This window comes from Mesorhizobium sp. WSM3862, from assembly GCF_002294985.1.
Lineage (GTDB): Bacteria > Pseudomonadota > Alphaproteobacteria > Rhizobiales > Rhizobiaceae > Mesorhizobium.
In genome coordinates this window covers 1-112,445 of sequence record NZ_NSGE01000009.1, presented here as the reverse complement: position 1 = coordinate 112,445, position 112,445 = coordinate 1, and the positions used below count along the sequence as shown (strand labels likewise).

General features: G+C 62.9%; 106 protein-coding genes and 7 pseudogenes (1 of these 113 running past the window's edge). 43 read left to right on the top strand and 70 right to left on the bottom strand.

The features are described 5' to 3' along the window. Window positions 1-312 carry the 3' end of a YafY family protein gene (locus CK224_RS24535; protein ID WP_095783530.1) on the top strand. It extends 399 nt beyond the left edge of the window, so only the last 312 of its 711 coding nucleotides appear in the window; its start codon lies off the left edge, out of view; the stop codon is at window positions 310-312. A 69-nt stretch (window positions 313-381) separates the two neighbouring features. Then, window positions 382-762 carry a VOC family protein gene (locus CK224_RS24530; RefSeq protein ID WP_095783529.1) on the top strand — a complete coding sequence of 127 codons (381 nt, stop codon included), beginning with the start codon at window positions 382-384 and terminating at the stop codon, window positions 760-762. A gap of 42 nt (window positions 763-804) precedes the next feature. Here the strand turns inward: CK224_RS24530 and CK224_RS24525 are convergent, their stop codons facing one another. The 4 genes from CK224_RS24525 to sppA all read right to left on the bottom strand — a co-directional run bounded on the left by CK224_RS24525 (window position 805) and on the right by sppA (window position 3,506). Beyond that, the gene (locus CK224_RS24525) at window positions 805-1,776 is read right to left on the bottom strand and encodes an ornithine cyclodeaminase family protein (RefSeq protein ID WP_095783528.1); all 972 of its coding nucleotides are present in this window, start codon (window positions 1,774-1,776) and stop codon (window positions 805-807) included. Window positions 1,777-1,798: 22 nt separating this feature from the next. Next, entirely contained in the window at window positions 1,799-2,131 is a 333-nt protein-coding gene (locus CK224_RS24520) for a DUF1049 domain-containing protein (protein WP_095783527.1), read from the bottom strand. A 61-nt stretch (window positions 2,132-2,192) separates the two neighbouring features. After that, on the bottom strand, window positions 2,193-2,477 hold the full coding sequence (locus CK224_RS24515; protein WP_027165368.1) for an integration host factor subunit beta: 285 nt from the start codon (window positions 2,475-2,477) through the stop codon (window positions 2,193-2,195). 75 nt (window positions 2,478-2,552) lie between these two features. Next, the gene (gene sppA / locus CK224_RS24510; protein ID WP_067318883.1) at window positions 2,553-3,506 is read right to left on the bottom strand and encodes a signal peptide peptidase SppA; all 954 of its coding nucleotides are present in this window, start codon (window positions 3,504-3,506) and stop codon (window positions 2,553-2,555) included. A 305-nt stretch (window positions 3,507-3,811) separates the two neighbouring features. Here sppA and lptC point away from each other — a divergent pair, with 305 nt between their 5' ends. From lptC to ptsN, 6 genes are all read left to right on the top strand, one after another. Beyond that, complete coding sequence (gene lptC / locus CK224_RS24505; RefSeq protein ID WP_067004053.1) at window positions 3,812-4,525, top strand: LPS export ABC transporter periplasmic protein LptC; 714 nt, start codon at window positions 3,812-3,814, stop codon at window positions 4,523-4,525. After that, window positions 4,512-5,129: an LptA/OstA family protein gene (locus tag CK224_RS24500; protein ID WP_067004051.1), complete on the top strand. Its 618-nt coding sequence runs from the start codon at window positions 4,512-4,514 to the stop codon at window positions 5,127-5,129. Before lptC ends, CK224_RS24500 begins: the two co-directional genes overlap by 14 nt. Then, on the top strand, window positions 5,129-5,947 hold the full coding sequence (gene lptB / locus CK224_RS24495; protein ID WP_095783526.1) for an LPS export ABC transporter ATP-binding protein: 819 nt from the start codon (window positions 5,129-5,131) through the stop codon (window positions 5,945-5,947). Before CK224_RS24500 ends, lptB begins: the two co-directional genes overlap by 1 nt. Before the next feature lie 189 nt (window positions 5,948-6,136). Beyond that, window positions 6,137-7,666 (top strand): RNA polymerase factor sigma-54, encoded by a 1,530-nt coding sequence (gene rpoN, locus CK224_RS24490; protein WP_095778734.1) that lies wholly within the window; start codon window positions 6,137-6,139, stop codon window positions 7,664-7,666. A 313-nt stretch (window positions 7,667-7,979) separates the two neighbouring features. Next, window positions 7,980-8,564: a ribosome-associated translation inhibitor RaiA gene (gene raiA / locus CK224_RS24485; protein ID WP_067004045.1), complete on the top strand. Its 585-nt coding sequence runs from the start codon at window positions 7,980-7,982 to the stop codon at window positions 8,562-8,564. Between the two features lie 60 nt (window positions 8,565-8,624). Beyond that, window positions 8,625-9,089 carry a PTS IIA-like nitrogen regulatory protein PtsN gene (gene ptsN, locus CK224_RS24480; protein WP_067004043.1) on the top strand — a complete coding sequence of 155 codons (465 nt, stop codon included), beginning with the start codon at window positions 8,625-8,627 and terminating at the stop codon, window positions 9,087-9,089. 117 nt (window positions 9,090-9,206) lie between these two features. On the opposite strand, the gene CK224_RS24475 is transcribed toward ptsN, so the two are convergent. Then, window positions 9,207-9,464 carry a DUF1150 family protein gene (locus CK224_RS24475; protein ID WP_067318876.1) on the bottom strand — a complete coding sequence of 86 codons (258 nt, stop codon included), beginning with the start codon at window positions 9,462-9,464 and terminating at the stop codon, window positions 9,207-9,209. 64 nt (window positions 9,465-9,528) lie between these two features. Further along, window positions 9,529-9,954, bottom strand: coding sequence for an Hsp20 family protein (locus CK224_RS24470; RefSeq protein ID WP_067004038.1), 426 nt, complete (start codon window positions 9,952-9,954; stop codon window positions 9,529-9,531). A 140-nt stretch (window positions 9,955-10,094) separates the two neighbouring features. Between CK224_RS24470 and CK224_RS24465 the strand changes: the two genes are divergently transcribed. Next, a complete protein-coding gene (locus tag CK224_RS24465; protein ID WP_095783603.1) occupies window positions 10,095-11,039 on the top strand; it encodes a nucleoside hydrolase in 945 nt (314 codons plus the stop codon). A 30-nt stretch (window positions 11,040-11,069) separates the two neighbouring features. Here the strand turns inward: CK224_RS24465 and CK224_RS24460 are convergent, their stop codons facing one another. The 10 genes from CK224_RS24460 to CK224_RS24415 all read right to left on the bottom strand — a co-directional run bounded on the left by CK224_RS24460 (window position 11,070) and on the right by CK224_RS24415 (window position 18,430). After that, window positions 11,070-11,471 (bottom strand): hypothetical protein, encoded by a 402-nt coding sequence (locus CK224_RS24460; RefSeq protein ID WP_170950266.1) that lies wholly within the window; start codon window positions 11,469-11,471, stop codon window positions 11,070-11,072. Between the two features lie 51 nt (window positions 11,472-11,522). Then, window positions 11,523-12,137, bottom strand: a complete 615-nt coding sequence (locus CK224_RS24455) for a LysE family translocator (protein ID WP_095778737.1) — start codon at window positions 12,135-12,137, stop codon at window positions 11,523-11,525. 93 nt (window positions 12,138-12,230) lie between these two features. Continuing rightward, window positions 12,231-13,682, bottom strand: coding sequence for an amidase (locus tag CK224_RS24450; protein ID WP_095783602.1), 1,452 nt, complete (start codon window positions 13,680-13,682; stop codon window positions 12,231-12,233). Window positions 13,683-13,687: 5 nt separating this feature from the next. Next, window positions 13,688-14,590, bottom strand: a complete 903-nt coding sequence (locus tag CK224_RS24445) for a ribokinase (protein ID WP_067004028.1) — start codon at window positions 14,588-14,590, stop codon at window positions 13,688-13,690. Between the two features lie 149 nt (window positions 14,591-14,739). Beyond that, the gene (locus CK224_RS24440) at window positions 14,740-15,225 is read right to left on the bottom strand and encodes a hypothetical protein (RefSeq protein WP_095783524.1); all 486 of its coding nucleotides are present in this window, start codon (window positions 15,223-15,225) and stop codon (window positions 14,740-14,742) included. Continuing rightward, window positions 15,206-15,730 carry a hypothetical protein gene (locus tag CK224_RS24435; protein ID WP_095783523.1) on the bottom strand — a complete coding sequence of 175 codons (525 nt, stop codon included), beginning with the start codon at window positions 15,728-15,730 and terminating at the stop codon, window positions 15,206-15,208. Before CK224_RS24435 ends, CK224_RS24440 begins: the two co-directional genes overlap by 20 nt. Next, window positions 15,697-16,074 (bottom strand): hypothetical protein, encoded by a 378-nt coding sequence (locus CK224_RS24430; protein ID WP_095783522.1) that lies wholly within the window; start codon window positions 16,072-16,074, stop codon window positions 15,697-15,699. The genes CK224_RS24435 and CK224_RS24430 overlap by 34 nt, the downstream gene beginning before the upstream one ends. Window positions 16,075-16,112: 38 nt before the next feature. Beyond that, window positions 16,113-16,583, bottom strand: a complete 471-nt coding sequence (locus CK224_RS24425) for a hypothetical protein (protein ID WP_095783521.1) — start codon at window positions 16,581-16,583, stop codon at window positions 16,113-16,115. A 233-nt stretch (window positions 16,584-16,816) separates the two neighbouring features. Continuing rightward, window positions 16,817-17,722: a methylated-DNA--[protein]-cysteine S-methyltransferase gene (locus CK224_RS24420; protein WP_164746661.1), complete on the bottom strand. Its 906-nt coding sequence runs from the start codon at window positions 17,720-17,722 to the stop codon at window positions 16,817-16,819. A gap of 213 nt (window positions 17,723-17,935) precedes the next feature. Then, window positions 17,936-18,430, bottom strand: a complete 495-nt coding sequence (locus tag CK224_RS24415; RefSeq protein WP_095783520.1) for a DUF2244 domain-containing protein — start codon at window positions 18,428-18,430, stop codon at window positions 17,936-17,938. Between the two features lie 22 nt (window positions 18,431-18,452). Between CK224_RS24415 and nth the strand changes: the two genes are divergently transcribed. Continuing rightward, window positions 18,453-19,268, top strand: a complete 816-nt coding sequence (gene nth / locus CK224_RS24410) for an endonuclease III (RefSeq protein WP_067004014.1) — start codon at window positions 18,453-18,455, stop codon at window positions 19,266-19,268. 71 nt (window positions 19,269-19,339) lie between these two features. Here the strand turns inward: nth and CK224_RS24405 are convergent, their stop codons facing one another. The 4 genes from CK224_RS24405 to CK224_RS24390 form a co-directional block, all read right to left on the bottom strand. Further along, window positions 19,340-20,848 (bottom strand): tripartite tricarboxylate transporter permease, encoded by a 1,509-nt coding sequence (locus tag CK224_RS24405; protein ID WP_095783519.1) that lies wholly within the window; start codon window positions 20,846-20,848, stop codon window positions 19,340-19,342. A 10-nt stretch (window positions 20,849-20,858) separates the two neighbouring features. After that, entirely contained in the window at window positions 20,859-21,320 is a 462-nt protein-coding gene (locus CK224_RS24400; protein ID WP_067004012.1) for a tripartite tricarboxylate transporter TctB family protein, read from the bottom strand. A 93-nt stretch (window positions 21,321-21,413) separates the two neighbouring features. Next, window positions 21,414-22,391 (bottom strand): tripartite tricarboxylate transporter substrate-binding protein, encoded by a 978-nt coding sequence (locus CK224_RS24395; protein WP_095783518.1) that lies wholly within the window; start codon window positions 22,389-22,391, stop codon window positions 21,414-21,416. Window positions 22,392-22,651: 260 nt separating this feature from the next. After that, window positions 22,652-23,107, bottom strand: a complete 456-nt coding sequence (locus CK224_RS24390; protein ID WP_095778745.1) for a DUF2214 family protein — start codon at window positions 23,105-23,107, stop codon at window positions 22,652-22,654. 212 nt (window positions 23,108-23,319) lie between these two features. On the opposite strand from CK224_RS24390, the gene CK224_RS24385 reads away from it, so the two are divergent. Further along, entirely contained in the window at window positions 23,320-23,874 is a 555-nt protein-coding gene (locus CK224_RS24385) for a GNAT family N-acetyltransferase (protein ID WP_095783517.1), read from the top strand. Between the two features lie 38 nt (window positions 23,875-23,912). Here CK224_RS24385 and CK224_RS24380 read toward each other — a convergent pair whose 3' ends face one another. The 7 genes from CK224_RS24380 to CK224_RS24350 form a co-directional block, all read right to left on the bottom strand. Next, window positions 23,913-24,311 (bottom strand): DUF1801 domain-containing protein, encoded by a 399-nt coding sequence (locus tag CK224_RS24380; RefSeq protein WP_095783516.1) that lies wholly within the window; start codon window positions 24,309-24,311, stop codon window positions 23,913-23,915. Window positions 24,312-24,389: 78 nt separating this feature from the next. Then, window positions 24,390-24,833, bottom strand: a complete 444-nt coding sequence (locus CK224_RS24375) for a DUF1801 domain-containing protein (protein ID WP_095783515.1) — start codon at window positions 24,831-24,833, stop codon at window positions 24,390-24,392. Next, the gene (locus tag CK224_RS24370; protein WP_095783514.1) at window positions 24,833-25,066 is read right to left on the bottom strand and encodes a hypothetical protein; all 234 of its coding nucleotides are present in this window, start codon (window positions 25,064-25,066) and stop codon (window positions 24,833-24,835) included. Before CK224_RS24370 ends, CK224_RS24375 begins: the two co-directional genes overlap by 1 nt. 79 nt (window positions 25,067-25,145) lie before the next feature. Next, on the bottom strand, window positions 25,146-25,556 hold the full coding sequence (locus CK224_RS24365; protein ID WP_095783513.1) for an SRPBCC domain-containing protein: 411 nt from the start codon (window positions 25,554-25,556) through the stop codon (window positions 25,146-25,148). Beyond that, window positions 25,553-25,876 carry a metalloregulator ArsR/SmtB family transcription factor gene (locus CK224_RS24360; protein ID WP_095778750.1) on the bottom strand — a complete coding sequence of 108 codons (324 nt, stop codon included), beginning with the start codon at window positions 25,874-25,876 and terminating at the stop codon, window positions 25,553-25,555. Before CK224_RS24360 ends, CK224_RS24365 begins: the two co-directional genes overlap by 4 nt. A 140-nt stretch (window positions 25,877-26,016) precedes the next feature. After that, a complete protein-coding gene (locus tag CK224_RS24355) occupies window positions 26,017-26,487 on the bottom strand; it encodes a nucleoside deaminase (RefSeq protein ID WP_095783512.1) in 471 nt (156 codons plus the stop codon). 84 nt (window positions 26,488-26,571) lie between these two features. Continuing rightward, window positions 26,572-27,423, bottom strand: a complete 852-nt coding sequence (locus CK224_RS24350; RefSeq protein WP_095783600.1) for an IclR family transcriptional regulator — start codon at window positions 27,421-27,423, stop codon at window positions 26,572-26,574. A 202-nt stretch (window positions 27,424-27,625) separates the two neighbouring features. Between CK224_RS24350 and CK224_RS24345 the strand changes: the two genes are divergently transcribed. The 5 genes from CK224_RS24345 to CK224_RS24325 all read left to right on the top strand — a co-directional run bounded on the left by CK224_RS24345 (window position 27,626) and on the right by CK224_RS24325 (window position 32,813). Further along, window positions 27,626-28,591 carry a tripartite tricarboxylate transporter substrate-binding protein gene (locus tag CK224_RS24345; protein WP_067318842.1) on the top strand — a complete coding sequence of 322 codons (966 nt, stop codon included), beginning with the start codon at window positions 27,626-27,628 and terminating at the stop codon, window positions 28,589-28,591. A gap of 120 nt (window positions 28,592-28,711) precedes the next feature. After that, complete coding sequence (locus CK224_RS24340) at window positions 28,712-29,248, top strand: tripartite tricarboxylate transporter TctB family protein (RefSeq protein WP_067003994.1); 537 nt, start codon at window positions 28,712-28,714, stop codon at window positions 29,246-29,248. A 5-nt stretch (window positions 29,249-29,253) separates the two neighbouring features. Then, on the top strand, window positions 29,254-30,777 hold the full coding sequence (locus CK224_RS24335; protein WP_095778753.1) for a tripartite tricarboxylate transporter permease: 1,524 nt from the start codon (window positions 29,254-29,256) through the stop codon (window positions 30,775-30,777). A gap of 15 nt (window positions 30,778-30,792) precedes the next feature. Next, the gene (locus tag CK224_RS24330) at window positions 30,793-31,977 is read left to right on the top strand and encodes a CoA transferase (RefSeq protein ID WP_095783511.1); all 1,185 of its coding nucleotides are present in this window, start codon (window positions 30,793-30,795) and stop codon (window positions 31,975-31,977) included. Continuing rightward, entirely contained in the window at window positions 31,974-32,813 is an 840-nt protein-coding gene (locus CK224_RS24325; RefSeq protein WP_095783510.1) for a citryl-CoA lyase, read from the top strand. Before CK224_RS24330 ends, CK224_RS24325 begins: the two co-directional genes overlap by 4 nt. A 109-nt stretch (window positions 32,814-32,922) precedes the next feature. On the opposite strand, the gene CK224_RS24320 is transcribed toward CK224_RS24325, so the two are convergent. Further along, window positions 32,923-33,390: an NUDIX hydrolase gene (locus CK224_RS24320; RefSeq protein WP_095778756.1), complete on the bottom strand. Its 468-nt coding sequence runs from the start codon at window positions 33,388-33,390 to the stop codon at window positions 32,923-32,925. On the opposite strand from CK224_RS24320, the gene CK224_RS31510 reads away from it, so the two are divergent. After that, window positions 33,320-33,574 carry a hypothetical protein gene (locus CK224_RS31510; RefSeq protein ID WP_176478006.1) on the top strand — a complete coding sequence of 85 codons (255 nt, stop codon included), beginning with the start codon at window positions 33,320-33,322 and terminating at the stop codon, window positions 33,572-33,574. The genes CK224_RS24320 and CK224_RS31510 overlap by 71 nt on opposite strands. Here the strand turns inward: CK224_RS31510 and CK224_RS24315 are convergent. From CK224_RS24315 to CK224_RS24260, 12 genes are all read right to left on the bottom strand, one after another. Further along, window positions 33,535-33,798, bottom strand: a complete 264-nt coding sequence (locus tag CK224_RS24315; RefSeq protein ID WP_245299831.1) for a hypothetical protein — start codon at window positions 33,796-33,798, stop codon at window positions 33,535-33,537. The two genes, CK224_RS31510 and CK224_RS24315, sit on opposite strands and share 40 nt — an antisense overlap. A gap of 169 nt (window positions 33,799-33,967) precedes the next feature. After that, complete coding sequence (locus CK224_RS24310) at window positions 33,968-34,660, bottom strand: response regulator transcription factor (protein ID WP_095783509.1); 693 nt, start codon at window positions 34,658-34,660, stop codon at window positions 33,968-33,970. Then, window positions 34,657-37,380, bottom strand: a complete 2,724-nt coding sequence (locus tag CK224_RS24305) for a sensor histidine kinase KdpD (protein ID WP_095783508.1) — start codon at window positions 37,378-37,380, stop codon at window positions 34,657-34,659. The genes CK224_RS24310 and CK224_RS24305 overlap by 4 nt, the downstream gene beginning before the upstream one ends. A gap of 56 nt (window positions 37,381-37,436) precedes the next feature. Continuing rightward, a complete protein-coding gene (kdpC, locus tag CK224_RS24300) occupies window positions 37,437-38,000 on the bottom strand; it encodes a potassium-transporting ATPase subunit KdpC (RefSeq protein ID WP_095783507.1) in 564 nt (187 codons plus the stop codon). Window positions 38,001-38,012: 12 nt separating this feature from the next. After that, window positions 38,013-40,109: a potassium-transporting ATPase subunit KdpB gene (kdpB, locus tag CK224_RS24295; RefSeq protein ID WP_067003973.1), complete on the bottom strand. Its 2,097-nt coding sequence runs from the start codon at window positions 40,107-40,109 to the stop codon at window positions 38,013-38,015. Then, entirely contained in the window at window positions 40,106-40,336 is a 231-nt protein-coding gene (locus tag CK224_RS24290) for a hypothetical protein (protein ID WP_095783599.1), read from the bottom strand. Before CK224_RS24290 ends, kdpB begins: the two co-directional genes overlap by 4 nt. A 7-nt stretch (window positions 40,337-40,343) precedes the next feature. Continuing rightward, window positions 40,344-42,047 carry a potassium-transporting ATPase subunit KdpA gene (gene kdpA / locus CK224_RS24285; RefSeq protein WP_067004200.1) on the bottom strand — a complete coding sequence of 568 codons (1,704 nt, stop codon included), beginning with the start codon at window positions 42,045-42,047 and terminating at the stop codon, window positions 40,344-40,346. A gap of 22 nt (window positions 42,048-42,069) precedes the next feature. Next, a complete protein-coding gene (locus CK224_RS24280; RefSeq protein ID WP_067003971.1) occupies window positions 42,070-42,159 on the bottom strand; it encodes a K(+)-transporting ATPase subunit F in 90 nt (29 codons plus the stop codon). Window positions 42,160-42,652: 493 nt separating this feature from the next. Next, window positions 42,653-43,744 (bottom strand): Gfo/Idh/MocA family oxidoreductase, encoded by a 1,092-nt coding sequence (locus tag CK224_RS24275; RefSeq protein WP_067003969.1) that lies wholly within the window; start codon window positions 43,742-43,744, stop codon window positions 42,653-42,655. A 74-nt stretch (window positions 43,745-43,818) separates the two neighbouring features. Next, entirely contained in the window at window positions 43,819-44,991 is a 1,173-nt protein-coding gene (locus CK224_RS24270; protein ID WP_067003968.1) for an ABC transporter substrate-binding protein, read from the bottom strand. Window positions 44,992-45,075: 84 nt separating this feature from the next. After that, complete coding sequence (locus CK224_RS24265; RefSeq protein WP_067318822.1) at window positions 45,076-45,924, bottom strand: ABC transporter permease; 849 nt, start codon at window positions 45,922-45,924, stop codon at window positions 45,076-45,078. Continuing rightward, window positions 45,921-46,754 (bottom strand): ABC transporter ATP-binding protein, encoded by an 834-nt coding sequence (locus CK224_RS24260; RefSeq protein ID WP_095783506.1) that lies wholly within the window; start codon window positions 46,752-46,754, stop codon window positions 45,921-45,923. Before CK224_RS24260 ends, CK224_RS24265 begins: the two co-directional genes overlap by 4 nt. A 270-nt stretch (window positions 46,755-47,024) precedes the next feature. On the opposite strand from CK224_RS24260, the gene CK224_RS24255 reads away from it, so the two are divergent. After that, window positions 47,025-47,972 (top strand): MurR/RpiR family transcriptional regulator, encoded by a 948-nt coding sequence (locus CK224_RS24255; RefSeq protein WP_095783505.1) that lies wholly within the window; start codon window positions 47,025-47,027, stop codon window positions 47,970-47,972. Between the two features lie 218 nt (window positions 47,973-48,190). Next, the gene (locus tag CK224_RS24250; protein WP_095783504.1) at window positions 48,191-49,981 is read left to right on the top strand and encodes an NAD(P)/FAD-dependent oxidoreductase; all 1,791 of its coding nucleotides are present in this window, start codon (window positions 48,191-48,193) and stop codon (window positions 49,979-49,981) included. Between the two features lie 5 nt (window positions 49,982-49,986). Here CK224_RS24250 and CK224_RS24245 read toward each other — a convergent pair whose 3' ends face one another. Both CK224_RS24245 and CK224_RS24240 read right to left on the bottom strand, forming a co-directional pair. Then, window positions 49,987-51,210, bottom strand: coding sequence for an amidohydrolase/deacetylase family metallohydrolase (locus CK224_RS24245; protein WP_095778767.1), 1,224 nt, complete (start codon window positions 51,208-51,210; stop codon window positions 49,987-49,989). Between the two features lie 30 nt (window positions 51,211-51,240). Continuing rightward, complete coding sequence (locus tag CK224_RS24240; RefSeq protein WP_095778768.1) at window positions 51,241-51,606, bottom strand: RidA family protein; 366 nt, start codon at window positions 51,604-51,606, stop codon at window positions 51,241-51,243. 198 nt (window positions 51,607-51,804) lie between these two features. Here CK224_RS24240 and CK224_RS24235 point away from each other — a divergent pair, with 198 nt between their 5' ends. Then, window positions 51,805-52,290, top strand: coding sequence for a hypothetical protein (locus CK224_RS24235; RefSeq protein ID WP_095783503.1), 486 nt, complete (start codon window positions 51,805-51,807; stop codon window positions 52,288-52,290). A gap of 96 nt (window positions 52,291-52,386) precedes the next feature. Here CK224_RS24235 and CK224_RS24230 read toward each other — a convergent pair whose 3' ends face one another. Beyond that, window positions 52,387-52,641, bottom strand: coding sequence for a hypothetical protein (locus tag CK224_RS24230; RefSeq protein WP_095783502.1), 255 nt, complete (start codon window positions 52,639-52,641; stop codon window positions 52,387-52,389). Window positions 52,642-52,848: 207 nt separating this feature from the next. On the opposite strand from CK224_RS24230, the gene CK224_RS24225 reads away from it, so the two are divergent. From CK224_RS24225 to CK224_RS24215, 3 genes are all read left to right on the top strand, one after another. Further along, the gene (locus CK224_RS24225; protein ID WP_067003950.1) at window positions 52,849-54,348 is read left to right on the top strand and encodes an ATP-binding protein; all 1,500 of its coding nucleotides are present in this window, start codon (window positions 52,849-52,851) and stop codon (window positions 54,346-54,348) included. A gap of 140 nt (window positions 54,349-54,488) precedes the next feature. Next, window positions 54,489-60,212 carry a HAMP domain-containing protein gene (locus CK224_RS24220; RefSeq protein WP_245426179.1) on the top strand — a complete coding sequence of 1,908 codons (5,724 nt, stop codon included), beginning with the start codon at window positions 54,489-54,491 and terminating at the stop codon, window positions 60,210-60,212. Between the two features lie 23 nt (window positions 60,213-60,235). Then, window positions 60,236-62,305: a response regulator gene (locus tag CK224_RS24215; protein WP_095783500.1), complete on the top strand. Its 2,070-nt coding sequence runs from the start codon at window positions 60,236-60,238 to the stop codon at window positions 62,303-62,305. A gap of 9 nt (window positions 62,306-62,314) precedes the next feature. On the opposite strand, the gene CK224_RS24210 is transcribed toward CK224_RS24215, so the two are convergent. The 8 genes from CK224_RS24210 to CK224_RS24175 all read right to left on the bottom strand — a co-directional run bounded on the left by CK224_RS24210 (window position 62,315) and on the right by CK224_RS24175 (window position 71,292). Further along, on the bottom strand, window positions 62,315-63,301 hold the full coding sequence (locus CK224_RS24210; protein WP_067003946.1) for an ABC transporter permease: 987 nt from the start codon (window positions 63,299-63,301) through the stop codon (window positions 62,315-62,317). Next, entirely contained in the window at window positions 63,298-64,284 is a 987-nt protein-coding gene (locus tag CK224_RS24205) for an ABC transporter permease (protein WP_067003944.1), read from the bottom strand. The genes CK224_RS24210 and CK224_RS24205 overlap by 4 nt, the downstream gene beginning before the upstream one ends. Further along, window positions 64,281-65,828, bottom strand: coding sequence for a sugar ABC transporter ATP-binding protein (locus CK224_RS24200; protein WP_095783598.1), 1,548 nt, complete (start codon window positions 65,826-65,828; stop codon window positions 64,281-64,283). Before CK224_RS24200 ends, CK224_RS24205 begins: the two co-directional genes overlap by 4 nt. A 153-nt stretch (window positions 65,829-65,981) precedes the next feature. Then, window positions 65,982-67,016, bottom strand: a complete 1,035-nt coding sequence (locus CK224_RS24195) for an ABC transporter substrate-binding protein (protein ID WP_095783499.1) — start codon at window positions 67,014-67,016, stop codon at window positions 65,982-65,984. Window positions 67,017-67,085: 69 nt separating this feature from the next. Continuing rightward, window positions 67,086-68,000, bottom strand: coding sequence for a sugar phosphate isomerase/epimerase (locus tag CK224_RS24190; RefSeq protein ID WP_095783498.1), 915 nt, complete (start codon window positions 67,998-68,000; stop codon window positions 67,086-67,088). A gap of 18 nt (window positions 68,001-68,018) precedes the next feature. Then, window positions 68,019-69,554 carry a mannitol dehydrogenase family protein gene (locus tag CK224_RS24185; RefSeq protein ID WP_245426176.1) on the bottom strand — a complete coding sequence of 512 codons (1,536 nt, stop codon included), beginning with the start codon at window positions 69,552-69,554 and terminating at the stop codon, window positions 68,019-68,021. After that, entirely contained in the window at window positions 69,551-70,333 is a 783-nt protein-coding gene (locus CK224_RS24180) for an SDR family oxidoreductase (RefSeq protein ID WP_095783496.1), read from the bottom strand. Before CK224_RS24180 ends, CK224_RS24185 begins: the two co-directional genes overlap by 4 nt. A 71-nt stretch (window positions 70,334-70,404) precedes the next feature. Then, the gene (locus tag CK224_RS24175; RefSeq protein WP_095783495.1) at window positions 70,405-71,292 is read right to left on the bottom strand and encodes a MurR/RpiR family transcriptional regulator; all 888 of its coding nucleotides are present in this window, start codon (window positions 71,290-71,292) and stop codon (window positions 70,405-70,407) included. Between the two features lie 305 nt (window positions 71,293-71,597). On the opposite strand from CK224_RS24175, the pseudogene CK224_RS24170 reads away from it, so the two are divergent. After that, window positions 71,598-72,781 (top strand): annotated as a pseudogene (locus tag CK224_RS24170) (Gfo/Idh/MocA family oxidoreductase). Between the two features lie 627 nt (window positions 72,782-73,408). Next, window positions 73,409-73,843: a hypothetical protein gene (locus tag CK224_RS24160; protein ID WP_067003930.1), complete on the top strand. Its 435-nt coding sequence runs from the start codon at window positions 73,409-73,411 to the stop codon at window positions 73,841-73,843. Between the two features lie 231 nt (window positions 73,844-74,074). Here CK224_RS24160 and CK224_RS24155 read toward each other — a convergent pair. The 7 genes and pseudogenes from CK224_RS24155 to CK224_RS24125 all read right to left on the bottom strand — a co-directional run bounded on the left by CK224_RS24155 (window position 74,075) and on the right by CK224_RS24125 (window position 82,378). Then, window positions 74,075-75,264: pseudogene (locus CK224_RS24155) on the bottom strand (NADH-quinone oxidoreductase subunit D). A gap of 70 nt (window positions 75,265-75,334) precedes the next feature. After that, complete coding sequence (locus CK224_RS24150) at window positions 75,335-75,715, bottom strand: hypothetical protein (RefSeq protein WP_245426190.1); 381 nt, start codon at window positions 75,713-75,715, stop codon at window positions 75,335-75,337. A gap of 126 nt (window positions 75,716-75,841) precedes the next feature. Further along, window positions 75,842-77,449 carry an FGGY-family carbohydrate kinase gene (locus CK224_RS24145; RefSeq protein ID WP_095783494.1) on the bottom strand — a complete coding sequence of 536 codons (1,608 nt, stop codon included), beginning with the start codon at window positions 77,447-77,449 and terminating at the stop codon, window positions 75,842-75,844. A 197-nt stretch (window positions 77,450-77,646) separates the two neighbouring features. Beyond that, window positions 77,647-78,531 carry an AraC family transcriptional regulator gene (locus tag CK224_RS24140; protein WP_067003926.1) on the bottom strand — a complete coding sequence of 295 codons (885 nt, stop codon included), beginning with the start codon at window positions 78,529-78,531 and terminating at the stop codon, window positions 77,647-77,649. 171 nt (window positions 78,532-78,702) lie between these two features. Then, a complete protein-coding gene (locus CK224_RS24135) occupies window positions 78,703-79,653 on the bottom strand; it encodes an ABC transporter permease (protein WP_164746842.1) in 951 nt (316 codons plus the stop codon). A gap of 17 nt (window positions 79,654-79,670) precedes the next feature. After that, window positions 79,671-81,191, bottom strand: a complete 1,521-nt coding sequence (locus CK224_RS24130) for a sugar ABC transporter ATP-binding protein (protein ID WP_095783493.1) — start codon at window positions 81,189-81,191, stop codon at window positions 79,671-79,673. 74 nt (window positions 81,192-81,265) lie between these two features. Further along, window positions 81,266-82,378: a sugar ABC transporter substrate-binding protein gene (locus CK224_RS24125; protein WP_095783492.1), complete on the bottom strand. Its 1,113-nt coding sequence runs from the start codon at window positions 82,376-82,378 to the stop codon at window positions 81,266-81,268. Window positions 82,379-82,735: 357 nt separating this feature from the next. Here CK224_RS24125 and CK224_RS24120 point away from each other — a divergent pair, with 357 nt between their 5' ends. The 4 genes from CK224_RS24120 to CK224_RS24105 all read left to right on the top strand — a co-directional run bounded on the left by CK224_RS24120 (window position 82,736) and on the right by CK224_RS24105 (window position 86,785). Beyond that, complete coding sequence (locus tag CK224_RS24120) at window positions 82,736-83,917, top strand: SGNH/GDSL hydrolase family protein (RefSeq protein ID WP_176478010.1); 1,182 nt, start codon at window positions 82,736-82,738, stop codon at window positions 83,915-83,917. Between the two features lie 549 nt (window positions 83,918-84,466). Beyond that, window positions 84,467-84,943: a hypothetical protein gene (locus tag CK224_RS24115; protein ID WP_067318776.1), complete on the top strand. Its 477-nt coding sequence runs from the start codon at window positions 84,467-84,469 to the stop codon at window positions 84,941-84,943. Window positions 84,944-85,016: 73 nt separating this feature from the next. Continuing rightward, window positions 85,017-86,300, top strand: coding sequence for an SDR family oxidoreductase (locus CK224_RS24110; protein WP_095783490.1), 1,284 nt, complete (start codon window positions 85,017-85,019; stop codon window positions 86,298-86,300). Beyond that, window positions 86,300-86,785, top strand: coding sequence for a DUF2269 family protein (locus CK224_RS24105; RefSeq protein ID WP_095783489.1), 486 nt, complete (start codon window positions 86,300-86,302; stop codon window positions 86,783-86,785). Before CK224_RS24110 ends, CK224_RS24105 begins: the two co-directional genes overlap by 1 nt. Window positions 86,786-86,868: 83 nt before the next feature. Here CK224_RS24105 and CK224_RS24100 read toward each other — a convergent pair whose 3' ends face one another. The 4 genes from CK224_RS24100 to CK224_RS24085 all read right to left on the bottom strand — a co-directional run bounded on the left by CK224_RS24100 (window position 86,869) and on the right by CK224_RS24085 (window position 89,784). Beyond that, a complete protein-coding gene (locus CK224_RS24100) occupies window positions 86,869-87,174 on the bottom strand; it encodes a hypothetical protein (protein WP_095783488.1) in 306 nt (101 codons plus the stop codon). 19 nt (window positions 87,175-87,193) lie between these two features. Beyond that, on the bottom strand, window positions 87,194-88,117 hold the full coding sequence (locus CK224_RS24095; RefSeq protein WP_245426173.1) for an NAD(P)/FAD-dependent oxidoreductase: 924 nt from the start codon (window positions 88,115-88,117) through the stop codon (window positions 87,194-87,196). A 640-nt stretch (window positions 88,118-88,757) separates the two neighbouring features. Then, the gene (locus tag CK224_RS30915; RefSeq protein ID WP_141245867.1) at window positions 88,758-89,114 is read right to left on the bottom strand and encodes a hypothetical protein; all 357 of its coding nucleotides are present in this window, start codon (window positions 89,112-89,114) and stop codon (window positions 88,758-88,760) included. Between the two features lie 97 nt (window positions 89,115-89,211). Then, entirely contained in the window at window positions 89,212-89,784 is a 573-nt protein-coding gene (locus CK224_RS24085; protein ID WP_348628409.1) for an MgtC/SapB family protein, read from the bottom strand. Window positions 89,785-89,834: 50 nt separating this feature from the next. On the opposite strand from CK224_RS24085, the gene CK224_RS31505 reads away from it, so the two are divergent. Continuing rightward, window positions 89,835-90,002 (top strand): hypothetical protein, encoded by a 168-nt coding sequence (locus CK224_RS31505; protein ID WP_164746634.1) that lies wholly within the window; start codon window positions 89,835-89,837, stop codon window positions 90,000-90,002. Window positions 90,003-90,374: 372 nt separating this feature from the next. Here the strand turns inward: CK224_RS31505 and CK224_RS24080 are convergent, their stop codons facing one another. Beyond that, window positions 90,375-95,216, bottom strand: a complete 4,842-nt coding sequence (locus CK224_RS24080; RefSeq protein ID WP_141245866.1) for a winged helix-turn-helix domain-containing protein — start codon at window positions 95,214-95,216, stop codon at window positions 90,375-90,377. Window positions 95,217-95,356: 140 nt separating this feature from the next. On the opposite strand from CK224_RS24080, the gene CK224_RS24075 reads away from it, so the two are divergent. The 3 genes from CK224_RS24075 to CK224_RS24065 all read left to right on the top strand — a co-directional run bounded on the left by CK224_RS24075 (window position 95,357) and on the right by CK224_RS24065 (window position 97,994). Then, on the top strand, window positions 95,357-96,217 hold the full coding sequence (locus tag CK224_RS24075) for a DUF1194 domain-containing protein (RefSeq protein WP_176478009.1): 861 nt from the start codon (window positions 95,357-95,359) through the stop codon (window positions 96,215-96,217). 305 nt (window positions 96,218-96,522) lie between these two features. Continuing rightward, window positions 96,523-97,815 carry a tyrosine-type recombinase/integrase gene (locus CK224_RS24070; RefSeq protein ID WP_095783485.1) on the top strand — a complete coding sequence of 431 codons (1,293 nt, stop codon included), beginning with the start codon at window positions 96,523-96,525 and terminating at the stop codon, window positions 97,813-97,815. Continuing rightward, a complete protein-coding gene (locus CK224_RS24065; protein WP_095783484.1) occupies window positions 97,812-97,994 on the top strand; it encodes a hypothetical protein in 183 nt (60 codons plus the stop codon). Before CK224_RS24070 ends, CK224_RS24065 begins: the two co-directional genes overlap by 4 nt. A 154-nt stretch (window positions 97,995-98,148) precedes the next feature. Here CK224_RS24065 and CK224_RS24060 read toward each other — a convergent pair whose 3' ends face one another. The 3 genes and pseudogenes from CK224_RS24060 to CK224_RS32035 form a co-directional block, all read right to left on the bottom strand. Next, on the bottom strand, window positions 98,149-98,361 hold the full coding sequence (locus CK224_RS24060; RefSeq protein WP_082953618.1) for an AlpA family transcriptional regulator: 213 nt from the start codon (window positions 98,359-98,361) through the stop codon (window positions 98,149-98,151). 129 nt (window positions 98,362-98,490) lie between these two features. After that, a pseudogene (locus CK224_RS24055) lies at window positions 98,491-99,755 on the bottom strand (Ti-type conjugative transfer relaxase TraA); the annotation flags it as partial. Between the two features lie 59 nt (window positions 99,756-99,814). Next, complete coding sequence (locus CK224_RS32035) at window positions 99,815-100,063, bottom strand: DUF6074 family protein (protein WP_067003870.1); 249 nt, start codon at window positions 100,061-100,063, stop codon at window positions 99,815-99,817. Window positions 100,064-100,186: 123 nt separating this feature from the next. Here CK224_RS32035 and CK224_RS32030 point away from each other — a divergent pair. Further along, window positions 100,187-100,525 (top strand): annotated as a pseudogene (locus CK224_RS32030) (winged helix-turn-helix domain-containing protein); the annotation flags it as partial. 44 nt (window positions 100,526-100,569) lie between these two features. On the opposite strand, the gene CK224_RS31495 reads toward CK224_RS32030, so the two are convergent. Next, the gene (locus tag CK224_RS31495) at window positions 100,570-100,776 is read right to left on the bottom strand and encodes a hypothetical protein (protein WP_176478008.1); all 207 of its coding nucleotides are present in this window, start codon (window positions 100,774-100,776) and stop codon (window positions 100,570-100,572) included. A 51-nt stretch (window positions 100,777-100,827) separates the two neighbouring features. Here CK224_RS31495 and CK224_RS24040 point away from each other — a divergent pair, with 51 nt between their 5' ends. From CK224_RS24040 to CK224_RS24020, 5 genes and pseudogenes are all read left to right on the top strand, one after another. After that, window positions 100,828-101,502 carry a transposase gene (locus CK224_RS24040; protein ID WP_245330157.1) on the top strand — a complete coding sequence of 225 codons (675 nt, stop codon included), beginning with the start codon at window positions 100,828-100,830 and terminating at the stop codon, window positions 101,500-101,502. A 749-nt stretch (window positions 101,503-102,251) separates the two neighbouring features. After that, a complete protein-coding gene (locus tag CK224_RS24035) occupies window positions 102,252-102,464 on the top strand; it encodes a cold-shock protein (protein ID WP_067318763.1) in 213 nt (70 codons plus the stop codon). A 247-nt stretch (window positions 102,465-102,711) separates the two neighbouring features. After that, window positions 102,712-103,545, top strand: coding sequence for a prephenate dehydratase domain-containing protein (locus tag CK224_RS24030; RefSeq protein ID WP_141245864.1), 834 nt, complete (start codon window positions 102,712-102,714; stop codon window positions 103,543-103,545). 85 nt (window positions 103,546-103,630) lie between these two features. Further along, a pseudogene (locus CK224_RS24025) lies at window positions 103,631-103,769 on the top strand (IS256 family transposase); the annotation flags it as partial. Window positions 103,770-103,982: 213 nt separating this feature from the next. Next, on the top strand, window positions 103,983-105,035 hold the full coding sequence (locus CK224_RS24020; protein ID WP_095783593.1) for a cytochrome-c peroxidase: 1,053 nt from the start codon (window positions 103,983-103,985) through the stop codon (window positions 105,033-105,035). A 33-nt stretch (window positions 105,036-105,068) separates the two neighbouring features. On the opposite strand, the gene CK224_RS30910 is transcribed toward CK224_RS24020, so the two are convergent. Together CK224_RS30910 and CK224_RS32020 are read right to left on the bottom strand one after the other, a co-directional pair. After that, the gene (locus CK224_RS30910) at window positions 105,069-105,227 is read right to left on the bottom strand and encodes a hypothetical protein (protein ID WP_141245863.1); all 159 of its coding nucleotides are present in this window, start codon (window positions 105,225-105,227) and stop codon (window positions 105,069-105,071) included. 921 nt (window positions 105,228-106,148) lie between these two features. After that, window positions 106,149-106,463: pseudogene (locus tag CK224_RS32020) on the bottom strand (IS21 family transposase); the annotation flags it as partial. Between CK224_RS32020 and CK224_RS24010 the strand changes: the two are divergent. Further along, window positions 106,457-106,879 (top strand): annotated as a pseudogene (locus tag CK224_RS24010) (IS21 family transposase); the annotation flags it as partial. The pseudogenes CK224_RS32020 and CK224_RS24010 overlap by 7 nt on opposite strands. Before the next feature lie 320 nt (window positions 106,880-107,199). Here CK224_RS24010 and CK224_RS31490 read toward each other — a convergent pair. After that, window positions 107,200-108,201, bottom strand: coding sequence for a type III secretion protein (locus tag CK224_RS31490; protein ID WP_176478007.1), 1,002 nt, complete (start codon window positions 108,199-108,201; stop codon window positions 107,200-107,202). Between the two features lie 1,334 nt (window positions 108,202-109,535). On the opposite strand from CK224_RS31490, the gene CK224_RS23995 reads away from it, so the two are divergent. The 3 genes from CK224_RS23995 to CK224_RS31680 all read left to right on the top strand — a co-directional run. After that, complete coding sequence (locus CK224_RS23995; RefSeq protein WP_245426171.1) at window positions 109,536-110,225, top strand: hypothetical protein; 690 nt, start codon at window positions 109,536-109,538, stop codon at window positions 110,223-110,225. Between the two features lie 229 nt (window positions 110,226-110,454). Then, window positions 110,455-112,200, top strand: a complete 1,746-nt coding sequence (gene virD4 / locus CK224_RS23990) for a type IV secretion system ATPase VirD4 (protein WP_095783480.1) — start codon at window positions 110,455-110,457, stop codon at window positions 112,198-112,200. 12 nt (window positions 112,201-112,212) lie between these two features. Beyond that, window positions 112,213-112,445 (top strand): hypothetical protein (locus CK224_RS31680; RefSeq protein ID WP_141245861.1); only part of this gene is annotated, 233 nt, incomplete at its 3' end.

Here is a 112,445-nt window from a genome sequence, read left to right as displayed (position 1 = left end):
ACGATCGATCTAGGCATCGTCAGGCAGGCGATCCGCAGCGAGCGCAAGCTCGGCTTCCTTTACCGCGACGCCGGTGGCGCGACCTCTGAGCGCATGGTCTGGCCGTTCGCGCTCGGCTTCTTCGACAAGGTGCGGGTGGTGGTTGCGTGGTGCGAGATGCGCCAGGATTTCCGGCATTTCCGCGCCGGCCGCATGGCCAATCTCGCAGCCACCGAGATCCGCTATCCGCGCCGCCGCCAGGCGATGCTCAAGGAATGGCGAGCGACGCACGATGAATCGGCCCGGAAAACGGCGCAGGAGCCTGCTGGCTGATCGCTGCTGCCAGAATCTGACAGTGGGATGATCTAGCTTGGCCAAGGTTCAAACACCTTGGAGACCGACATGACCACGCCCAATTTCGTCATCCTCTATGTCGACAGCCCCGAGAAGAGCGGGGCGTTCTACGCCTCGCTGCTCGGGCGCCAGCCAGTAGAGGCCTCGCCCACCTTCGCCATGTTCGTCCTCGACAACGGCTTCAAGCTCGGCTTGTGGTCGCGCCACACGGTTGAACCGGCGGCCGCCGCCGCGGGCGGGGGCGGCGAGTTCGTGCTTGCGATGGAGAATGCGGCCGCGGTCGACGCCACGCACGCGGACTGGGCGGGACGCGGGTTGAAAATGCTGCAGGCTCCGGTCGATCTCGACTTCGGCCGCACCTTCGTCGCGCTCGATCCCGACGGTCATCGGCTGCGGGTTTATTGGCCGAACGAGGCAGCAGGGCAGTAGGCGTAAGGTGTGAGCTTCGTTATTGCCTTACTGCCCTATTCCCTACTGCCTTGTGCTGAGCGCCTTGTAGACGGCGATGCCGGCGGCGAGATCTTCAAGCGCTGCGCCGACCGACTTGAACAGCGTGATCTCGCTATCGCTTTGCCGGCCCTGTTTCTCGCCACGCGCCAGTTCGTGCAGGTCGGCGATGATCGCTGCAGGCTTCAGGACGCCGGAAGCCAATGGCTGCACGATGTCGCCGGCCTCTTTGGTGGCGCCGGCGCGGGTATCGACATAGACGCGGGCGCGGGAAATGGCATCGTCGTCGCTCTCGCGCATCTGCGGCGTGAAGCCGCCGACCAGATCGACATGGGCGCCCGGCTTCAACAGCGCGCCCTTGATCAGCGGCGCGGTCGTGATCGTCGCCGACGAGATGATGTCGGCCTCGCCAAGCTCGGTTTCGAGGTCGCCTGCCACGCTTGCTGGAAAACCTTCGGCGCGCAGTGCTGCCGCGACCTTTTCGGCATTGGCCGGCGTGCGGTTCCAGATGCGGATGGAGGTGATCGGCCGAACCGCCGAATGCGCCTTGGCAAGGAAAGGCGACAGCGCGCCGGCGCCGATCACCAAGAGCCGCGAGGCGTCCGCGCGGGCGAGATAGGATGCGGCGAGCGCCGAGGCACAGGCGGTCCGCCATTGCGTCAGCCGCTGGCCGTCGATCAGGGCCTGGGGTTCGCCGGTCACGCCGTCGAGCAGCAGATAGAGGCCCATCACCGCCGGCTTGCCGATGGCGTTGTTGTCCGGCGAGACGGTGACGATCTTGACGCCGATATGGCCGCCGGCCGAGGTGCCGGCGGCGTCGAAGTCGGTCCAGGCCGGCATCAACAAAAGCGTCGAGGCGGCGCCGTCCGGCCGCTCGACCGCGTGATGGTGGCGCACCGGCTGCACGGCGCCTTCGCGGAAGGCGGTGCGCAGTGTCTCGACCAGACCTGAAAAGGTCAGCGCGCGGTCGACCTCGGCGGCCGAAATAGTCAGCATGGAAAGCTCCCTAAGGCGCTGTTTAGTTCGTCGGCTTGGGCAGCGCCGGTCCTTTCGGCGCAGCGGGTGCGCGGCTCACTGCCTGGCGCAGGTTCTCGGCCTCCAGCCCGCGCTGGCGGGCGAGCTTGCGGTAGCGGCCCTGCTTCACCCAGGTAGCCATGCTGCCGACGATCATGCCGAAGGCCAAAGCCAGGAACAGGAAGATGAAGAGCGGCAAATTCAGCGTCAGCGCCGGATTGCCAGGATGGAACGGGTCGAGCGTGAAGGCGACGAGGCCGCGATTGGCGACGGCAAGCGCGATCAGGATGACGGCCAGCGGCACGAAGACCACGACGAGCATGACGCGATTGAACATCAAATCTCCTGGAGGTGGCTTAAGCGCCGAAACGTCGTTTCCCGACCTGCCGGCGCAGCGCCTATTTGCCGCCGTTCAACCTTTCGCGCAACTCCTTGCCGGTCTTGAAGAACGGCACCCACTTCTCCTCGACCTCGACGGATTCGCCGGTGCGGGGGTTGCGGCCGGTGCGGGCAGGACGGTTTTTCACCGAAAAGGCACCGAAACCGCGCAACTCGACCCTGTTGCCTTCGGCGAGCGCGTCGGTGATCTCGTCAAAGATCGCGCCGACGATGTTTTCAACGTCGCGGAGGAAAAGATGGGGGTTGCGCGCGGCAATGATCTGCACAAGCTCGGACTTGATCATGAACGTTCCCCGTAAACCACTGCGGTCAAATATCAGGATGATTTTATTGCTTTATTTGGCTCGTCCCAATGGTTGTCAAGGGTGCCAGACCGAAACGAGACCGTCAAGGAACAAGCGGTCGGCGCCAAGCTCGTGAATGATGTCGCCGCCGGCGTCCGGCAGGCCGAGCGCATTGGCGACGGCTTTGGTCATGCTTCTCGAAAACAGGAGGCCGTGCCCCTCCGTATCCTTCCATTCGACGACCTTGAGCTTGCTGTCGACCCCTTTGGTCGCCAGCCAGTTGATCGCTTCGGGTTCGCCGCCAACGGCATCAACCAAGTGATTGGCGAGCGCCTGGCGGCCGGTGAAGATCGAACCGTCGGCCAGCGCCTGCGCCTGCTCGCGGGTCATCTTGCGCCGTTCGGCGACAATGCCGACGAACCAGTCATAGCTGTCGAGGATGAGCTTGCGCACCATGGCGCGCTCGTCGTCATTGGTCGGCTTGAACGGCGAGGGCGCAGCCTTGAGCGGCGAGGACTTCACTTCCTCGAGCTTGATGCCGAGCTTGTCCATCAGGCCGCTCACGTCGGGATACTGGATCAGCACGCCGATCGATCCGACGATCGAGGTCTTGCGGGCGACGATGTGGTCGGCCGCGCTTGCGATCATATAGCCGGCGGACGCGGCCAGCGTGCCGACCTCGGCCACCACCGGCTTGTCGGCGGCGAGCTTGCGCACTTCCTCATAGATCGACTCGCCGCCAACCGTGGTGCCTCCGGGCGAATCGATCGACAGGATGACGCCCTTCACCGTTGCGGATTTGCGGATCGTCTCCAGTCTTTTGATCAGCTCCTCGTCCTCGGTGATGGTGCCTTCAATCTTGACCTTCGCGATGTGGTCGATCGCCTGACCGGTGAAATCGTCACCATAGATCCATGCCGAAAACGCGATCAGAGCTGCCGCCACAATCACAAACGCGGTCACGCGCCAGAACGTCAGCTTGCGGCGCAAGCGGCGGCGGTCGATCAGGTCGTCGGCTCTCATTGCCATGGTCAGCCTCACATTCGGTGGGAAAGGACGCTTTTAAAGCAACCATCCGCGCGGGGCTACCGTTTCCTGATGCCCTGGCCCTGACAGGTCTTGGCGCAACGCGGCGGTCACGACGACCTCACGAAAAATTAACGCAGCCCGTTCCTATCTGCTATGAAGAGCTGGCAGTGCAGCCGGATTCGTCCTAGTCGTACGGTAGTAGCCGTCACATTTTTGCAGTTTTCCTCCGCTTGTGCTTGCTTGCGGGGACCGGCATACCACCTATAGGCGGTGTTTGGCGGGGCAGGGCTCATTAGAAAATAGTCATGTTGGCGCGATCTGACGAAACGAGCGATGCCGAAACGGTATCGGCTGCCGCTGGCGAAAGCGGCACGCGCGGCGATGCGTTCGATCGTGCGCAGCGGCATTCGCGCCGCGTGCGCGTGTTGAAATTCGCCGTGCCGCTGCTGGCGGCGGCAATTGCGATCGCCTTTCCGGTCTATTCTTATCTCGCCGCGCCGGTGTCGATCTCGGTACAGGCCGACGGCACGGCGTTTTCGGACGGCAAGCTGGTGATGGCCAACCCCAAGCTCAACGGCTTCACCAAGCAGAAACTGCCTTATTCGCTGACGGCGACCAGGGCGACCCAGGATGTCGGCAAGCAGGGTATCATCGACCTCGAAGGCATCAACGCCAAGCTGCCCGTCGCCAGCGACAATGTGGTGGCGGTCAACGCCGCGCATGGCATCTACGACCGCGACGCCAACACGATGGACCTCACAAGCGATGTCCTGGTGACGACGAGCGACGGCATGGAAGCCAAGTTCAAATCGGTCTTCCTAGACATGGGCAAAGGCTCTATGAAGACCGACAATCCGGTCGATGTCAGCCGGGGCGGATCGCGCATCACCGCCGACTCGATGTCGGTGGAAGAAAACGGCAAGGTCGTGGTCTTCGAGAACCGGGTGCGCGTCAACATTGACGCGGCAAGTCTGAAGGCGGCAGAGGCAAAGGGCGGAGAGCAGAATGCGTCGCAGTAGTTCGGCAAGGCTTGCAGCGGCGGCCTCTCTCTTCATGTTGCTCGGGGCGGCGCCGGCGCTTGCCCAATCCGGCGGCACCAGCCAGATGTCCGGCCTGAAATTGTCAGGCGACCAGCCGATCCAGATCGAAAGCGACAAGCTCGAGGTCCGTCAAGCCGACAGCGCGGCGATCTTCAGCGGCAACGTCACCGTCAATCAGGGGCCGACGCTGCTCAAGGCCGGCAAGATGACGGTCTATTACGTCAAGGACCCAAACGCTCCCAAGGGCGCGGCGGCGGGCGCATCGGCGATGACCGGGGCAGCCAACATCGACCACCTCGTGGTTGAGAACAAAGTCTATATCAAATCGAACGACCAGATCGCCACCGGCGACAAGGGCACGTTCGACATGAAGACCCAGGTGCTCGTTCTTTCCGGCAGCGAAGTCGTGCTCTCGCAGGGCGACAACGTGCTCAAGGGTTGCAAGCTCACCGTTCAGATGAAAAGCGGCCTTGCCAATGTCGACGGTTGCGGCACCGGCGGTCGGGTCATCATGTCGATTACGCCGCAGAAGCAGGGCGCGCCCCAAAAGGGCACGGCCCAGCAGGGAGCGTCGAGCAACTAATGGCCGGCGTATCGTCGCTGCTGGCCCGCCTCCCGGGGCGGACAGCCGCAAAAACGTCTGCGCCGGCAACGATCGGCGCCGACAAGGCGAAGTTCAAGGGCACCCTGATCGCCAAGGGCCTGACCAAGAGCTATAAGGGCCGCAAGGTGGTGAGCGGCGTGACGCTCGGCGTGCGGGCCGGCGAGGCCGTCGGACTGCTTGGTCCCAATGGCGCCGGCAAGACCACCTGTTTCTACATGGTCACCGGTCTCGTGCCGGTGGACGAAGGCACGATCGAGATCGACGGCTTCGACGTCACCTCGATGCCGATGTACCGGCGCGCCCGCCTCGGCATCGGCTATCTGCCGCAGGAAGCGTCGATCTTCCGGGGCCTCAACGTCGAGCAGAACATTCGCGCCGTTCTGGAAGTGGTGGAAAAGAGCCGCAAGGAACGTGAGCGCACGCTCGACGAACTGCTCGAGGAATTCCACATCAGCCATCTGCGCAAGGCGCCGTCGATGTCGCTGTCCGGCGGCGAAAGACGCCGCCTCGAGATCGCGCGGGCGCTGGCCACACGGCCGGCCTATATGCTGCTCGACGAGCCCTTCGCCGGTATCGATCCGATCGCGGTCGCCGACATCCAGCAGCTCGTCCGCCATCTGACCGCGCGCGGCATCGGCGTGCTGATCACCGACCACAATGTGCGCGAGACGCTCGGCCTGATCGACCGCGCCTATATCATCCATGCCGGCCAGGTGCTGACGCATGGCCGCGCCGACGAGATCGTCGCCAACGCCGATGTGCGGCGGCTCTATCTCGGCGAGGGTTTTACGCTCTAAACGCGAAAATTCGGGTTGCGCGGCAATTTCTCGCTGAATTTTTCGGCTTTATGCCTGCTCTGCCCGCGAATAAAGGCTCCGGTAAGCCGTCTCTGCTAGCGTTTGCCTTGACAAGCAAAAGCCGGGCCAGTTTCTATGCCCGACCGAAAACGGCAGCTCGATGCGTAGACGAGGCGTTTGAATCCAACCATGGCGCTGGCGGCCAAACTGCAGCTCAGACAGTCCCAGTCGCTGGTGATGACGCCCCAGCTGATGCAGTCGATCCGGCTGCTGCAGCTCACCCATGTCGAGCTCGACCGCTTCATCGACGAGGAAATCGAGCGCAATCCGCTCTTGGAGCGAGCCGAGCCGCAGGACGATGCGGGCGGCGACCAGCCGCAGAAGAGCGAGACCGCCCCGGAACCCGCCGCCGGGGACGACTGGTTCGAAAGCGAGACGGAATGGAGCGCCGAGGCGATCTCGGAAAAGCTCGACTCTTCGCTGGAGAACCTGTTTCCCGACGATCCCGGCACCAGCGAAAAGCTCGGACCGGATCTCACCGCGCAGTGGAAGTCGGCATCCGCGGGCAGCGCCGGCAGCGCTTCGTCGGAAGGCTTCGACGTCGGCGAGATGGCCGCGACCATCGTGACGCTGCGCGAGCATGTCGGCGAACAGATCGCGCTTGCCTTCGCCAAACCCGCCGAGCGCCTGATTGCCGGCGAGCTTGCCGACAGCCTCGACGAAGCGGGCTATCTGCGCGCCGATCTGGAAGAGATTGCCGCGCGGCTGGGGGCGGACATGGGAGCGGTGGCGCGAGCGCTCGCGGTCTGCCAGACCTTCGAGCCGGCCGGCCTATTTGCCCGCGACCTCGCCGAATGCCTGTCGCTGCAGCTTGCCGCACGCGACCGGCTCGATCCGGCGATGAAGGCCCTGGTGGCTAATCTCGAACTCCTGGCGCGGCGGGATTTCCAGACGCTGAAACGCATCTGCGGCGTCGACGAGGAAGACCTTCTCGACATGCTGGCCGAGATCCGGGCGCTCGATCCGCGTCCCGGCACCGCGTTTTCGGGCGGCGCGAGCGACGCCATCGTTGCCGACGTCGAGGTGCGGGCCGCTGCCGACGGCAGCTGGGCGGTGGAGCTCAACGCCGACACGCTGCCGCGCGTTTTGGTCGATCATGTCTATTTCGCCCGGGTTTCCGGCCATGCCAAGGACCAGGCGGAAAAGGAGTTTCTGGCCGAATGCCTGCAGAACGCCAACTGGCTGACGCGCAGCCTCGACCAGCGGGCGAAGACGATCCTGAAAGTGGCCTCGGAAATCGTGCGCCAGCAGGACGCGTTCCTCGTCCATGGCGTGCGGCATCTCAAGCCGCTCAACCTGCGCACGGTGGCCGACGCGATCGGCATGCATGAATCGACGGTGAGCCGCGTCACTGCCAACAAATACATGCTGACGCCTCGCGGCGTGTTCGAGCTGCGCTATTTCTTCACCGCTTCGATCGCCTCGGCGGAAGGCGGCGAAGCGCATTCGTCGGAAGCCGTGCGTGACCGCATCAAGCAACTGATCGACGAGGAAAAGCCCGCCGACGTGCTTTCCGACGACGCTATCGTCGACATGCTGCGGGAAAGCGGCGTCGACATCGCCCGCCGCACGGTCGCCAAATACCGGGAGGGCATGAACATTCCTTCATCGGTGCAGCGGCGCCGGGAGAAGCGGGCGCTGGCCAACGCCGGGCGATAGGGCAGTTGATATTCATCGGGCCTGACCTAGTTTGGTCCGAGCTGAGGAATGGCGATTTTTCACAGTTTTCGTGTTTCATTGACAAGCTGCAATGAAGTGTCTAGAAGCCCGCCCGCATGAGCCGGGCCGTGATGCCCGCCTCGCGAATGGCTCCGTCAAAGCGAAGGCCTCGGACGGCCAGAAGGCGACTTGTGATCAACCGGAAAGTTCGGGTCTAAAATCGGCGCGCGTGCCGCCGCAAAGCTTGTGCGCGCGCACCACGGGTATAAACTTGGGACAGTTTGAAGCCTGAGCAGGGAAGGTCAGTTTTCAGATGAATCTGCGCATTTCGGGAAAACACATGGACATCGGCGATGCGTTCCGTACGCGCATCAATGATCGTGTCAACGAAGCGATTGAAAAATATTTCGATCGGGGTTTTTCAGGACATGTAACGGTCATCAAAGCGGGATCGCGCTTCTCGGCCGATTGCATGATCCGTCTCGATTCGGGCGCCTCGCTGCAGGCGACCGGGGACGCCCAGGATCCCACGCTTGCCTTCGAGGCGGCCGCCGATCGCCTCGAAACGCGGCTCAGGCGCTACAAGCGCCGGCTGAAGTCGCACAATTCCAGCAACGGCAACGGCGAATCCACCGACATCGCCTACGCCGTGATGGAGCCGCTCGCCGACGACGAAGAGGAAATCCCGGAGAACTTCGCTCCGGCCATCGTCGCCGAATCGACCGTGACGCTTCGCACCATGTCGGTGGCGTCTGCCGTCATCGAACTCGATACCAAGGACAGCCCGGTTTTCGTCTTCCGCAACGCCGGAAACGACCACGTCAATATCGTCTACCGCCGGCCGGATGGAAACATCGGCTGGATCGATCCGTCGACCACCAAAGTCGCGCAGGGATAAGAAAGCCGGCCGCGCGAGGGGGACGACCGGCGCGGTAGGCGAGCAAGGGATTTTTCAGGCATGGATCTCAGCGATCTCATCAGCGTCCCGGCTATCATGCCGGCGTTGAAGGCGAATTCCAAAAAACAGCTTCTGCAATTGCTGTCGGAGAGGGCGGCGGCGATTTCAGGCATTCCGGAGCGGGAAGTGTTCGACACTATCCTGCAGCGTGAGCGGCTGGGCTCCACCGGCGTCGGCAACGGCATCGCCATTCCGCATGGCAAGCTCGCAGGGGTCAAGCGGATCGCCGGCGTGTTTGCCCGGCTGGAGGCGCCGGTCGATTTCGAGGCGCTCGACGACCAGCCGGTCGACTTGGTGTTTCTGCTGCTTGCGCCCGAAGGCGCCGGCGCCGACCATCTTAAGGCGCTGTCGCGTATCGCGCGCGTGCTGCGCGATGGCGATACGGTGGCCAAGATCAGGGGGACGCGCGACGCAGTGGCGATCCACGCTCTGCTGTCGGATACCCAGGCCTCGCACGCGGCCTGAGGTTGGGTGAAGCTGGCCTTTGGATAAACCCGGTTTTTGGGATATAACCTTGAGGGGCCGCCGGGAGCGGCCCTTTCCAATTCAGGCAACGACCTCAAATTCAAATAGTGGTTGGGGTCAGTGGATGGCGACGGTGGTCAGATCATTCTCCAGCGCACCCGCCAGGGCCCGGTCACGGGCATCGGAAAGCAGGATCGGCTGACCGTTGGCGGCAAACAGCGCCCACAGTTCCAGCCCGGGCGCGATTTCGCCGAGGCCGGGGAAGCGGCCGCGCAAATCGTCGCTCGATATTTTCCTCAGATATGCGACCGAACCTTCGCCGAGATGGGCGAATTCGCCGCTGGTCATGGTCAGGGTTTCGTCAATTCTGGTCATTACAAGCCTCCTTGGCGCAAGGACGCCACTTCCGGCCGTCCCGCATTAGAGCCATCGGCAAAGATCAGTCTTTCACCGATATGTTTATTTTCCGTACCAGCCGCTCGGCCTCCGGACGGTCGAGATCGATCGACAAAAGGCCGTTCTTCAATTCCGCGCCGACCACCCGCATGCCGTCGGCCAGCACGAAGCAGCGCTGGAACTGGCGAGCGGCGATGCCGCGGTGGAGGAACTCACGCTCGGTGTCGTCGGTCTGACGGCCGCGCACGATCAACTGGTTTTCCTCGGTGGTGACATCGAGGTCGTTCTCTGCGAAACCCGCCACGGCAAGTGTGATGCGCAGCCTTTCGGCCTTGCCGTCCGAGGCGCCCAGACGCTCGATGTTATACGGAGGGTAGCTGTCGCCCGACTTCGCCAGACGTTCGAGCGTCTTTTCCATAGCGTCGAAGCCCAGAAGAAGCGGGCTGGAGAAGGGCGTCATTCGACTCATTGTTACACTGTCCTCTTAAGAGCGACACAAACCGGAAAAACCCGGATGGCATTTTTCCCGATGGTCTTGATATGGTCCGCCGCGCGATCAAGTTCAAGCCGTCAAAACCCCGCCCAAAAAGACTCCCCAAAGGAATTGAAATGCCCCAGTCACGAAAGATCATCATCGACACGGATCCCGGCCAGGACGATGCCGTCGCCATATTGCTGGCGCTCGGCAGCGCCGAGCTGGAGGTCGTCGGCATCACCGCCGTTGCCGGCAACGTGCCGCTGAAGCTCACCGAGAAGAATGCGCGCAAGATCTGCGAGCTCGGCGGCCGACCCGACGTCAAGGTCTATGCCGGCGCCATCCGCCCGCTGGCGCGCGAGCTCGTCACGGCGGAGGACGTGCATGGCAAGACCGGCCTCAATGGACCCCAGCTGCCCGAACCGACGATGCCGCTGCAGGAGCAATACGCGGTCGATTTCATGGTCGAGACGCTGATGCGTGAGGAAGCGGGCACGATCACGTTGTGCCCACTCGGGCCGCTCACCAATGTCGCGCTGGCGCTGATCCGCGAGCCGCGGATCGCGCCGCGTATCAAGGAGATCGTGCTGATGGGCGGCGGCTTTTTCGAGGGCGGCAACGTCACGCCTGCCGCCGAATTCAACATCTACGTCGACCCGCAGGCGGCGGATTTGGTGTTCAAGTCGGGCGTTCCGATCGTGATGATGCCGCTCGACGTCACCCACAAGGCACTGACCTCGGCCAAGCGCATCCAGGCCTTCCGCCAGCTCGGCACCAAGGTCGGCACCGCAACCGCCGAGATGCTGGAGTTCTTCGAGCGCTTCGACGAGGAGAAATACGGCACCGACGGCGGGCCGCTGCACGATCCGTGCGTGATCGCCTATCTCATCAAGCCGGAGCTGTTCAAGGGTCGCCGCTGCAATGTCAGCGTGGAGACCAGCTCCGAGCTGACCATGGGCATGACGGTCATCGACTGGTGGGGCGTCACCAAGCGCGAGAAGAACGCCATGGTGATGCGCGACATCGACCACGATACGTTCTTCGCGCTGCTGGTGGAGCGGCTGGGGCGGCTCAACTGACCGTCAAAGCGGCCAACCGAGCACACGTCGTCATCCGTTGAGCAACCGATAGGTGTCGGCGCCGTGCTTGTGGTGCTGTCGCTCGATGGGAAGGACGGAGCCGACAAGATGGGGTCGCCTCACATCGTCGTCGACAGATATCCGTGTGTTGTCGTCATCAAGGCGCAGATCGTAGGTGTAGTATAGATTGTGGCCGATCGTGCCGTACGGATTGATGGGCTTCACCCTGACGTATTCGACCACGCCCATCACGCGTTGAGTGGCGATGACCGGATTGGCCTGAAGCTCAACGATGGCGATGGATTTCATAGCCGCAAATGCGCCGAACAAAGCGACGCCGATCACGGCGTCGCTGTACTCATATTGCCAAATAAGCAAGCGATTCCGGAAGGAAACGTTTGACTTGTTCATCCTGAAGAAGTGTGCTGCCAAGCACAGTTATTCAATAGGCGTCAAAAATAATTGCGACCAGAGTATTCGCTCTCATTTCGCCTTGGAGAACGCCAGCCAGAGCCCGCCGCCGACCAGGAAGCTGCCGCTGATCCGCGACATCAGCTTAACGCGGCTGGCCGAGAGCATGCGCCCGGCGCGGCCGGCGGCAAGCGCGTAGGTCGAATCCGACATGGCGGCGAAGACCATCGCGGTCAGGCCCATGACCACGATCTGCAGCGTGTAATTGCCCTGTGGCGCGATGAACTGCGGGAAGAAGGCGCCGAAGAAGACAAGCGTCTTCGGATTGGAAATCGCCACCAGGAAACCTTGCAGGAAGAAGCCGCCGCGCGGTTTCTTGGCCGATCCATCGGGGTTCAGGGCTCCCTTGGCGCGGAGCATCTGCACGCCCATCCAGATGAGGTAAGCCGCACCGATCAGCCGCACCCATTCGAACCAGTGACCCATGCCGGCGATCAGCGTGTTGAGGCCGATGCCGACGATGGCGATCATGATGGCGAGCCCGGCCTGGGTGCCCGCGACATTGGCCAGCCCGGCGCGCGAGCCATGGCGGATACTGTTGGCGATGATCAGCGTGACCGTCGGCCCGGGTACCAGGACGATGACGATGCAGGCGACGACATAGGCGGCGTAGAGTTCCAGCGACATGTTTTCCCTCGAACAGGATCGCGCCGACACGCGCGGAGCGCGATCAATGCACGGAGTTGACGCCGGCGCAAGCGCGCCAGCCGGTTGAGCCCGTCAGGCAGCCCCCGCCGGCCAGGGCAGCGTCGCCTCATAGGCGGCGCCGGCCTGCAGGACCGCCAGGTCGCCGCGCGGCTGGCCGATCAGCTGCATACCCATCGGCCGGCCCTTGCCGTCGAAGCCGACCGGCACATTGAGCGCCGGACAACCGCCGAGCGTGGCAAAGGCGGAGACCTGCATCCAGCGGTGATAGCTGTCCATCGGCCGCCCGGCGATCTCGCGCGGCCAATGCGTCGAGACCTCGAAGGGGAAGACCTGGGCGGTCGGCAGCACGATAAGGTCGAAGCGCTCGAACAGCGACAGCAGCGTGCGGTGCCATGAGGTGCGCCGGACCGAGGCGGCATGGATCTGGGGCGCGGTAAGGCGCATCGCCTGCTCAACTTCCCAAACGGCCTCCGGCTTCAGCAGCCTGCGCTTTTCAGGAGCGTCATAATGCGCCTTCAGTCCGCAGCCGCTGCTCGCCTGGCGCAAGGTGACAAAAGCCTGCCACAGCGCCTCGAAATCGACATCCGGCGCCAGCGTTTCGCTGTGGAACGCGGCATCCGCGAAGCGGGCAAGGGCGGCCTCGCACAGGTCGAGCACGCCTGGCTCCATCGGCAGATGGCCGCCGAGATCGCCGAGCCAGGCGATGCGGCCGCCGGTGGCTTTCTCCCGCAGGCCTTCGAGAAACGAGCCCTGCTTGTCATGCGACAATGGCGCCCGCGGATGATAGCCGGCCTGCTCATCGAGCAGCAGCGCGATGTCGCGCACATTCCGGCCCATCGGCCCTTCGACGCCCATCTGGGCGTGGAAGACATCGATGTCGGGGCCGGCCGGCACCAGCCCTTGCGAGGGGCGGAAGCCATAGACGTTGTTGTAGGCCGCCGGATTGCGCAGCGAGCCGCCGAAATCGCTGCCGTCGGCGACCGGCACCATGTCGAGCGCCAGCGCCACCGCCGCGCCGCCGCTCGAGCCGCCGGCGGTGAGCGTCGGATCGAAGGCATTGAGCGTCGGACCGAAGACCGGATTGTAGGTGTTGGAGCCCAGCCCGAATTCCGGAACATTGGTCTTGCCGATGATGATGGCGCCGGCCTTGCGCAGGCGCTCGACGAAGAAATCGTCCTCTTGCGGGACGAAATCGGCGAAGATCGGCGAGCCGAAGGTTGTTCTTGAGCCCTTGGTCAGGGCGAGGTCCTTGATGGCGATCGGCAGGCCGAACAGCGATCCGGCCGCGCCGCCCCGTTCCAAATGGGCGTCCGCCCTGTCGGCTTCCGCCAGGATATCGGCGCGCTCGCGCAGCGACACGATGGCGTTGACCAGCGGGTTCACAGCATCGATGCGGTCGAGAAAGGCGCTGACGACCTCGCGCGCCGACAGACGGCGCTGCCTGATCGCGTCGGTAAGCTCTACGGCGGACAAGCGACAGATGTCGCTGGCCGGCGGCACGGCGTGTTTCGTCGACGGGCGCATCGCCGTCACCGCGCGGCCAAGGCCGCGTCGACATCCTTCGGCAGCGGAATCGCCGGCTGCGCACCCGGCTTCAAGCAAGCGAGCGAGCCTGCCGCCGCGGCGCGCGTGAGCGCCTGTTCGAGCGAAAGGGCGGACGACAGGCCGGCGCCGAAATAGCCGCAAAAGGTGTCGCCGGCGCCGACCGTGTCGACCGGAGTTATCTTCAGTGCCGGGACGGTGAGGAAATGGTCGGGAGTGGCGGCCAGCACGCCGTCGCCGCCGAGTGTCACGACGATGGCGCGGCCTGTCTTTTGAGCATAGTCGCGCATCCGCGCCTCCCGGTCGTGGCCGGTGAGCGCCAGCGCCTCGCCATAGAGGTCGAACTCGGTCTCGTTGGCGACGGCGTAGTCGGCCTTGCCGAGAAAGCCCGCCGCCTCGGGGCGGAAAGGCGCGGTGTTGAGCACGCTGACGGCACCCGCCGCGCGGGTTGCATCGAGCGCCGCTTCGACCGTGGGCAGCGGGATCTCGTGCTGCAAAAGCACGACATCGCCCTTCTTCAGATACGCCTTCGCGATGTCGCCGGGCAGTACAGAATCGTTAGCGCCCGGCACGACGGCGATCACATTCTCGCCGTCGGCACCGACCAGGATGAGCGCTGTGCCGGTGGAGGCGAAGCTCTCGCCGACGCCGGAAAGATCGACACCGCCGGCCTTCAGCAGCGCCAGCGCTTCGGCGGCAAAGCTGTCCTTGCCGACGGCGCCGACCATGCGCACCTCAGCGCCCGCGCGGGCCGCGGCCAGCGCCTGGTTGGCGCCTTTGCCGCCGGGAGCGGTGGCAAAGCCGGAGCCGCGGACCGTCTCGCCGGGTTCAGGCAAACGGTCGACATTGGCGATCAGGTCGAGGTTGATCGAGCCGACGATGATGATCAAGAAAGGCCTCCTGCACGAGCGGGCGAGCCTTCGATCGAAGGCCGATGCCGCAAGTCCTTGCATTTACGCAGTTGCTTGCGCGGGAGGCTAGCCGCAAAGACCGTATATTGCCAGATCAAGCCGGTTGTGCGCCGCACCGGCCCACAGCATCATTCGCAGCGCACCGTCACCGTGCCCTGGTAGTTGCCGGCCGGGAAGATGCCCGGCGATTTCGTGGCCGTGAGATCGACCTGGATGGTGTGAGTGCCGTTGGTCACCCGCTGCGGCGAACTGCCCGGGATGTCCGCGCCTGAGCCATCGAGGCGGAAGACGGTGGCGAAGGTGACGTCGGTGTCGCCGCCGCTCGGCGCGGACGTGAAGACAATCGGCGCCGGTGCCGAGACGGAATAGCAGTCGAGCAGGTTGAGGATCGTGCATAGCGTCGCATTCGCGGTGATGGTGGCGCCGGCGCTCGACCCGCCCGCCTGCCTGGAGCCGAAGATATTGATGGCGGGGTTCGATTTCATCGTTCCCGAGGCGCCGATCATGATGGTGCAAGTGCCGATGATCGCCGCCGAAGCCGGGAGCGAGAAGCTTGCAAGCGCAGCCACCGCGGCGATCAGCGCGCGGCTATTTCTATTTCTTTTTCTTGTCATTGCCGGTTGTGCCTCTGATGCTCCAGCCCTCGTTAGCCCATCCAGTCGATGCGGCAGCGGAGGCGGTCGCGGGATTGGGAGCAGCCACGCTTCCCGTCTGGCCGTCGGCGCCGAGACCCATCTTGAGCAGCTTCAATTCGAGCTGCAGGCGCTCGACCTCGAGTTCGTAGAGGCGGCTGCAATCCACGCGCTTCGGCGTCCGCCCGATCGGGACCACCACGCGGCCGTAAGTGGCGAGGTCGCTGTTCGACTGGCTGTTGCTGTTGCCGCGGATGACGCCGACGTCCAGATAGGCGCCGCTGCCGGAAACGGCCGAGCGGCAGGTCGTGCCGTCGGAAGCATGAACCTCGTCCTGGCCCTGGGGCAGGGTGACGCCGGGCAAGGTGAAGCCAGTCTGGTTCTGGTTCAGGTTCAGTATATCCTCAGCATACCCCTGACTTGCGACCGCCAAGGCGGGCAGCAGGGCAAGCGTCAGAACCTGCGATGCCCGAAGAACTTTCCGCATATCTGAGCCCTTATCTGCGTCTGCTCGCTTGGAAAGGGGATACTCTCGGTACAGATACGCACTTTACGCTCGTTCGCGCCGTCGAACGGGACGACCACCAGAACCGGGCGCGACGCCTGGCCGGCCAGAACGAAGGCCTTCGGCGTGATCCTGGCGTCGATCGGCCGAAAGTCCTGGTCATAGACATGAATCTCGACGCGTATGCGCTGGTCGTAGGGGTTGCCGGGGAAAACCCGGACCGCGAAAGCATCGGTGAAGGACCTGACCTCGCCCCGCATCGGCGTCATCGACTGGCCCTCCGCGGCAATGGGAGACAGCACGGCGATCAACCCCGCCGCCAGCATTCCGATCGTTCTCAAGGACCGCTCCTTTCGCGTGAGGGCTATTCGCAGCGCAGCGTCACGGTTGCCTGGTAGTTGCCGGCGGAGAAGCGGTCCGTGCCGCTCTTGGTGCCGGCAAGATTGACCGCGACCGTCGATGTGCCCGGTACGGTGAGCGCCGTCGCTGTGCCGGTTTCGGCAATGGTCTGCGCGCCGGAGGTGGCAAAGGTCGGGGTCCATGTCGTGGCCGTGGTGTCCGAGGCCGGGACGGTGGTGATGGTGACCGGATCGACGCTGAGCGTGACGCCGCCGGTGGTATCGACCTGGGCGCTGCCGGCCGAACCGCCGGCATTGTGGGAGCTCAGCGACTGAAGATTGCTGCTGACGGTCATCGTGCCGTTGGAGTTGATCGTGACCGTGCAGGTAGCGGTGATAGTGCCGTTGAAGAGGACGTTTCCGGTGGCTGCCGATGCAGTCTGGCCGGTGCAGACGGCCAGCAGGCTCGCGGCCATTGCGACGCGAAAGAACTTCATCGGACCCCTCTTTCGAGCCGGCAAATGCGGCTCAATACAGAGGTATCATCCGTTTATCGTGGTTAATTTAGCGTTAAACAAGATAACGACTGCAAACAACTCAAAATACAACTGCAGAAACCTGAGGTTGTTTCGGGTTGCATTTCCCGATATTTCGGATGTATTGTTTCGATTATACTTACCTATATTCAGATCCACGGTTTTTCGCAATGGCGCGCGGAAAAAACGAGGTTTCAGGACGCCATTTGTCCCGCCTCCCAGCCGAGGATGGCGCGCTTGCGTGTCAGGCCCCAGTGATAGCCGGTGAGCGCGCCGGACTTGCCGAGCGCACGATGGCAGGGCACCACGAAGGACATCGGGTTGGCGCCCACCGCGGCACCCACGGCCCGGCTGGCGCTCGGCGCGCCGATGCTTGCCGCGATCGAGGAATAGGTGCAGGCCCTGCCCATCGGAATGCGCAGCAGCGCCTCCCAGACGCGCAGCTGGAAATCGGTACCGATCATCACCACGCGCAGCGGCTGGTCCGCACGCCATTTGGTCGGATCGAAGACGCGCGCGGCATAGGGCTGGGTGGCCGACATGTCCTCGACGTAAGCTGCGTTCGGCCAGCGGCCGGACATGTCTGCGAAGGCGGCCCGCTCGCCGCCGGCGTCGCAGAAGGCCAGGCCGGCCAGCCCGCGATCGGTGACCATGATCAACGCGATGCCGAAGGGCGAGATATGATAGCCGTAGCGGATGGTCAGGCCGGCGCCGCGGGTCTTGTAGTCGCCGGGCGACATCGCTTCGTGCGTGACGAAGAGGTCGTGCAGCCGGCCAGGGCCCGACATGCCGAGCTCGAACGAGGTTTCGAGCAGCGGCATGCCGGAATCAAGCAGCCTGCGCGCATGGTCGAGCGTCACCGCCTGCAGAAAGGCCTTGGGCGACAGGCCGGCCCAGCGCGTGAACAGTTTCTGCAGGCCCGTCGGCGTCTCGCCGACCGCCTCGGCCAGGACCTCCAGCGAGGGCTGGTCGCGATAGTCGAGGCTGATCTTCTCGATGGCGCGGCGCACGATTTCGTAGTCGCTGCCCACGGGCGTGATGTCGTTCTGCAGGATCGCTGACGGTTCCATCCGGGTATTCATGGTCATCTGGGCGTTCATGGCAATATCTCCCATGGCTATCTGCTCGGCCGCGAATATCGGTCTTCCCGCGCATTGCCACCACCCGAAACTTGCCTTCCTCCGGCCCCTACCCAGATCGAGCAGGCTTCGAGCCGAAGGGCGATGACGGCCGGCGAAAAGATAGATTTTACCGGGGTAAGGCAGACCTTGCTGATGACGCTCTACGGCAAGGGCGCCGAGCGCCGTGCTAGTTCAACGCGCCCTGGCGGTCGCCAGTGCGCGCGAAAAGGCAGCAGCAAAGCTTTCGCGGGAATCGGGATCCAGGAAAGACCCGATCGAAACGCTTTCGCCTTGCGCCTCGACGGCCATTTTGGTGATGCCGATCTCGGCATGGCGGGCGATCGAAAAGCGGGTCCAGAACGGGTTGAAGCGATGATCCTCGAAGCGGCCCGACGGCGCCGTTTTGCGGATGTCAAGCCTGGTGCGCGAGACCGATATTTCCTCACGGGCGCGGGCCGCCCGGTAGTTGGCGCGAAAGGCGATGTAGACGGCGACCACGTCCAGCCCCAAGAAGCCGAAGACCGGCCATGCGCCATGAGCCAGGAAGATCGCGCCGGTGACCGCCCAGCCGAACACCAGGGCGCCCATCAATATCAGAAAGCCGGTCCGACCGAGGGAGCGATGCGGCGTCAGCAGGGCTTGGAAGAATGGCTTGTCGGCTTCGAACGAGGCGTTTGTGTCGCTCATACGGAAACATTATAGGAAGGGAATGGCGCCGCCCAAGTCCAAAAAATCCTTCCCCGTCAAAAAGCCGTCGGCCTCAGCCTCAGGCGGCAGTGCAAAAGCAAAGACGCCCTCCCGGAAGGGCGGGCTGCGCTCGCTTTACACGCCCGCCGAGGTGCATGAGATTTTTCGGCGTTTTTCCGTGCAGCGGCCCGAGCCGAAGGGTGAGCTCGACTATGTCAATCCCTTCACTCTTCTGATCGCGGTGGTGTTGTCGGCGCAGGCGACCGATGCCGGGGTAAACAAGGCAACGAAGCCGCTGTTTTCGGTCGCCGATACACCGCACAAGATGCTGGCGCTCGGTGAGGCCAAGGTCGGCGACTACATCCGCACCATAGGCCTGTGGCGCAACAAGGCCAAGAACGTGGTCGCGCTCTCGAAGGCACTGATCGACGACTATGCCGGCAAGGTGCCCGAAGATCGGGACGAGCTGGTCAAGCTGCCGGGCGTGGGACGCAAGACCGCCAATGTCGTGCTCAACGTCGCCTTCGGCCAGCACACGATGGCGGTCGACACGCATATCTTTCGCATCGGCAATCGTATTGGATTGGCGCCCGGCAAAACGCCGGAACAGGTTGAGCAGGGGCTGATAAAAGTCATCCCCGCCGAATACATGCGGCACGCCCATCACTGGCTGATCCTGCATGGCCGCTATGTCTGCAAGGCGCGCAAGCCCGACTGCCCGGTCTGTGTCATCGCCGATATCTGCAAGTCCAAGGAAAAGACCACCGACCTGCCGGCGCCGCTGATCGAGCTCGCGCCGCTCGACGAAACTGAGGACCGAGCGATTGGTGTCAGCTAGCCGGATAGTGCCAGCCGACGGCGCCTGCGGCCAAAACGCCGAATTGAAAAATCGCAACGGGCTTCAACGACTTAATTTTCCTCCACAAACACCTCTTCGCGCTTCTTCTTGACCGCGGGCAGGAAGACGATGACGAGCACGGCGAGCGCGATGAAGAGCAAGCTGGCGCTGATCGGTCTCGTCACGAAGGTGCTCGGGTCGCCGCGCGACAGAATCATGGCGCGACGCAAGTTTTCCTCAAGCAACGGGCCGAGCACGAAGCCGAGCAGCAGTGGCGCGGGTTCGCAGCGCAGCTTGGTCAGGAGGTAGCCGAGCAAGCCAAAGAAGGCGACGGCGTAGAGGTCGTAAACATTGGTGTTGACGCTGTAGACGCCGATCGAGCAGAACGCCATGATGATCGGAAACAGCACGTAATATGGGATCGTAAGGAGCTTCACCCAAAGCCCTATCAGCGGCAGGTTGAGGACGATCAGCATCAGGTTGCCGATCCACATTGAGGCGATGATGCCCCAAAACAGCTCCGGCTGTTCGGTCGCGACATTAGGGCCGGGCACGATGCCCTGGATGATCATCGCGCCGATCATCAGCGCCATTACCGGATTGGCCGGAATGCCAAGCGTCAGCATGGGGATGAAGGAGGTCTGCGCGCCGGCATTGTTGGCCGATTCCGGCCCGGCGACCCCTTCGATGGCGCCCTTGCCGAACTCCCCCGGGTTTTTCGATACGCGCTTTTCGACCGTGTAGGAGGCAAAGGCTGCAAGGATCGCGCCGCCTCCCGGCAGGATGCCGAGCGCCGAACCAATGATCGTTCCGCGCATGATGGGCGGGGCCATGCGCCGAAAATCCTCGCGGGTCGGCATGAGGCCGGAGACTCTTCGGATCAGCACGGAGCGCTCATGCTCGTTCTCGAGGTTGCGCAGGATCTCGGCGACGCCGAAGACGCCGACCGCTACCGCGACGAAATTCAGCCCGTCGGCATATTGGGTGATGCCGAGCGTGAAGCGCGGCGTGCCGGTATAGATGTCGGTTCCGACAATGCCGAGCAGCAGGCCGAGCACAACCATGGCCAGCGCCTTGACTATCGAGCCGTGGGCGAGCGCGACGGACGAGACGAGGCCGACGACCATCAGCGAAAAGTATTCGGCCGCGCCGAATTCCAGCGCCATCGCCGTCAGCGGCGGAGCAAAGATGGCGACCAGGAAGGTCGACACCGTGCCGGCAAAGAACGAGCCTATCGCCGCGATCGCGAGTGCCGCCCCGGCGCGGCCGTTCTTGGCCATCTGGTAGCCGTCGATTGCGGTGACGGCTGACGAGGATTCGCCGGGCATATTGATGAGAATGGCGGTGGTGGAGCCGCCATATTGCGCGCCGTAATAGATGCCGGCGAGCATGATGAGAGAGGAAACTGGGTCGCCTATCTGGAACGTAATCGGCAAGAGCATGGCGATGGTTGCGGTGGCGCCGATGCCGGGCAGGACGCCGATCAGCGTGCCGAGAAGGACGCCGATCAGACAGAAACCGAGATTTGTCAGCGATGTCGCCGTCGAAAAGCCGAGCACCAAGTTGGCGAGGAGCTCCATGGTCATCTCCTCACAATGGCAGCCACGGGCCAAAGCGTCGGAACGGCAGGCCGAGTGCGTAGCTGAAGACGAGCGACGCAAACAGCGTCAGGCCGGCCGACAACACGAGCGCGGTCAGCGGTTTCATGCGGGCGCTGGCAAAGGATGCGATCAGCGCCGTCAGGAAGATCGATGGGATGAAGCCGAGGCCGCGCACCGTCAGGCCGAAGAAGATCGGAGCGGGGAGGATGAGCAGCATGCCGCGCCACGCAATGTGGCCGATCGCCTCGCTCTCGAAGCGCACAGCCTGGACGAGGATGATAACGCCGAGCAGGAGCAGCACGATCGCCAGGACCAGCGGGAAATAGCCCGGTCCCATGCGGAAGGCGGTGCCGATTTCGAGGCCGAGCGACTGCAGCGCGAAAAATGCGCCGAAGGCGATGAACAGCGCGGCGCATATGCCGTTGGTCGTGTCGATTGCGAAAGGCTTCATCACGTTCCTCTCAGGTGCGCATCGGGCGCGCCGTTGCAACGCAAAACGGGGCCGAAGCAAAAACGGGGCGCCGATCGCGCCCCGTCCAAAACCTCAGTCGGCGTACTGGCCGGCGGCTTCGATGATCGGCTTCCAGCGCCCGATCTCGCTTTCAAGCTTGGCCTTCAGTGCCGCCGGTGTCGCGTCGGCTTCGGGCGACGGCTTGGTGCCGAGTTCGGCGAAGCGGGCGGCGACGTTCTGATCCTTCAGCGCGACCTGCAGCGATTTCGACAGGCGTCCGGTGATCTCGGCCGGCGTACCCTTTGGTGCGTAGAGGCCGTGCCAGATGCTGACCTGCACCTCGGGAAGGCCGCCTTCCGTCGTCGTCGGGACGTCCGGCAGCACATCGAGGCGTTCCGGCGAGGTGACGGCATAGGCCTTGATCGTGCCGCCCTGGATCTGCTTGGTGGTGTTGGTCGTCTGGTCGCACATCATGTCGACCTGGCCGCCCAGAAGATCGGTCATGGCCGGGCCGGTGCCCTTGTAGGGCACGGTGACCAGCGGCGTACCGATGGCGCTCATGAACAGCATGCCGCACAAATGCGAGGCCGCACCGATCCCGGCATTGGCGACGGTGACAGTGTCTTTGTTGGCCTTGGCGTACTCGACCAGTCCCTTCAGATCGGTCGGCTCAAGGTCCTTGCGGCCGACGACGGTCATTGGCACCTCGGTGACGAGGCCGACATATTCGAAGGCGTTGAGCGTGTCGTATGCGAGCTTTCGGTACAGCGTCGCGCTGGTCGCCATGCCGATATGGTGGAGGAGCAGCGTATAACCGTCCGGGTCAGCCTTCGCGACGCGGCCCGCGCCCAGCGTGCCGCCGGCACCGCCGACATTCTCGACGATGACCTGCTGGCCGAGATCCTTCGACATGGCTTCGGCGATGAGGCGTGTGACCGTGTCGGTCGGGCCGCCGGCCGCAAACGGCACCACAACGGTGATGGTGCGTTCCGGATAGGACTGCGCGCCCGCGGCGAACGGATAAAGCGTGACGGCCGCTGCGGCAGCCAGAGCGGCAACAAATTTTCTCATTGTGACTTCCTCCCAGAGTATGAATCTCCAGCCACCGCACGAAATTCCTCTCGGCGACGGCTGTGATGTAATAGCAACTAGTGCAGACTGGCAGATTGCAATCGGACTCAAACGGCCAAACTGCGATTATCTACAAACCATCCACAAGATGGATGGAAAAGATCTGGGTCGGATGATGGATCGCGGGATGTCGTCATCTGACGACGGTACGTTGGCGCATGCCGGTTGCTGCCCGATCCCTGCTCTTCCTCGGTTCTATTCTAATAACCGTAGCCGCGCGCCATCGCCGCCGCAAAGATCGGGATGAGCAGGAAGATGAAGCCCTCGGCGCGGACATAGTTCTTCACCGAGGCGAGCTCCGCCGCCGGGACCGAGAATGATGGATTGCCGCTTGCCTTCCTGCTCCAGGAGATGAAGCGCACGGTCGGGATGATCGACAGCAGGCCGACGATGATGAAGGCCATCATCTTTGCCCAGAACACCCAGTTGAAGACGTAGAACTCCCAACCCTTCAGGCCGAAGAACACCCGGCAGATGCCGACGATGACGATCAGCGCGGCGATGATGCCGTAGTGGCGGTCGATGCCGACAAGGCGCTTGAGCGTCGTCGCCCCCAACTCGCCGCGCACCAGCACGAACTCGGCGCCAATGATGCCGGCCAGCGAGAACACAAGAAGATGATGGACGATCGCCAGCAGAAGGTCGGTGGTGTCCATTATCTTTCCTCGTATTCAGACGGCGCCGCGATATCGCTGAATCAGCTTCGTCCGAAGACTAACATCGCCTGTCGAGAATCCCACACGCCGAAATGTCAGCCGGTCATGACTGCGCTCATCTACTTGCGTCGCTGGAGGATGCCCCGGGCGATCCTGGCCCTTGTTCGAACGTGCAGGTTTGCTAAGCGCTGCCGCTCAAAGGAGAGGACGCGATGAGCATTGCAAGGAAAGCCGGGGTGCCGATCCTCGAGACCGCGCGGACGGTCCTGCGGCCGCATCGGCTCGACGATTTCGAGACCTATGTCGCGATGTGGGCGGACCCGGGGGTCACCCGCTTCATCGGCGGCAAGCCGCGCACCCGCGAGGAAAGCTGGATGCGCTTCCTGCGCCATGCCGGGCTGTGGTCGCTGCTTGGCTATGGGTTCTGGGCGATCGAGGACAAGGCGACTGGCCGCTTCCTCGGCGAGGCCGGGTTCCATGATCTGAAGCGCGAGATCGAGCCCTCGATCGAAGGCGTGCCGGAAGCCGGCTGGGCTTTAGCTTCGGGTGCGCATGGCCAGGGGCTTGCAAGCGAAGTCGTCGGGCGCATCGTTGCCTGGGGTGACGAGGCGTTCGGGCGAGCCAGGACCGTCTGCATCATCGATCCCGAAAATGGCGCCTCGCTCAAGGTCGCAGATAAGAACGGCTATCGCGAAATCCTGCGGACCACCTATCACGACAAGCCGACGATCCTGCTGGAGCGGTGGGCCGGAGGGGCAGCAGCCTAGAGGGCAATGCCGGGTTCGGTGCTGAAGCGCTTCTGGGATCAGCGTTTGGCCTTGGACCTGTTCAGGGCCACCGCTGCTCGCACGAGAGTCTTGAACGCTTCCTGGTCGATCTCCTCGCCTTCGCGAAAATCGATGGCGCGCCTTGTGTTGCCGTCGAGGCTGGAGTTGAAGAGGCGTAAGGGATCCGGCAGCGCCGCGCCCTTGGCGAAGGTCAGCTTGACGACGGCCTTGTAGGTCTCGCCGGTGCAGATCATTCCGGCGTCCTCCCAGACCGGCACGCCGCGCCACTTCCATTCCTCGGTGACGTCCGGATCGGCATCCTTAATCAGGGCGCGCAGCCGGCCGAGCGTCTCGCCCCGCCAATCGCCCAAGTCCGCGATACGGCCATCGATCAGCTCGGAAGGAGACTTGCTTTCCTGCACGCCGACTTTCTCCATATGTGTCCTCCTTCAACACCCGCTAGACGGACCGCCATGATGCCTCGTCGGGCGGACCGTGACTGACCGATAATGCGCTTACATTCGTTCGCCAGGCAATTGACTCGCCTGTTTCACCCAGGAGACGAATTGCGCTTCGTCGAGCTGGTCGTCCTCATGGATGTGAAAATAGCGCGTGTCCTTGCTCTTGGATTCGCCGGGCGGCACCGGCTTCAGCGACATGCCGCGAAAGAAGGCCACTTTGACGTATCTGGTGAAACAATGAATGCCGAGAAACCAGCCTTCGCCGTCCATGCCGTAAAACGGCGAGTTCCATTTGACGGCCTTCTGCACGTCGGGGACGGCCTGCATGATGAGTTGGTCGAGCCGGCGGCCTAGCTCGCTCTTCCAACCCGGCATCGCCGCGATATAGGCCTGCACGGGAGCGTCACCATACCCCTTGGCGATCTGCGGGTTGCCGCCCGAAAGCAGGACGGGTTTTTCCTCCGACGGCCTGGCTGCAACCTTTGCCGATTTCGCCATCAGGCCGGTCCGGCGCGCTCGCGCGCCGGCTCACCGCGCCACCTTGCGGCATGGGGCAGCACGAACATGTAGAGGCCGCTGAACAACAGCAGGAAAAGCGGCAGGAGCGGCGAATAGACCACCCAGGTGGGCGGCTCGCCCAATGCCATGGCGATGAAGTTGGCGATGACGGTCACGGTAAAGATGATCGACAGCCAGCGATGCAACTGCCTGATCCACTTGCTCCAGTCCAATGCTTCCTCCTCTGAAAGAACCAATGAACGCTGGGCTTACCAGCGCGCCAGCTGCGTCATCTGGATGAGATTGCCGCCCTCACTCGATCCGCGAAAGCACCTGCTCCAGGGCCGCAAAGAACCTCGGCCAGCCAACGGTGGCGCCCCGGAAATACGGCTCCTGGTCAGTTCGGAAGCCCGTCTGCTCCATGCGCAGGCGAGTGCCGGCGCTGGTCGGGGTGAGCGTCCATGTGACGACGCTCTCTAGATCCTTGGTGTCCCAGGTGTAGGAAAGCGTTTTGTTTGGCTCGACTGTCTGGACCTGGCACTCGACACCGCCCCAGTCCGCGCTCAGTTCGAAACGGTGGTCTACGACCGGCTTGAAGTTGTTCTTCATCAGCCACTCCTCGATGAGATGCGGTTGGGTCAGTGCCCGCCAGATCTTTTCCGGCGGATGGGGAATCTCGCGCTCGACGACAACGGAGCGCGTTCCGGCCGGCATATCGTTCATTGATCCATCCTCTGCAGCAGATCCTCGAGATCGTCGAACCGGCTCTCCCAGAACCCGGCCATATAGCGAGTCCAATCCATTAGCGGCGCCAGCGCGCCAAGCTGTGCGCTGTAATGGGTCTGGCGACCCTCGTGGCGGTCGCGCACCAGTCCGGCTTGCTTGAGCAGGCCGAGATGTTTCGACACCGCCGGCTGCGAGACACCCGCCTCAGCCGTCAGTGCGCCGACCGTCTGCTCGCCTTGCCGGCACAGACGCTCGAAGATGGCGCGCCTTGTCGGATCGGCAAGCGTCCGGAAGAGCATATCGTGTGCGTTCGTCATCGGGATCGATAACTCAATGGCTATTGATTGACGTATAACCAGTGAGATATGTGTGAGTCAAGCAGAGCCTAGAGGGCGGAAGCCTAGGGCGGAGTCGGTCACGATATCTTGCGGGCCCGTCCCCGACATCCGCTTCCACGTCAGCGCTTCCAGAAATCGCGGTGTGGTGCGAGCAGCTCGTCCGCGACTTCGGGGAAGGGGCCAAACACCTCGATCTTTTTCTGGCCGGAATCGAGCACGGCGCGCGAAGAAAGGCTCATCGTCGGATTCGCCGCGTGATCGCCGGTGAGCGCCAGAAGCTTGGTCTCCTCGAAGCCGTAAACCAGCCGGCCGATATTGGCCCAGTAGAGCGTTCCGGTGCACATCGCGCAGGGCTCGCCGGTTGAGACGAGCGTGCAGGTCCAGAGAAACTCCGGCGAATAGGCATCCGCCGCGCGTCGCGCAAGTTCGGTTTCGGCGTGATGGACGGTGTCGATATTGCCTTGGCGCATGAGGATCGCGTCATCGGGGCCGACCAGCACCGCACCGAATGGATGATGACCGTGCGCCGCCGCCTCGCGCGCCGCGGCGTCGGCGGATCGGAGGTGGGCGAGCATCTGATCGCGAGTCATGGCTAAAACCCTATCGCGCCGCCATCCACCCGATGGGCGGCCCTTCGAGCCGAGATTGGTGCCAAGGGACGCGATTGGCAAGAGCTAACCGTCGCTTGAGCGTCCACCTGCCCGAAGCTCGGCGATATTGGCCTGCTGCGTGCCGGAAACCCCAATTTGATGCTCGCCAAAACCCGGATCCGTTGTGGGCTCCGGCGGCGCGTCGAGGCTTGCCGCATCCAGCATGGATGCATCTTCGCCAAAAGCGCGGGTGGCGCGGGCGGCAGCTTCGAGCAGCGGCCGCTTCATGCGGGTAAGGAAGGCCGCGTCGACCCGCGTGTTCGGACCGGCGAGCGTGAGCACGCCGAGCAGTGTCCGTCCCGGCCCGAAGACAGGGGCGGAGATGCCGGCAGTCTGCGGATCGCGGTCACCGATTGAAATGTAACTATAGGTTTTCCGGATCGTCTCGTAAGGCTCGCCCTGCTCTCCCGAGAAAGCGGCCAGCACCCGGCCGCCGGAACCAACCAGCAAGGGCAGCACGTCACCTTCCCGTATCGTGTAGCGGATCGGGTGCTTGGACTCGACTCGGTAGAGACAGGTGCGGACGTCGCCCGAGCGGACATAGAAGGCGACGCTTTCCCAACTCCGCTCCGAGAGATCGCGCATGATCGGCAACAGGATATCCATCGCCACGAGCGAGCGCTGGTAAAGCGCGCCAAGTCTGAAGGTCGCCGGTCCGATGCGATAGCGTCCGTCCTCCAGGCGCTCCAGCAATTGCCCGCGCATCAGCGAGTTGGCCAATCTGAGGATCGTGCTCTTGTAGAGACCGGTTCGGGCCGCGATTTCGGCGAGGCCGAGCGACCGGTCGGCAATGGTGAACGCGTCGAGGATGGCGATTGCCCGGTCGAGCGCGGCAACGCCGTCGGCCGGAGCCTGGCTTGGAGGGAGGTCTGTCATTGCGGTGACGATTTCATCGTGGTCGCCCATCCGGGAATGACCCTGGACATGCGGATTTAGTCCGATCCTATGCGTTCTGTCCAGCAGAATGGCATTCCCGTTGACAGAACGCGGTAACAAATGCTTGAACTCGAATGCGGGTCTTAATTCAGGCCACGTCTTGGCAGGCACCGGAGGAGGTGTCGTGATTTGGAGGAATTCCATGCTGAACAGACGCAGATTCTTGTCGACCACCGCCGCCGGCTTCGCGGCTTTGCATTTCGGACCCGCCTTTGCGCAGGACGCCCCGCAAATCCAAATTTTCGTGCCGGCGGCCCCCGGCGGCGGCTGGGACCAGACCGCGCGCACGATCGATCAGGTGCTGCGCTCCGAAAAGCTGATCTCCGGCTCGCAGATCACCAATGTCGGCGGCGCCGGCGGCACGGTCGGCCTGCCGCAATTCGTCAACCAGTGGAAGGGCAAAGGCAATGCGCTGATGGTTGCCGGCATGGTCATGGTTGGCGCCATCATCGCCAACAAGGCCGCCAACAATCTCACCGAAGTGACGCCGATCGCGCGCCTCACCGGCGAGTTCGAGGCGCTGGTGGTGCCGGCAGCCTCGCCGTTCAAGACGGCTAATGATTTCGTCGCGGCGCTGAAGGCGGATCCGACGAAGGTTCCGGTGGCCGGCGGTTCGGCCGGCGGTTCCGACCACATCCTTTTCGGCCTGATCGCCAAGACGGCCGGCGTGCCTGCCGCCAACCTGTCCTATGTGCCGTTCGCCGGCGGCGGCGAGGCGCTGTCGGCGCTGCTCGGCAACCAGGTCGCGGCCGGCATTTCCGGCTATGGCGAATTCTCCGAGCAGGTCAAGGCGGGCGCGCTCCGGCTGCTGGCGATCTCGTCGGACAAGCGCCAGGAAGGCATCGACGCGCCGACATTGAAAGAGGCCGGCATCGACGTCGAATTGTTCAACTGGCGCGGCGTCTTTGCACCCCCCGGCGTTTCCGACGAAGACAAGGCGGCGATGATCAAGATGGTCGAGACCATGGCGAAGAGCGAGGCCTGGGCGACCGAGTGCAAGAACCGCAACTGGACGCCGATTCTGCTGACCGGCGACGATTATGCCAAGTTCGTCGCCGAGGACACGACACGCATCGGCGCGATCCTCAAGGATCTCGGCCTCGCCTGATCGCCTCCTGCCTGATCTCGAAGGAGGCTGCATCGCCTCCTTCGAGACAGCGGATATGCGACGGTTCAATGAAACTGCGGCGAAGCCGGCAGTGGAAGACCGGCTTCCGGGGAGGAGATCATGAGCACCAGCGACCAGCAGGCGTCACCGCCGCGCCTTGCCATACCCGAATTGCTGATCGGCGTCGGGCTTCTTGCCTGCGCCGGGGCCGTTGCCTGGCAGACCCTGGCGATCCCGGTTTCGCCGCTCTATTCCAAGGTCGGCCCGAAGGTCTTCCCCTACATGACCATGGCCGGCATGGTGATCCTGTCGCTGCTGCTCATCGTTGCCGCCCTGCGTGGCGGCTGGCAGCCGGACGAGGAAAAGGAGACGCCGACCGATTGGAAGGCGATGGGTTTCGTGGTCGCGGGGCTCGTTGCCAATCTCGTGCTGATCCAGCCGCTCGGCTTCACAGCCGCCTCGGTGATCATGTTCGTGCTGGTCTGCTTCGGCTTCGGCAGCCGGCATCCGCTGCGCGATGCGCTGCTCGGCCTGATCTTGGCGCTGGCGGCCTATTTCGGATTCGCCAGAGCGCTCGGCGTCAACATCGGGGCCGGCCTGATCGAGAACCAGCTCAACGCGTTGATCAGCGCCCTCGTCGGCATCGGAAGGGGCTGAGGACGATGGACACCCTCGGTTATCTCGCGCACGGATTTGCGGTCGCCTTCACGCCGACCAATCTCTTGTGGTGCCTGCTCGGCACGACGCTCGGAACCGCGATCGGCGTGCTGCCCGGCCTCGGGCCGGCGCTGACCATCGCGCTGCTTTTGCCGATCACCTACCAGGTGGCGCCGGAAGCTTCCTTCATCCTGTTTGCCGGCATCTATTACGGCGCCATGTATGGCGGCTCGACGACGTCGATCCTGCTCAATACACCGGGCGAAAGCGCCACCATCGTCACCGCGCTCGAGGGCAACCGGATGGCGCGTTCGGGCCGCGGCGGCGCGGCGCTTGCGACTTCCGCGATCGGCTCGTTCGTCGCCGGGACCATCGGCACGCTGGGCGTCGCCTTCCTGGCGCCGATCGTGGTCAAGCTGGCGCTGGCTTTCGGGCCGGCGGAATATTTCTCGCTGATGGTGCTCGCCTTCATCACCGTTTCGGCGGTGCTCGGCTCGTCCTCTGTGCGTGGGCTTACCAGCCTGTTCGTCGGCTTCGTCATCGGCATGATCGGCGTCGACCTGCAGACCGGGCAGCCGCGCTTCACCTTCGGCATGGGCGAGTTGCTCGACGGCGTCGACGTCATCATCGTCGCGGTCGGCCTCTTTGCGGTCGGCGAGACTCTCTACGTGGCCTCGCGCCGCTATGCCGGGAAGGACGAGATCGTGCCGCTGAGGGGCTCGCTCTACATGACTGCTTCCGAATGGGCGCGCTCGTGGAAGCCGTGGCTCAGGGGCGCGGCAATCGGCTTCCCGATCGGCGCCCTGCCCGCCGGCGGGGCCGAGATCCCGACCTTTCTGTCCTATGCCATCGAAAAGAAGCTTTCCAAGCACAAGGAGGAGTTCGGCACGGTCGGCGCCATCGAAGGCGTCGCCGGGCCGGAGGCTGCCAACAACGCGTCGGCTGCCGGCGTGCTGGTGCCGATGCTGACGCTTGGCCTGCCGACCTCGGCAACGGCGGCGATCATGCTGTCGGCCTTCCAGAGCTACGGCATCAATCCCGGACCGCTGCTGTTGACGACGCAGGCCAATCTCGTCTGGGGCCTCATCGCCAGTCTGTTCATCGCCAACGTCATCCTCGTCATCCTTAACCTGCCGCTGATCGGCCTATGGGTACGATTGCTCAAGATCCCGGCGCCGCAGCTCTATGCCGGGATTCTGGTGTTCGCCACCGTCGGCACCTACGGCATCTCGCAGTCGCCGATCGATCTCATCATCCTCTATCTGCTGGGCGCGGCGGGTTTCTTGATGCGCCGCTTCGATTTTCCGACGGCGCCGGTCATCATCGGCATGATCCTCGGGCCGCTCGCCGAGACGCAGTTCCGCCGGGCGATGACGATCGCCAATGGCGACTGGACGGTGTTCTACCGGCACCCGCTCTCGCTGACGCTTTTAACGCTCGCCTTCATCGGTCTGGTCGGCCCGCATATCTGGGCCTGGATCGAACGCCGGCGCACGCGCGGACCAGAGCATGTGCCGGGCGATGCCTGACCGATCTGGAGCATCATGACAGACCTGCTTTCCGGCATCCGCGTCCTCGACCTCACCAATGTGCTGGCAGGTCCTTACTGCGCCTACCAGCTGGCGCTGCTCGGCGCCGACGTCATCAAGGTCGAGGCGCCGCCGGGCGGCGATCTCGCGCGCCAGCTTGGCGCCTCGCCGGAGCTCAACAAAGCCGGCATGGGTGCATCCTTCCTGGCGCAGAACGCCGGCAAACGATCGGTGGTGCTCGACCTGAAGCAGGAGGCCGACCGCGAGCGCTTCCTCAACCTGGTCGCCACGGCGGACGCACTGGTCGAGAATTTCCGGCCCGGCGTGATGGATCGGCTCGGCCTCGGCCATGAGAAGCTGAAGAAGGTGCGGCCAAGCCTCGTCTATTGCGCGATATCGGGTTTCGGCCAGACCGGCCCGATGCGCGGCAACCCGGCCTATGATCAGATCATCCAGGGGCTGTCCGGGATCATGAGCATCACCGGCACGCCGGAAACGGCGCCCCTGCGCGTCGGCTATCCGGTCGCCGACACGCTGGGCGGGCTGGTGGGGGCCTTCGCCATCGCTGCGGCGCTGGTGCGGCAGAAGACCAGCGGCGAAGGCGCCTTCCTCGACGTGTCGATGCTCGAATGCACGCTGTCGGCGCTAGGATGGCCGGTGTCGAACTATCTGACGGCGGGCGTCCAGCCTCAAGCCATGGGCAACGAGAACATGACGGCCGCGCCCTCCGGCGCGTTCCGCACCGGCGAGGGCCTGCTCAACATCGCCGCCAACAAGCAGGAGCAGTTCGTCATCCTTTGCGGCTTGATCGGCCGCCCAGAGTTGGCTTCGGATCCGCGCTTCGCCGAGCGCGAGACGCGCAAAGAGAACCGGGCAGCGCTGAAGCCGCTCATCGAAGACGCGCTTGCCGGCGCTCCTGCGGCGGTCTGGGAAGAAAAGCTCAACCGCGCCGGCGTGCCGGCCGGGCGGGTGCTGACGATCCCGCAAGTGCTGCAGGAACGCCAGGTCACCGAGCGCCGCATGACGACGCGCTTCCAGGAGATACCCGGAATGGACAAGCCGCTCACGGTGGTGCGTGGCGGCTTTATGGTCGACGGTGCGGCTCCCGTGCCAGCCGGCCCCCCGCCACGTCTTGGCGCGCATATGGACGACGTGTTCGCCAGCTTGCCGGCGCGCGGCAAAGGGAGGGCGCGGGCATGAGCGCGGACAAAAGGACCGGCCGCGACCGCGGCGAGGAGTGGTGGCGGACCGGCATCATCGAGATGCAGCCCGGCGTGATCCGGCTGCACGGCTACCAGATCCAGGATCTGATCGGCCGGGTCAGCTTTCCGGCGATGATCTGGCTGATGCTGCGCGGCGAATTGCCGGGCGACGATCAGGCGGCGCTGCTCGGCATCGCGCTCGGGGCCGCCGTCGACCACGGCCCGCAGGCGCCGTCGATCGCGATCGCGCGCATGGCGGCGACCTGCGGCGTCGGCATCAACAACGCCATGGCCTCCGCCATCAATGTGCTGGGGGACGTGCATGGCGGGGCCGGCGAGCAGGCGCTTTCCTTCTATGGCAACATCGCCGCCGCAATGGATGGTGGCGCGAGCCTCGCCGAAGCGGTGAGTGCGCGGCTCGACCGGTTCTTCGCCGAGGAAAAGGGCTACGTGCCCGGCCTCGGGCATCGCTTCCACCCGATCGATCCGCGGGCGCCGCGCCTCATCGAACTGACGCGCGACTTCGCCGGTCGCGGCGTCGTCAGCGGGCGCTTTGCCGACATTGCCGAGGCGATCGAGGCGGAGGTGGCGACACGCAAGGGCAAGACGATCCCGCTCAACATCGATGGCGCCACGGCCGTCATCTATGGCGAGCTAGGCTTCCCGCCGCCACTGACGCGCGGCCTCTTCGTGCTGTCGCGCTCGGTAGGCATACTGGCGCATGCCTGGGAGCAATCACAGGAGAGCGACCGCAACAAGGGACCTCTGCCCAAAGAATGGCTGTGGGCTTATAGCGGCACCCCGGCACGGCCGTTTCCTGGCGACTCCGATTAGAGCGTTTCACCGTTCCACGGAAACGGCGAACCAATCTATCTCTTTGTTTTGACGGAATTCCTGACGGATGCCGTGTCACACTTTCGTGGAATTGCGCCAGGCCATCGTCTTACGCCGGATCGGTCGCCAAGGCCGTCAAATCCCTCAGCAGCGTGGAAAGCTCGGGCTCGTCGATCAGCAGGGCCGCATCGGCCGCCGGCAGCCAAGCCCGCTGACGGTTCACGGCCTCCCGCCAGTTGGCCATCTCCTCGCTGACTTCGAGCAGGTAGACGACCACGTCGACACGGACGAAACGGCTGGCCATGCGCTTCCAATAGGAGTAGCCGCCGGCAGGCTGCTTCAGCGCCTTGCCCAGCACGCCCGCCTCTTCCTGGGCCTCGATCGCGGCCGCCTTGCGCCCGCTCTTGCCCTTCATCGGCCAGCCCTTGGGCACAATGAAACGTTTGGTCGTGCGCGAGGTGACCAGCAAGACTTCAAGCTGGCCGTCGCCGCGTAGGCGAAAGGGGATGGCCGCCACCTGGCGGATCCGCTCTCCCTTCTTTGCCCTGCGTACTGCTTTCTTCTTGGCTGCTGCCATCCCAAAATCCGATCAAAGCGGCATTCCTGCCGTACGCTATCCGCACGGCAAAACCTCGCTCCTGCAAATCCCAAAACCGCCGCCCATGCAAGCCGGCGCGCTGCCGACAGTAAGTCGGCTAAGTAAACCCAAAAAAGAAAAATGTCAGCGGCAGACGCGCGAAATCGTGGTGCCGATCACCTGAGACTGGCAATTCTGCTTGACGATCGGCACTTCAGGGCGAGCCTTCGGAACGATCTGCCGGTCCTGCTCGCGGTAAAGCTGCTGCTGTTGCTGGAATTGTCGTCGCTGCAGCTGGTTCCGGAGCGCCTGCAGCTCGTTATGTTGGATCAGGGCGTTGCGGTCTGTGGGAATGACGACCTGCGCGGAGGCATATGAAGCCGCGCCCAAAAGGGCGGCAGTCGACAAAGCCGCGGCAATCAAAGCCGCCGATAGCCGAGGATGCGACATCGCTTCCTTCCCGCACGAAAAACAGAAACCTTGCCGTAATATAGGGTGTTTGTGCGGATCTACCATGGTTCAAGCGACCGATCTCGCGGCACAGCCTCGATCGGTTGGATGATGCCCGCCGGTTCCTTCAATCGACCTCGCGCAAACGGTAGCCGACGCCGGTCTCGGTGATGATGTAGCGCGGCTGGTCCGGTGTCTTCTCGATCTTCTGCCTCAATTGGCGGACATAGACCCTGAGATATTGCACGTCCGTCGACTCGTTCCAGATCTGCTTCAGCAGGAACCGATGGGTCAGAACCTTGCCGGCATACTGCACGAGCATGCGCAGGATATCGTATTCCTTCGGCGACAGTTTTACTTCCTTACCCTCTACCTTGACGATGCGCTTCACCAGGTCGACCGAAAGGTCGCCGGCCTGGAACACCGGCTTCTCGCCCTGCTGCTGGAACTTGTGGCGCAGCGCCACGCGGATGCGGGCGACGAGCTCGTTCATGCCGAAGGGTTTCGTCACATAGTCGTCCGCGCCGATCTCGAGCGCCTGGACGATGCCGGCCTCGTCGGTGCGGCTCGACAGGATGACGACCGGAATGTCGAGGCCGTCGTCACGCCATTTGCCGAGCAGTTCGAGGCCCGTCATCCCCGGGAGGCCGAGATCGAGCAGGATCAGGTCGGGCCGCTGCGCCTGCATGAGCTCGATCGCTGCCTTGGCGTTCGGTGCCTCCGATACGGCATAGCCCTGGCTGCCGAGGCCGACCCGAAGCAGCCTGCGGATCGGCGGTTCGTCGTCGACGACCAGGATGCTGACGTTCTGACCGGTCATGCGGCGTCATCCGTTTTGGCGACGGCCAGGTCTGGAATTTCCTGCGGCACCGGCATGCGGATGGTGAAGATCGCGCCGGGCCGGTCGGTGCGGTTCGTCGCCGAGATCCCGCCGCCCATGGCCTCGACGAAACCGCGACTGATCGACAGGCCGAGACCCGTGCCGGCGCGGACCTGGTCGCGCTTGCGCACCCGATAGAAGGTGTCGAAGATCCGTTCGAGGTCGTTCGGCGGGATGCCTGGTCCCTCGTCCATGACCTGCAGGATGACGGAGCCGTTGTCCACCCAGCCTTGCAGGCGGATGGTCGAGCCGGGCGCGGAATATTTGGCGGCATTGTCGAGGAGGTTGAACAGCGCCTGCTCGAACAGCACCGGGTCGAGGCGCAGCATCGGCAAGTCCGGCGGAATGTCGGTGTCGATGCGGTGCTCGCCGGTGATCTTGCGAGCGCGATCGAGCGCCGAGCCGACGATATCGCCGACATAATGGAGAGCGTAGTTCGGCTCCATGGCGCCGGACTCGATCTTGGTCATGTCGAGCAGATTGGCGATGAAGCGGTTGAGCCGCTCCGATTCGTCGACCACCGTCGACAGGAGTTCCGCGCGGTCCTCTTCGGGAAGGGCGGCCGCGTATTCCCGCAGCGTGCCGGCGGCACCCATGATGGCGGCCAGCGGCGTCTTCAGGTCATGCGAGATCGAGGTAAGCAGCGCCGTGCGCAGCCGGTCCGCTTCCGCCGCCAGCCTGGCGCGGTCGACATCGGCGACAAGCTGGATGCGTTCGATGGCGACCGCCGCCTGATCGGCAAGCGCGTCGAGAAGGCGCTGCTGCTCGGGGGTCAGCAAAGGGCCCTGCTTGTCGTTGTCGAGGCCGACGACGCCGACCGCTGTCCGGCCTGTTCGCAAGGGCAGATAGAGGCGCTTCGCGCCGGGCAGCGTATCGGCGCCGCGGCCGGCGGGGCGGTCATGTTCCCAGGCCCAGCGGGCCGCCGCGATGTCGGCCTCGGCGAGCGTATCGTCCGGCGGATAGCCGGCCTTGACGGTGATCGTTCCATTCTCGGGCAGAAGCAGCACCACGCGCACTTTCAGCATCGAGGCGATCTGGAAGGCGGTGGCCCACAGCACGTCGTCAAGCGTGCCGGCGCCGGCGAGCTTCTTGGAGAACGAGTAGATGTCCTGCGTGGCTCGCGCGCGTGAGCGGGCGGCGACCGCCTGGCGCTGGACGCGCGCCGTCAGATTGCTGGCGATGACAGCGACAACGAGAAAGACCGCGAAGGCAACGATGCTCTCCGGATCCCTGATCGTGAACGTATAGCGCGGCTCGAGGAAGAAATAGTTGAAGGCAAGCGCGCTCAGGAAACAAGCGTAGAGCGCCGGCCAGAGTCCGAACGTCACCGCCGAAGTCAGCACCGCCAGCAGCAGGACGCTGGCCAGATTGCGGACATCGAGGAACTGATCGAGAATCGAGCTGACGGCCACCGCGCCGGCGACATAGGCCGTCGAGAACAGATAGGGCCAGATCTGGAAGGGCTTCTGCTCGGACGCGGCCTTCACCCGGGCCGACGGAATGTCGGCATCGCGCTCCTTGCCCGAAATGACATGGACGCTGATGTCGCCGGCATTGCGGATCAGGTCATAGGTGAGCGAGCCCTCGATCAGTTCCCGCCAGCGCGAGCGGGTCGGCCTGCCGATGACGATATGGGTGAAGTTGTTCGCCGTCGCATGGCGCACGATGTCCTGGGCGACGTTCTGGCCCGGGATGGTCGCCACCTCGGCGCCGAGCTGTTCGGCAAGGCGCAGGTTTGTCGCCAGCCGGTCCTTGTCCTCTTCGGACATGCCGGCCAGGCGAGGCGTGTCGACATGCAGTGCCGTCCATGGCGCCCGCAGGCGATCGGCGAGCCGGCGCGCGTAGCGGATACGAGCGCCCCCGTCCGGACGCGAGTCGACGCAGACAAGGACCCGCTCGCCGGCCGCCCACGGTCCCGGAATGGCGTGGGACTGCATATGGCTGAGGAGCTGTTCATCGACGCGCTGCGCGGTGCGTCGCAGCGCCAACTCGCGAAGCGCCGTCAGATTGCCAGGCGAAAAATAGTTCTCGATCGCGCGCTGAGCGGTTTGCGGGAAATAGACCTTGCCTTCATGCAGCCGCTTGATCAGGTCGTCCGGGGTGAGGTCGATGACCTCGATGTCGTCGGCCTCGTCGATGATGGAATCCGGAACGGTTTCGCGCACCCTGACGCGGGTGATCTGCGCCACGACGTCATTCAGGCTTTCGACATGCTGGATGTTGAGCGTGGTGTAGACGTCGATGCCCTGCGACAGGATTTCCTGAACATCGAGATAGCGCTTGGGATGACGGCTGCCGGGCGCGTTGGTGTGCGCGAGTTCGTCGATCAGAACCAGCTCCGGCCGCCGTTTCAGGATGGCGTCGATGTCCATCTCGTCGAGGACGAGGCCCCTGTATTCGACCTCGCGGCGCGGGATCACCTCATAGCCTTCGACCAGCGCCTGGGTTTCCTTGCGGCCATGCGTTTCAACGACGCCGATCGCGACGTCGATGCCGTCGGCGCGCCGGGCGCGGCCTGCCAACAGCATCTCGTAGGTCTTGCCGACGCCGGGCGCCGCGCCAAGGAAGATGCGCAGACGGCCGCGGCCCTCCCGCTCCGCGTGCTCGAGCAGCGCGTCGGGAGAAGGTCTGTTCTCGAAGTTGGTCCTGTCGTCCGGCATCAAGTCCAATCATGGATTGCACCGGGGATCGTGTCGATCCCCGCTGCGGGTGCTGATTATTTGAGATCGTCGAGCCCCATGTTGAGGGCCAGCACATTGACCACCGGCTCACCCATGAAGCCCAGCTCGCGATCCTCGACATGGCCGTCGACAAGCGATTTCACCTTGGCTTCATCGATGCCCCTGGCCTTGGCAATCCGCGGCACCTGGAAATAGGCCGCCTCCGGGCTGATCTCGGGATCGAGGCCGCTGCCAGACGTGGTGACGAGATCCATCGGAACCGGTGCGTTCGGGTTCTCGGCCTTCAGCCTGTCGGCGTCGGCCTTGATGCGTTCGATCAGCTTCGCATTGGTCGGCCCGAGATTCGAGCCGCCGGAGGAGGCGGCGTTGTAGCCGTCGCCGGCTGCCGAGGGCCGCCCGTGGAAATAGCGGTCGCTGGCGAAGGCCTGGCCGATCAGTTCGGAGCCGATAACCTTGCCATCCTTTTCGATCAGGCTGCCATTGGCCTGGCTGGGAAACAGCGCTTGCGCGATGCCGGTCATGCCGATCGGATAGATGAGGCCGGTCAGCACCGTGAAGAACACGATCATGACGATCGCGGGTCTGAGTTGCTTGAACATCGGAATGGGTCCCTATGCCAGGCCAAGAGCCGTGACGATCAGGTCGATCGCCTTGATGCCGGCGAACGGCACGATGATGCCGCCAAGGCCGTAGACGAGAAGATTGCGGGTGAGCAGCGCGCCGGCGCCGATGGCGCGGTATTTCACCCCCTTCAGCGACAGCGGGATCAGCGCGACGATGATCAGCGCGTTGAAGATGATCGCCGACAGAATGGCGCTCTGCGGCGTCGCCAGATGCATAATGTTGAGCGCCTGCAGCGGGCCCGCCGACTGGCCGGGCGCGACGTAGAACACGGCGAACATGGCCGGGATGATGGCGAAATACTTGGCGACGTCGTTGGCGATCGAGAAGGTGGTCAGCGAACCGCGCGTCATCAGCAGCGCCTTGCCGATCTCGACGATCTCGATCAGCTTGGTCGGATCGCTGTCGAGGTCGACCATGTTGCCGGCCTCGCGCGCGGCGACCGTGCCGGTGTTCATGGCGACGCCGACATCGGCCTGGGCGAGCGCCGGCGCATCGTTGGTGCCGTCGCCGCACATCGCGACAAGCTTGCCCTTGGCCTGTTCCTCGCGGATCAGCGACAGCTTGTTTTCAGGCGTCGCCTGGGCGAGGAAGTCGTCGACGCCGGCTTCGGCCGCGATGGCCGCTGCGGTCAGCGGATTGTCGCCGGTGATCATCACCGTGCGGATGCCCATCTTGCGAAGCTCGGCGAAACGCTCGCGAATGCCGCCCTTGACGATGTCCTTGAGGTGGACGACGCCGAGCAGGCGCCCGTCGCGCTCGACCGCCAGCGGCGTGCCGCCGGCCTTGGCGATCTCGTCGGCCCTGGCCTGCAGGTCGCGCATGGTGTCGCTTGTCGGACGCGTGCCATGGCTTGCGACCGTTGCTTGATTGACATGGGCTAGCACGGCATCGACCGCGCCTTTGCGCACCGACGAGCCGTCGATGTCGACGCCGCTCATACGGGTCTGCGCGGTGAAGGGCACGAAAGTGGCATGCAAGGTCGCCATATCGCGGGCGCGGATGCCGTATTTTTCCTTCGCCAGCACCACGATCGAGCGGCCTTCCGGCGTCTCGTCAGCCAGCGAGGCCAATTGAGCAGCATCGGCAAGCTCCTGTTCGGACACACCCTTCACCGGATGGAACTCGGTCGCCTGGCGATTGCCGAGGGTAATGGTGCCGGTCTTGTCCAGGAGCAAGGTGTCCACGTCGCCGGCAGCCTCGACGGCGCGGCCGGACATGGCAAGCACGTTGAAACGCACCAGGCGATCCATGCCGGCAATGCCGATGGCCGAAAGCAGCGCGCCGATCGTGGTCGGGATCAGCGTCACGAACAAAGCGACGAGGATCGTCACCGGGATATAGCCGCCGGAGTAAGAGGCGAAGCTCGGGATGGTCGCGGTGGCCAGGACGAAGATCAGCGTCATGCCTACAAGCAAGATGTTGAGCGCGATCTCGTTCGGCGTCTTCTGGCGCTCCGCACCTTCGACCAGCGAGATCATGCGGTCGAGGAAGGTCTGGCCGGAGGCGGCGGAAATGCGCACACGAATCCAATCGGACAGCACCTGCGTGCCGCCGGTGACGGCTGAGCGGTCGCCGCCGGATTCGCGGATGACAGGCGCGGATTCGCCGGTGATTGCTGCCTCGTTGACGGAAGCCACCCCTTCGATCACCTCGCCGTCGGAAGGGATGATGTCGCCGGCTTCGACCAGCACGATGTCGCCGACCTTCAGGCTGGTGCCAGGCACCAACTTGAACTTGCCGCGATCCTCGCCGTTGACGAGCAGCTTGGCCTGGGTCTCGGTGCGTGCCTTGCGCAGCGAGTCGGCCTGCGCCTTGCCGCGCCCCTCGGCCACCGCCTCGGCAAAGTTGGCGAACAGCACGGTGAACCACAGCCAGATGATGATCTGCAAGGTGAAGCCGAGATCGCCGCCGCCGGTGATGACATCCTTGACGAACAGGACGGTGGTGAGTGCTGAGACGATGGCGACGACGAACATCACCGGGTTCTTGATCAGCGTGCGCGGATCGAGCTTGCGGAAAGCGCCGCCAATGGCGGGCATCAGGATGCTGGCATCCAGAATGCTCGCGGATTTGGACTGGCTCATTTCAGGACTCCGGTATCGGTGATGTTGGATGGCGCCGGGTGTTCGGTCTTCGGCAACAGATGCGGAAGGCCGGAGGCCAGCAGCCACAGCACGAACAGCACGGCCGCCATGCCGAGGAAGGTGGAGAGCGTCGGGAAAGGACGAGGCTTCTCGTCCCCTCCGTCATCGGGCGTTCCGTCACCGGATTGGTGACGATCGTGCCGACGTATGTTGTTGAACCAGGGCATGGTCATCTCAGAAAGTCTGTCCGCGGATCATCGCCAGATGCTCGACGATCGGACCGACGGCGAGCGACGGGAAGAAGGTGAGGCCGCCGACGATGACGATCACGCCGACCAGGAGGCCGACGAACAGCATGCCGTCGGTCGGGAAGGTGCCGGCGGAAGCAGGCACGGTCTTCTTCGTGGCCAGCGAGCCGGCGATGGCCAAAGCCGGGATGATGACCAGGAAGCGGCCCATCAGCATGCCGATCGCGATGGTGATGTTGTACCAGGGCGTGTTGCCGGTCAGTCCGCCAAAGGCCGAGCCGTTGTTCGCGGCCGCCGACGTGTAGGCATAGAGCACCTCCGAGAAGCCGTGCGGGCCGCCATTGGCCATCGAGGCCACCGCGCTCGGCAGGACCACGGCGATAGCCGTGAAGATCAGCATCGCCAGCGGCAGGCAGAGGATGGCAAGCATCGCCATCTTGACCTCCTTGGCTTCGATCTTCTTGCCGAGATATTCCGGTGTGCGGCCGACCATCAGGCCGGCAACGAAGACGGCAAGGACGACGAACATCAGGATGCCGTAGAAGCCGGCGCCGACGCCGCCGACGATGACCTCGCCAAGCTGCATGTTGATCAGCGGGATCATGCCGCCAAGCGCGGTGAAAGAATCATGCATGGCATTCACGGCGCCGCACGAGGCGGCCGTGGTGATGACCGCGAACAGCGCCGACAACGCTATCCCGAAGCGCGTCTCCTTGCCTTCCATATTGCCGCCGTCGATGCCGAGCGCATGCAGTAGCGGATTGCCGGCAGCCTCGGCCCAGTAGCAGATGACGACGCCGACGAGGAACAGCACGGCCATCGAGGCAAGGATCGCCCAGCCCTGGCGCTCACTGCCGACCATCCGCCCGAAGACGTTGGTGAGACCGGCGCCCAGCGCGAAGATCGACAGCATCTGGATCAGGTTCGAGATGGCGTCCGGATTCTCAAAAGGATGCGCGGCATTGGCGTTGAAGAAGCCGCCGCCATTGGTGCCAAGCATCTTGATGGCGACCTGCGTGGCGACTGGGCCGAGCGCGATCGTCTGCTTGGCGCCTTCCAGCGTGGTGGCGTCGACATAGGGTCCAAGCGTCTGCGGGATGCCGAGCCACACATAGACGAGCGTCAGCACGACGCAGGCCGGCAGGAGCACGTAAAGCGTGCAGCGGGTCAGGTCGATCCAGAAACTGCCGATCGACTTGCCCGAGGCGCGGGCAAAGCCGCGGATCAGCGCGATCGCAATGGCAATGCCGGTGGCGGCCGAAACAAAGTTCTGGACGGTGAGGCCGGCCATCTGCACGAGGTAGGACATCGTGCTTTCGCCGCCGTAGTTCTGCCAGTTGGTATTGGTGACGAAGCTCGCCGCGGTGTTGAAGGCGAGCTCCGGTTCGACCGCAGCCATCCCGGCGGGATTGTAGGGCAGCGCGCCCTGCAGCCGCTGCAAGGCATAAAGCACGAGGAAACCGGCGAGGTTGAAAAGCAGCATGCCGGTGGCGTAGGCGGCCCAGTGCTGTTCTTCCTTCTCGCTTGTCCCGGCGAGGCGATAGAGGCCGCGCTCGATCGGGACAAGCACGGGCGACAGCAACGTACGATCGCCTTTGAAGACGCGGTGCATGTAGCCGCCGAGCGGCTTCACGAGCAAAAGCAGGATCCCGCAATAGACGAGGATCTGTATCCAGCCGTTGAGTGTCATGAACTGACTTTCCGTATGCCGATCAGAAGCGCTCTGGGCGGATGAGGGCGTAGGTGAGGTAGGCAAGCAAGAACAAGGTCACCGCGCCGCCGAGGACGTAGTCGAAAAGCATTGTAAGACCCTCAGATTCTGTCGCAGGCTTTGACGTAAGCTAAGGACAGGACGAAGAACAAAATCCCCATCCCGAGAACAACGAGGTCCATTGCAGGCATTCCTTGTTTCGGCTTGTTTTTGCACCCCGACACGGTCGAGTTCAAAATTGCACAGGACCGCCCGTCACCTTGGCGGCGACGGCGATGAAAGTGTTTTTCGAGGGGAATATGGACCCGACCGCCATAAAGGTTCGAGACGAGGCGGGGAGCAAAGAAATAGGAATCTTATAGGAAATTGACGCCACGGGATGAAGGCGGCGGCAACGTGCTGTTCCAAAGATCCGGAAGCTGGTTGGCCGGCCGCCGGTCCCTGCACGGCATCTCCTCTTCCAACTGCGTGGAGAGCGCTACATAGCGGCCCGACTGGCTGCATGCCGATCGGCACGCCGCCGGCGGACTGCCCAGCCGCGAAGCGGCTAGATGTGGGGTTGCGCGGCAGGCTGACCGGAAGCTTCAGGTCAGCTCGACGGTCCGCTTCTCCGCGATGCTCTGCTCGGCGGCTAAAACGATGCGCAGGCTGTTGACGGCGGCATCCATTTGCTCGGTCAGATCGAGGTCCTCACGGATGGCGCGCAGGAAGAAGGCCTGCTCGCGGTCGCAAAGCTCCTGATGGCCGGGCTCGTCCTCCATGCTGACGATCTCGTCGGGCTTCGAGAAGTTCTTGTCGCCATCGACCTGCGCGTAGTGGATCTTCAGCGCGTCGGTCTTGGTGTGGCGGTCGATGTCGGCGGAATCCGATACCTCCTCGGCTTCCTTGGCGCTGCTTGCGGACTGGCCGGCGACGATCGAAACGGCGCCCTTCGGGCCGACCACATCCTTCACGAAATAGGCGGTCTCGCTCATCATCGGGCCCCAGCCGGCTTCATACCAGCCGACCGAGCCATCATCGAAAGTGACGTGCAGATGGCCATAATTCTGCTTGTCGGCTTCGGCCCAGAGCTTGGCGCCGATGCCGTGCACGCGCACCGGCTTGGCGCCGGTCAGCTGGCACATGACGTCGACATAGTGCACGCCGCAGTCGACGATCGGGATCAGCGAGTCGATCAGGTTCTTGTGCCAGTGCCAGGCGCTGCCGCTGCTCTGCTGGTTGAGGTTGAGGCGCATCACCAGGGGCTTGCCGAGCGTCTTGCCGACCTCGATGAATTTGATCCAGGACGGGTGGACGCGCAGGATGTAGCCCAGAACCAGCTTCCGGTTCTTGGCCCGCGCGGCGGCCACCACCTTCTCGGCGTCGGCGATGTTGGTGGCGAGGGGCTTTTCCATGAACACATGGCAGTTGGCGGCGATCGCCTTCAGCGCGTATTCGGCATGCGTGTTCGGCCAACTGTTGATCGAGACCGCGTCCGGCTTGGTCTCCTTCAGCGCCAAGTCGAAATCCTCATAGAGCGGATAGCCGGCGAGCTCCTTCGGGATCTTCTTGTTGCTCTTGATGGTGCGGCTCATGATGCCGACGATCTCGAAGCCGTCGGAGCGGTGATAGGCGCTCGCATGCGAAGCGCCCATATTGCCCAGACCAACCACCAGGATTTTTACTTTGTCGGCCATGTCAGCCTCCCCAATGCTCTTTGAACAGTAGCTCGGGCGGCATCAGGCGCCGCCCGATGGTCAATGCGCCCGCCTTACTTGACGGCGGAATCGAACAGGTGCGCCTTGATCTTCTCGACGTCGAGCGCGGCAAAGCCTTCCGACAGTTTCACGCCGTCGGCATCGGCCTTGACCTTCGCCTTGTCGAAGTCGTTGGCGGTCGGAATCAGGTCGTTGGTGCAGACGTCTTCGGCCTTCACCGGCGCGGTGATCTGGCCGATCTTCAGGATCTCGTCGAAAAAGCCCTGCCAGCTCGCCATGTCGTGCGAGCCCCAGCCACTGCGCTTGTCCATGTCACCGCGGAAGACGTTGATCTGCTGCAGGATCGAGGTGGTGCCGAGCTCAGGGCCAAGGTTCTTGGCCAAGGTCGGGAATTGCTCGAACACGGCTTCGACGGCCGCGCGCGGGTTCTGGTAGCCGAATTCGAGGCCCATCGCCCAGCCGCGCAGATATTTTTCGAGGAAGGCCTTCTTGTCGGGATCCTCGAGATCGGCGGCGCGCACGACGAAGGTGTTGGCCGGAAGCTTGGAATTCTGGACGCCGAGCCAATATTCGAAGTCGAGGTCCTTGGCGATCCATTCGGCGCGCAGACCTTCCCAGGAGAGCGCGGCATCGCCTTGGCCGCCGGCGAGGGCGGTGCCCCAGGTCGGCCACCCGGCCTCGACATATTTCACCTTCTTGATGTCGACACCCTGCGCGGCAAGCAGCGGATCGACGATCGCCTGCCAAGCGGCGGAGCCGAGAAGGATCGTTTTGCCTTCGAGGTCCTTCAGGTTCTTGGTGCCCTGGCCCTTGCGGAAGGCGATGCTGAAGGTGTCGCGCGCGCCCATGTGGAACACCGACTTCAGCTTCATGCCGTTCTGGATGGCGAAGGAGAAGACACCTGGCGAGGGGAAGCCCATGTCGGCCTGGCCGACATCGACGAACTTGACCGTCGCGGTGCCGTCCGACGGACCCGGCTGCATGTCGGTGGCGAGGTCGCCGAAATAGCCGGCCTTCTTGGCCGACCAGTAGGGATAGTCGTCCAGCACTTCGAGCGTGCCGCGCGGCGAGATCCAGGTGAATTTTTCATAAGCCGCCGCCCTGGCTTTCAGACCCGATGCGCCGAGCGCGGTGGCGGTCACCACGCCGGCGGCCGTCACTTGCAGGAAGTAGCGGCGGCTGATGCCCGCTCTTGTCGCTGTACTGAATAAGCTTTCGTTGGTCATGGCATTCCCCTTTTGTTGATTGCCCTTATCGATCGCTTTGCCCTTGCCTTCGCCCGTCTCCCGGGCGATCTCATCCGTCCGCGCTCATGCCTCCCAACTCGCCCATTTCTTGCCGATCAGGAAGAAGAGCACGTAGATCAGGATGCCGAGCGTCGACAGGATCAGCACCACCGCGAAGAATTGCGGCATCTGGATCATCGACGAATACGAGGTAAGCCGGTTGCCGAGGCCGAAGCCGCCGCCGACCATCTCGGCGCCTACCGCAGTGAGAAGCCCGAAGATCGCGCCGATCATCAGCCCGACCAGGATCATCGGCAGCGCCATCGGCGCGCGGATCTTCCAAAAGATCTGCAAGGTACTGGCGCCGTAGGAGCGGGCGAGCGCGATCTTGGCGCTGTCCACGCGGCGGAACCCGGTCGCGGCATTGATCATCACCATCGGTCCGGCGGCTAAAGCTACCGCGATAATGCGCGGCGTATAGCCGAAGCCGAAGCGCAGGATGAGAAGCGGCACCAGCGCCAGCATCGGCGTGGTGACGAGGATCAAGATGTAAGGCGCGACGATCTTCTCGGCGAAGGGAAACTGCGTGATCACCGCCGCCATCACGAGCCCGACGACGGCGCCGATGGCAAAGCCGGAGAAGAGCTCGACCAGCGTGTAGCCGAGATGCGGCGCGATCAGCGGGAACTCGTCGAATAAAGCGTAAACGATCGCACTCGGCGGCGGCATGATGTATTGCGGCACGTGGAAGATGCGCAGCGCCAGCTCGATGCCGCCGATGATCACCACCGCGACGACGAGAATCGCGGCCACCTCGGCGCCGGACTTGATGCCTGGGCCGCCGGCGAAGGCGGAGAGGTTGGTGAGGCTGACATCCTGGCCGTCACCGGACTTGGCTTTGGAGAATTCCGGAATGGCGTCGCCCCCGCTCACGGTCTGATCCTCACGATTTCAGCGTTCTTGTGTTCGAGCTGCTCCTGCGCCTTCGGCCGGCGCTCGCCGACGATGTCCATCTTGATGCGGTTGGTGAGGTCGAAGACCTCCTTGGTGGCCATGATCTCCAGCGAGCGCGGGCGCGGGAACGGCACGTCGTAGACCTTGGCGACGCGTCCCGGCCGCGCGGTCAGCACCACGACCCGGTCGGAGAGGAAGATCGCTTCCTCGATGCTGTGGGTGATGAAAACGATGGTCGTCTTGGTATCCAGCCAAATCTCCTCGACGAGGCGGTTCATCTCCTCGCGGGTGAAGCTGTCCAACGCACCGAAGGGCTCATCCATCAAGAGCACGGAAGGCTTCAGCGCCAGCGCGCGGACGATCGCCGCGCGCTGCTGCATGCCGCCGGAAAGCTCGCGCGGGAACTTGCCGCCGAAGCCGTCGAGCCCGACGCGATGAAGCAGATGCGCGATCCAGGCGCGATCGGGCTTCTCGCCCTTGATCTCGAACGGGAAGTTGATGTTGGCGTCGAGATTGCGCCAGGGCAGAAGGTTCGCTTCCTGGAAGACGATACCGATCTCGGGACGCGGGCCGGTGACCTCCTTGCCGTCAAGCAGTATCGCGCCGCTGGTCAGACGATGCAGGCCCGACATCGACCACAAGAGCGTGGTCTTGCCGCAACCGGAGGGGCCGACGATGGAGACGATCTCGTTGGCGTGCACGTCGAGGCTGCAGCGGTCCAGGGCGAGAAGATCGCCGGAGGCCGTGGTATAAACCTTGCTCGCTGCCTGCACGCCGAGCTTCGGCGTTCTTGCGCTGCCGGTATTCATGCTCCCCTCGGAGACTGCGTGATTGGGTTGCCGGAGCCACCTCTGTCCGCGAAATCAGTCTGTAACTATCCTACTTTACTGTCAAGCGGCGGCAAAGATCTGGCGCCATCAGATTCAACCAAAGCTTATCTAAGTGACTGATTTCGCCTTGTTTAGACGGGCTTGCAGTGTGTGTTACTTTCCTACATACTCACTTCGGCTGATTGCCTATGGCCAGCCGGCGGATAATCGCAAATATGGTGGTCCAGAAACGGCAGAGAAGGACGGCCAATGACCGAAGCTGACAGCCAGGCGCTGCGGATTTCCGACGCGGATGACGGCCGGCATGATCATGTCAGGCGCTTCCCCGACATCATTTCGCAGGTGAAGGACAGCTACACGGACTTGCGGCCGGCGGAACGTCGCGTCGCCGACGTCGTGCTCGACGACGTCAAATATGCCGTCGACGCATCGAATGCCGCGCTGGCGCAGCGCGCCCAGGTCAGCGAGCCGACGGTCACCCGTTTCTGCCGCGCCATCGGATGCGACGGCGTGCGCGACTTCAAGCTGAAGCTGGCGCAGAGCCTCGTCGTCGGCGCGCTTTATCTTAGCACCAAGCCGCAACGCACGAACGGCGACAGCGGCATGCCGTTCTGGAACGCCGTCTTCGGCGAAGCGCGCCGCGCGCTGCAGGAGGCCGAACGGCAGATCGATCCAGGGCAGTTGCAGAAAGCGGCGGAGCTGATCGCCAAGGCAAGGCAAGTGACGGTATTCGGACTTGGCGGCAGCTCATCGGCGCTGGCGCAAGAGACGCAGTATCGCCTGTTTCGCTATGGCATCACCATCAGCGCGCAATGCGATCCGTATCTGATGCGCATGACGGCTTCGACGCTGAAGCCGGGCGATGTGGTGATCGCGATATCGGCGACCGGCCGTACCCGGGAGGTGACCGAGGCGGTGGAGCTTGCCAAGCACTATCGCGCCGACGCGATCTGCGTGACCGCGCCGGACACGGAGCTGACACGCGTCTGCGATGTCCAGCTGACGATGGCGGTTCCCGAATATCCCGACACGCTGAAGCCGACCGCTTCGCGCTACGCTTTTCTTGCGGCCATCGACCTGCTCGCGGTCGCGTCCGCCTACAAGCTCGACGGCCCCGCGCGCGAGACGGTGCGCCGCATCAAATATAACGCCCAGATCCATCGGACGGGGAAGGAGATGGAGCCGCTCGGAGATTGAGGCAGGTTCTTCCTTCTCCCCTTGTGGGAGAAGGTGGATCTGCGCGATAGCGCCGAGACGGATGAGGGGTGTTCCAGCGGAGTGAGACGCTGGCGTTCCCTGGAGCACCCCTCATCCGACCTCGCTTCGCGAGGCCACCTTCTCCCACAAGGGGAGAAGGGAAGGCCGGCCGCCGGCTCAGATCAAGAATTCGAACAGAAGAAAGGGAACGAACATCAATGCTCGACATCGCACCATCGCAACAGGCGGCAACCTGGCTCGGCACATTCGGCCGCGCGCTCGAGGCGGGTGACATCGAGGCGGCGACGAACCTTTTCGTGGACGATTGCTACTGGCGCGATCTGCTGGCCTTCACATGGAACATCAAGACCATGGAGGGCCAACCCGCGGTCCGCGAGATGCTCAAGGCGACGCTTTTCTCGACGCAACCGTCGCACTGGCGCCTGTCCGGGGAGCCAAGCGTCGCCGACGGCGTCATCGAGGCCTGGTTCAGCTTCGAGACGGCCGTGGCGCGAGGCGAGGGCATCCTGCGGCTCAAGGATGGCCGCTGCCGGACGCTGTTCACGGCGATGAGCGAGCTAAAGGGTTTCGAGGAGCAGAAGGGGCCAGCCCGGCCGCTCGGCATCCGCCACAAAGCCGATCCCGAACGCGAGACCTGGGCGGAAGCAAGAGCGCGCGAGGCGCGTGAGCTCGGCGTGCACGAGCAGCCCTATTGCCTGGTGATCGGCGGCGGCCAGGGCGGCATCATGCTCGGCGCCCGTCTGCGGCAGCTCGGCGTTCCCACCCTCATCGTCGAGAAGAACGCGCGCGCCGGTGATTCCTGGCGCAACCGCTACCGCTCGCTCGTGCTGCACGACCCGGTCTGGTACGACCATCTGCCTTACATTCCGTTCCCGGAAAACTGGCCGGTGTTCACGCCCAAGGACAAGATGGGCGACTGGCTCGAAATGTATGCCCGCGTCATGGAGCTGAACTACTGGGTCGGCACCAAATGCATCAGTGCGGCCTATGACGAGCCCGAAAAGCTCTGGACGGTGGTGGTCGATCGCGCCGGCGAGCGCATCACGCTGAAGCCGAAGCACATCGTCTTTGCCACCGGCGCCTACGGGCCGCCGCGGCAGATCGATCTGCCGGGCGCGGACAGCTTCGAGGGCGAGCTTTTGCATTCCAGCCAGTACTCGACCGGCGAGACATTCCGCGGCAAGCGCGTCGCGGTGATTGGCGCGGCGAGCTCGGGCCACGATGTCAGCGTCGATCTCTGGGAAGCCGGCGCCAAGGTCACGATGGTGCAGCGCTCGCCGACGACGGTCGTGAAGTCGGACACGCTGATGGAGGTCGGCTTCGACATCTTTTCGGAAAAGGCGCTGGCGCGGGGCATCACCACCGACAAGGCCGACATGATCGTCGCTTCGACGCCCTTCGCCCTGGTCCCAAAGGGCCAGCGGGCGCTATATGACGTCATCCGCGAGCGCGACGCGGATTTCTACCAGCGCCTCGGCGACAGCGGCTTTGCCATCGACTTCGGCGAGGACGAGACCGGCCTTTTGATGAAGGCCTATCGCACCGGCTCCGGCTATTACATCGACGTCGGCGCTTGCGCGCTGATCCTGAACGGCGAGATCGCGGTGAAGAGCGGCGTCGGCATCAAATCGCTGACGCCGACCGGCATCCTGTTTGAGGACGGCAGCGAGCTGGCGGTCGACGCGATCGTCTCCTGCACCGGCTACCAGTCGATGAACGAGACGGTGGCAGGAATCGTTTCCCGGGAGGTCGCCGACAAGGTCGGGCCGTGCTGGGGCCTCGGCTCCGGTGTCAAGGGCGATCCCGGCCCGTGGCAGGGCGAGTTGCGCAACATGTGGAAGCCGACGGCCCAGGAGGCGCTGTGGTTCCACGGCGGCAATCTCGCGCTGTCGCGCTTCTATTCGAAATTCGTGGCGCTGCAGCTCAAGGCGCGGATGGAGGGGATTGCGACGCCGGTTCATGGCGAGCCGAGCAATTGGCGACGGTGAGCCAATCAGCGCCCGAAGTGCCGGGCCGCAACCTCGACATGCGTATGGTGCGCATGGGCCTCGAAGCGCTCGGTCTCATTATGGTCGGGCGCCTCGTTCCGCCACCATTTGCCGCCTATCACGATGCCATTCGAGACCAGCCGCTGGTCCGCGATGAGTGACGCACCGACCGCATCGACGAAGGTGAAGCGGCCGGGCTGCAGCCTCAGCACCGCGACATCGCCGATGCCGCCGACTTTAAGCGCCCCGAGCTCGGGCCTGGCGATCGCATCGGCCGGGCGCTGCGTTGCCGCGCGCACGACCTCGACCAGCGGCATGCCGAGCGCCATGAGCTTCGACATGCATACGAGAATATCGAAGGCAGGGCCGTCGACGCAGTAGAGATGCACATCGCTCGAGATGACGTCCGGCGCCAGCCCCTCCGCCAGCATCGCCTTCGCCACCTCGAAGTCGAAGGAGCCCATGCCGTGGCCGATGTCGAAGATGACGCCGCGCTCGCGCGCCTGCCGCATATCCGGCCGCACCGCGCCCGAAGCGAAGACCGGCGCGTTGGGGAACGGCCGGAAGCAGTGAGTGAGGATGTCGCCGCGGCGGAGCCTGGGCAGCACTTCCGAACGGCCGGGCGGCGGCTCGTCGATATGCGCCATCAGCGGCAGGCCGGCTTGGTCCGCGGCTTCGAGCGCGAGGTCGACCGGCGCGATGCCGCTGGTGCCGCCGGCATGCTTGCCGGAACGGACTTTTACGCCGACGACGACAGCGGCGTGCTCGCGCACCGCGGCCACCGTCTCGCGCGGCTCGCAGAGTCTGAGATCGCTGCATTCGCCGACGGATACCGTCTCGGCGAAGCCGAATATGCCGGCGAAGGAGATGTTGACGTAGGCAAGGATGCGGACCTTCGAACGCTCGATGACATGGCGGCGAAACCCCAGGAAATTGCCGGCGCCGGCGCTGCCGGCATCGATGAAGGTGGTGGTGCCGCTCTTGGCGGCGAGACGGTCAGCGTCGACGCCGAGCGAGGTGCCGCCCCAGTAGACGTGGCTGTGCAGATCGACGAGGCCCGGAGTGACGATGCAGCCGCTGGCGTCGACGACCTCACCGGCGGTCTCGCTATCGATGGCCGCTTCGATCGCGGCGATTCGACCATCGGCGACGGCGATGTCGCGCGGCGCATCCAACCCGGAAGCCGGGTCGATCACACGGCCGCCCTTGATCAACAGGTCGAACTGCATTCCGCGCCTCCGTTGTTGTCCTGGCCCCGATCAGATCGGCCGGTAGGCGACGGCCTCGATCTCGATCTTGATGTCGATCATCAGGCGCGACTCGACGGTGGTGCGCGCCGGCGGGTCGTTCGGGAAGTGCCTGGCATAGACCGTATTGAACGCGCCGAAATCGCGGGCGTCCTCGAGCCAGACGGTGGTCTTCACCACGTCGTCCATGGTGCATCCGGCCAGCGCCAGCGCAGCCTTGACGTTTTGCAGCACCTGCTCGGCTTGGTCAGTTATGCCGCCCTTGACTACCAGGCCGTCGCTGCCCACCGGCACCTGGCCGGAGACATAGACGAAATCGCCGGCGCGGACGGCAGGCGAGAGCGGGACATGCGATTTTCCAAAGCACTGCTTGGGCAAATGAATCTCCTGTTGTCGAGCGTAAGGACCGTTCTTGCAGCCGTCTACGCTTGTAGAGGTGATCCTCCAAGAGGCAATGTCGGAAAGCAACATTTTTCCGAAATTCATGTTGCTTTATTACAAATCGTGAGCATCCTGCACCCCGAACCGGCGATGCGACCGGTGGGTTGCTGATCGAACGCAAGGGGAAGAACCAACATGACCTTTGACAGGAATCCGTTTCCGGAAGGCGATGCCGATCGCCATGCGCTGTGGGAAATGCTGGTGCGGCGCGACATCGACGCCTTCCTCGGCCAGGATTGGTCGTTGGTCGAGGACGACTTCATCGCCGAGAGCTTCTTCGGCATGCATGCGCATTTCCTGCCCAATGCCGACGCCTGGCGGCTGCAGTTTCCCAAGCTGGAAATCTATCGCGACGAATGGCTGCGGCAGGCCAAGGAAACAGCCGCGACGGATTTCGCCGAGCCGCTGCGCGAGGCGATTTTCCGCGTCACTAACCTGCGCGACATCGACGTCGACGGCGATCGTGCTGTGCTGCACAAGAAGTTCGACGGCTCGATCGCCAAGGCGGATGGCGGCGTCGACCGCCTCAAATGGCAGACGCTCTATTTCTGCCGCAAGGTCGGCGGGCGCTGGAAGATCGCCGGTTTCGTCGGTTATATGCCGCATCCGCTCGGAAGCTAATGCATGTCGCCCGGACGTGCGCGCGTTCTGGGACACCGACATGCCCCAAACAAGGATTTACAGCGCCTCGCCTAATCCTTTTCAGCGCAACGAGGTTTAGGACAGGCACGGCAACCGCTCGTCGGGCGAGCGGTGATCGAAAACGACGCCCATGGTCTTACCAACAGCGGCCATGACGATCAGTTCGACCAGATGGTCGTCGCTGTCCCCGCAGGCGGGGTCCGATTGGCGGATGGCGTCGAGCATTGCCCGGGTCGAAACAGTGTCGCCGGCGCGAAATTTCGAAAGAGCAGACGAAACAATGTCTTGCACCGTCAGGTCTACGACGGGCACCTCCGCAGCGACGTTCATAAGCCTCCTCCTGCCATGAACCCTCCCTAAAAGGATGATACGCCGATCAGGAGATTGCGCCAGCGAAATGGTGGTCGGACCAGTTCAGCTGGCGATGGCCTGCCGTTAAGTGTGGAACATCGCGCCGAGCCCTTGGCCCCGTGCTCGACGCACCGCGCGTCGGTTGCTAAGTCCCTCCCGCGCAGGGAGACTATCCGAGTCGAGAATATGACGGTTGCGATCGAGATGGGGCAGACGTCGGCAGGCGCGCCGGCGGCCCTCGACCTTGAAGAGCTGCTGGCGACCCGCCTGCTGGTGCAGGGCAATTCGGGCTCGGGCAAGTCGCATCTGCTGCGCCGGCTGCTGGAGCAGAGCGCGCCCTGGGTGCAGCAGACCATCATCGATCCCGAAGGCGACTTCGTCTCGCTCGGTGAGCGCTACGGCCATCTGGTGATCGACGCCGAGGATCATACCGAGCGCGGCCTGCAGGCGGCCGGCGAGCGAGCGCGCATCCACCGCGTCTCGACAGTGCTAAACCTCGAAGGGCTCGATGCCGAGAACCAAATGCGGCGCGCCGCAGCCTTCCTTGGCGGGTTGTTCGAGGTCGCGCGCGACCATTGGTATCCGATGTTGGTGGTGGTGGACGAGGCGCAGCTCTTCGCGCCTGCTGCTGCAGGCGAGGTCTCGGATGAGGCGCGCAAGCTTTCGCTCGGCGCCATGACCAATCTGATGTGCCGCGGCCGCAAGCGCGGGCTCGCCGGCATCATCGCCACGCAGCGGCTGGCGAAGCTCGCCAAGAACGTCGCGGCGGAGGCCTCCAACTTCCTGATGGGCCGCACCTTTCTGGACATCGACATGGCGCGCGCCGCCGACCTGCTCGGCATGGAGCGGCGGCAGGCGGAAGCCTTCCGCGACCTTGACCGCGGGCATTTCATGGCGCTCGGTCCGGCGCTGTCGCGTCGCCCGCTCAGCGTGCGGATCGGATCGACCGAGACGAGCCCGCGCAACGGCACGCCGCGGCTGATGCCGCTGCCCGAAGCGACGCTCGAAGATGCGCGCGCCATCATCCTCGCGGCACCGCCGCCGGAGACGGTCCGCCCGCAGCGCCGGCCGTCGCCCGACCTGCTCGATCAGTTGATGGCGGCCAAGGCCGCGCCGCTCGACATCCGCCCCGAGCCGGCCGAGCCGCAGCCCAGCGCCGAGGACCTTGCCGAGCGGCGCGGGCGGATGGACCGTATCCTGCGCGCTATCCTGGCTGAGCCCGATGCCGGATTCCGCGTCATCGGCGTGCTCTATCAGGAGTTCGTGGTCCGCTGCCGAATCGAAGGACTCGCTTCGGTGGTGCCCGACCTTTCGGAATTCCGACGCATGCTGACGCGCGCCCGCGCCGGCGTCGGCTCGGACATGGCCGAGGACGACGCGTGGCGCGACGTCTCCGTGCGCGCATCGCTTCTGCCGGAGGACATGCAGGGCGTGTTCATGATGATCGCGAGGGCGGCGAAGGAAGGCTGGCCCTGCCCGAGCGACGCGGCGATCGCCCGCGCTTATGGCTCGCATTCGCTGCGTCGCGCCCGGCGGCTGCTCGATTACATCGAGGAGCAGGGGCTGATCGTCTGCCAGATCGACGGTGTTGGCCGCCGCACGGTGACACTGGTCGAGCTCGCCTGGGCAACGGCCCCGGGGGATCCGAATGGCGGAGAAGAAGAGCCGGGCAGTTCGGCTGCATAAGAATCCGGCCTGAGTGTCTCTACGGCAAGCTTCGCCACATCTGATTAACCACCTGTTCAAACAGGCACGGAACCAAACAGGCCGCGATGCGTTTTGGCCCTCGGCTTAATATAGCTGTCGGGGCAGGCGCGGAGGGGAGTGTGGGCGTTTCTCGTTCGTCAAAGGAACAATTCGATTCCCGTCAGATTCTCAACGCCCTCAAAGCCTTTCGAAACGGTGACTTCTCCGTCCGCATCGAGAATTCTTATGAAGGGTTGAACGGCGAGATCGCCGACACATTCAATCAGATCGTCGAGTTGAACGATCAGATGGCGCGAGAATTTGCGCGGCTGAGCAGGGTCGTCGGCAAGGACGGCCGCATCGGCGAACGCGGCCATGTGAGGAACGCCAAAGGCAGCTGGGAATCGAGCGTCCGTTCGGTCAACGACCTGATCGAGGACATGGTGCAGCCCACCGCGGAAGTTGCCCGCGTCATCGGCGCGGTCGCCAAGGGCGATCTGTCCCAATCCATGATGGTGGAAATTGACGGCAGGCCGCTTCGTGGCGAATTCCTGCGCATCGGTAAAATCGTCAACACCATGGTTGAGCAGCTCGCCTCCTTCACGTCGGAGGTGACGCGTGTGGCGCGCGAGGTCGGCACCGAAGGCAAGCTGGGCGGTCAGGCACGCGTCAGGGGGGCGGCGGGCACGTGGAAGGACCTGACCGACAATGTCAACGCGATGGCGACCAATCTGACCAGCCAGGTGCGCAACATTGCGGAGGTGACCACGGCTGTCGCGTCTGGCGACTTGTCGAAGAAGATCACCGTCGACGTGAAGGGTGAGATCCTCGAACTGAAGAACACCATCAACACGATGGTGGACCAGCTCAACTCCTTCGCCTCGGAGGTGACCCGCGTCGCGCGTGAGGTCGGCACCGAGGGCAAACTCGGAGGCCAAGCCCGTGTCGAGGGCGTTGGCGGTACTTGGAAAGACCTCACCGACAGCGTCAACCTGATGGCCGCCAACCTGACCGGCCAAGTCCGCAACATCGCCGATGTGACGACGGCGGTGGCTTTGGGCGACCTCTCCAAGAAGATTACCGTCGACGTGAAAGGCGAAATTCTGGAACTGAAATCGACCATCAACACCATGGTCGATCAGCTCAACTCATTTGCCGGCGAGGTGACGCGCGTGGCGCGCGAGGTCGGCACGGAAGGCAAGCTCGGCGGCCAAGCACAGGTGCGCGGTGTCGCCGGCACCTGGAAGGACCTGACCGACAACGTCAATTCCATGGCGGCGAATCTTACCGGTCAGGTGCGCAACATCGCCGAAGTGACTACCGCGGTGGCACTGGGTGACCTCTCGAAGAAGATCACCGTCGATGTGAAGGGCGAGATCCTGGAGCTGAAGAACACCATCAACACGATGGTGGACCAGCTGAACTCCTTCGCCTCGGAAGTCACCCGCGTGGCACGCGAGGTCGGCACCGAGGGAAAGCTGGGCGGCCAAGCTGAAGTCCGCGGAGTCGGCGGCACATGGAAGGACCTGACGGACAACGTCAACCTGATGGCCGCCAATCTGACCGGGCAGGTGCGCAATATCGCCGATGTTACCACGGCCGTTGCCAGGGGCGACCTTTCGAAAAAGATCACCGTCGATGTGAAGGGCGAAATCCTCGAACTGAAGAACACCGTCAACACCATGGTGGACCAGCTCAATTCCTTCGCGTCGGAGGTCACCCGCGTGGCGCGCGAAGTGGGCTCGGAAGGCAAATTGGGAGGTCAGGCGCATGTCGAGGGCGTCGGCGGCACCTGGAAGGATCTGACCGACAATGTCAACGCGATGGCCGGCAATTTGACCGTGCAATTGCGCGACGTCTCAAAGGTCGCGACCGCAATCGCCACCGGCGACCTGACCCAGAAGATCACCGTCGACGCCTTGGGCGAAATCCTGCAGATCAAGGACGTCATCAATACGATGGTGGACCAGTTGAACTCCTTCGCCTCGGAGGTGACGCGCGTCGCCCGCGAAGTGGGTTCCGACGGCAAGCTCGGCGGACAGGCGCAGGTACGCGGCGTTGCCGGCACCTGGAAGGACCTCACCGACAACGTCAACGCCATGGCCGCCAATCTCACGGGCCAAGTGCGCAACATTGCGGAGGTGACGACCGCCGTCGCACTCGGCGATCTGTCGAAAAAGATCACGGTCGATGTGCGCGGTGAAATCCTGGAGCTCAAGGACACCATCAACACGATGGTGGACCAATTGAACTCCTTTGCCTCGGAAGTGACGCGCGTGGCTCGCGAGGTCGGCACCGAAGGCAAGCTCGGCGGTCAGGCACAGGTGCGCGGCGTTGCCGGCACCTGGAAGGACCTGACCGACAACGTCAACTCGATGGCCGAGAACCTCACCGGTCAGGTTCGCAACATCGCCGAAGTTACCACAGCGGTGGCGCGAGGCGACCTGTCCAAGAAGATCACCGTCGACGTCAAAGGCGAGATCCTGGAGCTGAAGTCGACCATCAACACCATGGTCGACCAGCTCAACTCGTTCGCCGGCGAGGTGACGCGCGTGGCGCGCGAAGTCGGCACCGAAGGCAAGCTCGGCGGTCAGGCTCGGGTAGAGGGTGTGGCCGGCACCTGGAAGGACTTGACCGACAACGTCAATCTGATGGCGACCAATTTGACCAACCAGGTGCGCGGCATTGCAGACGTCGTCACCGCCGTTGCTCAGGGCAATCTGAAGCGCAAGCTTGCGGTCGATGCCAAGGGCGAGATCGCTTCGCTGGCGGACACGATCAACGGCATGATCGAGACGCTGGCGACCTTCGCGGATCAGGTGACCAACGTGGCTCGCGAGGTCGGCATCGAGGGCAAGCTCGGCGGCCAGGCCAGGGTGCCGGGCGCCGCCGGCCTGTGGCGCGACCTGACCGACAACGTCAATCAGCTGGCGGCGAACCTGACGACCCAGGTCCGGGCCATCGCCGAAGTGTCGACCGCGGTAACCAAGGGCGACCTCACCCGCTCGATCAGCGTGCAGGCCTCCGGCGAGGTCGCGGCGCTGAAGGACAACATCAACGAGATGATCCGCAACCTCAAGGATCAGACCTTGAAGAATGCCGAGCAGGATTGGCTGAAGACCAATCTCGCCCGTTTCTCGCGCATGCTGCAGGGCGAGCGGGACCTTGCCACGGTTTCGCGGATGATCATTTCCGAGCTCGCGCCACTGGTGAACGCGCAATATGGCCTGTTCTACGTCACCAATCGCGACGAGGAAGAATCCTATCTGGAACTAGCCGCGTCCTACGCCGCCGAAGGCAAGGCCACCGTCCGCCAACGGGTCGACTTCCGCGAAGGCCTGATCGGGCAGTGCGCCGCCGACAAACGGGCAATCATGCTCGATGACGTCCCATCGAGCTTCCTGCGCATCACCTCCGGCCTGGGCGAGGCCCCGCCGGCGAGCGCCATCGTCCTGCCGGCATTGTTCGAGGACGAGGTCAAGGCGGTTATCGAACTCGCTTCGTTCAGCCGGTTCAGCGATACGCACCGCCTTTTCCTGGAGCAGCTCATGGAATCGGTCGGCATCGTGCTCAACACGATCGCCGCGACCATGCGCACGGAAGGGCTTCTCAAGCAATCGCAGCTTTTGACGTCCGAACTGCAGTCGCGTCAGACCGAGCTCACCAAGAAGCAGGAAGAGCTTCACGCCACCAATGAGGAGCTGCAGGAAAAGGCGCAACTGCTCGAGAATGAAAAGAAGCAGGTGGAAAACAAGAACCTCGAGATCGAGATGGCCAGGCGGGCTCTGGAGGAGAAGGCCGAGCAACTGGCGCTGACCTCCAAATACAAATCCGAATTCCTGGCGAACATGAGTCACGAGCTGAGGACGCCGCTGAATTCGCTGTTGATCCTGTCCAATCTGCTTGCGACCAACCAGCAGGGGAATCTGAACGACAAGCAGATCGATTTCGCGCGTACTATCAACTCGGCAGGTACCGACCTGCTCAGCCTCATCAACGACATACTGGATCTTTCCAAGATCGAGTCCGGCACGGTGTCGATCGAAATCAACGACATGCCGCTCGCACACCTGCGCCAGCATATGGAGCGGACTTTCAGACAGCTTGCGGCTGACAAGGGGCTCGGCTTCACCATCAAGATCGAGCAAGCCCTGCCTGACACGATCCGCACGGACGAAAAGCGGCTGCAGCAGATCGTGCTCAATCTGCTGTCCAATGCCTTCAAATTCACGTCCAACGGCGAGGTGATGCTGAACATCCATGCCGAGAGAACCGGCCGCAAAAACGGTGCGGCGCCGCCCCGGGCACTGGCGATCGCCGTTACCGATACCGGGATCGGCATTCCGGAAGACAAGCAAAAGCTCATCTTCGAGGCGTTTCAGCAGGCCGACGGCACGACCAGCCGCAAATATGGCGGCACTGGCCTCGGCCTTTCCATCAGCCGGGAAATCGCCCGGCTGCTCGGCGGTGAGCTGCGCGTCGAAAGCGAGCCAGGCAAGGGATCGACCTTCACCCTGGTCATCCCCTTCGACGGCCCGCGCAGCAGCAGCCTGGCGGCGCCGATCGAGCTTTCGCCTGCCGACGTCATCGCGGCGGGCGTCCAGCCAGCAGACAGCTCGGGTACCCCAGAACTTGCGGACGATCGTGACTCGATCAATCCCTCGGACAGGGTGGTGCTTATTGTCGAGGACGACCCGACTTTCGGAGGGCTGCTGCTCGGTCTTGCTCGATCCGCCGGACTGAAGGGGGTGCTTTCAACGGCCGGCTCCGGCACGCTGGCGCTGACCCGCAAGCTGATGCCCGATGCGATCACGCTCGATCTCGGCCTTTCGGACATCGACGGCTGGGTGCTTTTCGACCTTCTGCGGCATGACCAGAAGACCAGGAACATTCCGATCCATGTCATCTCCGGCGCCGAGGATCTCGAAGTGCTGACGCGCAGGGGCGCTGCAAGCGTTTCGAGCAAGCCGGTTTCGGCTGGTGAGCTCGCCCGCGTTTTCGAGGAAATCCATTCACGGAACCTGAGGGTGCAGCGCAACGTGCTGATCGCCGATCCCGATCCCGAGCGCCGCCTGGCCCTGGTAGAAGCCATTCGAGATGGCATCACCTCGGTCACCGCGGTCGGTCGAGTCGCCGCCAACGCGGACGAGCCGGCCGCCGCCGCTTATGATGCGTTTGTTTTCGGGTTTGGGCGTTCAGCGAAGGACAACGCCCAGATGCTCGACGAAATCGTGTCTCAGTTCAGCGACGCTCTACCGCGCCTGCTGTTCTTCACGCCGCACCCGGACGCGTTTCTGCAGCAGGTCGCGCTGCATCCGGCACTGGGCGATGTCCCACGTGCCGATAACTTCGGCCAGCTCGGGCTCCTGATCTCGGCGGCTCTGCCAAGCGACACGCAGAGCGAACAGATCTTGGCCACCGAGCAGGTCGACAATGCCGATCTCGCCGGCGCCAAGGTTCTGATCGTCGACGACGACATTCGCAACATCTACTCGTTGACCAGCGTGCTGGAGACTTACGACATTGATGTGCAGCATGCCGAACGGGGCCGGGACGGCATCGCGTTGCTCGAAGAAACACCCGACGTCGATGTCGCCTTGATCGACATCATGATGCCGGAAATGGACGGCTACGAGACCATGCGTCGGATTCGGGCAATGCCGGCGATAGCCCACATCCCATTGATCGCGGTTACCGCCAAGGCGATGAAAGGCGACCGTCAGAAATGCCTGGACGCCGGCGCATCCGACTACATCGCCAAACCGGTCGATCTCGATCTGCTGCTTGCGTTGCTGCGGGTTTGGATCGGTCGCGCGCGAGCGCGGGCTGAGCCCTTCGCGCCGGCATTGATGACCGCCATCTGAAAGCGCTCCGGCAGGTAAAAGGAATGGCCGCGATCGAGGCAGAAAGAAGCGAACCGGTCGAAGGATTGCGGGCACGCGTTCTCGCGGTCGATGACGACGAACGCAATCTGCTTGCCATCGCGGAGGTGCTTGGCGAAGTCGGCGAGGTCGTCTGCGCCCAGTCGGGTGAGGAAGCGCTGCGCTTCCTGCTCAAGGAAGATTTCGCCGTCATCCTGCTCGACGTGCTCATGCCGAACCTCGACGGCTACGAGACGGCCACGCTGATCCGCCGGCGTGAACGATCGAAAAACACGCCGATCATATTCCTTACCGCGATCAGCAAGGAAGAGGCGCATATGCTGCGCGGCTATGACGTCGGCGCTGTCGACTACCTGTTCAAGCCGTTCGACCCGGTGATGCTTCGCTCCAAGGTTATGGTCTTCGTCGATCTTCATGAGAAGACGCGCGAGATCGAGCGAAACGCGGCGCGGGAGCAGCGGCTGCTCGAACAGGCGCTGAAGGCCAAGTCGGACAAACTCGATGCCGAGCGGGCGCTGCGCCATTCGGAAGCAAGGCAGGAGGCTATTCTTGCCTCGCTTCCAATTTGTTTTCATGCCCGCTCGGCTGAGGCGCCTTTCGCCGCACGCTACGTCTCGAAAGGCGTCGAGCGGCTGACAGGGTTCCCGCCGAGCCGTTTCCTGTCGCATCCGGATTTCGGGCTCAGCCGGGTTCACCCCGACGATCGCCAGGAGGTAACCAGGTCGCTTTCGGCGGCATGCGAGACGGGGTCCTATGGCTGCGAATTTCGCTGGCGGTGCGCCAATGATGAATATCGCATCTTCTTCGATCGGGGCGTGGTTTCCAAAGATGACGCTGGGCTCGAGTTGCTTGGCACCATGCAAGACATAACAGAGCAACGCCGCCTGGAGAGCCAGCTGCTGCAGTCGCAGCGGCTCGATGCGATCGGCAAACTGACCGGCGGACTCGCCCATGACTTCAACAATCTCCTCGCGGCGATCCTTTCCGGCCTAAGCCTGCTCGAGCGACAGCTGACGCTGGACGGCAACGCTACCAAGATCCTCGACATGACACGCCGCTCCGCCGGGCAAGGCAGGGATCTCGTCCAGCGCATGCTCGCTTTTTCGCGACGCCAGGACCTGAAGCCCGTGGCAGTACCCTTGTCGAGCCTTGGGGATACGATGAACGGGTTGGTTGCCCCGGTCCTTGGAGGCCTCGTGCGCTTCAAGTGGCTGGTGAGTGACGACACATGGCCCGTGTATGTGGATGCGGCGCAGCTCGAGCTCGCCTTGATGAACCTCATCTTCAATGCGCGAGACGCAATGCCTTCGGGAGGCACGGTTCTCGTCCGGACGAGCAACCGCAGCGTCGGCCACGCGGGCGACGAACTGCCGGCCGGCGACTATGTGGTGGTCGCTGTCGAGGACACCGGGACCGGAATTGCCGGCGACATGATAAGCAAGGTGGTCGAGCCGTTCTTTACAACCAAGCCGATCGGGAAGGGCACGGGGCTGGGTCTCAGCACCGTCTATGGTTTCGCCAAGCAGTCGGGCGGCACGCTCAGGATAGAGAGCGAGGTGGACCGCGGCACCATCATAGAACTGTGGCTGCCCCGATCCAATCAGCCGCAGGATGTCACCGAGGCTATCGCTGTTGCCGGCGCAGAGGCTGTCGAGGCTGCCGACGCGGAGCGCGCCACGGCGGTTGGCGAACGATCACTGACCGTTCTGCTCATCGATGACAGCCACTCCTTGAGAGAAATGACGGCCATGTCGCTCAGGCAGTCCGGCTTCGAGGTCGTAGGAGCCTCCGGCGGAGCCGAAGCGCTTGCCGCTATTGAGAGAGAGCCGGATCGATTCGACGTGATCGTCACCGACTTTGCCATGCCCCTTATCTCGGGCATAGACGTGATCCGGTTTGCCCGCAATCTGCGTGCCGGCTGGCCGGCGGTCATGATCACCGGCTATGCGGATGCGGAGAAAATCGTGGAGCGCCCCCTCGATGTCGCGCTTGTCGGCAAGCCGTTCGACGAAAAGGATCTTGTTGTGGCCATACATGCCGCAGCGCGTGGCAAGCTAATCAACGCCTCGGCATAGCTTCCCCTGTTACCTGTCCTCGATGATCCTCAAATAGGCCGCGGTCACGAACAGCACGATGAAGCCGAAGAGGATGCGGCGGCCGCCTTCGGGCATATGCAGGATGGTGAGCAGCGTCGTCAGCACCGTCAGGATCAGCGCGCCGACAATGGTTCCCATATAGCCGCCGCGGCCGCCGAAGATCGAGGTGCCGCCGATGACGGCGGCAGCCACCGAAGGTAGCACCAGCGGCTCGGCGAGCGACAGCGAGGGCGCCTTGATCAGGCCGATATAGAGCAGGCCGGTGATGCCGGCGAGCAGGCTGGAGATGACATAGAGCGCCGTGATCACCTGCCAGTAGCGGACGCCCGAAAGCCGTGCAGCGCGCTCATTGTCGCCGACGGCGTAGAGCAGGCGGCCGAAGCCTGTACGGTTCAAGGTGAAGACGATCAGCACCGCCACCGGCACGAACAGGAAGAGCGCGTTGGGGAAGCCGTAAGTGAGGCCGGTGCCCAGCCAGTTGAGGAAATCCGGAATCTTGGCGCCGGAGGCGATCACGGTGCGCTGGTAGACCTGCAGGAAGCCGGTGCCGATCAGGCTGGTGCCGAGCGTCATGATCAGCGGATGGACGCGGAAGACGCCGACGCCGACGCCGTTGACGAGGCCGATCAGCACCGCCGGCAGCATGGCGAGGATGAAAGCCACCGTCGGATCCTGGTTGACGATTTGCGTCGCCATGATGAAGGCGCTCATCGTCGCCACCGTGCCGACCGAGAGGTCGATGCCGCCGGTGAGCATCGTCATGGTCTGACAACCGGCGAGGATTGCCAGCGGAATGGCGAACTTGGCGGTGTTGGCGATCCAGCGTTCATTGACGATCCCGGGGCGAAGAACCTGCAGGATCAGCACCAGGATGACGAGCAGGATGATCAGCGGGATGAGCGGCCGGTCTGCCATGAAGCGCTTCAGGCGGCGGCCGAGCGAGACCGGCTGGGGCATGGTCGCGCTGTTCGTCATGGTGTTGCTCCTGCCGGGCGGCCCCGGATGGTGATGAAGGCGCCGAACATCACCACGGCGACCATGATCGCGCCCTCGATGATGGCCGTGACGTTGGGATCGATGGCCAGAAGCGTCAGGTCGGTGCGCACCAGCCTGAGCACGAAGACGGCGATGATCGGCCCGAGCAGCCCTCCCTTGCCGCCACCGAGCGCGACGCCGCCCAGCACCACCGCCGCGACGCTGGCCAGCAGATAGGGACCGGGAATCGGCGCGCCGATGCCGGTGCTGATGGTGAGCGACAGCCCGCCAAGTGCTGCGAACAGGCCGGAGAGCGCGTAAGCGACGATCCTGGTGCGGGCCACCGGCACGCCGCTGCGGAAGGCGGCGAGCTCGTTGCTGCCGATGGCGTAGATGGAAAGGCCAAGCCGCGAGCGCCTGAGCGGGATCCAGATGACGAAGAGGCAGACAAGCAGCAGCACCAGCGCCTTTGGGACCCAGGCATCGGCCCAATCCGGCAGGCCGGGGATCGGCATGGTGCCGACGACGGTGGCCTTCAGCCACTCGGCGGCTGCGCCGCCGGGCGCGTCAAGCACCAGGAGCGCCGCGCCTTGCAGGACGAATAGCGTGGCCAAAGTAACCACGATATCCGGCACTCGGGTCACGACGATTAGGAGGCCGTTTAGCGCGCCGAGCACAAGGCCCATGGCCAGCACGAAGGGCACGACGAAGTACGCATACTCCTCGCTGGCGCCGTTCATCATCGAGGCGGCGGTGACGCTGGTCAGCGCCATCATGGCGGCCACTGACAAGTCGATGCCGCCGGCGATGACCACCACAGTCTGCGCCGCGACGGCGAAGGCGTAGGGCAGAACCGCCCGCGCCAGCGAGCCGAAGTCGCCGCTGCCGTAGCCCGGCTGGATCAGCTTGGTGACGACGAACAGGAATACGAGCAGGGCGAGCAGGCCGGCGACCCAGCCCTGGCGGCGCAGGAAGCGCATCATGGCGCGGTCTCCGCGTCGGACGTTGGCCTGACATCGGCAAGGATGCCGACATCCGCCCTGGCGCCGCGCGGCAGGCCGTAGGCGGCCCGCATCAGAGCCGGCTCGTCGGCGAGCTCGACCGGGAAGGTGTCGACGACACGGCCGCCGAAGATGACGATGACGCGGTCGCAGACACGCTGCACTTCCTCCAGCTCGGATGTGTAGAAGAGGACCGATTTGCCGAGGCCGGCGAGCTCGCGCAGCAATTTGTAGATTTCCTGCTTGGTGCCGACATCGATGCCGCGCGTCGGGTCGAAGCAGAGGATGGTGCGGGCATCTGCCGCGATCCAGCGGGCAATCGTCACCTTCTGCTGGTTGCCGCCGGAAAGGCGCTGGACCTCGCCCTGCGCGCGGGTGTCGATCTGCAGCCGGGCGATGGCGCTTGAAACCACCATATGCTCCCGGCGCACCTTGATCGGTCCCCATTTGCGCAGCGCAGCGCTGAAAGGCAGCGCGATGTTCTCGCGCACCGAACGTTGCATGGCTAAAGCCTCTGTGCGGTCACCCGGCACGTAGGCGAGGCCGGCCTGGATGGCATCGCTTGGATGGAAGAACTTCACCGGCGCGCCATCGACGGCGATCGTGCCGCCGGCCGGGCGGATCGAGCCGGCAAGGGCGGCGAAGAGCTCGTCCTGGCCCTGGCCCTCGAGCGCGACGACGCCGGCCACCTCGCCATTGGCGAGATCGAAAGAGACGTCATGCAGCTTCGTGCCGAGCTGCAGGTTGCGGACCGAAAGCCGAGGGTGGCTGTCCTTCACCACCGGCGCTTCGCTTGCCGTGCGCGCCGCGGCGACGCTGGTCTTCTCGATACGGGCGCCAAGCATCATCTCGACGATCTTTTCCTCGACTCCGGGCTCGATGTCGACCACGCCGACGGTTGCGCCGTCGCGCAGCACCGTGGCTCGGTCGCACAGCGCCGAGATCTCGACGAAACGGTGCGAGATGAAGATGACCGAGCGGCCGCTGTCGCCCTGGCGGCGCACGACTTCCAGCACCTTTTCGGCAAGGTTGGCCGGCAGCGCGGCCGTCATCTCGTCGAGCAGCAGAACGTCGGGCTCGACGGCTAAAGCGCGCGCCAGGTCGAGCACGCGCAGGACGGCCAGCGGGATGTCGCGCGCGGTCTCGCGTATGTCGAGGTTCGGAATGCCGAGCTCGCGCACCCAGGCGCGGAACGGCTCGACCGGCGTGCCAGTGAGCCTGAGATTGCAAAGCACATCGAGGTCAGGGATCAGCGCCGGTTCCTGGTAGACCGGCAGCAGGCCGGCGCGACGCGCGGCGGCCGGAGAGCGGACATCGCGAGCTTCGCCGCGGATCAGGATGCGGCCGGCATCCGCCGGGATCGCACCGGTCAGGATCTTAACAAGGGTCGACTTGCCGGCGCCGTTGGCGCCCATCAGCGCATGCACTTCGCCCGGCAGCACCGACAATGATGCGTCACGCAGCGCCGACACCGCGCCGTAATTCTTCGCCACGCCGGTGGCGTCCAGCAATGTATTGTTCGGCAATTCGTTCGTCGTCAAAACCAGCGTTCTCGCATCAAGCACCGAGGACGGCAGGTTCGCACCTGCCGTCCCGGCGACCCTATCTGCCGCAGCTCCTTATCGCAAAACCGTAGGATGCTTTTTGCGACATCTGCGGAGTTGAAGTCGCTCAGGCGACTATTCGCCCGGACCCTTGCAGGCGACGATCTGCTCCTTGGTGTAGGTGGTCCAGTCCGGGATAGAGATCGAGACCGGCCATTCGGGGCTGAGCGACGGGTCGGCGGCCGCCTTCAGCTTGGCCTTGCCTTCCTCCGTGACATTTTCCCAGAGCTGCGGCTCGACCAGAACGGTTTGCTGCGCCGGCTTCTTGCCGTCGAGGATCTGCAGTGCGAGCGAAACGCCGGCGCCGCCGATCGAGCCGGGATTGGTGACGGCAGCGCCGACCAGACCCTTAACCGTGTTCAACTGACCGACGAAGCCGGCATTGTCGGCGCCGACAACCGGCACCATCGGCGCCTGCTGCTCGACCAGAGCGTCGACGATGACGTTGTCGATGCCGGAGGTCCAAATGCCGTTGATCGGCGTTCCGGTGGCGAGGAAGGACAGGATCTGCTGCTTGGCCTGATCCTGCTGCCAGCCGGTGAAGACTTCCTGCGCGACCTTCACGTCGGGGAATTCGGCCAGCGCCTTCTTGAAGCCCTTGTCGCGGTCGCTGTCGGCGGAAGCTCCGGCGGCGCCGCGCATGTACAGCACCTCGCCCTTGCCGCCCATCTGCTGGAACAGCCACTTGGCGCCGAGATAGGCATACTGTTCCTGGTTGTTGGAGATGATGTATGCGGACGGCTCGGTCACCGCCTGGTCGACAGCGACGACGACGATACCGGCCTTGGTGGCTTCCTCCAGACCGGCCTTGATGCCGGCCGGATCGGCCGGGTTGACGACGATGGCGTTTACCTTGGCGCTGATCAGATTGCGGATGTCCTCGAGCTGGCCGGCGGCGTCGGTGTTGCGGTGGGCGATGTTGAGCTTCGCCACTTCGCCGGAGGCGAGCGCCTGGGCCTTCATGGCGCAGATCATTTCCTCACGCCAGCCATTGCCCTGCACGGTGTTGGAGATGCCGATCGTGTATTTGCCTTCGGCGGACGACACGCCCACCGAAGCAAGCAAGGCAGCGCCGGCAAGCAGCGGGGCCATGGTCAGGTATTTCTTCATTTCAGTGCTCCTCCACATTGATTTCAGTTCCTGGGCTCCGAAGCGATCGAAGCCTAGCCGTTTGTCCCCTCATTTGACGAAGGGGCGCAGCACGTCGCGAGCCAGCAGAAAACCGCGCTTGACCTTCTCGTCGCTTCCCTCGAACCGGCGGTCCTCATGCTCGATGACCACCGGCCCGTCATATCCAGCCCGGTAAAGGCCCGAAAAGATGCTGCTCCAGTTGATGTCGCCAAGCCCCGGCATGCGTGGCACCTGCCAGCCTATGCCTGCGGAAAGGATCCCGCGCTCATACAAACCATCATGATCGATCATCAGGTCCTTGGCATGCACATGCAGCATGTGCGGGCCGAACTCGCGGATGAAGCGTTCCTTGTCGATCATCTGCCAGACGAGATGCGAGGGGTCGAAATTCATGCCGACGTCGCCGCCCCAGGCCTCGAGAATCCGGCGCCAGACATAGGGCGAATAGGCGATGTTGTGTCCGCCCGGCCATTCGTCATAGCTGAAGATCATCGGGCAGTTCTCGAAGGCGAGCTTGACGCCGTGCTCGCGCGCGTGGGCGATGATCGCGGGCCAGATTTTCTGCGCGGCCTGCCAGTTGTCGTCGACAGTCTTCGAGGCGTCGCCGCCGCAGAAGGTGTTGACGAGCGAGACACCGATTCGGCTTGCCAGCACGATCACCTTCTTCAGGTGATCGATCACCGCATCGCGATGCGCCTGATCGGGATGCAACGGATTGGGATAGAAACCGAGACCGGAGATCGTCAGGCCCTTGCCGGCGAGCTCGGCCGCAATGTCCTTGGCTTGCGCGGGGGAGGTGCCGGCGGCGTCGATATGGCTGGTGCCTGCATAGCGGCGGCTGGCGCCCGAAGTCTTCGGCCAGCAGGCGATCTCGAGCGCTTCGAAGCCGGCCGAGTTCGCCCAGTCGGCGACATCGCCGAGGGCAATATCCGGAAATGGTGCCGTGAGCAGTCCAAGCTTCATGATGCCTCCCGCTTCGTACTATGCAGATCGTGCTGGTCGCTTCAACCGTTCGTCTGTTGGGTCAGCGCACACATGTCTGACAAAGGCCATCGGATCATCTGACAGCAAACCATCGAGGCTGGTGACGACATTTGCATGGAACATGTCGCTGGCGGCAAGTGACGGATGAAAGATGGCTTCGACGGCAAGGATTGCATTGGCAAGGGCCTTGCTGTCCGAACCAACGCGGTCGGCGATGGCCGCAATCTTTTCGGCAAAAGGATCGGACACCTGCCAGGCGCGGCCGAAGCGCGACGATGCCTTGATCAGATAGGCCATCCAGCCCGCGATCGGAACCGACAGCAGCGCGCTGCTTTGGCCCTTAGCCAGGCGATCACTGACCGGGTTGAGCAGGCGCTGGACGATCTTCTGCGAGCCGTCGGTAGCAATCTGGTGATTGCGGTGGCGGATCGCCGTGTTGGCGAGGCGCGAAAGGCTTTGCTCGACATAGGCCGACGGCGAGATGCCGGGCACGGGCATCAGTGTCGGCAGCGTCTCTTCCGTCAGCATGCGGCGGACGAAGGTGGCAAGCAACGGGTCGGCCATGGCGTCCGATGTGTGCTCGAAGCCGCCCAAAACGCCAAGATAGCTGAGTGCCGTCTGGGCGCCGTTCAGCACCCGCATCTTGAGATGCTCGAACGGCGTGACGTCGTCTACGAAAACGGCGCCGACGCGGTCCCAGCGCGGCACGCGGCCGGCGAAGCGGTTCTCGATCACCCATTGCCGAAAGCGCTCGCCGACGACGACGGCGCTGTCGCGATAGCCGAAGCGCTGTTCCACCGCGTCGATGTCGGCCTCGGTCGTTGCCGGCGCGATGCGGTCGACCATGGCCGAGGGGAAGGCGACATTGGCGGCGATCCAGTCCGCCAAGCCGTTGCCGCGCCGCTCGGCGAATGTCTGCACGACATTGCCGAGGATAGTGCCGTTGGCCGGGATGTTGTCGCAGGAAAGCAGCGTCACCGGGCGGCCATGCGAGCCCATGCGCAGCTCAAGCGCTCGTGCCAGGATGCCGGGCACGCTGCGCGGGGCCTCAGGGTTGGCGAGGTCGTGGACAATGTCGGGATGGTCTAGGTCGAGCGCGCCGCTCGACGGGATGTGGCAATAGCCCTTTTCGGTCACCGTCATCGTGACCATCTCGATATCGGGCGAGGCGAGCACCTCGAGTGCGGGCGCGGCGCTGTGCTGGCTGTCGACCACGCGGACGATGCTGCCGATGACGCGGGCCTCGACCTCGTTGTTCTGACGGATGAGCCGCGTATAGAGGCCGTCCTGCCGGCCGAGCGTCGCGGCGAGCACGGGAGGCCGGATGTTGATGCCGACCAGTCCCCAGCGGTCGAAATCGTCCGCCAGGAGGTCATCGGTGTATTCAGCCTGGTGGCAGCGGTGAAAGGCGCCGACGCCGATATGGGCAATGCCCGGTTGCAGCGCCGAGCGAGCGTAAGCCGGTCTGCGGACTTCAGGCGGCACAACGCCGAGCAGGGTGGGGCCGAGATTGGCGGAGGGTGAGATGCTCACCGGTTCGCTCCGATCACCCATTGCTCCTGGTCGATCAGCGCGCCGGTCATCGGCCCGGCCGCGTCGGAAAGCAGGAAGACGGCGAGGTTCGCTACGTCGGCAACGGAGAGTAGCCGGCCGAAGGGCTGCGCGGCATTGGCCGCGTCTAGCCAGCCCGGGCCGTGGCCGAGCGTTTCGGCCTGCATGACGCGTTCGGCGGGCGTGTCGGTCCAGCCGACATTGATGCCGTTGACGCGGATGCGATCGAAGCGGTGCGCGTTGGCGGCATTCTTGGTCAGCGTCGCCAGAGCGCCCTTGGTGGCGGAATAGACGGCGAGGTCCGGCGCGCCGCAATGCGCATTGATCGACAGGATGTTGACGATGGCGCCGCCTTGTCCGCGCTTTTTCATGTCGGCGATCGCCGCCTGCATCAGGAAGAACGGCGCACGCGCATTGACGGCGAACAATGATGTCCAGTCGTCGAGGCCGGCATCGACGAAGGAGGTCCGGTCGGTCAGAGCCCCTGCATTGACCAGCCCGTCGATGCGGCCGAAGCGCTCGGTGCATGCGGCGGCGAGCAGGGCCGGAGTCTCCGGGTCGCCGAGGTCGGCTGCCAGGAAAGCGGACGGCGCCCCGATCGCCGACAGTTCCGCCGCGACCGCGTCGCCGCGCTGCCGGTTGCGGCCGGTGATCAGCAAAGCTTCGGCGCCGGAACGGGCGGCCGTCCAGGCAATCGCGCGGCCGATCCCTTGCGTCGAACCGGTGATCAACAAGACCTTGCCGTCGAGCCGAACCTCCATTCCTCCTCCCGGAACAAAGTTTCTATTTTCTCGAATATGGAACAGCAGTTCCTTGCAGTCAACTGCGCCGATCAGCCTGTCCGCCGCGCGACGACGCCGTGGACCAAAGCCATGCCGACGGCGAGCGAAGCGGCGAGCGAGCGGAAGCCTGCGAAGTCCTGTTCCACCACTTCCAGCCAGGTGTCGGAGAGTTTCACCAGCGGTGAGAAGGTGCTGTCGGTGATGGCGACGATGCGTGCTCCGCGATCATGCGCGAGGGCGACCAGGTCTGGGGTGATCGAGTTGTAAGGGCTGAAGGAAACGGCGAGCACCGCGTCGCGCTGGCTTATGCAGCCGAGTTGATCGAGCGCGGTCGAGCCGACATTGTCGACCAAGACGTTGCGCACGCCCTGTTGCGACAGCGTCAGCGACAGATAGGTGGTGACCGGGAAAGCGCGCTTGCTGCCGATCACATAGATCAGCTCGGCTCCCGCCAGCAGGTCGGCCATCTTTTCGAAGCTGTCGGTGTCGAAGCCATTGCCGATGCGGTTGAGCGAAGCCTGCGAGGCGCCGACCATGCCGTTGAGGAAATGCAAGTCGGCGTGGGGTTCGGCTGCTGCCGGTTCCTTGTTGTCGCGCGTGCGTCCTTCCGGCCAGGAGCCTTTCAAATGGTCCTTGAACAGGCCCTGGAAGTCGGAAAAGCCGGCATAGCCGAAGATCTGCGCGAAGCGTACCAGCGTCGAGGGCTGCACGCCTGCCTGCGCCGCCACCTGAGCGATGGTGCCGAGCGCAACGTCGCTCGGATGCTGCCATAGGAAGATGGCGACTTGGCGCATCCTTTTCGGGAAATGCACCGTGCCGGAAGAGAGCACCGCGCGCAGCTCCTCATAGGTTTGTGGTTTCGTGTAGCCAAGTGCCGCCAGCGAACGGCCGCGTTTACGGGGAACGCTCTCGCCGGGTGAGGTTCGTGCGCCGCTCATAAGATGGGCCGGATTTGAGCTGTTGTACGTGAGGCGACCCGAACTTGCGGTGAAGATCGCGAGTCGCCGACGGTTGGAAAAAGGGGAGAATTCAAAACTTGAAGCGATTGTCTTGCTTCCATCGCCTCGACAAGCCGGCGGGTAGCCATGCGACCCTTCACCATCCGAACCCTCCTCCACCGGTCTCGCACAAGGCTAGTGCGGCACGATCGTTTTACAAAACAAAAATTTGGAAAGGCTGTTCGAAATTGGCGAGGCGCCTCCTATAGTCCCTGTGCTGGACGGCATCCGGGAGGACCCGAACCATGGTCTACGCAACCGCTGACGGAACCTTACGCAAGCGCCTGACGGTCGGCATGGTCGGCGGCGGTCGCAACGCCTTCATCGGCGCGGTTCATCGGTTGGCCATGCGGCTCGACGACCAGATCCTGCTGGTGGCGGGTGCGCTGTCCTCGGATGCCGAAAACGCCGCGGCATCGGCCGCCGAGATCGGCATCGCGCCGGAGCGCAGCTATGACGACTACCATGCGATGGCAAAGGCCGAAGCGGCGCGGACGGGCGGCATCGAGGCGGTGGTCATCGTCACGCCCAACCATCTGCATGCGCCGATCGCCACTGCTTTCCTGGAAGCCGGCATCGACGTCATCTGCGACAAGCCGCTGTCGACGACGCTTGCCGAAGCTGAGGCGTTGGTGGCGCTCACCAAGGCGAAGAAGCGCCGCTTCCTCGTCACATTGAACAACACCGGTTACGCCATGGCGCGGCAGGCGCGCGAAATGGTGGCAGCGGGCGAACTCGGCCGCATCCTGTCCGTGCACGGTGCCTACATCCAGGACTGGCTGACGCAGCCGATCGACGCGCAAGCCCAGAAGCAGGCCGAATGGCGCACCGACCCTGCGCGCGCCGGGCAATCGGCGGTGCTTGCCGACTTCGGCGTGCACGCCTTCAACCTGGCGAGCTTCATCTCCGGCTTCGAGGCTGACGCCGTATCGGCGGACCTTTTCACCGCCGTGCCAGGTCGTCGCCTCGACGACAACGCGCATGTCCTGGTGCGCTGGACCGGCGGGGCGCGCGGCACCATCCTCGCCAGCCAGACTTCGCCCGGCCACTGCAACGATCTTTCGGTGCGCATCTATGGCGACCGGCCGGGCTCGAATGGTCGGGCACGCCGCCAGAGGAACTGCGCTTCGCGCCGTATGGGGAGGAGGTCCGCACGCTGGTGCGCGGCGGCCACGGCTCGACGGCGGAAGCCCGGCGCGTCTCGCGCATGCCGGCGGCGCATCCCGAGGGTTATATCGAGGCCTTCGCCAATTTCTACCGCGATGCCGCCGACATCATCCGCGCGCATCGAGCGGGCGCTGCGGTCGATGTTGCGCGCGCGGCGCAGGTGCCGGACGTCATCGACGGCGCTCGTGGTGTGAAGTTCCTGGCGGCGGCAGTGGAGTCGAACGCGGCTGGAGGAGCCTGGACGCCGGCGCGGTTTGAATAGACGCCGGCTTGGTGCTTTAGATCGTTCAATCCGCTTTACAATGCGCGGCGGCGCGACCGGCCGACGTGTCGCGAATCAGTCGAGCGCCCGAGGTCGGCCTCATCGATGACGTCCCGCACCGATATGGCCTCGTGGCCCTGCACCGAGCGCACCCGAGTGCTTGGGAGGCACGTCGTTCTCATCCGGATTGGGAACGGGTTCCTCGTCCGGCAGCCTCTCCGGATCCGGTTCGCGCATCGGTTTTGGGTCGGGAAACGGCGGCGGCGTGGGGACCGGCGTTGGCGTCGGGTCGGGAGTGGGGAGAATAGCCATAAGGTGGTCCCTCGTTGCGCTGGCGGAGCAGTCCGCGAGATGCGGTTTGGGCAACCGGTATCTGCCCGACCAGAACATGATGGGTAGAGCCGCCTCATCCGACGCTTCATCGACACCTGATCACCGGCGGCTGACGCATGGCAGAACGGCCTCGACCGGGGATGGTTCCACAGCCATCCCGCCGCGTTTCGGCGGGGTCGAACACGAATGACGATCAAATGATTTCCCGTCGCCCATTTCGCCCTTGCCGGCGCCATGCAGCGCCTTAGTTCCGTTTGCGGGGCGGGTGATCATCTGCCGACATAGGAGGCGGCCTTGAAGCACCAAACCGTAGACCAACTCAATGCCGTTGCCGACGTTCATGCTGAAGCAGCGGTTCTCATCGCCAGTCGTGGCCAACGCCTCGAGCGCTGGGCGCAACTTCTCGAGCAGGATCCCGGCCGGCGCCTTATGGCGCTTGCGGGCACCGAATACGCCACACCCGACGTGCGCGAAAAGATGCGTTCCACCGGATCGCCGATTACCGTCGCCTTCGAAGACCCGATCTTTCGTGCTCAGGGCCTGAAGGACGACACCTACGGCGAAGCAAAGCGCTTCTTCGAACTCAGCGACTGGCAACTGCACGAGGTCGTCTGCCATTGCCATGTCGGCGCCAATCTGCCGGCACGCTGGGCGGCGTCCCGCGTTCGCGCGGCCATCTCTCCAGGCTCGGGCATTCTTGCCTGGCTGAGATCGGTGTTCATGCACTAAGACGACTGCCGCGGTTCGAAGAACCGCGGCAGGTTCAATCCTTATCGGAGACGGAGGGGAGTTGTTTGTTGTCCCCAGCCGTCGGTAGCTAGAGCGATTCACTGTTTTGCGAGAACGTCGAACCGCTCTATCTTTTTGCTTTCGCTCATTCGGCTGTTGATGCAATTCCCCGCGCGAAGTTTGGGACTGTGTCTGGAATTGCTCTTAGGGCTGCCCGCGCCGCGCCTCCGCTCAGCGATCGATCTCTCCGAACACGATATCCAGCGATCCGATGATGGCCGCGACATCGGCGATCATGTGCCCGCGCGACAGGAAGTCCATCGCCTGAAGGTGGGCGAAAGACGGCGCACGTATCTTGCAGCGGTACGGAACATTGCTGCCGTCAGAGACAAGATAGACGCCGAATTCGCCTTTGGGCGCCTCCACCGCGGCGTAGACCTCGCCCTGCGGCACATGAAGCCCTTCGGTGTACAGCTTGAAATGGTGGATCGTCGCCTCCATGGAACGCTTCATGATGGCGCGCGGCGGCGGCGTGATCTTCTGGTTCGGTACGGCGACCGGGCCGTGCCCGTCGGGCAAGCGCAGCTTCTCCAGACATTGCCTCATGATCCTAACCGACTGCCGCATCTCCTCCATGCGCACGAGATAGCGGTCGTAGCAGTCGCCGTGCTTGCCGACCGGAATGTCGAAATCCATTTCGGGATAGCATTCATAGGGTTGCGCCTTGCGCAGATCCCAGGCCGCGCCCGAGCCGCGCACCATCGGGCCGGAGAAACCCCATGCCCAAGCATCGTCCTGTCCGATCACACCGACGTCGACATTGCGCTGCTTGAAGATACGGTTTTCGGTCAGGAGTTCATCGAGATTGCTCAATGTTCCCAGGAAGGGATCACAGAAATTGCAGATGTCGTCGAGCAACTCTCCCGGCAGATCCTGATGCACGCCGCCGATCCTGAAATAGTTGGCATGCATGCGCGCGCCCGACGCGCGCTCATAAAAGACCATCAGCTTCTCCCGCTCGGCGAAGCCCCAGAGCGGCGGCGTCAGCGCGCCAATATCCATCGCCTGCGTGGTGACGTTGAGCAGGTGCGACAACAGCCGGCCGATCTCGCAAAACAGGACGCGGATAAGCTGTCCGCGCCGGGGAACCGATATTTCGAGCAGCTTCTCGGCGGCGAGGCAGAAGGCATGCTCCTGGTTCATCGGCGCCACATAGTCGAGCCGGTCGAAATAGGGCAGGGCCTGCAGATGTTCTTGTATTCGATCAGCTTCTCGGTGCCGCGGTGGAGTAGGCCGATATGCGGATCGGCGCGGTCGACGATCTCGCCGTCGAGTTCCAGCACCAGCCTGAGCACGCCATGCGCCGAGGGGTGCTGCGGTCCGAAGTTGAGCGTGAAGTTGCGAATTGCGGTTTCGGCCATGGCGGCCTCTTCGCGGACTCTCGTTTTGTTTGGCCGCTGCAGTCGGGTCAACCGCCCGCGGCGGCGCCGATCATGTCGTGGTCTGGATGATCAGCGTCAGCGTGCCGTCGCCATCCATGTTGGCGGCGACGACCTGCGAGGAATTCAGCCCGTTCGCATGCAGCACCGATACCGCCTCGGGCGAGGCATCGATCGATTTCTGCAGCCTGGCCAGGTCCGTGGCGGTTGTCCTGGTGACCACGGCTTCGGCCTGGACCTTGATCTCTGCGGGCAGGTCCTCCATCGCCACCACCACGACGTTGGTAACGGTTTGGCCGGAACTTCCCGGATCGGGTTGCACCCGGTCGAGCCGACGTTGTTCAGCCGGGGGCAGAACCTGGGGCGGTTGCGGATCGGCGTGTTGAGCCGAGACCGGCTGCGCCAGGGCAAGGGTCGAAAGAGCGAGCATCATCGTCAATGTCCGCATCGTCTTTCCTTCCATGTATCGAAGTCTGACGACACAACCCCTCCGCCCGGCGATGGTTCCGGCCCAAGAGGGCAAGTGACGGTGAATGTTGGCGGGCGACGGCTGGATATCTCACACAGCCAAAACTGACAGCGCAGCAGCCTGCAGGCGTTCGAACGCGGCAAAGCGCCTGTCGTGGCAGGCAGCGAGCGCCGCGTTCGGCGAATAGACCTCGCCCACCTCCGACATCGCCGCCATGGCCGCGGGAAGGTCGGAGTGGCGCCCGGCGGCGACCGCGCCGAGCATCGCTGAGCCGAGCAGCACCGGCTCGGGGGACGTTGGCGCGTAGACCACCTTGCCGGTGGAGTCGGCGATGAGCTGCCGCACGAGCGGGCTCTGCCCTGCGCCGCCGCTGATGGCGATGGTGTCGATCTTGATGCCGCGGCCACGCATGGCCGCCAGGATCTGGCGGGCGCCATAGCCGAGGCCGCAGAGGCCGGCGACATAGAGCGCGACGAGACTGTCGGCTCCGGTCGCCATGTCCAAGCCGGCGATCAGTCCGCGCGCGTCGGGATTGGCCAAGGGGGCACGATTGCCTAGAAATTCGGGAACGACATGCAAGCCGCCGACCAGTCTGTCCGCCTTCGCCGCACCGCCATGCCGCTCCGCCTCCTGCGCCAGCCACTGGCTGAGGTTCTGGCCGCCTCGCGCCGCGATCCCGGCCAGCTCGACGGCGGCGGGGTGCATGCCGACCAGGCGATCGATGGCGGCGCCCGCGGCCGACTGGCCGCCTTCGTTCAGCCACAGCCCCGGCACCATGGCGGAGAAATAAGGCCCCCACACGCCCGGCACGAAAGCCGCCTGCTCGGTCGTCGTCATGGTGCAGGCCGAGGTGCCGAAGACATAGGCCATGCGCGTGGTCACATCGCCGGCGCCGCCGCGCGCGCCGACCGAGCCGATGCCGCCGGCATGGGCATCGATCATGCCGGCGGCGACCGGCGTTCCGGGCAAAAGGCCAAGCTCGGCCGCCGCCTCGCTCGTCAAGCCGTTGGGGAGCGCGCTCCCCGGCGCCACGACCTCGGTGCCGATCCGGGCAAATTCCTCATCCGCGAGCGCGCCGAGCCCGACCTTGCGAAAATAGCCATCATCCCAGCGTGCCTCATGCGCGAGATAGGTCCATTTGCAAGTCACCGTGCAGGTCGAGCGCGCCAGGCTGCCGGTGGCGCGCCAGGTGAGGAAATCGGCGAGATCCATGAACTGCCATGCCGCGGCGAAGGTCCGCGGCATGTTCTCGGCGAGCCATAAGAGCTTCGGGGTTTCCATCTCGGGCGAGATTGTGCCGCCGACATAGCGCAGCACATCCTCGCCGGTGCCGTTGATCCTGCGCGCCTGCTCGGTGGCGCGGTGGTCCATCCAGACGATGATGTTGCGCTCGCGATCCCCTGACGGGCTGACCGTCAGCGGCTCGCCACCCGGCCCTAGAACGACAAGCGAGCAGGTGGCGTCGAAGCCGATGCCATGCACCGACTGCGCCGAGATGCCGGCAAGCGACACCGCCTCGCGGACGGTCGTAGCAACGGCGCGCCAGATGTCATTGCTCGATTGCTCGACGATATGGCCCTCGGCATGCCAGGTGGCGATGTCGGCCTTGGCGGACGCAAGCATGGCGCCCGCTTCGTCGAAGACGCCCGCGCGGGCACTGCCGGTGCCGATGTCGATGCCGATGAAATGACTGCTCATGACTTCAGATCCTTCGCCCGATCCGTTCGGTTGCTATAGGTCATTGCTTTGCCGCAGGATGACAAGGTCGCGGACGGTGATGTCACCTTCGTTCCCTATCGGTGTTGCCGTTCCGGCTAGCGGCCCAGGCAAAGCTTTGCCTTGCCGCGCACGTTTGCCCATGCCAATTCGACGCCGCTGCTTGTCGTGCCGGCTGGCTAGGCCGCTTTCGCCAGGTTGATGTTGTGCAGTGTCAGCCGCCGGAAATGCGAGGGCGTCATGCCCTTTTCGGCGAGAAACTGCCGGTTGAAGTTGGAAAGGGTGTTGTAGCCGACCTCGAAGCAGATGCTGGTGATCGAAGCCTGCTCGTCGCTCATCAGCATCTGGCAGGCCAGGTTGATGCGCAGCCGCTTCACATACTGAACCAGCGTCATACCGGTGTGCTGGCGGAAGGAGCGGGAGAACACACTGGGCGACTGGCCGGCGATGGCGGCCAGGTCCGTCTCGCTGAAGGGCTGGGTCAGGTTCTCGCGCAGATAGGCAAGCGCCTTGTTGATGCCGGCCGACATATAGCCCGACGGATCGGGCAGGTAGCTCGCGCTGGCCAGCATGCGCGCGCCTTCGGCGCGGCTGAGCAGACCCATTATCATCATGAACAGCTCGATGCGGCGCACGCCTTGCGAATTCATGATCTCTTCCATCAGCGGGCCAAGCTGCTTGCTGGTCTGGCGGCTGAACAGCACGCCGCGGCGCGAGGCTTCGAGCACCGGCGTCAGCGCCGCGAGCTCGGGGAAGGTGTTGATTGCGCCGTCGATAAAGCCCTCATTGAACTGAATGATGCGGCAGCGGAGCGGCACCGTCGCGTCCTTCGGCACATCGCTCACCCAGTTGTGCGGCAGGTTGGGGCCGGTCAGCACCAGATTGCCCGGCTCGAACTCGCCGATGAAGTCGCCGACGAAATAGCGGCCGCGGGTGGCGACGATGAGATGCAGTTCGTATTCCGGATGGAAATGCCAGCGCACCGTGCGGAACGGGTAACCGTGCGACCAGGCAGTGAAAGACTCGCCCGGCCTGATCTGCACAACTTCAAGATCGGGTTTCATCGCTGCTCCTCCCGTATTGAAGCCAAGGCGCGTCCCCTCTACGACGCGCCGTCCGGTTTCGGCCTCATGTCAGCCAAGCTATCGAGCCGACAAGATCTTCGCCACCATGTTCGCGCCACTCCATTGGTACTTTTTTGACTATTCTGAGCCTCCACGGCGCTGAGCGGCGCCTCAAACGACGCCGCGTTCCTCGCTCCTTATGCGGAAGGCATCGACGGCGATCGCAAGCAGGATCATCGCGCCGCCGATCATCTGAATGTAATAGGCCGAGACGTTGATGAGCTGCAGGCCGGTCTGGATGACGGTGATGAGCAGCGTGCCGCCGAGCATGCCGATGACGCGGCCGCGCCCGCCGAACAGCGAGACGCCGCCGATGACGGGTGCTGCCACGGCATAGAGCAGCGTCGTGCTGCCGACGGTCACGCTGACGCCGCCGAGATAGGAGGTGTAGAGGAAGCCGGCCACTCCAGCGAGGAAGCCGGAAGCGCTGAAGGCGCCAAGCCTCGCGCGCTTGACGTTGATGCCTGCGGCATTCGCCGCCCGGCGGTTGCCGCCGGTGGCATAGAGGTTGCGACCCCAGGCCGAATAAGCAAGCACGACATGCGCCAGGAGATAGGCGACGAAGAGGGCGATCGGCATTACCGGCCAGCTGCCGATGGTGGCGCTGCCTATGTAGCTGTAGCCTTCATCGGTCACCACCATGGTGCGGGCCTGGGTGGCGCCGAGCACCGCGCCTTGCAGAAAAAGCCCCATGGCCAGCGTCGCGATCAGCGAATTCATGCGCAAATAGGCGACGAAGTAGCCGTTGAGCAGACCGACGAGCACCCCGGCAACGATGGTGATGAGCACGGCCAGCGTCCAGTGGACGCCGAACTGCTGCATGGCATAGGCGCCGATCATGCTCGAGAAGACCAGATTGCCGACCACCGAGAGATCGATCTCGCCGATCAGAAGCGTGAAGGAGACCGCAAGCACCAGCACGCCCAGCGTGGTCGCCTGCACCAGCACGTTCTGCAGATTGCCTTCCGAAAGGAAGAAGGGATTGAGGAAGCCGGCGAGGATGCTGAACACGATGATCAGGATCCAGACCACATTGTCGAGAAGGAATTTCTTGCTGGTCATGTCCGATACTGCCCCTGTCATCGCGCCGCTCTCGCTTCGGCGATCGCATCGATGGTGATCTCGGCGCCGCGCAGCATCCGCGCGATCCGACCCTTGGAGAAGATCACCACGCGGTCGACGAGGCGCTGCATCTCTTCCGGGTCCTGCGCGAGCAGAAGCACGCTAACGCCCTTCTTCGTCGCATCGTCGATCAGGCGGTGGATCTGCTCCTTGGCGGCGACATCGACGCCGACGGTCGGTTCGTCGAGCAGAAGCAATCTCGGCTTGCGTTCCAGCAGCCGGCCAAGCAGCACCTTCTGCTGGTTGCCGCCAGACAACTCGCCGATCTCCTGGGCGCCGCTGCCCATGACGATCTCCATGGCGCCGCGCGCCTCGCGCATGCGGCGGTTCATGCCGGCGCCGCTCACCAGCCAGCCGAGCGATAGCGGCCAATTGCCGAGGTTGAGGTTCTCGGTCACCGACATCGAGCCGACCAGGCCTTCGCCGATGCGGTCATGGGTGAGGTAGGCAATGCCCGAGCCGAGGCTCTGCCCCGGCGAGCCGAGACGCGCTTCCCGGCCATCGATCAGGACGGCACCGGCCTCGATGGGCAGCAGGCCGCCCAGCGCCCGCATCAATTCCTGCGGCCCTTCGCCGAGCAGGCCGACGAGGCCGACGATCTCGCCGTGGCCGATCGCAAGATCGACCGGGCCGCCGCCGGAAAAGGATAGCCCGCTGAGCTCGATGGCCGCGCCATGATCCTTGCGGGCGCGGTGGAATTCGGCGACGTCGGCGCCGGTGATGACGCGCGCCATGGCCTCGGCCGAAAGCTCCGCCGCTTTGCCGCTGGCGGTCACCTTGCCGTCGCGCAGCACCGTGTATTCCGAACAGAGCTGGCGCACCTCGTCGTTGTGGTGCGAAATGTAGATGAAAGACGTGCCGCGTTGGGTGAGGCTCTCGACCCATTCCAGCAGATGCAGCCGCTCGGCCGCCGCAAGGCCTGCGGTCGGCTCGTCGAGGATGATCAGCGAGGCTTCGGCCGCGACCGCCTTGATGATGGCGAGCCTGCGCCTGTCGCTGGCGCCGAGGTCGCCGGCGCGCCGCCTCGGGTCGACCGGCATGCCATGGCTTTCGAGCTGGCGCGCCGCCAGGCGGCGGAGCGCGGGCCAGTCGGTCAGGCCGTAGCGTCTCGGCAGATCCGGCAGCAGAAGGTTCTCGCCGATCGAAAGGTCTTCGAAGATCTCCGAATGCTGCGACAGAAGGTGGAGTCCGCGCTTCTTGCGCGCCGTCAACGGCAGGGCCGACACGTCTTCGCCGTTGAGCAGGATCGAGCCGGTGTCGAGGCGCAACAGCCCGGCGATGATGTTGGATAGCGTCGATTTGCCGGCGCCGTTCTTGCCGAGCAGGCCATGGATCGCGCCGCGCGACACGCTCAGCGAGACGCCGTCCAACACCGCAAGCGGGCCGAAGCGCTTGAAGATGTTGTCGACGGTAAGAACAGCGTTGGCGCCGTCCTGCGCAAGACTATCGGGCATGATCGTGCCGTCGGGGATGACCATTGGGATAACCGCCAATCTCGAAATGAGGTGAGAACGCGATGGGCGCGTTCTCACCCGCCTCGTCGGCTGCGATCTCAGCCGGCGTTCTGCTGCATCTTCCACACCTGGGTCACGACATTGGCCCAGTGGCGCGGGTCGTCGGCATTTTCCTTGGTGAGGAAGTAGGGCGGGATGGTGAGCAGCGGGCCGGACGGGCTGTCGGCGATCGTGCCCTTCTCCCAAAAATACTTCTTGTTTTCGTAAGGTCCGGTCGGAACCGGCTTGCCCTTCAGCGTGTACTCTTCCAACAGGTCGACGACGATCTCGACATAGGCGATCGGGTCCTGTGCGATGTCGGCGTCGATCTCACCCGCCTTCACCCATTCCAGCGCATTCGGCGAGGCATCGATGCTGGTCAGGATGATGTGCTTCTCATGGCCGACCGGAAACAGCCGTTTCTGCGTTTCGAGTGCCTTGCGGGCATCAACGACGAAGATGTCGGTCGGCATGTGGATGGCGTCGAGGTCCGGCCGCTCGCGCAGCGTCGCCGAGACCACGGCGAGCGCCTGCTCATGCTGGTTGTTCTGCGGCCGCGAGATGATCTCGATGTCGGGATATTTGCTCTTAAGCGTGTCCTCGAAACCGTCTTTGCGGTCGCGCAGCGCCACGGCGGTCAGCGAGCCGTAATTGTTGAGCACGCTGCCCTTCGGCGAGCCGTGCTTCTTGGTGAGCAGCTCCGCGGTCTTCTCTGCCGCCATGACGCCCGACTGCTTGTTGTCGAAGGTCACCGAAGCGGCTACCTCTCCGCCGGTAAGCACGGTGTCGACCATGCCGAGCGGCACGCCGAGCGACTTCGCCTTCTTGCTCAGTGGGATGAGCAGCTCCGAATCCAGCGCGTCGGAAATGAGGTAGCGCGGCTTCTGCAAGAGCAGGCTGTTCCAGTCGTTGACCTGCGCGTTGGCATCGCCATTGGCGTCCTTGCCGACGAATTCCAGGCCGAGGCCCTCGACCTTGCGCTTCAGCGCCTCCTGCAGCACGACGAAGAAGAAGAAGCCGAGATAGCCGGTCTCCCAGGCCACAACCTTGGAGGCCGTGCCTTGCGCCGCGGCGCGCTCGCCGCCCGCCAGCAACAGGCCGCCGGCAGTGGCTGCCGCGCCCTGCAAAAGCGCGCGGCGGTTCAATGTTAAGCTCTTGGTCTCGCAACCCATGTCTCGCTCCCTGAAATGGTTGGAATCTTTGCCGGTAGAGCTTTCCACCAAGCCGCCCGGCGGGGCACTCAGCCCCAAACATCCCCCGGAACGTTTCCTCCCCCGGACGATCTGATCAGGCTAGGCGCGCGCTATCCGGCCAGCCACCACGTTCCGGGGCGGGTGTTAGTACTTTTTTGATTCCGCTAGTGAAAGCCGAGGCCGCGATTACGACTGCGCTACAACATGCTCGACCTCCGGCGCGTTGCATTCGGAGTCAAAAATCTATGTGTCGCGGAAAGCGCAACCGGTAGCTCGCGCCGCAAGCCGCGGCTATCTGTGTGAGGGCCGCGCGTCGAAACCGAAGGGATGGAGAGAATGGAGCACTGGATCGGAACCTGGAGCGCAAGCCCGATGAACGTCTGGCCGGGAGACGCCGTGCTCTATGGCTTCCACCGGCAGACGGTACGCCAGGTGGTGCGCGTCAGCACCGGCGGTGAGAGGTTGCGATTGAGGCTGTCCAACGAATATGGCGCCTCGCCGATTCGGATCGGCGCCGCGACCGTCGCGCTTGCCGCGAAAGACGGCGCGGTCGACGCCGGCGGCATCCGGCAGGTGACGTTCGGCGGCGAACGGCAGACCGATCTGGCGCCCGGCGCGCCGCTTCTCGGCGATGTTGTGGACCTATCGGTTGCCGATCTCGGGCAGATCGCGATCAGCCTCTATTTCCCCGATTTCGCGCCGATCGAGACCTATCACTACGAGGCGCAGCAGACCGCCTACATTTCCGAAATCGGCGACTTCGCCGACGCAGCCGAACTGCCGGTCCAGCAGACCTCGACCAGCCGCTATTTCCTCAGCGCCGTGCTGGTCGAGAGCGGGCCGGGTAGCGGCTCTCTGGTTTGTCTCGGCGATTCCATCACCGACGGCTTCGGCTCGACCGTCGACGGCAATGCGCGCTGGCCGGACCGGCTGGCGGAGCGGTTTGCGAAAAGCGGCCGGCTGTCAGGCATCGGCGTCCTAAACCAGGGGATCGGCGGCAACCGCGTGCTTGCCAGCCGCGCCCGCGGCGCCAACGCGCTCGCCCGCTTCGACCGCGACGTTCTGGGTTTTCCCAACGTCCGGTGGGTCTCGGTGCTGGAAGGCATCAACGACATCGGCTGGCCGGAAACCATGCTTGCCGGCCGTCAGGAGGCCGTCGCCGTCGAAAGCCTGATCGCGGCTTACCGGCAATTGATCGCACGCGCCCGCCTCAACGGCATCAAGGTGCTGCTTGGCACGCTGCCGCCCTTCGGTGGCGCCTTCGGAGGCCAGCCGCTCAGAACCTTCTACTCTCCTACCAAGGAGCGCGACCGCGAGGCGGTGAACGCCTGGATCAGGACATCGGGCGAAGCCGATGCCGTCGTCGATTTCGAGCGCGCGCTGGCCGATCCCGCCAGCCCGTCGAGGCTTCTCGCCGCCTTCGATTGCGGCGACGGCCTGCATCCGTCCGACGACGGCTATGCCGAGATGGCCAGGCTGTTCGAGGAAGCTTTCGAGAGCTTGCTTCGCGGCCAATAGGATTACCTGGAATCTGCGAGTGGCGGCTGCTGCCCGCGCCGGCGCCTTCTGGATGTTGGCGGCGCCGCCCATGTCACCATTCTTGGTGCGACCCGCCCCGGTCGTGCTCCAATATCGGCGCCCGTCGTCGGGTGCAATTCGGCAAAAACACGCATGGCCAACCTCAGAACAGGACGACGAGCACTTAGCATAATGGACCTGACAGAAGAGCTCAGCTGTCCAGGAACAAACTGCAAGTCTTTCCGGTTTGGTGACCGAGCCGATTGCGGTCACGAAAATGGTTGGACATAGAAGACATAATAATGAGCAGGTTGCGCAGCTACTGAGGCGCCAGTTTTCCAGTGAGATAATGAGGCGCCATCTGCGTGCACTTCCGCTGTTTCGGACCGAGAGGTGGCTCCCTGACCGGATTGCCGGGTTGATGGAGGTTTTAAAGCGAAGTGAGGGTCGAGGACGACGGCGTTGATTCTTGCTTCTGGCCTGAAGCGTCGACGTCAGGCTGGACGCAAAGGTCGTCTTTCGATCCCAATGGAGAAGAGATGGTGAGCAATGCGGCCGCTCGATAAGGCGTTGCTTGGGGCTGTGGCAGGCGTCGCGGCGACCATGGCGATGACAGCAACGATGAGGCGCCTGCACGCAGTCCTGCCCGACGACGAGCGCTATCCGCTTCCGCCTCGCGAGATCGTCGACCGCACTTTTCCAGCTGTTGACGAGCGCGAAGCACGTTCAAGAACACTGCTTGCGCATTTCGGGTTTGGCGGTCTCACCGGTGCTTTGTTTGCCCTGCTGCCCACCACTCGAGGGAGCGGGATCGCCTATGGTTTATGCATCTGGGCGCTGAGCTATCTCGGTTGGATTCCCGCCGCCCGCATTTTGACCCCGGCGCACCGTCACCCCATCAGGAGAAACATGCTGATGATTGCAGCTCATGTCGTTTGGGGCCTGACGCTTTCGAGATCACTGAGAGAAATGGAACGCGCCGCCATCGAGGCGTTCGACCAGCAAGCCGAGAGGAGAAGCCGGTGACCGGGCGGCGCGTTCTGCGGAACGATCCGACCCTTCGGCCCGCCGCGCTGTCTTGTCCGGCGGGACATCGGCAATGAAGGTTCTCGTAACGGGATCGAACGGTCTCATCGGCACAGCGGTGTGCGCGCGTTTGGTCGCGTCAGGGCACGAGGTCGTGCGGGCCTCACGACGCCGATCAAGCCGGGCCGGGGAGGCGGGAACGGTCGCCATCGATATGGCGAAGGCGCTCGCCCCCGAGAACTGGGGCAGTGCTCTTCAAGGCGTTGACGTGGTGGTGAATTGTGCCGGTGTTCTGCAGGACAGCGCCAGCGAAAATACGACAGGGGTTCATGCATTGGGCGCAGCGGCGCTGTTTCGTGCCTGCCAGCAAGCCGGAGTGCGCCGGGTCATCCACTTTTCCGCTATCGGCGTCGATCGTGAGCAACCCTCGGCCTTCTCCGCCAGCAAATATGCCGGCGAGGAGGCCTTGATGACGCTCGACTTGGATTGGGTCGTGCTGAGACCCTCCGTCGTTCTGGGCCGCCCCGTTTTTGGAGCGAGCGCCCTGTTTCGCGGCCTTGCCGCGCTTCCTCTGCTGCCCTCCATGCCCGGCTCCGGCCGTCTGCAGGTGGTTCAACTTGAGGACGTGGTCGAAACGGTGGCGTTTTTCCTCAGCCCTGACAGCCCGTCACGGATCGCTCTCGACCTTGCTGGTCCGAGCGCCTTCGCCATGGAGGAGGTAGTCGCGCATTACCGCAGGTGGCTTGGATGGGACGAGGCTCGCGTCCTGGCTCTCCCGAGATGGGCGGCGCGTCTACTTTATCGGCTGGATGACGCCGTCAGTGTGCTGGGATGGCGCCCTCCCATGCGCACCAACGCCGCCCTTGAGATCAGCCGGGGAGCAACGGGTGATCCCGGACCCTGGAAGGCGACAACCGGGATCGAGCCGCGAGGTCTCCCGACAGCACTCGCCGCAAACCCAGCCACGGTGCAGGACAGATGGTTTGCCGGCCTTTACTTCATCAAACCCGCGATCTTCACGGTGCTGCCGTTCTTCTGGATCATGACCGGAATCATATCCCTGACAACCGGATGGCAGAGCGGTGTCCAACTCCTGATCGGTACCGCTGTGAGCGCGCTGGCGGCGCCGCTGGTCATCGCCGGCGCGCTGGCCGACCTGGTCATCGGCGTTCTCATCGCGCTTCGCAAAACCGCGCGCGTTGGGCTCTGGGGAGCGATCGGCGTATGCGTTTTTTATGCATTGGCCGGCACGCTCCTGCGGCCCGATCTGTGGAACGAGCCGCTCGGCCCGCTGATGAAGATCCTGCCGATCGTTCTTCTGCACTTCGTCGCATTGGCGATCCTGGAGGAGCGCTGATGCTCTACTTCGGTCTCAAATACCTCCATATCGTGGGCGCGGCGGTTCTGCTGGGGACGGGCGCTGGCATCGCCTTCTTCATGCTGCTTGCACACCGGACCGGCAACCCGGCTACCGTGGCCGCGGTCGCGCGCATTGTCGTGATTGCCGATTTCCTGTTCACGGCAACGGCAGTTGTGGCGCAACCGATCACCGGCGTCGCGCTTGCCTGGCTCGTCGGCTATTCGCTCTGGGACGGCTGGATCGCGCTGTCGATCCTTCTCTACGTCGTGACCGGTGTTTTTTGGCTTCCCGTGGTCTGGATGCAGATGGAGATGCGCGATCTTGCCCTGGCGGCGGCGAAAGCCGGCCAGTTGCTTCCGCCGCGCTATCACCGGCTTTTCCGGCTCTGGTTCGTCTTCGGCTTTCCGGCCTTCGGCGCGGTCGCCGCTATCTTATGGCTGATGATCACCCGCCCGGCCATCGAATGGTTCGGGACCGGCTGATGCCGACGGGCCGAGCGAACTCATCTGAGCTACGCCGGGAGGAGAGGCGCCGGCTCTGATTTCCCGTGCATGGACAAGAACGACTACACCAGCGCGATCGGCATGTAGCGGATAACCACCTTCTCCTGTCGAAACCACCGCTCGAGTGCGATCCGGCGTTCACGCCAGTCGATGAGATCGACCTCGTTGGCCATGACTTCGAAGATCACAATCTTGTCGGCGTTGGACTCGGCACCCTTTTTCCACAAACCGTCGGCAGGCGCCTGAAGGTAAGCAGTAACGCCTTCGAAGCGACTCGCCAGTTCTTTCTTCACGCGGTCGAAATCTTCTTGAGCGAAAGGCTGGCCGTTGTTGTCCGAGCAGGGGAGCAGGATCTGAACAAGATGCATCACAACTCACCGGTGAAAACTAGCACTTGGTATCGTGAAGATAGTTATGCATGTCGGTGGCTGCGATCGAGGCGTGGCCGAATGCGACAGCAATCTGATTGATTTCGTTGACCACATCGCCAGCGGCATACAGGCCTGGCACGACCGTGCGCTGATGCGCATCCACGACAAGATTTCCAAGCTCGTCGCATGTCGCCCCGAGATCTAGGCCAAGTTGCGACCTTATCGTGCATCCCATGGCGGGATAGACGGTATCGAATGAGGATGCTGTTCCGTTGGAGAGTTGAATGGTGGCCTGCTCTCCCGAGGGTCGTAGCGAATGAGGGATGCAGGGCTCGAGCTGGATTCCAGCTTCGTGGATCAGTCGGCCGGCATCTGCATCAATTTCACTCGAAGCATCGGTCGTCAGTACGGTGACGTCGCGAGTGTAGGTCCGCATGAACAATGCCTTCTTCACCGCCTCTTCCGCCGGGCCCAGGACTGCGACGCGCTTATCGATCACCTCATAGCCGTCACAGATCGGACAGAGGCGCAAGGTGCCGGCTCTGATCATATCGTCTGCCGAAGGCGTCTCTGGAAGCTTATCGACAATGCCAGTAGCCAGGAGCGCCGCGCGGGAACGAATGGCTGTCGAACCGATCGCAATAAAATCCGTTCCGTCGCGGCCAATCTCGTGGATTATATCGTGCCTAAGATCGGCTCCGCTCTGCAAAGCCTGCTGCCGCAGCCGATTCAGCAGTTCGGCGCCGGCTATGCCGTCGGGGAAGCCGGGACAGTTGCGGGTAATCGGAATGAGCTTCGCGCGGCTTTGACCGCAATCGACAACGACGACCCGGCGGCGAAAGCGCCCCAGATACGTCGCTGCTGCCAAGCCGGCCGGACCGCCACCGATAACCAAGCAGTCAATTCGTTCCCACTGACAGACGCTATCGTCTTCGATCACCAAAGAACTCCCGGGAGGTGATGCAGAGCTATTGCAAGCGGCTCGTGCCCGGCAAACGAACTTGTCTGTTGGTGACTAAGACCAAGGGCGTGCGCGACTGCTTCCCGGTTCTCATAAGAATGAGGCCGACACAGATGTCGCTCGTGAGGATGGCCTCGTTTCCTTCCGAACGGACAGAAACGAGGGCGCAAAATCCGGCCTCGACCGCGTGCACCGGTTAGCGCGGGATTAGTTGTTTCGTCGTAGGCGGCCATCTGCCCCAACCGCGCCCTTGCCTGTTGGTTCCGCCGTGCATTCGCGTTGCGCGCCGATCCGTTGTCTCGCCAGACGCTGACGACGTTCGGCTGCCTTCACATCCCGCAGGCCGCCGTTCTCGCAACGTGCGGACCGGACGGTGCAAAAGTTCGCTTTTGTGGATCAAGGTAGCCCGGCCTGCCGGGCGGGGTTGGGGGCTTGACATACAGGCCGGGCCCTTACCCCGCGCAGCGGGGCAGAGTTCCATTATGCGCCGCGCTTGCGGCGACCGACATTAACATTTTCTAAGACTTGAAAAGCCCGTCGCAGCTAATGAGCGTAAGCGACGGGCTTTGTGCTGCCGAGACGGCTACGTCCCAACGGGAACGACCGCTCCCATAACAAGTCATGGCCGCGCAATCAGTTCCAATCTTGGACAGCCCACCCGAGGAACGTCACGACAACAGCGACGTTCCGGTAAATGGCAATCGACGATGATATCGAAATGGCCAGGCGGCATGTTCACGAAGGCGAGCGGCACCTTCGCCGTCAGCACGAGTTGGTTGCCGACCTCAGCGATCAGGGATTGCCGACCGATGACGCCCTGCGCTTCCTCCAGCTGCTTGAAGACATGCAGGCGATGCATCGGCAGCACTTGTCGCGGCTGCTGCGCAGAGCCGAAAATGGCTAGGAGGATTCCTGCCTTGTCGGGCCGGACCATGGGTGTCTGCACTTGATCTGGTGACAGGTCATGATCTGCCATGAGTGCGCCGGCCGAGACGATCGGAATCTGCAATTCAGCAAAACACTGTAACGCCGACAAGCGCAGGGACTGGACGCCCTGCCTCCAAATGCTCCGACTATTGCTCGTCCTTTGGGGCAACCTGCACCAGCTGCAAAAGCCCTAGCACGATCAGCGCCAAGACTGTGCCAAGAATTGCGATCTGCCAGAACCCGAGACCCACTGCCAATCCAATGGCACCGGCCAGCCACATTCCCGCGCCGGTCGTCAGCCCCTGAACCTCCCCTTTGGAGAAGAATATTAGCCCTGCAGCCAGGAATGCGACGCCGGCAGTTGTGGCTTCGATCAGGCGGATGGGGTCAATGGCTATCTCCTGCCCATCGAAGACGGGGAGATGGGTGATTTCGATGGCCAGGATGGCGATCAAGGCGGCTGCCAGACAGATCAGGATATGCGTCCTCAGCCCGGCCGGCCGGTTACGCCATTCGCGCTCCATGCCGACGAGTGAGCCAAGAACCGCAGCCAGCAAAAGCCTGGCTGAAATTACGGAAAATGGCAGCCAGGTTTGCTGCCCGAAACGTTCAACAAGCTCATCCATGAGCGCCAGAACGTATCTGTGGGCTGCCCGGTTCCTTCCGCAGGACGCCGGGATGTCCTTGCAATGCATATCGCCGGCAAAGCGCCGGAACATTCGAGCTCAGCCCACGTTGGGTTCTGTTCGACCGACAGGGACACACCTCAATGGAACCCAAATCATCGCGCGATCTGCCCGGTCCTAAGCCCCGCAAGGACAAGGAACGGGAAAACCAAAAAGCTGCCGCGAAAACGCCTGACAAGACCAACGATTGGGACCGGAACCAGGTGCATGGCGAAGGCGAGAGCATCGGGATCGACAAGGACGAACCATAGGCCGATCCACACCTCAGAGCGGCGCAATCTGAGCCGCCCACGATGCGGCTTGCCGCCATCCCGACCATTAGAGTGCTGGCGGAGAGAGCGTCTTTCGAGTTCGCATCTAAATAATTGAAAAATTTGGCTTTCGCGCCGGCTCGTTGCGCTGTTTGCTTCACGGTTGCCTTGGATGGCGAGCGGCAAGCCTACCTGTCTGAGGTACAGACACGTCTCCATCCCAGTTTCTTATAAATTCGATCAGAATGCCCAACCCAGAATCGGAACGGCTGCTACGCACCCCACACAGCGGACGAAGAAGATCGAAAACATGCTGCGGTATCGGCCTGGCATCGCAGATTGATCACAAGGGCTCTGACCCCGTTGTCGACCTCAGCCCGGACAAGTGCCAATTGCAGGGTCTTCAGGAAGGAAGAAGCTTCGCCGCTCGCAAGCGGTGAGTTCGCGAGGGACGGTGCGCCGGGCGAACTCAATGAGGTCCCGGGACGTTTGGAAGACGCGAAGGATGCGGACATCTTTTTCGCCGGAAACAATTGCAACGCGGGTGCCGTCGGAACTGAAAGCTGCGCGTGTAAAGCCCAGTAGAATGGTTGCTTCGTCGTGGCTGCCAAGGACGGCAATCTGGCGTCCCGATTGCGTCGCCCAGAGCCGGACCGTGCGATCCTTCGAGGACGCGGTCACGACATACAAACCGTTGGGACTGAACTGAACGCTGTCCACCGCGCCGCTGTGGCCCCTTAGAACGGCCCTTTCCAGTCCGCCAGCGACGCTCCAGATCCGGATGGTTCCATCGCGCGAGCCGGTCAACAGCAACTGACCGTCGGGGCTGAAGGCGACGACCGTTACCGCGCCGGTGTGTCCCACTAGCGTTCTGACGTTTGCTCCGTCCGTGGTCGACCAAATGCGAGCCGTGTGGTCGAGTGAGCCCGTGGCGACGAGTTGACCGTCCGGGCTGAAGGCCGCTGCCGTGATGCGATCCTGATGCCCCACAAGAACCCTGAGCTCGGCTCCGCCCGTCGTCAGAAGGTGGCCCGCATTGTCTTCCCTGGCCGAGAGGATCAGATTTCCGTCAGGGCTAAGAATGGCCTGCGGTAGGTTGCTGCTCGTGTTGATGCCGGCTAGCTCGGTGCCGGTCCCCGCGTCCCACAGCTGCGCGGTGCCGTTCATCGATGCGCAGAGAAGCGATTTGCCATCGCGATCAAACTGGATCTGGATCAGGCCGCGATGTGATCGGAACTGGGCGGTCTCGTGTCCCGTGGCCACATCCCAAACACGGACCTGCCCCCCAAGAGATGCCGTCGCGACACGCCTTCCATCTAGGCTGAACGTCGCGCTTTGAACAATCTCATGTGTATCGAGCCGGATTGTCTCGCGCCCGCTCACGATATCCCACAGGTGCGCCGCGCTGTCGCCGCCGCCGGTCAGAAGGTGGACATTGTCGGGACTGAAGACCGCGAAAGTCGGCCGATATTCATGTGAGAGCGAAGTCGTCAGCGCGCCGTCGACATCCCACAGCCGAGCGGTGCCATCGTGTGAAGCAGTGAGAAGAATGTTGCTGTCGACCGGGCTGAATTCCATATGCTCGACCAAGGATTCATGACCGGCGATCGTCGTCACCAACGAGGCGCGTTCAGCGTCCCAGATGCGGATCGGCCCATTGACCGAGGCGGTCGCCAGGAAGCGGTCGTCCGGGGTGAAAGCACCGTTCATCTCCACATCGCGTTCATCCGTGTCGATGTCTGCCTTCAGTCCCGACACCTCCTGGCCGAGCACATCATCCAGCGTTCCCAACGCTCCATCCCAAATCCGGGCAGTGCCATCGAGCGACACCGTGGCGATTCGCTGACCCCCGTGACTGAAAATCACGCCGTTCAATTGCGTGTCGCTCTTGCTGCCGGCCAGCTTTGCGATCTCCGTTCCTTTCGACAAATCGAAAAGGCTGGAAGTGTCGCGGTGTGAATGCCAACCCCAGGGGCCGGCCAGCATCCGGCTTCCGTCCGGGCTGAACGCCAGGCTGTAGGGCCAGGAGGTCACTCGGATTGACCGCGTCAGCGCGCCGTCTGCGCTATTCCAGATCGAAACAAAATGCTTGCCTGCCGTCGCGAAGCTGCGGCCGTCTGAACTGAAAACAGCACGCGTATATGCGTCGCTTTTTACACCTAGGACTTTCTTTCCAGTCCGAGCATCCCAGAGCGTTGCATCGCTGTTCTCCCCTGCCGTCAGCATCCGGGTTCCATCCGGGCTGAAGATTGCCGTTGGATAGCTGCCTACCGGCCGCAGGATGAAGAGCTGTTCTCCCGAGACGGCGTCCCAGAGCCGTGCAGTGCCGTCCCTCGCCGCCGTCAGGATACGGCTCCCGTCCGGGCCGAATTCAGCCCTCTCCAAGGCCTCTTCATGACCCTTTAGAACTGCAGTTTCGGCACCGCTGGAGATGTCCCAGACGGCTGCAGTCTTGTCGTAGGATGCGGTGACGATGCGATCGCCGCTCGGATTGAATGCCGCATCCGTCACGCCGGCGCCATGCCGGAAGATTTTGATCTGGTGGTGCGCCAGGAGAGCCTTGTAGAGGGCTGCCTCCGCCTCGAACAGATATGGCCGCTCGGATTGGTCTTTTGAGGGCAGTGCTTCAAGCGCCAACAGGATCGCAGCCTCGGTGCTGCCTGCCCCGGTGGACTGCTCCGAAAGGAAGGAGAGCGAAAGGAACTGATTTCGCATCGCCTGGTCGCGTTGCGACCTCGCTTCCTCCTGCGCCCTGAAGGCGACCAGCGCGCCTGCGCCCGCGATGAGAGCGAGCATTATCGCCACAATCGCTGCGTTGCGGGTACGTCGGGAAAGCCGGTTTGCTGCGGCCGCCGCCAGGCTCCGGCGCTCGGCCTCGCGCTCCAGGCGCTCGTGTTTTGCCTCTTCGGCGGCCTCGATCAGCGCTAGCGCTGCGTGCCGGTCCTCCTCCTCTTTCTGCCGATGGGCACGCAAGGACTCCTCGATGTACTCAAGGACATAATCGTCGATCTCCTCCCGTCTCGACAACATTAGTTCCTCGCCCTCCGCCAGACGTTTGCCGGACGGAAGGAGAAGCTCTCGATTCCTGCTTTCCAGGTGCCATCGGTGGGCATCAGCCCTGAGGCGTTCGCGCGTCTCGAGAAAATTCCGGTTTGCATTCACAATGTCACTTGCGCGCGGCCAGCGCCTCAACAGTGCTTCATGTGCAACGCGCACGAAGACACGCCCTGCGGCGTCCTCGTCGCTGACGAGGAGCCGTGCGTCGATCAGGGCCCTGACCAGCGTCGATCGCGCGGGAGTGCCTGCAACTTCGGTGAGCAGGGCCGGACGTGCCGTCACGGTGTCATCGCTCAGACTTGCAGTTGTGAGGGCGCCCAGTACCGTCGGTAAGGCCTCCTGGATCTCAGGCGCCAGTAAATCCACAACTTCATCGGCGCGCCGCGCGATTGCGCCTTCGAGCCCGCCGAGCGCGCGATAATCCGCAAAGGTGAGAACGCGGGGCTCGCGGCCGGCCTGGTACAACGCGTCGAGCACAAACTCCAGAAGCGGCAATGATCCGGGATCGGCAGCTGCTGCCTCCTGCAGCACGTCATCGAGTCGCCCCAACTCGGCATTCTCCTCAAAGCGGAGTCCGGCAACGCCCGCCGGCTCACGGATGATCTGACCGATCTCCGGGCCAGTCGGCGGCAGGAGTTCGTAGCTGGAGAGGCCATCCTTGAGCGCCGAGAACCCCGGGACCTCGCCGCAGCGGTGAAAAAAATCCGAACGGATCGCCGCGATCACCCAGGCCAGTCCGCTCGCGGCGAGCAGCGTCATGAGCCGCACGAGAGCCTCGCGCGTCGCCGGCTGCTTCTCCGTCGTGAACAGCTCCTCCAACTGATCGATGGCGACAACCAATCTGATCTGCGAGCGGGCCGACCCAGCGGCTTTGCCAAGTGCCTGTCGAACCATCGCCAGCGCCCGATCCGGCGCGCTCCTGCAAAGCCGAGCAAGCTCCGCGGCTGTTACTTCGCAGGCCAGTTCCGGCACAGCAGCTTCGCTAAGCAGCGCCGCAGCCAGCACAGCAAATGCATCCGGTCCTTCGGAGAGGCGGATCAGGCAGCGGCGCCACAACGATATGCCCGCCACGGTTCCGGGCCGGATCAATGACGGCAGCAGGCCAGCGCGCAGGAGGGAAGACTTGCCGCAACCGCTCATGCCGTAGATTAGCAGGAACGCAGTGCCGCTTGCTGCCTGCTGCTCCAGTCTTGAGGTGCAGGCAGCAATCGCCCGCGCTCTGCCGAAGAAGAGATCGGCATCTTCGAATTCGAAGGCATCGAGACCGCGAAATGGCGACCTGACCGGTTCCTCTGAAGCAAGAGGTACGCGGTAGATGCGCAGGGCACGTGCGACGTCCTTCAGCTTCTGCTCGCCAAGCTCGATGAATTCCAGCGGGAGCCGGTCTCGAGCCTGGGCATGAACCGCTTCCGTGATGCAAATCCCGCCCGGTCGTGACAATGATTGAAGATGGGCTGCGACCTCGACCGCCTCGCCCCCGAGGTGGTCGCCCTCGTCGACGACATAACCGAGGTGAAGCCCGATGCGGAAGCGCAGGCGCTTTGTCTTGGGAACTTGGCAATTCCGTCTGTCGACCTCATGCTGGATGTCGCTCGCACACCGCAAGGCCTCGACAGGGCCTGCGAATTCGGCGACCACGCTCTCTTCGGCGCTCGAGAACACGCGACCGGCATGTTGCACCAGCAGCCGATCGACGATCTTCCTGTACGGCCCGATAGGTACAGCAGCGCCCCGCTCAGCCTCACCTAGCGGCCGACCGTCAGCAGCCAGTTCGGCTGCCAGGATAGTGGCCATTCTTGGCCCGGCGCTTGAAGGACGGACCAGCCTGTAACCGCGCCGAGGCACCGTCTCCACAACAGCCTGCCGACCGTCATTGAGCGCCGCACGGATCTCGTGAATGCATTGCACAAGGCTGTCGTCGGTGACCGCGATCCCGTTCCAGACCGCCCTCATCAGCTCGTCCTTGGTGACGACGCGATCAGCGTTCTCCAGAAGATGACGAAGCACCGCGAAGGTTTGGTGACGAAGTGCGATTGTGCTGTTGGATTTGTCGCGCAAGGTCTCGCTGCTCACGTCGACGGTAACGCCGTTGAGCACGAACATCGTGGGCGGCGAGCTACTCAAGCCGTTTCCCTCAAGCACGAAGCCGCAGTCCAATGTTTCGATCCTAGCACGGTTTCGCTTGCCATCATCATTCACATCGGGCGGGGAGCGCCGATTTCGGCAAATGATCGGAAGCCGTTCGTGACCCCGAGATGCCTCGGACCGACAATCGCAGCGTCAGCGAGAGGCTCACCATGGACGACGAAGTGCAGATTTCTCGAAGTGTGGGCGCAAGGCCGGTGCTCCGGCTCACAGGCGTGTGCCTGATGAGCCTGTTCTTGGCAATGGCGCCCCAGGCTCACTCAACCGACCGTTTCCAGGACGGCCTGGTCGACGTCGATCTGCAATTGATCCTTGCAGTGGACGTTTCGCCGTCGATGAGCAAAGTTGAGCAAAGAGTGCAGCGCGACGGCTACGTCGATGCTTTCCGCCACGCGGATATCGCGGGGGCAGTCAAGTCGGGAGAGCGTGGAAGAATTGCAGTGCTCTATCTGGAGTGGGCAGGGCCAAATCAGCAAACCGTCATCGTGCCGTGGACAATCGTCCAAAGTCGCGAAGACGCTCTCACTTTGGCAGACAGGCTCGCGGCTTTGTCGTTGACTGAAGGCCGCGGAACGTCGATTTCCGGCGCATTGTCTGCCGCGAATGATCTGTTCGCGAATAGTGGCTTGCGCAGCCCGCGCAGGGTCGTTGATATATCCGGCGACGGACCCAATAATGCGGGAGCACTCCTTGACCCCATCCGGCAGGTTCTTCTCGCGGGAGGCGTGACGATCAACGGGCTGCCTATCGCACTGCCCCGGATTGGCGGGGCCGACGGGTTCGCGAGGTATGGCCGTTCCAACCTGCAATCCTATTTCGAGCGCTGCGTCATTGGCGGACCAGACGCGTTTGCGATCGGTGTCACAGAGCCCGCCATGTTCGCCACCGCAGTCCGTCGAAAGCTGGTGCGTGAAATCGCCATGAACACGGATCTGGTGATCTACGCCACCTATACGGCGCGTTCAGACAGCACGACCGATTGCAACCTGATCGGTCAGCTGCCAGGGCGATAACGATCGGCGATAGCATGAGGGCTTGTGGGCGGGCCGCACGAAACGTCTTTCCGGCCACCTGCCTAACAGCCAATTGCGGACGGCTTTGAGGTGCCTTCCCTCTTCGCTAACAGCTTGAAAACATCATAGTATTAGGAAAATTGCTGGCGGAGAGAGCGACAGCCATATTGCTGTCTCATGTCGTCTCAATCAATGAAAATTATAGGCAATATCAGTGCTTTAATCTAAAATGGCTGTCTCGCGCCGTTGCAATCCGCATCATCCAATGTCATTGTTTTTGGCGGGTAAGATGATGGGATGGAGAAATGCCGAGGATCGCGAAGGAACTTTCAGCACTGGCCGTCAAGAACTTGAAACACCCCGGATCGATCAAACCGGGCAACGCTCTGTTTGCCGTTGGCGGTGTTGCCGGGCTCATGCTCCAAATCACGCCGGGCGGCGGGCGATCATGGCTATTGCGCACAACAAACATCAATGGCCGGCGGTGCGAAATGGGTCTTGGCGGACACGACGTTTCGTTGGGCGAAGCTCGCGAGCGGGCGAGGGCAATCAAGGGTGAAATCCGCAATGGCGTCGATCCGCTACAACAGAAGCGCGACCGCCGCAAAGCCGCGATTGAGGCCGCAAAGCGCCACCTCACATTCCGCGATGCCGTTGACAAATTCCTTGCCGACACTCTGGCGGAATTCAGAAGCGAAAAGCATCGGAAGCAATGGCAATCCACGCTGGACACGTATGCAATGCCCGTCATCGGCAATCTTGCCGTTTCCGAAGTCACCAAACATCACATGGTTGAAATCCTTAAGCCGATCTGGACGACCAAGACGGAGACGGCCACGCGTTTGCGGCAACGTTGCGAACGCGTGCTTGATTGGGCAAAGGCACACGGACACCGCGAGGGCGACAATCCGGCAGAGTGGAAGGGCAATCTCAACGCCATGCTGTCCAAGCCAAGCAAGGTTGCGACAATCGATAATCAGCCCGCCGTTCAGCTGAAAGACGCGCCTACCTGGTTCGCAGCATTGCGCAAACGCGAAGGCACCGGTGCACGGGCGTTGGAATTCGCGACATTGACCGCTGCACGATCTGGCGAAGTGCGCGGCATGGAATGGCCGGAAATCGATTGGAACGCCAAATTGTGGACAGTGCCGGCGTCGCGAATGAAAATGAAGCGCCCACACGTTGTGGCGCTATCCGATGCGGCAATGACAATCCTAACTGCGATGAAAGAGGCCGCGACTGCCGACATAGAATATGTGTTTCCGGCGATCCGTGGCGGCATGCTGTCCGACATGACGTTGAGCGCCACCATGAGGCGGATGCATGAAAGCGAGATCGAGGCGGGCCGCACGGGCTGGCTCGACAAGAACTCGAAGCGTCCAGCCGTGCCCCATGGGCTGCGGTCAACGTTTTCTGATTGGGCAGGGGAGTTGTCCGACTATCCCCGAGACATGCGGGAATTTGCGCTCGCCCACGCCATCAGCAGCGATGTTGAGGCCGCATATCGCCGCGAAACCATGATTGAGAAGCGCCGCGCCATGATGAGCGATTGGGCTGCATTTTTGCAGGGCGGGAAAACACCAAGCTCTATGACGTGAGCTTCGGCAACGCCGTCCGCAAAGCCGTATTCGGCGACGCAGCCGAATTGGTTGATTTGCTGCATTCGGATCGGCAACTAGGCCAAGGCGAACGTGCGCTGTTAGGCGATCTAGTTGAAGAACTCGCATTACGTCCCACGGTCAAGAACGTGATCCTACGTACTTTCGAAACGCCGTGACAAGCGCACACCGGCACCACCGCCAAAGTTGCCTCGCTTGAGCAACCCATTTTGATGGGCGCGAGGCCGACTGTCGTTTCCGGTTTGCCGTCTTCGCTCGCTCAGGCGGCGACCGCGCGTCTCGATCAACCAGCTTCCCGCGGCAGGACCCTCATCAGAACTTGTCGCCTTGGTCTTGCGGACGCCACGAAACGGGATTGGTGATCCAGCGACTGATGTCGGATTCATGCCAGCCTGAACCGTGGACACTGATTTGGATCTGGCGCGGGAAGGTGCCTTCGGCGATCTTGCGATAGATTGTAGATCGGGACAGACCGGTCCGGGAAAGGACGGTTTTCAGGCGAATGATACGGTCTGGTTCGGGCATGGTCGTGCTGCCTCCTGCCGGCTGTTTCTGGCTGCTCTTGATCCAGAAAGGACGGACAGTTATGGGCGCGCAAGAGGGTTTTGCGCGTCGTCGTAGCCCGACGTAGAGACGGCGGTTAATCGGACGGGTCTACTGTCCGATGCTCCGGCGTCTTCCGATGTCGATGCCGTGATTGAAGGCGAGTTCCAGGCCGAGACGACGACCTGATTCGAAGGCGATGCCGAGGTGCCCCTTACGGTTGGCGAGGATGGATTCAAGCTGCGGATCGCGTTCGACGTTTTTGGCCATGTCGCCCCTCGCCGATCGCGTGGCCTTGTAACCGGGCATGTCGCCGCCCGATACTGATGCTGGCTGGTCCGATCGAGTTCGTGCCAGCGTTCCACGAAGCGGTCGGCACGGCGGCTCGGACCGGTGCGGATTTCGGTTTCAAGCTGGAGAGCACGGATGACGCGGTTGATCCGTCCGGCAGCGGCCTCGCCGACACGCTCCGAGTCTTGACGTAAGCCGCCTCAGCATCGCGCCAGCCATGGGGCCGCACCTCGTCGAAGACTTTCGGGCGTCGGCCAGTTCGCGCGACAGCATCGGGGCTGGCCTCTTTGCCGGCACCGTCGTCGTTGAATATCGCGTCCACGGCGCGGGCATGACGCACGAGCGCATCGGTTCGGGCTCTCCGCAACGCCGCTTGCCCGTCCTCGGCGGTCTCTCTCGCTGCCGCGGCGGATTCGAGGCGCACTTCCTCTCTTTCCGGCCTGCGCGTGGCGTCAAAGTTGGGAGCGCCATCTGCCGGAGGGCGCCGGCCATCGAACATATTGCGTAGCCGTTCAGCCACGACCTTGCGCACGATGTCGGCAACACGCTCGCGGAACGTGATTCCCCGCCGCTAGGCATGGCGCTGCGCCGAACCGGCGCGCTCATAATCTGACGCATGTCCTTGGCCCGGTCGCGCGACCGGTGCGGGTGAGCCGGTCCCGATCGGTGAAATCGTCGCGGTCATAGTGCAGGTCCGTGCCGTCACGGTGCCGCGACAGGGCGACGTAGCTGCCATGGGCGTCCATGCCCGGCGTCGCCAGCACATGGGTGCGGTCCACGGTCATGCCCTGCGCCTTGTGGATGGTCGCGGCATAGCCGTGATCGATGCGGTCATAATCCTTTAGGTCGAACGAGACGCTACGCTCGTGATCGGTGCGCACGGTCATGAATTGCGCGCTGACCTGCTCGATCGTCCCGAGCATGCCGTTTTTGACGTCAAGGCCGCGCTCGTTGCGTAGGAACATAACGCGGTCCCCGCTGGCGAAGTTGCGCTCGCCGCGCTCGACCGTCAGACGCACGTCGTCACCCAGATCGCCGGCTTCACGTAACCGACCGCGAGCCGCCTCGTCGAGGGCGCGAACCTCGGAAATGGAGGTGGGCGCGGCCACCGGCGCTGCCTGCAATCCTTGCGCGTGAGCCGATGCTATTGTTCGACTTTCGCAGACCGGGTGGCTATATCGGCTAAGATAGCACGGAGAAGCGTTCCAATTTCCTGTTCAGCGAGCCCCGGTGCAATTCCTAATTGGGACAGTTGGACGAGAATTGTCTTCACGGTGCTGCGCCAGAAGGCATTGGCGTCCTCCCCGTTCTTGGATTCCAGAACCCGGGCGATACCTTCGACCAATTTCCGCCGACGATGCAGCGGAAACGCGCTTATGCTTGAGTCACCCATTGATCAGCTCACGCCTCCAGTTTCGGGATTAAGCATTGGAGGGTTAAAAAATTTCGTTAACGGCGCCTTTTTTCGGACAGAGGCCAACAGTGGAATAAGGGGCACGTAATTCCCAATCCGGCGTTGATCCATCAGTCCCGTGCCGCGTCGGCAGGTCGCTCGCAAGACCTGGGCCCTCGCCAGATCTACGAAGCTTTTCGCGACCAGATCCTGGCCGGGGTCTATGAACGGGGCAGTCAACTGCCGTCCTCCGGCGCTGGCGAATGAGCTCGGCGTTTCGGGAACCACGGTTACCGTCGCGTACGACCAGTTGGGCCGCGGAAGGTTTCATCGAGGTCATTCAAGGCGCAAGGACTCGCGTTTGCGTCGTCGCTCGTCCATAGCAGGGCCAGCAGCGCGGTGCCAAAACGGATCGGCCCATTGCTCTTCTGCGGCTACGGCGACCGAGCTTCGGGACCGAGATCATCGGTGCTCTGGAGCAGCTTCTTTGAGTTGCGTGCAAGCCGTCAAGTACTATCGGACACACGGGGAAATAGCTTTTGCATGCTGCCATGTTTTGGGATATCGACCTCCTCGTCGATGCCCGAGATGGCATAGCCTACCTGCTCCCAGGCTTTATAGAAAACGGTCTTCAGGGTGTGAGTAGCCAGCAGGCTTGCTCGTGCCGTCGGATGCATATAGCTCGGGCGACAGCGGAAGGGCCAGACGTTCATTCGTGTCTGCCGCGACTTCCGCGCCAATTCGTATCCAACAAGGAAGAAACTATGAGGCGGCAGACCCGACCGTTCACGGTGGAGATCAGACAGAAGCGCAGTTCTCAAAAACGGGGTCATTCCATCTGGGGCGATGTCGATCTCTCCGCAGCAATGGCCGAGACAACAAGGGAACTCAAGGAGATGGAGTTGCCAAATGGTCGCCTTATTGACTCTAGTGCCGTAGCACTTGATGCTGAACACATGCACAAACCGCGAGCGGAGCATCTTATGGCAAATCTCTTGGACGCTGAAACTGCAACGGAACCGGCAGCCAAAGTGGAAACGCCTGAAAAGAAGAAAGCACCACGGTCGCGGAAGGCGAAGGGTGAGCCTAGGCAGCCTGCCCGGAAGAATGCCGCCAATACGGCGCCTCAGGCGACGGAAGCACCAGCAGCGGCCGTGCGGACCGGACGGAAGATTTACTCTGAAAAGGAGCGTGCCCAGATGCTCGCCCAGATCGAGAAGTCTATCGGTGGCGGCGCCACTCACAAGGGTGCCGTAAAGCAGGCCGGCATCTCGGAACAGACCTACTATAAATGGAAGAAGGCTGCGCCGCCTGCGTCGGATGGTGACAATCTGAAGGACCTCGTCGCGCTTGAGGAAGAAAACAAGCGACTGAAGAGCCTGCTCGCGGCACGCTTGCGCAAGGAGAACGCGGAACTGACTAGGAAACTGGGGCTGTAATAAACGCTGAATCGCGGACCGGAGCGGATACGTATTCGTCGTCGACGCCGTCCGAGCGCTCATTATCTGCTCCAATGCCGAGGGCGCCACTCTTTTGTAGAACGCGGTATAAAGGTGAAGGCGTTGTGCGGACCGCCGGTCTCGGCCACCGCGCGGTTTTAACTCGCCGGCGGGGTGATTGGCCGTCGCTTTGAACATCAGAGGTCGAAATAAAGCGCATGCCGGATTTCCCGGCGGCCGGTCGGCGCTGCCTATCTTGTACCACGCCATATGGATGACGATGGGCGCAGTGATGGGGGAGATGACGACCGCCTCATTGTAGAGCAGGAAATTCGTTGCCTTGATGTCGTCGGGTCGGCCGCCAGAACCAGAGCGGTCACAAACGCGCCGCAGGTCGCAAAAAGTGTCCCGCGAGCGACCGAAGATTTATCGATTGCCTTCGGTTGTGGTGGCCGGGCGGTGTGCAAGGTTCGAGCGAAGTGAGTCGTCCCTCATTTTGAAGGTGACGCGCCCTCGTACCCTCACTGGGAGAAAGTGAATCAGTGGACAGCGCCGGGCCGGGATGAGCCCTCAGCAGGCTTCCAGGCTCGATGCTTCCGGCGACAGGCGATCATGGTGGGCCTTGCGAGTCGCTTTGCGATAAGAGCGGGCTTTTGCGATTTTCGCTTTTGCTGCTCCTGAAATCTCGGCTATGAAGCGGACTGGCTTATGGCCTGCCCACATCGACATGGTTACAAAGGAATACGATTATGGCGACCGGAACGGTAAAGTGGTTCAACAGCACCAAGGGATTTGGATTTATCCAGCCCGACAATGGTGGTCAGGATGTTTTCGTCCACATTTCGGCTGTCGAACGAGCGGGCCTTTCGACCCTTAATGAGGGCCAGAAGATCAACTACGAGATCGAACAGGACCGCCGTACCGGCAAGTCCTCCGCTGGCAGTCTCAGCAAAGCTAGCTGAACTTTTCTGCGTCTGCCCGGCAAGATTCGGGCAGACGTGCCACCGACCGCCGCATAGAGCGGACAAGAACATGGATCCCATCGCCGACCGGGGCAGATTTGTGGGAAGCTGCTAATTCCTACTGAAACAAGATGTTTGCGAGTGAAGAGGAGCAGGTCCCCGCTCTCATGTTCTGCAGTGAACCTCTCCATTGTGATTGTTCCTGGAATGTGGGTCTGACGCTCTCTCGATCCAGTGTGGCCGGGGGATGAACGAGCAATTCAAGCGGCCTCCAGTGATTGACACCTCCGGGATCAAGAGGGCCGGGTACATTGGCCCCGAGGGTACTTGGACACATCAAGCCACGTTGGACATCTTTGGTGACCAAGTTGAACTCGTTCCGTTCAGCGATGGATTGTTCGAAACATATGAAAAGGGCTGCGTCGACGTTGCATGCGCCCCAGTTGCGACCTCTCTGGTCGGAACCACTCCTTACCTCGATCAAATCCTGAGCTTGAGGTCTCCCAGGATCATCGCCGAGTATCCGAAGATCCTGAGCTACAGCCTGATTGCAAGCGAGGATGCAAGTTTCTCGACGATCACTAAGGTAATGGGCCATCCCGTAGCCTTGCAGGAGGTGGCCGCGTGGCTCGACGAGAACATGCCGAACGTTGAGCGAGAGAGCCGCACGGGAGCGACATCTTTCGTGGCTGAGCAAAAGTCTCCTTCGATAGCGGCATTTGGTCCTGCACTTGGAGCCAAGCTGTACAATCTGCAGTTCTTGCGAACAGGAATCGAAGAAGGGCTACATAACGTAACCCGGTGGTGGGTGCTTGGGCGCAAGACTCCTGCGCCGACTGGATTCGACCGGACGACACTTCATCTCCGCGTTTCAGAGCAAAACCTCAATTATATACTGAAGATGTTCTCGAAGGAAGATTTATTCGTTCTCAACATCTATGAGCGTCCGACATGCGAGCGGCTGGACACCCATCAGTATGTCATCGATGTCGCTGGACATGTTTCGACGAACCCGGCGCTGGCTGCGTTGGCCGCGATCGATGGCATTAGAATTCTGGGATCGTACCCGCGTCTTTACTAGCTATGGCTAGACCTCACCGAGACGAAGAACGGTGGCCCGCCCTTTCGTGCGCATCTTTCCCAATCCGCAGGCTGTATGCGGCTGGTTCCCCAATCCGCAGAGCTGTATGCGGCTGGTTCGGGCGCTGGTGGTTGAGATCCATGAGACTTGGCTCGAGGCGACCCGCTACCTCAACATGGAGCATCTCTCGCGAGCACAAGAAGGAGAGCCTGATGGCATTGGCCGCTGAGCGCGGCCCGGTGCGCCCGCCGCTCCGCTACATGGGGGCTGCTCGGCGGACGCATCCCGTCGCCGCCAGCCATTTTGCAGAACTTGACGCACAAGTCGATCGCAACTTGTCGTCCAAGCACGATTCCCCTCGATCCGCTGATCTAGCGCAGGGCGTTCGCTGGCCGCATGTGGACAATGGTTCCGTGCACATCCTAAGGAATCCATTTATGAAATTTCTATTCACTGCGATGGCTGTTGCGCTGGTGGCAGCCACAGCTTTTGCTGCGCAGTCCATTCCGCCAGACCTCAGAGAAACGGCACTGGCCATCTTCAAGCCCTTGCCATCCATACCGGAGGTCACCAACAACCCGAGGACGCCGGAGAAGATTGCCCTCGGCAAGGCGCTGTTTTTCGATCCACGCCTCTCGTCCTCAGGCGTTTTCTCTTGCAACTCATGCCACAACCTGGCCACCGGAGGTGACGACAATCGTGAAACTTCCATTGGCCATGGTTGGCAGAAGGGGCAGCGCAACGCGCCGACGGTGTTTAACTCTGTTTTCAACAAATCGCAGTTTTGGGACGGTCGCGCCGAAGACCTGAAAGCTCAGGCCAAAGGGCCGATACAGGGCGGTGCCGAGATGGCCAACACATCGCACCAAGTGGTCGAGACACTCAAATCGATGCCGCAATATATGGAGTGGTTCCAGTCAGCTTTCCCGGGGGAGGCCGAACCCATCACCTTCGATAATCTAACCAATGCACTCGCAGACTACGAGGCGACACTGGTCACGCCGGCGCCCTTCGACGCCTTCCTCAATGGCGATGACACCGCCATCGGTCCCGAAGGAAAACAGGGCCTGGCCCTTTTTATAGAAAAGGGCTGCTCGTCCTGCCATTCCGGCGTCAATCTTGGAGGGGAAGGCTACTATCCGTTCGGAGTCGTTGAGAAGCCTAGCGCCAACGTTCTGCCGGAGAACGACAAGGGACGATTTGCCATCACCAATGTACCAGAGGATTCCTATGTTTTCCGCGTGGCACCGCTGCGCAACGTAGCAATCACGGCGCCGTACTTTCATTCGGGCAAGGTTTGGGACCTGAGACAGGCCGTCGCCACCATGGGGACCACGCAGCTTGGCGAAGAATTAACGCAATACGAAGTCGACCGGATCGTTGCCTTCCTTAATTCACTGACCGGAAAGCTACCGAAGATAGCTTATCCCCTCTTACCCACTGAAACGGCGGCAACACCTCGACCTCAATCGCAGATCTTGGGAAAATAGCGATCGCGTCGGGCGCGTGAGCATTGGTTTCCGTCATCGACTGGGCCAATGCCACCAGCGCGACGTCATCGGATCAGGCCGCGATGCGTCGGTGAAGATGGGAGTGCGCAGGTGGCGGGGGCAATAACTTGTGCACCCAGCCGCGTTGGGTGAAGGCGACCGGGACAGCTGCTCGCCGAAATGCTGCACCATGTCGTTTTCGTTCGAACTCGCCGTTGCACCAGCACGTCCGGCCCGATCTCCTCCTGCCAGAGGATCTCCGCCTCAGTCTCCCTCTTTAAGAAGGCATTGTAATCGACATAGCTCGCTGGTCTTTCGCATGGGCGGCTGGTTCAATGAGCGTGTACTGCAGCCCACCATTGACCCAATTCTTTAGATCTCGTCGTCGCGGCCGCCGCCCAGAAACGCAGCATTGCTGTCGGAACCTCGGTCGACTCGACAGAGAGCGATGGCGCCACGGCGTTTTGCGTCAAGAGTTAGGTGTGGCGATGATCCAGTCCCTCAGGGGGATCTGGTCGAGTCCGCGCCGGTCGAGCCGCGCGGCTGGTCACTGTGCGTGAATCGCTTGCATGTGCTGCGGAATCACTATTTTTAAGTGTTTCCCTATCCTTCATCCCGACCGCTGTGATCGGTCGTACTCTTCCAACAGCCAACATCGCGGGTCACGGCCGAACCGCAACCGAGCTGCGCCGCGCCGTCGGAAACGTCTGGTCACGTTTGGCAGGTGCGCGTTGGAAACGGTGTTCCGTGACACACTATCGCCACCGTTTAGCCGCGGTCGCCCCAATCATCCACGACATAGCCGGCGTTGCCCTGAGACGGTTCGGTCCGGCACCGGCTCAAACCCAACCCCCTGCGCAAGGATCAGTGCCGGATCGAACCACCCTGCAGCTCTTGCTTGGAGGAATCAGGTGCGATTCCCGAACTGCAAATGGCGGACTTCAGAAGCAAGCTCATCCGCTTCATTGATCGATACTGGTTCCCAAATAAGGCCGGTATCACCGACCGCAGCGAGCGTCGGATCGCGCGAGCGCCACTGGCGAACCGGGCCAGACCCTCTCGAACAGGTGTGGCCGCGCGATTTTGCTTTGATGGAGGCGCGGATCCTTGTTGCACGACCGCTGCATGTTCCCAACCGCTACAGGCGAGACGGAAATGGAAGAGGCGATGGCCGAAGCACTCGCCGCCCATGGTGATGCGCAGATCGTCGCAGATGGTAAAGTCCGACAGTCCCTGTCGGCCGATCGCGTGACGCTGCGCGAAGATGATCTCCTTCTCGCCCCCGCTCAGCGCCCTCCACCGGACAATCCGGCGCTCAAGGGTGCGCCTCACGCCGTCGGGAACGGCATCCTCCCCGAACTCGTCCTGCACGGTCTCGAAGATGGTAACGGACAGGATGCCATCGATCTTGAGCAACTCCTCTATTCGGCGGAGAGAACTTCACCGCCTTGTCGGAACATTGCAGGATGCGCTGTGGAGGCTGGGTGGTGTGCCGGCGGAACACCGCAGTGACTCGCTCTCGGCCGCCTGCAAGAACCTCGATGCCGACGCCCAGTGCGATTTCACCCGAAGCTACCAGGCTCTGTGTCGCCATTACGGAATGTGCGCCACCCGCAACAGCCGCGGCGAAGCCAATGAGAACGGATCGATCGAAGCCCCTCATGGCCACCTGAAGCGGCCCCTCGACCAGGCTCTGCGCCGCCGGCCGCGATTTCGCCAGCATCGAGGACTATCGCCGCTTCGTCGAGAAGGAGGTTGCCAAGCAGAACCGGCGCTGGGCTAAGCTTTTGGAGGAAGAGCGCCGCCTGCTCCAGCCGCTGCCGCCGCGGCAAACGACCGATTTCACCCTGGTCCGGACGTCACGCGCAACAGTACGATCAGAAACGCCTGGGGCTTGCGCTTCAGGTTCGCGACGAAGTGCCGGAAATCGATACTGTGCCCCGACCGGGTTGTCTGACGCGGATCCGGTTGGTGGTCATCACCTGGTCCGGCCCGAGGAAGAGGTCGATGCGGTCATCATACAGATGGGCGTGGAGGCGCCGCCCGATGGCGCGCGACGCTGCGCTACATGGTCTACCGAGACGCTTGCGCGGGACGCCCGAATGGCCGGCTGCATAGCCCCTCACGTGGCCACATCTAAACAACGTGACGACGCCGCCAAAGCTTATCGACCTCGACTCGAGCGTTCTCTGCTTCTCGTGGAAGACGCTAAATCAGCTCGTGCGTTAGCGGCGCCCCGCGGTTCAGCAACCGGCCGATTCGATCCTCTTGCCGTTGAGTATTCCAACGGCACGACGGGAGGCCGGGGCAGCGAGTCCAGTTGGTTGGCAGACACCAGAACTGATTGCACTGCGTTTTGATTAGGATCCATTCCGAAGGCTTCGCGAATCATCCGTGATGCGATTTCCGTTTTTTTGTCTTCAGGAAAACGGGACAATGCCGTGCGTACACTTTTGGCGAACTCGGGTGAGATCACTTGTGGTTCTGCATATTTGTCGTAGGATGTGGGTGCGTCGTGCTTCCTGCGCAAATCGTTGCGAACGTCGTCATCACTGTCCGGATGCAGGAGCGGAATCAACCCCTCAACACGGTTTTTCAGGAATTCAGCCTCGCTTTTGTCCATCGACCAAGGACCTTGCCAGGCTGGCTCTCGGCCCCATGCGCTGTCCTTCAACCGAACAGCGGGACCGTTGGCCCAGGCATCCATGACCACGGTTGAGCTCGTATCGCGGCTTTCGCGCCACAGTTCGTTCCAGGTGTGAGCCGCATTGACTGGGATCTCATCACCTTCGTCGGTTATTTGTTTCATTGGAACGGTAGCAGCATAGGTCGTACTGAACTCGTTGGCCGCCATGTGTGGGGCGTGGACGATGGCGGAAAGGGGAGCGGTCTGATCGCAGACCGCCGCTCCCATGAGTACGGCCCGTGCAACCTTGTTGGTGGCGTCTATTCCCCGCAGTGCTACCGACGATCCGATGCCGTTGTGGCCGTGCGAGGGAATGTCGTCCGCCTTAACGTTTCCCCGGCCATGCTTGAGCAGCAGGCGGACGTCGTGAACCGTTTGCCCGGCCGTCGCGAGTCTTCTCGGGCTCGTGACCTCGTCACCGACGACAAACGCTCCCATATGGTAGGCGGCCTGCTGGATCTGATGTTGCTCCAGAGGCACATCTCCGCCCCATCGCAAACTGTCGGGAAGCGTACCCAGCGAGACCCTCAGCGCTGATATGCTGCTCTCAAAGTTCGATGCCGTGGATTCTCGCGTGTCATGTGCGGAATGTCGAGCCGATCCGGAGGATTTGGAGCCGCAAATTCCCAATCTTTTCACCTTTCTGATCACCTAGGGTAAGGTACGTAGCGCGACGATTATGGGGACCGGTGGGCGTCGATTATGATGGCCGGTTGGAGGCCGCGCCGCGCGGTGTGATTCGACTATCAGGAGGCTGTGGATTTGGCAACGGCTCAGCGACAACTACGGGAGTTGTAATTGCCGCTGAACCGTGCGTTGGCGGTGTTCGACGTGGGTCGAGTGGCGACGGCTAATTGTCGCGAGCGACAATTGCACCAACGCCGCTACGATGCGCACTTGTTCGGGTGTGCCTGCATGTGTCGCCGACGTCCGCGCGCGGTGCCGTGAGATCGTAGAGGAAGTAGCATCCGGGTAGGTCGGGAGGCCTGTCACGATGACGACCGTGTGGTTCAGTACCGGAACCGGCGCCCACAGCAAAGGGACATGATTTCCCTTGACGCGCGTCGGGGTAGCGCGATCTGCCTTCGGCAGAGAGCTCGGCGCATCGAGTGGCGAGGTAAGCGCCGAAATCGCGATCGACCAAGGCGGCAAGAAACAGGACGAGTTTGCCTGGAAGGGCGGCGACCTGTGGTGCCATGGCAATGCTATTAGCGCGGCGCTGTGCAAATTGCCGACCAGGACGCGGCTGATTTCCTCGCCAAGGGAGGAGGATAGCCGCGGGTATCGGCTGGAAAGGCGATGGCCGTCGTCCAAACGCTCGAGCATGCAGGCCTGCTCTCAAAGGAGATGCTGCTGCGGGCGACATCATGCCGGGGTTTTCCAACGAGGGGTAGGAGCAGGCGAAAGAGGCGGCGTCGGCATGCCATTCGTGCCGTCAGGCTGCGAAACATGCATCGCCTTTGAGCCCAACTTCATCATATTCTTTGGGTTAAATGGGCTCTCGGCGTGACCCAGAGCGCTGGGAGAACCTCTGCGAGACTACAAGTGTAACACCAAATTGGTTTAGCAGACCAAGCTTGGATGGTAACCTCATGGGGTAGAGAAACGCCTTTGGAGGCCGAGCAATGGATCGGGATAGCAGACCAAAACGTGCAGCTGGAAGTTCATCCCGCGACGGGAGGAGGGCCGAGGAACGGCGTAACAATCATGGCCTTCCAGGCGGGCCACTGACCAATGTTGCAGAACGGTTAGTAAGCCCTAACCCGCGCGATACAGCACGCGATCTTGGGAGCTTCAAATCCGCCGAGAGGCAAATGCGACGTGCCGTTCAGGACGTGGCACCCGGGCACGAATCTGACCTCAGCAGATTTGATAGGCGCAACAACCAGCTCGGACGATCAGCCAACGATCTGGTCGACAGATTGACGGCCGGATTGGGGTTCAACTCGGATGATTTAGCATTGTTCCAAGTCCAGGCGGCTAGTAATGTAGGCCATTTTCTAGGGCCCCAGAAGCAGACTGCTCTTGTTAATCGCATTGGCAACATGGACCCAATGGAGCAAGCTCTAGGGGTTATGTTTGTGGCGCAAAACTTCAGTAAGTTTAATGACCAAAATAAATCTCGCATTTTTGAGCAGGCCATTGAATTGGCTGCTGACCCCCATCAGCACCACATGGTCAAGGTGACCGCCGAAAATGCCATTGTGGCCGCGTATCACCAATTAGACGCAAATCAACAAGCGCAAGCTAACTTACTTCCCGACCTGCATGGCCTGTTGCAGAACATGCCTCCGCCGCAGCATGCAGCAGAGGAACGGAGAGCGAATTTGGACGGCCACATAGCAGGCATTGCGGCTTCAGTTCGTGATACAGTAGGCCCGCAAACCTCCTATGAACAGCTGCGGCGGGGTGGTCAAGTCGGGCAGTCCATAAGCCACGCCTACAATCACGCCCGAGAGGATCTAATGACTGCCTCCAGAAGCAGAGATCGGTCCGGCCGTTGAGGTCTCGGCCATGGTAAGTGACGCTTTTTCCCCGAATTCCGTTCCCGGCCTTGCCATTTCCAATTCGCTGGCCATTGGCGCACTGCTTTAGGGTAACTTTCAAAAACCACGTCTGCCGGGTGGTGCGATGCAAGCACCGCACCACCCGCTCGGCATCGATCTGTCGAGCGGCGACATCGCGCGACGTCGGTCCAGTGTCTGAAAGCAAGCGCAGCATTAGCTATGAACGATGGCTTCAACAAAAAACACGCCCCCCAACATAGCTCTTAGCATCGCGTGCTCGCTCGCCTTGGGCTTCTGCGCGGCAAGTCTGTATGCAACGTTCCGCCACTGGCGTGGCGGCGAGGCTTTGATGACGTTTGACGTCCGTGCCTTTTGGTTTGAGACGCCCTTCTATCTGGGTTTCGCAACCCCCGTCTTCTATCGGGGCGTAGCTATCGTGCTCTCAACGTCCGCGGTCGTGTTGCTGATTCAGCAGATCGTAACACGGCGCAACCTCGAACATCACGGGACGGCGCGCTGGGCGCGAGTGGATGAGATGCGACGCCCGGGTTATCTGCGACGATACCGTGGCGTGACAGGCCCGGTATTTGGGAAGACGACTGGCCCTCTCTGGCCTGGCTACTACCTAACCAATGGCGAGCAGCCTCACAGCCTTATCGTCGCACCGACCCGTGCTGGTAAGGGCGTCGGCATAGTCATTCCAACGCTACTTACATTCAAAGGCTCGGTGATAGCTCTCGACGTCAAGGGGGAGCTCTTTGAGCTTACCTCGAGGGCGCGCCAGGCCGCCGGCGCCGAGGTGTTCAAATTTGCGCCGCTGGATTCTGAGCGGCGCACGAATTGCTATAATCCGGTATTGGACCTTATTGCGCTGTCTCCACAGCAGCAATTCACCGAGGCCCGCCGCTTGGCGGCAAACCTCATTACAGCGAAGGGGGAGGGCGCGGAAGGTTTCGTCAACGGCGCGCGAGATCTCTTTGTCGCGGGGATCCTTGCCTGCATCGAACGGGGCACGCCAACAATCGGCGCCGTCTATGACCTCTTCGCCCAGCCGGGGGAGAAGTTTAAGCTCTTCGCGCGACTCGCCATGGAGACCCGGAACAAAGAGGCACAACGCATCTTCGACGACATGGCCGGGAACGATACAAAAATCCTAACCTCCTACACGTCCGTCCTTGGCGATGGCGGGCTCAATTTGTGGGCGGATCCCGCTGTAAAGGCGGCGACAAGTCGCTCAGATTTTTCGGTCTATGATCTTCGCCGTCGCAAAACGTGCATCTATCTTTGCGTTAGTCCGAACGATCTTGAGGTGGTCGCGCCTTTGATACGCCTGTTCTTTCAGCAAGTCGTTTCAATTCTACAGCGGTCGATGCCTCGCCGGGATGAAAAATACGAAGTCCTGTTTCTGCTCGATGAATTCAAACACTTGGGTAAGCTGGAGGCGATCGAGACGGCAATTACGACCATCGCCGGCTACAAGGGTCGCTTCATGCTCATCATCCAAAGCCTCTCGGCACTGACGGGGGCCTATGGTGAGGCTGGCAAGCAGAATTTTCTCAGCAATACCGGCCTGCAAGTGTTCATGGCCACTGCCGATGACGAGACTCCGAACTACATTTCCAAGGCCATCGGTGAATACACGTTTGAAGCCAAATCGATTTCCTACAGCCAAGCGCGAACGTTCGACTGGAACATTCAGAATTCACACCAAGGTGCACCGCTGTTGCGTCCGGAACAGGTTCGGCTGCTCGATGACGACTACGAGATCGTTCTCATCAAAGGTCTCCCACCATTGCGATTGAGGAAGGTGCGATATTTTTCGGATCGTATTCTGAAACGCATCTTTGAAAGCCAGGCAGGCGCCCTCCCGGAGCCGGCACCCTTGACGATAGAAGACGAGGGGCTCTCGGCAGAATCTCAACTCGATGAGCCGCTGCCTGAATTGACGCAGGACTTTGACGATACAGTTTGATGTGAGGATAGTATGGACCCGCGAAATAGCAATCCATCCCGTGTAACAGCTTCCTCGCAGGTGCAGGACGCCGGCGTGGAAGAGGGAGGGCAAGCGGTCCAGGCCCGGCAAATGGGCGTTGAGCAGCCCCTTGCCGAGGTGTTCCTGCCGTTCGATGATCGAGCTGAGGAGTCGCCAACCAATCCGGAGGAGGTTCTGCGACTGGAACAGGGATTGAGCGAAGTGCTTCAGCGATGGCACGATGA

What these genes read in the sequence shown, in the direction of transcription:
- CK224_RS24530 (WP_095783529.1), top strand. Translation starts at nt 382, where the DNA reads ATGACCACGCCCAATTTCGTCATCCTCTATGTCGACAGCCCCGAGAAG.
- CK224_RS24525 (WP_095783528.1), bottom strand. Translation starts at nt 1,776, where the DNA reads ATGCTGACTATTTCGGCCGCCGAGGTCGACCGCGCGCTGACCTTTTCA.
- CK224_RS24520 (WP_095783527.1), bottom strand. Translation starts at nt 2,131, where the DNA reads ATGTTCAATCGCGTCATGCTCGTCGTGGTCTTCGTGCCGCTGGCCGTC.
- CK224_RS24515 (WP_027165368.1), bottom strand. Translation starts at nt 2,477, where the DNA reads ATGATCAAGTCCGAGCTTGTGCAGATCATTGCCGCGCGCAACCCCCAT.
- sppA (WP_067318883.1), bottom strand. Translation starts at nt 3,506, where the DNA reads ATGGCAATGAGAGCCGACGACCTGATCGACCGCCGCCGCTTGCGCCGC.
- lptC (WP_067004053.1), top strand. Translation starts at nt 3,812, where the DNA reads ATGTTGGCGCGATCTGACGAAACGAGCGATGCCGAAACGGTATCGGCT.
- CK224_RS24500 (WP_067004051.1), top strand. Translation starts at nt 4,512, where the DNA reads ATGCGTCGCAGTAGTTCGGCAAGGCTTGCAGCGGCGGCCTCTCTCTTC.
- lptB (WP_095783526.1), top strand. Translation starts at nt 5,129, where the DNA reads ATGGCCGGCGTATCGTCGCTGCTGGCCCGCCTCCCGGGGCGGACAGCC.
- rpoN (WP_095778734.1), top strand. Translation starts at nt 6,137, where the DNA reads ATGGCGCTGGCGGCCAAACTGCAGCTCAGACAGTCCCAGTCGCTGGTG.
- raiA (WP_067004045.1), top strand. Translation starts at nt 7,980, where the DNA reads ATGAATCTGCGCATTTCGGGAAAACACATGGACATCGGCGATGCGTTC.
- ptsN (WP_067004043.1), top strand. Translation starts at nt 8,625, where the DNA reads ATGGATCTCAGCGATCTCATCAGCGTCCCGGCTATCATGCCGGCGTTG.
- CK224_RS24475 (WP_067318876.1), bottom strand. Translation starts at nt 9,464, where the DNA reads ATGACCAGAATTGACGAAACCCTGACCATGACCAGCGGCGAATTCGCC.
- CK224_RS24470 (WP_067004038.1), bottom strand. Translation starts at nt 9,954, where the DNA reads ATGAGTCGAATGACGCCCTTCTCCAGCCCGCTTCTTCTGGGCTTCGAC.
- CK224_RS24465 (WP_095783603.1), top strand. Translation starts at nt 10,095, where the DNA reads ATGCCCCAGTCACGAAAGATCATCATCGACACGGATCCCGGCCAGGAC.
- CK224_RS24455 (WP_095778737.1), bottom strand. Translation starts at nt 12,137, where the DNA reads ATGTCGCTGGAACTCTACGCCGCCTATGTCGTCGCCTGCATCGTCATC.
- CK224_RS24450 (WP_095783602.1), bottom strand. Translation starts at nt 13,682, where the DNA reads ATGCGCCCGTCGACGAAACACGCCGTGCCGCCGGCCAGCGACATCTGT.
- CK224_RS24440 (WP_095783524.1), bottom strand. Translation starts at nt 15,225, where the DNA reads ATGACAAGAAAAAGAAATAGAAATAGCCGCGCGCTGATCGCCGCGGTG.
- CK224_RS24435 (WP_095783523.1), bottom strand. Translation starts at nt 15,730, where the DNA reads ATGCGGAAAGTTCTTCGGGCATCGCAGGTTCTGACGCTTGCCCTGCTG.
- CK224_RS24430 (WP_095783522.1), bottom strand. Translation starts at nt 16,074, where the DNA reads ATGCTGGCGGCGGGGTTGATCGCCGTGCTGTCTCCCATTGCCGCGGAG.
- CK224_RS24425 (WP_095783521.1), bottom strand. Translation starts at nt 16,583, where the DNA reads ATGAAGTTCTTTCGCGTCGCAATGGCCGCGAGCCTGCTGGCCGTCTGC.
- CK224_RS24420 (WP_164746661.1), bottom strand. Translation starts at nt 17,722, where the DNA reads ATGAACGCCCAGATGACCATGAATACCCGGATGGAACCGTCAGCGATC.
- CK224_RS24415 (WP_095783520.1), bottom strand. Translation starts at nt 18,430, where the DNA reads ATGAGCGACACAAACGCCTCGTTCGAAGCCGACAAGCCATTCTTCCAA.
- nth (WP_067004014.1), top strand. Translation starts at nt 18,453, where the DNA reads ATGGCGCCGCCCAAGTCCAAAAAATCCTTCCCCGTCAAAAAGCCGTCG.
- CK224_RS24405 (WP_095783519.1), bottom strand. Translation starts at nt 20,848, where the DNA reads ATGGAGCTCCTCGCCAACTTGGTGCTCGGCTTTTCGACGGCGACATCG.
- CK224_RS24400 (WP_067004012.1), bottom strand. Translation starts at nt 21,320, where the DNA reads ATGAAGCCTTTCGCAATCGACACGACCAACGGCATATGCGCCGCGCTG.
- CK224_RS24395 (WP_095783518.1), bottom strand. Translation starts at nt 22,391, where the DNA reads ATGAGAAAATTTGTTGCCGCTCTGGCTGCCGCAGCGGCCGTCACGCTT.
- CK224_RS24390 (WP_095778745.1), bottom strand. Translation starts at nt 23,107, where the DNA reads ATGGACACCACCGACCTTCTGCTGGCGATCGTCCATCATCTTCTTGTG.
- CK224_RS24385 (WP_095783517.1), top strand. Translation starts at nt 23,320, where the DNA reads ATGAGCATTGCAAGGAAAGCCGGGGTGCCGATCCTCGAGACCGCGCGG.
- CK224_RS24380 (WP_095783516.1), bottom strand. Translation starts at nt 24,311, where the DNA reads ATGGAGAAAGTCGGCGTGCAGGAAAGCAAGTCTCCTTCCGAGCTGATC.
- CK224_RS24375 (WP_095783515.1), bottom strand. Translation starts at nt 24,833, where the DNA reads ATGGCGAAATCGGCAAAGGTTGCAGCCAGGCCGTCGGAGGAAAAACCC.
- CK224_RS24365 (WP_095783513.1), bottom strand. Translation starts at nt 25,556, where the DNA reads ATGAACGATATGCCGGCCGGAACGCGCTCCGTTGTCGTCGAGCGCGAG.
- CK224_RS24360 (WP_095778750.1), bottom strand. Translation starts at nt 25,876, where the DNA reads ATGACGAACGCACACGATATGCTCTTCCGGACGCTTGCCGATCCGACA.
- CK224_RS24355 (WP_095783512.1), bottom strand. Translation starts at nt 26,487, where the DNA reads ATGACTCGCGATCAGATGCTCGCCCACCTCCGATCCGCCGACGCCGCG.
- CK224_RS24350 (WP_095783600.1), bottom strand. Translation starts at nt 27,423, where the DNA reads ATGACAGACCTCCCTCCAAGCCAGGCTCCGGCCGACGGCGTTGCCGCG.
- CK224_RS24345 (WP_067318842.1), top strand. Translation starts at nt 27,626, where the DNA reads ATGCTGAACAGACGCAGATTCTTGTCGACCACCGCCGCCGGCTTCGCG.
- CK224_RS24340 (WP_067003994.1), top strand. Translation starts at nt 28,712, where the DNA reads ATGAGCACCAGCGACCAGCAGGCGTCACCGCCGCGCCTTGCCATACCC.
- CK224_RS24335 (WP_095778753.1), top strand. Translation starts at nt 29,254, where the DNA reads ATGGACACCCTCGGTTATCTCGCGCACGGATTTGCGGTCGCCTTCACG.
- CK224_RS24330 (WP_095783511.1), top strand. Translation starts at nt 30,793, where the DNA reads ATGACAGACCTGCTTTCCGGCATCCGCGTCCTCGACCTCACCAATGTG.
- CK224_RS24325 (WP_095783510.1), top strand. Translation starts at nt 31,974, where the DNA reads ATGAGCGCGGACAAAAGGACCGGCCGCGACCGCGGCGAGGAGTGGTGG.
- CK224_RS31510 (WP_176478006.1), top strand. Translation starts at nt 33,320, where the DNA reads ATGGCCGCCACCTGGCGGATCCGCTCTCCCTTCTTTGCCCTGCGTACT.
- CK224_RS24320 (WP_095778756.1), bottom strand. Translation starts at nt 33,390, where the DNA reads ATGGCAGCAGCCAAGAAGAAAGCAGTACGCAGGGCAAAGAAGGGAGAG.
- CK224_RS24310 (WP_095783509.1), bottom strand. Translation starts at nt 34,660, where the DNA reads ATGACCGGTCAGAACGTCAGCATCCTGGTCGTCGACGACGAACCGCCG.
- CK224_RS24305 (WP_095783508.1), bottom strand. Translation starts at nt 37,380, where the DNA reads ATGCCGGACGACAGGACCAACTTCGAGAACAGACCTTCTCCCGACGCG.
- kdpC (WP_095783507.1), bottom strand. Translation starts at nt 38,000, where the DNA reads ATGTTCAAGCAACTCAGACCCGCGATCGTCATGATCGTGTTCTTCACG.
- kdpB (WP_067003973.1), bottom strand. Translation starts at nt 40,109, where the DNA reads ATGAGCCAGTCCAAATCCGCGAGCATTCTGGATGCCAGCATCCTGATG.
- CK224_RS24290 (WP_095783599.1), bottom strand. Translation starts at nt 40,336, where the DNA reads ATGCCCTGGTTCAACAACATACGTCGGCACGATCGTCACCAATCCGGT.
- kdpA (WP_067004200.1), bottom strand. Translation starts at nt 42,047, where the DNA reads ATGACACTCAACGGCTGGATACAGATCCTCGTCTATTGCGGGATCCTG.
- CK224_RS24280 (WP_067003971.1), bottom strand. Translation starts at nt 42,159, where the DNA reads ATGCTTTTCGACTACGTCCTCGGCGGCGCGGTGACCTTGTTCTTGCTT.
- CK224_RS24275 (WP_067003969.1), bottom strand. Translation starts at nt 43,744, where the DNA reads ATGGCCGACAAAGTAAAAATCCTGGTGGTTGGTCTGGGCAATATGGGC.
- CK224_RS24270 (WP_067003968.1), bottom strand. Translation starts at nt 44,991, where the DNA reads ATGACCAACGAAAGCTTATTCAGTACAGCGACAAGAGCGGGCATCAGC.
- CK224_RS24260 (WP_095783506.1), bottom strand. Translation starts at nt 46,754, where the DNA reads ATGAATACCGGCAGCGCAAGAACGCCGAAGCTCGGCGTGCAGGCAGCG.
- CK224_RS24255 (WP_095783505.1), top strand. Translation starts at nt 47,025, where the DNA reads ATGACCGAAGCTGACAGCCAGGCGCTGCGGATTTCCGACGCGGATGAC.
- CK224_RS24250 (WP_095783504.1), top strand. Translation starts at nt 48,191, where the DNA reads ATGCTCGACATCGCACCATCGCAACAGGCGGCAACCTGGCTCGGCACA.
- CK224_RS24245 (WP_095778767.1), bottom strand. Translation starts at nt 51,210, where the DNA reads ATGCAGTTCGACCTGTTGATCAAGGGCGGCCGTGTGATCGACCCGGCT.
- CK224_RS24235 (WP_095783503.1), top strand. Translation starts at nt 51,805, where the DNA reads ATGACCTTTGACAGGAATCCGTTTCCGGAAGGCGATGCCGATCGCCAT.
- CK224_RS24230 (WP_095783502.1), bottom strand. Translation starts at nt 52,641, where the DNA reads ATGAACGTCGCTGCGGAGGTGCCCGTCGTAGACCTGACGGTGCAAGAC.
- CK224_RS24225 (WP_067003950.1), top strand. Translation starts at nt 52,849, where the DNA reads ATGACGGTTGCGATCGAGATGGGGCAGACGTCGGCAGGCGCGCCGGCG.
- CK224_RS24215 (WP_095783500.1), top strand. Translation starts at nt 60,236, where the DNA reads ATGGCCGCGATCGAGGCAGAAAGAAGCGAACCGGTCGAAGGATTGCGG.
- CK224_RS24210 (WP_067003946.1), bottom strand. Translation starts at nt 63,301, where the DNA reads ATGACGAACAGCGCGACCATGCCCCAGCCGGTCTCGCTCGGCCGCCGC.
- CK224_RS24205 (WP_067003944.1), bottom strand. Translation starts at nt 64,284, where the DNA reads ATGATGCGCTTCCTGCGCCGCCAGGGCTGGGTCGCCGGCCTGCTCGCC.
- CK224_RS24195 (WP_095783499.1), bottom strand. Translation starts at nt 67,016, where the DNA reads ATGAAGAAATACCTGACCATGGCCCCGCTGCTTGCCGGCGCTGCCTTG.
- CK224_RS24190 (WP_095783498.1), bottom strand. Translation starts at nt 68,000, where the DNA reads ATGAAGCTTGGACTGCTCACGGCACCATTTCCGGATATTGCCCTCGGC.
- CK224_RS24180 (WP_095783496.1), bottom strand. Translation starts at nt 70,333, where the DNA reads ATGGAGGTTCGGCTCGACGGCAAGGTCTTGTTGATCACCGGTTCGACG.
- CK224_RS24175 (WP_095783495.1), bottom strand. Translation starts at nt 71,292, where the DNA reads ATGAGCGGCGCACGAACCTCACCCGGCGAGAGCGTTCCCCGTAAACGC.
- CK224_RS24150 (WP_245426190.1), bottom strand. Translation starts at nt 75,715, where the DNA reads ATGATGCTCGCTCTTTCGACCCTTGCCCTGGCGCAGCCGGTCTCGGCT.
- CK224_RS24145 (WP_095783494.1), bottom strand. Translation starts at nt 77,449, where the DNA reads ATGAGCAGTCATTTCATCGGCATCGACATCGGCACCGGCAGTGCCCGC.
- CK224_RS24140 (WP_067003926.1), bottom strand. Translation starts at nt 78,531, where the DNA reads ATGAAACCCGATCTTGAAGTTGTGCAGATCAGGCCGGGCGAGTCTTTC.
- CK224_RS24135 (WP_164746842.1), bottom strand. Translation starts at nt 79,653, where the DNA reads ATGACCAGCAAGAAATTCCTTCTCGACAATGTGGTCTGGATCCTGATC.
- CK224_RS24130 (WP_095783493.1), bottom strand. Translation starts at nt 81,191, where the DNA reads ATGGTCATCCCCGACGGCACGATCATGCCCGATAGTCTTGCGCAGGAC.
- CK224_RS24125 (WP_095783492.1), bottom strand. Translation starts at nt 82,378, where the DNA reads ATGGGTTGCGAGACCAAGAGCTTAACATTGAACCGCCGCGCGCTTTTG.
- CK224_RS24120 (WP_176478010.1), top strand. Translation starts at nt 82,736, where the DNA reads ATGGAGCACTGGATCGGAACCTGGAGCGCAAGCCCGATGAACGTCTGG.
- CK224_RS24115 (WP_067318776.1), top strand. Translation starts at nt 84,467, where the DNA reads ATGCGGCCGCTCGATAAGGCGTTGCTTGGGGCTGTGGCAGGCGTCGCG.
- CK224_RS24110 (WP_095783490.1), top strand. Translation starts at nt 85,017, where the DNA reads ATGAAGGTTCTCGTAACGGGATCGAACGGTCTCATCGGCACAGCGGTG.
- CK224_RS24105 (WP_095783489.1), top strand. Translation starts at nt 86,300, where the DNA reads ATGCTCTACTTCGGTCTCAAATACCTCCATATCGTGGGCGCGGCGGTT.
- CK224_RS24100 (WP_095783488.1), bottom strand. Translation starts at nt 87,174, where the DNA reads ATGCATCTTGTTCAGATCCTGCTCCCCTGCTCGGACAACAACGGCCAG.
- CK224_RS30915 (WP_141245867.1), bottom strand. Translation starts at nt 89,114, where the DNA reads ATGGCAGATCATGACCTGTCACCAGATCAAGTGCAGACACCCATGGTC.
- CK224_RS24085 (WP_348628409.1), bottom strand. Translation starts at nt 89,784, where the DNA reads ATGTTCCGGCGCTTTGCCGGCGATATGCATTGCAAGGACATCCCGGCG.
- CK224_RS31505 (WP_164746634.1), top strand. Translation starts at nt 89,835, where the DNA reads ATGGAACCCAAATCATCGCGCGATCTGCCCGGTCCTAAGCCCCGCAAG.
- CK224_RS24075 (WP_176478009.1), top strand. Translation starts at nt 95,357, where the DNA reads ATGGACGACGAAGTGCAGATTTCTCGAAGTGTGGGCGCAAGGCCGGTG.
- CK224_RS24070 (WP_095783485.1), top strand. Translation starts at nt 96,523, where the DNA reads ATGCCGAGGATCGCGAAGGAACTTTCAGCACTGGCCGTCAAGAACTTG.
- CK224_RS24060 (WP_082953618.1), bottom strand. Translation starts at nt 98,361, where the DNA reads ATGCCCGAACCAGACCGTATCATTCGCCTGAAAACCGTCCTTTCCCGG.
- CK224_RS32035 (WP_067003870.1), bottom strand. Translation starts at nt 100,063, where the DNA reads ATGGGTGACTCAAGCATAAGCGCGTTTCCGCTGCATCGTCGGCGGAAA.
- CK224_RS31495 (WP_176478008.1), bottom strand. Translation starts at nt 100,776, where the DNA reads ATGAACGTCTGGCCCTTCCGCTGTCGCCCGAGCTATATGCATCCGACG.
- CK224_RS24040 (WP_245330157.1), top strand. Translation starts at nt 100,828, where the DNA reads ATGAGGCGGCAGACCCGACCGTTCACGGTGGAGATCAGACAGAAGCGC.
- CK224_RS24035 (WP_067318763.1), top strand. Translation starts at nt 102,252, where the DNA reads ATGGCGACCGGAACGGTAAAGTGGTTCAACAGCACCAAGGGATTTGGA.
- CK224_RS24030 (WP_141245864.1), top strand. Translation starts at nt 102,712, where the DNA reads ATGAACGAGCAATTCAAGCGGCCTCCAGTGATTGACACCTCCGGGATC.
- CK224_RS24020 (WP_095783593.1), top strand. Translation starts at nt 103,983, where the DNA reads ATGAAATTTCTATTCACTGCGATGGCTGTTGCGCTGGTGGCAGCCACA.
- CK224_RS30910 (WP_141245863.1), bottom strand. Translation starts at nt 105,227, where the DNA reads ATGGTGCAGCATTTCGGCGAGCAGCTGTCCCGGTCGCCTTCACCCAAC.
- CK224_RS23995 (WP_245426171.1), top strand. Translation starts at nt 109,536, where the DNA reads ATGCGACGTGCCGTTCAGGACGTGGCACCCGGGCACGAATCTGACCTC.
- virD4 (WP_095783480.1), top strand. Translation starts at nt 110,455, where the DNA reads ATGGCTTCAACAAAAAACACGCCCCCCAACATAGCTCTTAGCATCGCG.